This window comes from Thiocapsa marina 5811, from assembly GCF_000223985.1.
GTDB classification, from domain to species: domain Bacteria; phylum Pseudomonadota; class Gammaproteobacteria; order Chromatiales; family Chromatiaceae; genus Thiocapsa; species Thiocapsa marina.
The window spans coordinates 455,055-547,790 of record NZ_AFWV01000001.1; the positions used below are offsets into that span (position 1 = coordinate 455,055).

The window sequence follows — 92,736 nt, forward strand, 5'->3', positions numbered from 1 at the left end:
AAGCCGCGGCAAGCCGAGCGCGCCGCGGCGAATCTCGTCCAGCAGGGTTACAGCGTCTTCCACCCGCAAATGATGGTCGAGCGCATCCACCGCAGGCGACGCGTGATGGTCGAGGAATCGCTTTTCCCCAACTATCTGTTCATCCGACTGCGGCGCTGGGTCGACAACTGGTATCCCTTGCGCTCCACCCGAGGTGTCGCCCGCTTGGTCGCCTTCGGTCGTGAGCCCTTGGCTGTCCATGATGGGTTAATCGAGGAGATACAGCGTCGTCTCGAGGCCGCTCCGGCCGAACTAAACCTCTGTCCGGGGCAGAAGGTCGAGATCATCGAAGGGCCATTCCGCGGGCTCGAGGCCATCTTCAAAGTCCATCAAGGCGAGCGCCGGGCACAGCTCTTGATCGAACTGCTGCATCGCCAAGTCACGCTGACGCTGCCTCTCGCAGACATTCGTCGCTCCGCCTGATTGCAGGCATTCGTTCCGCCAACTGTGCCGCGTCGAGCCTCTCGGCAACGCTTCGGCGGACTGAAGTCCGCCTGCCCCAGAGGCCGGTTGAAACCGGCGTACCCAGGGCCGGTCCGCCGACTTCAGTCGGCCCCGGCGGGTACGCCGACTTTAGTCGGCTCTTCGCTCGGCCGATCCTTGGCGTCGGAAACACGCTGCGCCTGAAAGCTGGCTGAACTTCGTTCCAAAGCTCTAAACAGGTTCGTCGATCCACCCGGTTGAGCGCTCGCTGCCTCCAACGATCCGGGCACGCGCAAGGCCGCGAGACGCATTACCTCACGCGTCCGAGTCACCCGGAAGACCGTTCAGCATCACCGGATTGTCGATCAAGCTGTGCGATCCCGCCCCGACGGATCTTCCAGCGGAAGCCCCGGCGTATTCGCTTATAAGCAATTGATAAAAGATGTCATAAATCAAATACGTCAGCCGGCTCAGCGCCGCAAGTTGGGCGTGCCCTGGATTCTCGATGCCGACGTGACGGTCAAGCCGCTCTACGGGCATCAAGAGGGTGCGGTCAAAGGCTACAACCCGCACAAGCCGGGGCGCCCCTCGCACACCGACCATATCTATTTCGTCGCCGGTCTGCGTCTGATCCTGGACGTGGAGGTGCTGGACGGCAACCAGACCGCGTCCAAGTACAGCGTACCGGGGCTGTGGGAGTTGCTCGCGCGCCTGCCGCGGGGCCACTGGCCGCTGTGCATTCGCGCCGACGCGGAAAATCCCTTCGACGAGCTCAAGATCCATTGGGGTTGGGCGGCTTCACCACCCAAGACATCAAGCGCTGCCGCTTCATGGCACGCATCACCGCGCTGACCTACAACTGGTGTAGCCTGTTCGTGCGCCTGGCCGATCCGAGTCAGCACACCGAGGCCATCACCAGCCGCCCACTGCTGCTCAGCGCACCGGCGCGACTGACCCGTCACGGCGGGCAGACCCGCCTTACCGTCAGCCATCCCCACGCCGAGGCGGCGTGGGTGGAGGCAACCTGCCGCGAGATCGCGGCCTTCTTCAATACCCTGCGTCGAACTGCGGAGCAGTTCGATCCCCTGCACTGCTGGTACCGGCTGCTCTCTCGGGCGCTGGTGAAGTACCTCGACGGCCGCCAATTGCAGCCACCAGCAGTGCTGCCGGCCCCGGCGTAGCCGCCGAATCAGTCGCATTGTGTACTCGCCCGTGGGCCGGAAACGGCCCACGACGGGCGCTAACCGCTCTTTTTGGGTTGATGCGAATGCTGTGCTGGCCGGACCGGCCACCCCGCAAGGCTTCGAGACGATTGCCCGGAGGGATGCGCAGATCCGACAGATCACGGGCCGCATCGAGATAACTCAGTTTACGCCGCGCCGCACCCTCGATATTCACGAAGCGCTTCTCCCGCAGGCGCTCGAACAAGCGTCTCGTCTCGGCGCATCGGAAGGATTGGATCGCCATAGCCTAATCGCATATCGATATACGATACATCGCAACGGCAACGGGTTACTCTGCAATAACGCTCGACCGCAGCCCGGAATCCTGCTCTTGATCCTCCCGCCGGCAGCAATCATGACCATGGGTTATAAGGCAACCGGGCACCGAGCCCGTTGCTCGTTGCAGAAATCCGCTACCTGCGGTCGGCGTGGCCACCGTGGTGCCGCGACACGCCGTCGGGGGCTCGCCCCTCACCGATCGTGATCGAACCCCCGGTTTCACCGAGCCCTCGTCCGGCCCGGAGGGGAGGTCGATCACCGAACGTTATCCTGCCTCCTCCTCGTCTCCTTCCAACCCGCCCTCCTCGTCCATCACCACCACGGAGGTGGCCGCGGCATCCCCGGCGGCGATCTCCTCCTCCTTGCCTTGGCGCCGCGCGAAATCGCGGGCACGCGCTTCGATCTCGACGATGCGTCGACCGACGGAGAGGAGCTCGTTGCGCCAGGTGTAGACCGCATCGGCCCGTTGGCGGTTGCTGAAGAGACCGCTCAGCCAGAGGGTGTCGATGCCGACGGTGAGTCGGTCCAGCGCCTGGATCAGATTGGCGTATTGAGAGAGCTGGGGCGAGGAGATGCGAAAGGTGACCCGACTCGGGTTGGTATAGCGCGGCACGGCGGCGATGCCGTTGGCGCTCTTCAACGCCTCCACGCGGGCGATTTCCTCATCCAAGCGTTGGGCGAAGGCGCCGAGCAGGCCATCGACCAGGCCCTCGACCTCCTCCATCTGCCGGGCATCGCCGATCGCGTGGAGCACCACGTCGATCCCGTAGAGGGCGCGCGCGACACGGATCAGGCTGCGGCCGACGACGCGGTGGGCATGTGCCGATTGCAGGGTGACGGGGACGTGGAATTCGGGGCGGCTGTAACCTCTCGGGGCGGGCATGGGGATGCTCTTTTCGGCTGATCGGGGTCTTCAGCCTATCCCGGTCCCGAGCACGCTCGCATCGGGGAAAAGAGCCCCGAAACGCCGTTTTTCGAGCAGGCCGCAGCCTTGCAATCGCCCTTCGCCTGCGCTGGAATACGCATGCGGTAGCTGGCCGCGGCCCCCGGGAGCCGAAACGTCCGCCCGGACGTGACAGCCGAAACCAAGTCCCTCCGAGCGCATGCGGTCGCAGTGACGGCCATCCAGGCCGATCGCGCTCCCGTCTCCATCGCACGTTCCGCAACACACCGACCTCAACCCCACGATCGACGCCGCGCCCTGTCGCTGCGTGCGTCCGCGCGCGCTCCTGCGAACCCCGTCGATTCCCCTGTCCCCTGCGCACCGAGGGCGTCCGTGACCCGCACGGTCCGCAGCGGACAGGCGATTCACGCGTCATCCGTTCGGCTCTCCCTGTGCGAGACCGACCGACGGGGCCGCTGACCCCAGGCGTTTGCCCGAACACAGCCGAAACCAACCGCCGGCCCTGCCGGCTCACCCGTCCCGGGGAGACTGCCGCTCCCACGGGGGAGAGGTGCGTCTCCTCGGGTTCACCCACCCGATGGAGACCACACCATGGCCACACGCCGCAGCAGCCCGACCCAAGCCCTGACCAGCTCGCTCGTCCCCAGCCGCCTCCCGGTCGCCCCGACCGTCCTCGCCGAGATCGGCCTGGACGCCGGAACCTGGGCGGTGCTCGCCGACTCGATCTTCCCCAACGCCAAGACACCCGAGGGCGTGATCCTCGCGGTGCGCTACTGCCAGGCGCGCGGCCTGGACGTGATGAAGCGCCCGGTGCACGTCGTCTCCATGTGGTCGACCGCGCTCGGACGGTATGTCGAAACGGTTTGGCCCGGCATCGCCGAGGTCCAGATCACGGCGGCGCGCACCGGCCTGTGGGCCGGGCTCGACTCGCCGCGGTTCGGGCCGGAGCTGACCAAGACCTTCACCGGGACGGTCAAGCGCGACGACAAGTGGACCGACATCGCCGTCACCGTGACCTTCCCCGAGTGGGCCGAAACGACGGTCTATCGGATGGTCAACGGGGTGCGCTGCCCCTTCTCGGAGATGGTCTTCTGGGAGGAGACCTATGCCCGACAAGGCCGTGCGGAGGTGCCCAACGAGATGTGGCAGAAGCGTCCGAAGGGACAACTGCTCAAATGCGCCAAAGCGGCGAGCCTGCGGGCGGCCTTTCCCGAGGAAGCCGGCTACACCGCCGAGGAGATGGAAGGCAAGGCCATCGAGGGCCATGCCCCCGTCGACGCCGCCGTGATCGCGGGCGAGGTGGTCACCGCGCAACCGACCACGAAGGAGCCGAGCGACACGGCCACCCCGAGTCCGGTCGACGAGACCTCCGTCTCCGCAACCGCCCCGGCGGATCCCGCACAGCGGGATGCCGTCATCGACGCGCAGGTCGCCAAGCAGGTCGCCACGCTCGTGGAGCGGGCCTGCAAGGTCGGCGCCTGGGGTCAGGCCGAGGACTATGCCCGCGCCCGCTTCAACGGGGCGCATCTCGCCTACGCCCTCGCCGAGTTGGAGCAGGCGGCCGCACTGTCGGTCGTCACGAGGAAAGCCAAGACCGCCGAGGCTCCCGTCGCCGAAGCCGCGTAGCGCCCATGACCGCCACGGACGGCGGTCATCGGATTCCGATCATCCACCCCCCCATGGGGCACGCGCTGCCCCTCGGGGACGTTGCCCCTGTTTGTTTCAGGAGCACCCATGCATGTCATCGACATCACCCAACGCACCCCCGAGTGGCTCGCCTGGCGTAACGCCGGGGTTTCGGCCTCCGATGCCGCGGTCGTTCTCGGCGTCTCGCCCTACAAGACGCCGTGGCGGCTGTGGGCGGAGAAGATCGGGATGCTGTTGCCCGAAGACCTGAGCGGCAATCCCGTCGTGCGACGCGGCAACGCGCTCGAAGACACCGCCCGCCGGGGCTTCGAGGAGCGCCACGACACCTTGCTGCTGCCGCTCTGCGGCGAGTCCGATACCCACCCGGTGATCCGCGCGTCCTTCGACGGCCTGAACGACGACGGGTGCCCGGTCGAGCTCAAGGTCCCGCACGAGAGCACCTATCTCCAGGTCCTGGAGCACGGCATCGCCTCGCAGGCCTACCGCCTCTATTGGCATCAGGTCCAGTGCCAGATCTACGTCGCCGACGCCGCCGAAGGCTGGCTGGTGTTTCATCGAGCCCCGGGCATCGCGGTCGACTTTCGCATCCCGCGCGACGAGACCTTCATCCGGGACACCCTGGTGCCGCGCTGCCTGGAGTTTCGCAAGCGCGTGGAGAAAAAGCAGGAACCCGAGCGCGATCCGGAGCGGGACCTCTACACCCCGTCCGGCGCGGCGCTGGCGACCTGGACGCGGCTGTCCGGGGAGTACCGCAGGCTCGCCGCCGAGAAGGCCAAGCTTGACGCCGCACACAAGACCCTGAAGTCGGGTCTGGACGGCATCGAGTCGCAACTGGTCGCCCTGCTGGGCGACTTCGCGATGGGCGAGAGCGCCGGGCTGCGGGTCCTGCACTACGCCGTGGCCGGAGCGATCGACTACAAAGCCGCGTTGTCGGACCTCGACCCGGATCTCGATCCGCTGCGTCTGGAGCGCTATCGCCGCGCGTCCTCCGACCGGGTCAAGATCACGACCCTGAAGGACGGCACGGCAAGTGTTCCGTTCAATGCGGCCGCGCTCGTCGCGATGCCGGATCCCGCAGAGACGGAGAACGGCTTCTACTTCTGACCCCACGGATCCAGGCCCATGGACGGGCCCAGGATCCGCCGATTCCGCATCCCGATACACCCCGGCCCCGGCCGGTGGCTGTCCCGTCCGGACTGATGTTTAAGCCGTCCCGATCGGACAGCCGAATGACGTGATGTCCCTGCCGGACATGACGACTCCGCGAGCTGAACGGGCCGACTCTCGGCGACACAGCCAACCCCAACCCTCTGCAACCCAAGCCCCCCGGGGAGACCTGCGCTCCCCTCACGGGAGGCGTGCGTCTCCTCGGGTTCACCCACCCGATGGAGACCACACCATGACCGCCAGCCAACGTTTCGATGTCGCGACCACCTTCAACGTCAAGGCCCGTCCGGGTCTGGAAGTGATCGGTTTCGCCGACGACACCCATCCGCACATCCCGGTGCGCAAGCCCTACGTCTTCAGACCCGAGTTGCTGCGCGACGTGCTGGCCTTCCTGCACGAGGCCGGCGGCGACGGCCTGTTCCTGACCGGCCCGACCGGATCGGGCAAGACCAGCCTGATCCTGCAGATTGCCGCCCGGCTCGCCTGGCCGGTGCAGTCGGTGACCTGCCACGGACGCATGGAGCTGGCGGCCCTGGTCGGCCAGTTCGTATTGGTCGACGGAAGCACCCGCTTCGTGCACGGACCCCTGTCCACGGCGGCGCGCGACGGGCACCTCCTGGTGCTCAACGAGAGCGATCTGATGGACCCGGCCGAGCTGGCGGGTCTGAACGACATCCTCGAGGGCCATCCGCTGGTGATTGCGGAGAACGGCGGGGAGGTGATCCGACCCCACCCCAAATTCCGGGTCGTGGCGACCGGCAACACCGCCGGTGCCGGCGACCGCTCGGGTCTCTACCAAGGGGTGCTGCGACAGAACCTCGCCTTCATGGACCGCTTCCGGGTGGTGCAGGTCGGCTATCCGGAGCCCGAGACGGAGCAGGATCTGATCGCCGCGGCGGTCCCGAAGCTGCCTGCGGAGATCATCGCGAAGATGATCCTCGTGGCCGAGGAAGTGCGGCGCCTGTTCCTGGGCGCCGGTACGGAATCCGGGGAGCTGACCGTGACCATGAGCACCCGGACCCTGGTGCGCTGGGCGACGCTGAGTCTGGCGTTCAAAGGCGCACCGAACGTCTTCGAGTATGCCCTGCAGCAGTCCTTGACCGCCCGCGCGGAGCCGGAGCAGCGCGAGGCGATCCACCGGATCGCCGCCGATGTCTTCGGCGACTACTGGGGTGCGAAACCATGAGTCCGCTGTATCGGCTCTACCGGTACGAGCACGGCGACGGGACCGCCAGGGAATGGGCCTACGCCGATCTCGGCAACGGGACGGCGCAGATCCGTTGGGGACCGGCCGGTCGCCTCCGGCAAACCCAATCCAAGCCGTTGCCGATCGCCCTCGAGCGGGCACCCGTGAAGCTGCTGAAGGGCTACGTCGCCATCGGCCGGGCGGACATCGATGCGACCGGGGCCGTGGCGCTGCTGTCGCGGGATGGTCCGGATCAGCGGGTGACTCCCGTCGTACCCGCTGCGCCCAAGCTCGACCCCAAACCAGCCCGCGACATCGCCGCCCTCTTGGGTGGTGACGAAGACGGGTTTTACTTCTAACCCATCTCGACACACGGCCGACCGCGGCGCACGTCTTCGCCGCCCGGCGATCGCGTGCGTCCCGGTTCGCCCGGGAGCCCACCGATGCACACGATCACTCACGTCACCGACCGAATCACCCTGGTCATGTTGAACGTCGCCATCTGGTCCGGACGCAAGAAACTGCGTGCCGAAGACCTGAAACTCGGCACCGACGTCCCGCCCGAGGAGCTGGTCTCCTTGGGATCGAAACGGGTCTGCGACCCCGAGCCGCTCAAGATCTTTCACCGCATCAAGAAGGGTGCGGAGCGCACCTGCCTGCAGGTCGGAACCCGCTTTCTCGGCGGGTTTGCCGTGCCGCATGCCCGGTCCGAGTCCATCGCCGAGAGCTTGGCGGCGCTGAAGGTGGAATTCGACGCCGAAACACGGTCCTTCCTGGCCGGTTACGACCGGGCGTTGGAGGAGTGGATCTCCAATCTGCCCGCCTGGGAGGAACCGATCCGTCGGGCGATCGAGCCGGCGGAGATCGTCGGCACGCGTCTGCGTTTCGGCTACCAGATCGTGCGGATCGCCCCGGCGGAGCAACCGGGGACGCTGGAGGAGGAGGTCCAGGGGCTCGGCGACGGCATCTTCGCCGAAGTCGAGCAGATGGCCCGCGAGCTCGAAGGCAGCTTCGAGGGCAAGGAGAAGCTGCATCGCCGTGCGCTCGGCACCTTCCGGCGCATCCGCGAGAAGCTCGCCTGCCTGTCCTTCGTGGACCGGCGGATCCATCCGGTGGTGGACACCCTCGATGACTGGTTCGCCCGCCTGCCGGACGGCCCGATCGAAGGCCCGATCTTCAACGAAGGCATGGGGCTCGCACTGCTCCTCGCGGATGCCGAGCGCATGGCGCGCCACGGGGCGGGCCAGTGGGCGGTGCAGCAGGACGGCGAGCCGAACGACAGCGACATGGAATCGGACGCCACGCCGACCGAGGTCACGCCGTTGCCGCTCGCCGTGCAGTCCACGATGGACTTCGAGGCCGAGATGGACGCCTTGTTCGGCGATGTGCCGATTGAGGCCGAGACAGGCTCCGAAGCGCGGCTCAACCAGCCGGACAACCCGCCGGAGCCCGCGTTCGCCAGGCCCGTCGAGGAGACGGTCGCGGACGTCGAGGGCTTCTTCTTCTGATCCGACCCTGAACCCGAGCCGGCGCATCCCCGCCGGCTTCCCGTCAATCCACCCGACCGGGGTACACCGACCCCGCCGGGGCGGTGTGCCCCTTTTTTGACTCAGGAGCACACCATGACACCCAAGACCTTGACCGACGCACTGCCGATCGTCGCCGCCGCCTACGGGCGCAAATTCGGCATCTCCGTGCGGGTCGGCGGCACGCAAGCCCTCACCGACGGGGGCGTGATCGTCATTCCCGCGATCGGCACCGACCCGACGGCCCGGACGCTGGCGTGGGGCTATCTGGCCCACGAAGCGGCCCATGTCCGCTACACCGACTTCGCCCTGCCGAGGGCGCACACGCCGCTGGAGCGGTTCATCCAAGGCGTCATCGAAGACATCCGGATCGAGGGCGAGCTGATCGCCGCCTATCCGGGCACCCGCAGGACGCTCGACGCGGTCGTGGCCGCCTTGGTGGCCGACGGGTCGCTGTCGGCGGTGTGCGAGACCGAGCGCCCGTCCGACATCCTCGGCAACGGGTTCCTCGCCCTGGCCCGGCACCGCTACCGCAAGCAGGATGCGCTGGCGAGTCACGCCAAGGAGGCCGATCGCGTCATGCGGGCTGTCTTCCAAGCGCGCTTCGTCCACCGGCTGCAGGGACTCATGTCCGAGATCCCGAGGCTCGCGAGCACGGCGGCGTCGATCGACCTCGCCCGGCGGATCGTCGGGTTGATCGAGGAGGACTCGCAGGAGCAGCCGCCTCCGGCGCCGCAACAGTCCGACGCGGATCACGGTGCAGGTTCCGACCCGGCATCCGATCCGGACACCGGGAACGGAGCGGGGCAAAACGACGACGATGCTCAGGAGACGTCCACGAACAGTCGGTCCGTAGACGACGCCGAACAGGGTGATGCCGGAGACGGAGGATCCGAGAACGGCGCATCCGCAGGCGATGGAGGAGAGGATCGGGACAAGGAGGACGAAAAGGGCCAAGACGGTCGAAGCGCCGACTCCGGTACCGGCTCGTCCGAACAGAGCCTGAACCAGGGTCGAGAGACCGAGCAGACCACCGACCCCGACAGCACCACGGCAGGCAACGACGCCCGCCGCGCACTCCAGCAGGTGCTGTCCGCCACCGACGCCGACCTTCCGGAGGACCTCTTCGCGTCGGTCGCCCAAGCCTTGAACGGGCAAACCCGCGATCCGGCGACGCTGCTTCCCGCAGCGGAAGCCTACCTCGGGGACCTGCGCTCGGGACGGATGACCCTGGACCGCGTCAAGGGACGGTCGGCAAAGCTTACGGCGCGTCTGCAGGGCTTGATCGAGACCCGTACCCAGGAACGCACCCGAGCGGGTCGACGTGGACAATCCTTGAGTCCACGTCACCTGCACCGCGCCGGTGTCGGCGACCCGCGGGTGTTCCGGATCCGCGAGCAAGCGATCGCGCCGAATACGGCGCTGCACCTGCTGGTGGATCTGTCCTCGTCCATGAGCGCCGGCCGAGATGCGATCGCGTTGGATGCGGCCGCGGCATTGGCGTTGGCCCTGGAGCCCGTCAAAGGCGTCTCGCGCGCGGTGACGGCGTTCCCGAGCCTGCAGGGTCACGCCGAGAAGGTGACCCGGATCCTGGCGCACGGCGAGCGGGTGGCGTCCCGCGTCGGGGCGTTCGTCCAACGCGGTCGCGGCGGCACGCCGATGACCGGGGCGCTGTGGTTCGCCGCGGCGGATCTGCTGGCCCGTCGCGAGACGCGCAAGGTGATCATCACCCTCACCGACGGACAACCCGACGACCTGTGCACCGCCGCCGACCTGATCGAACAGGCCGGCGCGGCCGGCATCGAGATGATCGGCGTGGGCATCGCCGTGGACGTCGGGCGTCTGTTCCCGATCGCCGTGCGCATCGATGCCGTCGCGGATCTGAAGACCGCGCTGTTCGGGATCGCCGAGCAGCTTCTGCTGACCTGACCCCAGCCATCGGGCCCGCGGGCCGGTCGTCCTTCGCGGACGGCCGGTCCGGGTCCGGGAGGTGTGCTCGCCGTGGGCGCGCTCGCGCGTTCATCGCCGGCACGGTTCCCCGGATCCTCGCTGTCGAGGATCTCCGAGAAGCGGTCGCTGGCCGCCCGGTTTGCCGGAAACACAGCCGAACCCACTGCTGCACACCACCCCGCGGGGAGAGGCACTCTCCCCCGGGGACGGTGCGTCTCCCCTTCACCGGAGAGACGCATGTCCACACCCCACCCCGCCCACGCGCTTGCGGGCATGATCGAAACCCTCGCACGTCGCGGCGACTATCGCCCCGACGAATGGCTGCGCTTCCTGACCATGGATGTCCTCGCCGGCTTCGGCGAGCGACTCGAAACCCCCTGGGACGAGCGGCGTCACGCGGCGCTGTTCGAGCTCTCCGGCCTCTACGGACGGCTCGTCGCCGAGAACCCCTGGCGCGACATCCTGGGCGCCGTCTACATGGAGCTGAGCGCGCACGGCCAACGCAAATGGATGGGGCAGTACTTCACGCCCCAGTCGGTCGCGGACTTCATGGCCGAGATCAACACCGGCGATCTGGATCCGTCCGCCCATCCGAAGGACCGCTTCATCACGATCCTGGAGCCGACCAGCGGTGCGGGAATCCTGCTGCTGTCGGTCTGCAACACCGTCGCGATCAAGCATGGCACCGATGCGCTGCGGCGTCTGTCGCTCACGGCGATCGATCTGGATCCGCTGTGCGCGCGCATGACCGCCTGCCAGCTGCTCGCCAATGCGGCCCTGCACGGACCGCTCGGGGAGATCCTGGTCTACCGCGGCAACGCGCTCGGCAACCCGGCCGATCTGGAGGTGGTGACCCATCGCCTCGCCGCACCCCGACGCGTCGCAGGCCAACCCGAGCCGATCCCCGAGGTCCTCCCGGCCCTCGCGCCACTTCGCCTCGCGGCCGTCATGTCGGCCACCGAGAGCCGTCAGTTGAGCCTCTTCGACGACGCGGCGCTGCCGCCGCTGCAACGCACGGCCTGACGCGCCGACATCCATCCACCCCGCGGGGACATCCTTCCCCGCACCGGGGGACGTGTCTCCCCGCTCGACCCCGGAGACACCACCCATGAAGAAACCGCAACTGTCCCTGCCCCTGGAACCCGACCACATGCGCCGGGCGGACCTGCCGGAAAGCGACCAGGAGCTGGTGGCAAGCGCCATCCGCTGCCTGGAGCAGAAGTACCTGGTCAAGCAGGACAGCCTGACCAGCCCGGAGGCCACGCGCAACTTCCTCAAGCTGCGGCTCTACGGCCTGCACTACGAGGTGTTCGCCTGCCTGTATCTGGACAACCGCCATCGCGTCATCCGCTACGAGGAGCTGTTCCGCGGCACCATCGACGGGGCCAGCGTGCATCCCAGAGAGGTTCTTCGGAAGGTGGTGGAGACCGGTGCGGCGGCGGTCATCTTCGCCCACAACCACCCCTCGGGCGTTCCCGAGCCCTCCCAAGCCGATCTTCGACTCACCCAGCGACTGCGCGAAGGTCTGTCGCTGTTCGACGTGCGGGTGATCGATCACATGATCGTCGGCGACGGCGAGGCCGTCTCCATGGCCGAGCGCGGCGTGCTCTGACGGTCGCACACGCATTGCAAAGAACCCAATCCACTCAACCCCGCGGGGCGGATCTCCCCGTCGGGGAGGTGTGCCCCGCCTGACTTTGGAGACACACCGCATGAATCCATCCAGACTACGGATGACCATCGACGCACAAACCATCCGCGAGCAAGCCCGCGGACGCTGGATTGGCATCCTCGGTCGGCTCACGCCGACCTTGGAGCCTGCACTGGCCCGTCCGGGTCGCCACGTGCCATGCCCGGTCCATGGCGGATCGGACGGGTTCCGGGTTTTCCGGGATGTGGCGGAAACCGGCGGCGGGATCTGCAACAGCTGCGGCCCCCGTCGCGACGGCTTCGCGTTGCTGATGTGGGCCAACGACTGGGGCTTTCGCGAGACCCTGGAGGCCGTCGCCCGGGAACTCGGACTCGACACGGAACACCCGCCGACCATCGCGGCGCGACCGAGGCCGGTCGTCGTCGCACGCACGGACCAAGACCCGACCATGGCCGAGACCGCCCTTCGGCGCGTCTGGTCCGAGACCCTGGACCCGGACGACCGACGGGCACTCCCGCTGCGGCGGTATCTGTCCCGTCGCGGAATCGATGCCGAACCCGACCCGCGCGTGCTCCGGTTTCATCCGGGGCTTGCCTACTACGACAGCACGACGCGCATCGCGACCTTCCCGGCGCTCGTCGCCAAGGTGTCGGATGCCGAGGGTCGGTCGGTCTCGCTGCACCGGATCTACCTCGATCCCGCGGGACACAAGGCCCCGGTGGCCCATCCGAAGAAGATGATGCCGCCGATCGGCACGCTCTGCGGGGGCGCCGTGCGGCTCTACCCGGCCGGTCCGACACTGGGGATCACCGAAGGCATCGAGACCGCACTGGTGATCCGCCAGCGCACCGCGATGCCGGTCTGGGCCGGGATCTCCGCGACCCTGCTGCAGCGGTTCGTGCCGCCGCCCGGGGTCGAGCTGGTCGTGATCTGGGCCGATCTGGATCGCTCGGGAACCGGGGAGCAGACCGCCCTCGCACTGCGCGAGCGGCTTGTCTCCCGAGGTATGCGGGTAGCGCTGCATCTACCGAAGGGGCCGATCCCGGAAGGGAGCAAAAGTCTCGACTGGTGCGACCTGTGGCGCCTCGACCTGCGCGCCGTGGCCTGACCCAGCGGTGAGCTCATCGACTCGCACCCGCACGGGTGCGCGATCGACGGGGTCACCCGTCAACCCAAGCAAACCCGCCGGGGCGCAAGCTCCGGTGGGTTTTTTGTTGTGTAGACGATCGACGCGCGATACTGAGGGCTTCGCCTGTTCACCAACAATGCCCGATGACCGCAACGACAGCGCTTGATTGGTTCGACGCCGGCAGTCGCGTCCTCGAAGGCGCTCGGACGCCCGACCTGTTCCCGCCGCTCGACGACGCGCACGCCCGGCGCATGGCTCGCCGGGTTCGCGGGCGCCTGGGCGGAAGGCGGCAGCGACGAGGCTGCCGAGGATGACCTGGTCGCGGCGCTGGCGGGGCGCCCTGCCCTGCTGAGACAGCTTTGGGAGCGAGGTCCGGGAAAGATCGCGCGCAGCCGGTCCTGATCTCGGGGAACCCACCGGGCGTCGCGGGTCCCGGGCGGAGCGGTGCATGCTCCCGACGGTACACGCTCGGGACCCCGCCCGGCAGAGTCAGTTCGACAGATTGAGCGCGAGAAGCGGCGCCAGATTCAGCAAGATCAAGGTTCCGATCCGGTTCAAGCGGTGCCGTGTGCGCGGCTATGCCCGTGGGTGATATCCTCGGTGCACGTCATGAGCAATGGTGGCACGTCTTCGGATGCCAGTGGTCTCGCAACAGGGGCAGCGCTGGATCAATGCCGAAAAGGCTCGCTATTACCGGGTCGTCTTGGAACAGGATCTGTTCGGAGACTGGAACCTCATCGCCTGCTGGGGTGCACTGCACTCGCGCCGCGGGGGGATGCGGGTCACCGCGCTGCCATCGCTCGATGCCGGCGTCGCGGCGCTGGACGGGATCGCGAAACGACGGCGGCAGCGGGGGTATGTGCCGGTACATCCTCCGCCTGACCCCTCGGCGTGATGAACGCACCCGCTGCAGATGCCCCCGATCGTCAAGTGGCAGACCTCTCCGATCATGGGCTGCCGCCAACCGCCGGATTCCGACTCCGTGCGCTGCGAACCGCGTCATACCCGCCAACTGCACCTTCGCCGTCGTCATCCGAGGCGCTAATCGACGCTTGATGCCGATCCATCGGGAGTGCCGAGCCCGGCACCGATAAGTCTGGCGACCGAGCCACCGAGGCGTCGGACACCGAGGAAGTATTCCCAAGTGCCGCCACCAAAACTGCATCAACAGGTCAAAGGCGCGAGGCTAGCAACAAATAAATTGATATTTTGCACACCAAGCGCAAAATATAAATATATATTAGAAGCAGCGAGCAAAATCCATGCTTGTCGAGTTCCGCGTCAAGAACTTCCGCAGCCTGCGTGACGAGCAGGTCCTCAGCCTTGTCGCATCCAAAGACAAGACCATGCACGATACCCACACCTTGAGCACCGGCCTAAAGGCTGCGCCGTACTTGCTGCGCAGCGCCGTACTGTATGGCGCCAATGCCGGCGGTAAATCAAACATGATCAAAGCACTGCAATACATGCGGGGCGTCGTGCTCGAATCAGCGACCAGTATTCAGCCCGGCCAGACATTCGCCGTGCAACCCTTCAAGCTCGATGCTCATTCTGCCGGCCAGCCGACGGAGCTCGAAGTCACGTTCATCCTGGACGGCGTGCGCTACCAGTACGGCTTTTCCATGACGCCGCAACGCATCGTCAGCGAGCACCTCCTGGTTTACAAAGCGTTCAAGCCGCAGCGCTGGTTCGAGCGCCGTTTCGACTCTGAAAGTGGCAAGGACGTGTACGACTTCGGCCCCGGGCTGAAGGGGACCAAGAACCTTTGGGAAGGGGCCACCCGACCCAACGCCTTGTTCCTGTCGATGGCCGTGCAGCTCAACAGCGAGTCCCTGCGACCGGTGTTCGATTGGTTCGCCAATCATCTGGTGATCATCAACGAACAGGCGCGGCTGAATCCGCAGACCTCGATTCACATGATCAAGCAGGCCGAAGGCCGCAAGCAGATCTGCGACGTTCTCGCCGCGGCCGACATCAGCATTGCCGACATCGAGGTCGTCACCCGCAAAGTGCCGGGGCATGCCGTTCATTTCGATCTTGTCGCCGGCAAGACCGAGGTCCGCAGCGAGGAAGTGGAAGAGGACCAGTTGCGCTTCTCGCATGTGACCGAGCAAGGCCAAGCGGTGTTCGAGCTGACGGACGAGTCCAGCGGTACCCGCAACCTGCTGTTCCTGATCGGGCCCGCGCTAAACATCCTGAAGAAGGGCTTGATCCTGGTCATCGATGAGCTCGACAACAGTCTGCATACGCTCCTGCTGCGCGAGCTGGTTCGCCTGTTTCATCGACCCGACATCAACACCGGCGGCGCACAGCTCATCTTCACGACCCATGACACCGCGCTGCTGGATGCACCCGACCTGTTCCGGCGCGATCAGATCTGGTTCGTGGAGAAAGACCGGGATCAGGCATCCGCACTGGTGGCGCTCTCCGAATTCAGCCCGCGCAAGAACGAAGCGCTGGAGCGCGGCTATCTGCGGGGACGCTACGGAGGCGTGCCCTTTTTGAGCCATACCCTCGGGCTCAAGCACTGATGGCGCGCGACCGCGACGAGCATGACAGCTATTTCGACGCCTTGAATCAGGCCGCGTCCTTGGATGGCAAGCTGCGCAACGACAACAAACAATCGGTGATCTTCAGGGCGATTGCCTCGATACCCAACTTCGAGCTGTGGCTGTTGCTGCACTACGAGGACATTCAGGCACCGATCCACCGCGACGAGGTGATGCGCCGTCTGAAACAACACATTCCGGGCTACGAAAAAGGCGCCGGCAGCGCCTTTGCCACCACCTGCGAACGGCTCGACATTGCCACACAGCGGGCAAACGCGCTGGCGACCCGATTCAATGCCAAGACCGATCCCGAACCGTACACCGCCATTGTCGATCTGGTAACCCTGTTGACCAGCCTACGCGGGTGAGCAACCCGCACGACCGGCGACGAGGATACTCGGGAAAGCTACGCGACGCTCCGCGTCGCGCCCCGCACCTGGGGAACCCCGACCCGATCGAGATGCTCACGCGTTCATGGGGGCGAAGTGTCCGCGACTCTCCCACCCCCCAAGCCCCGGCACCATAAGGCAACGGCCGGGTCGACCGTGGTCACTGTCTTCCGTGCCCAGACGAGAGAACCGAGCCTAAGCCCGGTTCCGTCACCTCACGCCCCGTGCCGACGACAACGCCGCCACCCGCAGTCAGATTCGAGCGTCCCGTGACCGCCGCAGCAAGGCATCAAAATACCCGATCGTCGGCGTCAACCCATCCCGCAACGCCACCGTCGGCTCCCACCCGAGACTCGCACGGGCCAAGCCGATGTCCGGTTGCCGCTGCTTGGGGTCATCCTGCGGCAACGCCTCATGCACCAGTGCGGAGCGCGAGCCGGTCAGCTCGAGGATCGTTTCGGCCAACTCGATCATGGTGAACTCGCCGGGGTTGCCGAGGTTCACCGGCCCGGTCAGGTCGTCCGGGCTGTCCATCAAACGAATGAAGCCCTCGATCAGATCGTCGACATAGCAGAAGGAGCGCGTCTGCGTGCCCTCGCCGTAGATGGTGATCGGCTCGTTCCGCAGCGCCTGGACGATGAAGTTCGAGACCACGCGCCCGTCGTTGGGGTGCATCCGCGGCCCGTAGGTGTTGAAGATGCGCGCGACCTTGATGCGCATGCCGTGCTGGCGGCGATAGTCGAAGAAGAGCGTCTCGGCGCAGCGCTTGCCCTCGTCGTAGCAGGAGCGCGGACCGATCGGGTTGACGTGGCCCCAGTAGTGCTCGGGCTGCGGGTGGATGTTCGGGTCGCCGTAGACCTCGCTGGTGGAGGCTTGGAAGATCTTGGCCTTCACCCGCTTGGCCAGGCCGAGCATATTGATGGCGCCGTGCACGCTGGTCTTGGTGGTCTGCACCGGGTCGAACTGATAGTGGATCGGGGATGCCGGGCAGGCCAGGTTGTAGATTTCGTCGACCTCGACATAGAGCGGAAAGGTGACGTCGTGACGCATCAGCTCGAAGTACGGGCTCTCGAGCAGATGGGCGATGTTGTCCTTGGTCCCGGTGAAGAAGTTGTCGAGACAGATGACGTCGTGGCCTTCGGCGAGCAGACGCTCGCAGAGGTGACTGCCGAGGAAGCCGGCGCCGCCGGTGACCAGAATGCGTTTGCGCAGTGCGTAGTTCATCGTACAGTCGTGTACCTCATTTGATTTCACGTGAATCAAACAACCGGGGCTTCAAGCCCCCGCCAAGCACCCCCGCGGCCAGGATAGATGTCACCTCCCCGTCGCTGCCACCGGCGCGGCTTATCCCGCCAAGCGATGCGCCCGCTCCGACGGCCACGCGACACGCAACGCCGAGGCTACAATTCCTCGCGGAGAGTGGAAGCGAGTTACAGGAAAAATCGCTCAAGCGCTTGAAATCCGCACGCGGTACCAGCGCATATAGCGTCAGTAGCACGCTCTTAGGACGGTCCTCTTGATCGATTCTGGATCTCCCAGATCGAGCTTCTGAAGATCCTGGCAAGCGCCGGATGCAGGGGATCGTCTTCGCGGACGTCGGATTTCGCCTTCTCCGACAGCTCCATTGTTTTCCAGAGCAGACCGAAAGGCAGCTCCTTGTGCTGCGAGTCGATCACCGTCTCCAGCTCCTCGACAGTCGCCCGATCCAGCGGGCGCTTGCGAAGCCCCTTGGCGAGCCGTCGCTGATGAGCAAACTTGCCGAAACCCAAGAACATAGAACCCTCCTTCCCCCTCGTCATCCCGAAAGCTTTACTCTGTCGAAACGCTGCGACATCAGTTGCGTTGCCTTCAACGCTTGGCGACTCCCAGGTGAAGGATACCAAGCACATTGCGTCCGAGCCCCTTTTCACACGGCTCATCGCGAAACCCGAAATCATCACCCCCAATCGAGGACCATTGTGCACTCGCCGTCCGAGATCTCGACCTCCAGGCACTGCGCCGGCAAAGAGCGGCCGAACTCCGGATGCCACAGATCGGGGACGAGCCGGGCTTGTCCCTTGGCGATGGACCAGCGGGCGCTCTGCCCGGCGGGCAATAAGAGGTGGCCCTGCATCCCTCCCCCGTCGGCCTGGATCTGCGGATGTAGATGGAAGCGAGCGATCGCCTTGCCGTATTCGCCCTCCAGTCTGTCGGTCACCGTCAGCCGATCCGCCGTCATCTCCCAGGTACGACGGTGCAACGGACGTCCGGGCAGGCGCCGATAGCCATCGTGGGCGGCCGAGACGCGCAGCTGAACCGCTGCCGGCCTACCGGGCTCGGATGAAGCGCCGCCGAGCGTGTCCCGGTCCAGAAACTGATCGCGGCCGAAGTTGGGCACCGTCTCCACCCGCACATCCGACGGTCGCGCCCGGCGTGCGACGCGGAAACCGCCCCACACCTCGCTTGAATCGGCGCCATCGATCTGGACCGTGCTGTGCGCGGCGGTCCCCCGCTCGGCGAGACGCTCCGAACCGCTGCCGTATCGCGAAGTGCCGCCGTTGACGATGACCCGCTGGCCGAACAGTGACAGCTCGAACGACAAGGTATCGGCGTGTGCGTGGCCGGGAAGATAATCAGGCCCGATCGGCGCGACGTCCAGGAGCGCTAGGGCAGAACCGGCTTCCAGACGCACATATCCGGAGTCGCGCACCCAGGACGCGAGGGGGACCTCGGGGTCTAGTCCGGGGTTGGGAGGACCCGGGGCGTCCGTTGGACGCTCACCCTCCTGTGCGTGACAGGGATTAGGTGGAGCATGGGCGTGAGACAGCGAGGAGGCGGAGGAGCGAACAAAGTCTGGAGCTCGGCAGGGAACGGAAAAGCCGAGTCGCCGGCGGTAATCGGTCAACTGCGCCAGTGTCGGCGCAATCCCGAAGGCGGCGTCGTTGAAGAAGCCGATCTCGCCATCCGGGTGACACATCGCCTGCAGCCAGGACGTCATGGCGTCGGCCCGATCGCGGTAGAACGCGACGGCCGCCGGCTCCGCGGTGTCCGGGTAGGCTCCGGCCAGGTCGATCAGATCCAGCACATCATCCAGCAGGATGGCGTGGTACATGGGGCTGCGCTCGAAATGCCCGCCGTCGGGCAGGATCTGCTCATGCAACTCGCGCGCGAGTAACCGCCGACCCGCGGCCAGCCAGCGGTCTGACTCCGGCCCAACGAAAAAGGCCCCGGCGAAAACCAGGGCCTTGGCATTGGCGAACAGATGATTGCCGAGCAGATGATGCTCGAGACGTCGTCGCAGCCACCGCGTCTGCACCGCCAGGCTCTGCACGCAGTCGGGCGGCAGCTCATTGCCCGCCAGCGCCCACTTGATCCAGTTCACGATGCGCAGCGAGGTCGGATAGGGCTCCCAGCCGTTGCCCGCAACGGGCGGGTTCTCCGCGACCCAGCGCTGCAGCAGCGCGCGATGCCAATCGGCACGCGCCGCCGCGTCCAGCGCGTTCAGATCGTCGAAATAGTGTAGGTTGTAGAGCCAGAGCTTATCGCGCGACGGATCGTTCCACGCGCTCGGCCCGAGAACCCGGTGCTCGGCGTTCAGGAACCGAAAGGTCTCCGGCCCCTGCATGGACACCGCAGGCTCCGTCGGCGCCACCCAGGCACCCGTGGCCGCACGCAAACCCGGCGCCGGGCGCAAATCCGGCCGGGGTCGATACAACCGAAACCAGAGTCGACCGTAGAACTGCACCGGACGCAGATGGCGCAGCGTATGCCAGTAACGCAGCAGCATCAGTGCCCCCTCCCCCCGACGACGCCTTCGAGCACACGCAACATGCGTCGGGCCAGTTCCGTGCGGTCATAGCGCGGCGCAGCCTCCAAGCAATGCGTGCGTAGATCTTGATAAAGCGCAGGATCCCGCGCCAGCCGCAGCACGCCGTCGCACAAAGCCTCGGCGTTCTCCGGCTCGAACACCAGCCCCACCCGTTCGCGCTCGACGATCTCGGCGGATTCGCCCGCCACGCCATGCAACACCGGGATCCCCATGCCCATGCACTCGAAGAGCTTCGAGGGGATAACCTGCGTGAAGTTGTCGGCCTTACGCAGATGAATGATGGACATGTCCAGCAGCGACCAGTACCGCGGCACCTCGGCCTTCGGCACCGAGTGCGTATTCCACGCCCATTCGGCCACCCATTCCACGGGCATTCGGCCACTGATTCCACGCTGATTCGGCCACCCGTTCCACGGCGATCCGGCCACTGATTCCACGGCCATTCGGCCACCCCCGGGCAGGGGGCGACGCAGGACCACGATCCACTAGGATCGACCCCTTTTTCGAAGCGAGGGGTCGAGAATGGAGCGGTTGTCCATGCGTAAGATTCGCGAGTATTTACGGCTGCGATTCGAGGCCGGCTTGTCCGCGCGGCAGGTCGCGGCGAGCCTGCAGGTGTCGCGCAGCAGCGTCGGGGAGTACGACCGGCGCTTTGCCGCTGCGGGGCTGAGTTGGCCGTTGCCCGAGGCCTTGAGCGACACGCAGCTGGAGCGTCTGTTGTTTCCGCCGCCACCGGCGGTGCCGTCCGACACCCGCGTGGTGCCGGACTGGGCGGCGGTGCATCAAGAGCTGCGCCGTCCCGGTGTCACGCTGATGCTGTTGTGGGAGGAGTACCGGGCCGCACATCCCGAGGGCTTCGGCTACAGCTGGTTCTGCAAGCGCTACGAGGCCTGGAGCGGGTCGCTCGACGTGGTGATGCGCCAGACCCACCGCGCCGGGGAGAAGCTCTTCGTCGACTACGCCGGGCACACGGTGGAGGTCGTCGATCCGGCCAGCGGGGAGATCCGCACCGCACAGATCTTCGTGGCGGTGCTCGGGGCGTCGAACTACACCTATGCCGAGGCGACCTGGTCGCAAGGCCTGTCCGACTGGATCGGCTCGCATGTGCGGGCCTTCGCGTACTTCGATGGGGTGCCGGCCATTCTGGTCCCGGACAATCTGCGCAGCGGCGTGAGCAAGGCGCATCGCTACGAGCCGGATGTCAATCCCACCTATCTGGAGCTGGCCAACCACTACGGTGTCGCAGTCGTGCCGGCACGGGTGCGCAAACCACGCGACAAGGCCAAGGCGGAAACCGGGGTGCAGATCGTCGAGCGCTGGATCCTCGCGGCCCTGCGCCACCAAAGCTTCTTCAGCCTGAGCGAGTTGAACACGGCGATCGCTACCCTGCTGGAACGACTCAATCAGCGGCCCTTCAAAAAACTGCCCGGTTCGCGACGCACGGCCTTCGAGACGATCGATCGTCCGGCGCTGCGCCCGCTCCCCCTGACCCCCTACGTCTACGCCACCTGGAAACGGGTACGGGTCAACATCGACTATCACGTCGAGGTCGACGGGCACTACTACTCCGTGCCCTACACCCTGGTGAAGCAGGCCCTGGACGTGCGCCTCACCGAGCACACGGTCGAGTGCTTCCACCACCGCCATCGCATCGCCAGCCATGTGCGCTCGCCGCTGAAGGGCCGCCACACCACCGTCCCCGAGCACATGCCCAAGGCCCATCGGGAGTTCGCCGAGTGGACCCCGGAACGCCTGGTGCGTTGGGCCGAAAAGACCGGACCGGCCACCGCCGGGGTCATCGGCCACATCATGGCCAACCGTCCGCATCCCCAGCAGGGCTTCCGCTCCTGTCTAGGGATCCTGCGCCTGGGCGAGCGTTACGGCAACGACCGCTTGGAGGCCGCCTGCCGGCGGGCCCTGCGCCTTGATGCCTGCCGCTACAAGAGCATCGAGTCCATCCTGCAACGCGGCCTCGACCGCCAAGCCCTCCCCGAACAGCAGAGCCTGGATCTACCCGCCGCCCACGACCACCTGCGTGGTCCGGGCTATTTCCACTGAACATCACTCGGAGTCAGACCCTATGTTGCATCATCCCACCCTGGACAAGCTCCAACAGCTGCGCCTCACCGGCATGTCCACCGCCCTGCGCGAACAGCTCGACCTGCCCGAGATCCACACCCTGAGCTTCGAGGAGCGCCTCGGCCTGCTCGTGGACCGGGAGCTGACCACGCGCGAGGATCGCCGCCTGCAGACCCGTCTGCGCCAGGCCAAACTCAAGCACAGCGCCTGCCTGGAAGACATCGATTACACCACCCCACGCGGTCTGGATCGCGCCCTGGTCACCCAACTGGCCACCGGCCAATGGATCCGCGAGGGTCTCAATTGCCTGGTCCTCGGCCCGACCGGCATCGGGAAGACGTGGCTGGCGTGCGCCCTGGCACAGCAGGCGTGCCGACAGGGTTTCACCACGCGCTATCTGCGCGCCCCGCGCCTGTTCGAGGAACTGCGCCTCGCCCACGCCGACGGCGGCTTCCCCAAGCTCATGCGCAGCTTCGCCAACACCGATTTGCTGCTGATCGACGACTGGGGGCTCATGGGGCTGGACGCCGAGGCTCGGCGCGATCTGCTCGAGCTGCTCGACGACCGCCACGGCCAGCGCGCCACGCTCATCACCAGCCAGCTGCCCCTCGAGCATTGGCACGACCTGATCGGGGATCCCACCCTCGCCGATGCGATCCTCGACCGACTGGTCCACAACGCCTACCGGATCACCCTCAAAGGCGAGTCGATGCGCAAACGCCACGCCCGGACGTTGACGCCGAGCGTACCCGCCGAGTAACAATGACACGCCTGCGTCGCTTCGCTCCGACTGCCCCGGCCGAATGGCCGTGGAACGGGTGGCCGAATGCCGGTGGAATCGCCGGCCGGATGTTGGTGGAACAGGTGGCCGAATGGCGTGGAATGCGCACACCGAGTCGAGGAAGACGACGTTGGCCAAACCCATCTGCTCTGCGGTCGCCTTCAGCGCCTGCTTCTGCGCCCCGTCACCCAAAAGCACGAAGCGCACGTCCCGGCCCTCGGGCAATGCCGCCATCCGGCGTGCCGCCTCCAGGACCGTCTCCAATGCGTGCGCCATCCCGTGGGTGCCGATGTAGCCGGCGACCAGCTTGCCGGTCAGCCCGAGCCGTTCGGCCAGTTCCGGATCGCGCTCCATCGGCCGAAAGCGGGTCAGGTCGACACCGTTGGTGACGACCTGGATCTTTTCGCCGTCGATTCCGCGCGAAATCAGATTACGGCGGAAGGACTCGGTCACCGCGACCACCACGGCGGCTCGGCGATAGAGAAACAGCTCTAGATGCTCCATCAACCGGAGCGCGGCTGAATCCTCCATCGCGCCGACGGTCTTGATCGACTCCGGCCAGAGATCGCGCAGCTCGAACACGAACGGCCGCCAGCGAAAGACCGACAGCATCCAGGCCGCACAGTTGGTGAAGAACTGCGGCGAGGTCCCGACGATGACGTCCGGGCGTCGCTGCACCAGCCCCGCCAGGAAGCCTGTGACCATGAAGGACAGATAATCGAGCGTTCGTTTGGCGAAACCCGAATTCGCGGCGATGTAGGTCCAGACCCGCACTACCTCGATGCCGTCCATGCTCTCGCGCTGCCACGGGCGGTTGCGGTAGCCGGCAAAGACCTTACCGGTCGGGAAGTTCGGTGCCCCCGTTATCACCGTCACCCGATGACCCGCCCGCACCCACTCGCGGCAGTGTTCGAAGGTGCGCGAAGCCGGGGCATTGACCTCGGGGGGGAAGTTGTCGGTCAAGAAGAGAATGTGCATCACGAATCCATGTTTACCCAAATGATATGCAGAGACGGTCCCATCCAGCGCTAGCTCGCTCACACGCGTCGGCTCCCAACCGGCGCCCACGCTTCCCCCTCAACTGGCTCCCACGCTTACCCCCATCTGGCTCCCACGCTCTGCGTGGGAGCCTCCTCGGGACGCTCCGCGTCCCTGCCGCCGTCGCTCGGCGAATCAATGATGGTCTTGCCGGATCCTTGGCCTCGCGACGCGGAGCGTCGGGGCTTCACTCCCACGCGGAGCGTGGGAGCGAGCCAGCCAAGTGAGCTTGTCGGCAGGTTACCGAGTGCGAAATGGCGGATGCCGAAGTCATCCGTATCGTGTACATTCCGGCCATGGGCCGCGACCGCTACCGTTTCCTCGAGCCAGACGCTCCGCACTTCCTGACGTGCACGGCAGTCAAATGGCTGCCGCTCTTCGCTCAACCCGCCAACGCACTGATCTTGATCGACTCCCTGCGGTTCCTGCAACACGAGCGGGGCCTCTTGATCCACGGCTACGTCATCATGGAGAACCACTGCCACCTGATTGCCGGCGGACCCAGGCTCGCACGGTCGATCAGCAGCTTCAAGTCCTTCACCGCTCGACAGATGGTCGATCGGATGCGCGAGCGGAACTCTCCGGCGCTTTCGCTTTTAGTCTGGTACCGGGGCCGGCACAAGCGCGATCGCGAGCACCAAGTGTGGCAGGAGGGATCGCACCCCGAGCAGATCGAGGGCGAAACCATGATGCGGCATAAGCTCGAATACATTCACAACAACCCGGTGAAACGGGGTTATGTCGATGACCCCCTGTGTTGGCGATACTCCAGCGCGCGAAACTACGAAGGGTTGGAGGGTTTGCTTGACGTGGTGACGGATTGGTAGTGCCACGCGACGCAGCGCGTCGGGGCGACACTCCCACGCGGAGCGTGGGAGCGAGTTCCGGGGCTCTGCGTAGGAGCGAGTTGGGGAACGGGCGAGCGTGGGGCCTCTCAGCTGCTCGCGGCCGGGATCATGGAGCGGTAAGCAGCGTTTCAAGCGCCGAGACGATGCGCTCGCCGGTGTGGCCGTCCCACAGCTCGGGGATCTCGCCGGTCTGCCAATCACCTGCAAACAGCCGATCCAGTGCCGGACCGAGCTTCGCGGGGTCGGTGCCGATCAGTGCGTTGGTGCCGATGCTGACCGTCTCGGGTCGCTCGGTGGTATCGCGCAGCGTCATGCAAGGCACGCCCATGACCGTCGTCTCTTCCGTGATGCCACCGGAGTCCGTGATCACCGCCTTGGCGTGCTTCACCAGATAGTTGAACTCCAGATAAGGCTGTGGCTCGACCAGATGCAGGCTCGCCGGCAAGTGCGCCAGCTCCGACAAGGTCTTGGCGGTGCGTGGATGCACGGGGAAGATGACGGGGAGACCACGCGTCCCCTCGGCGATCGCCGCCAGCATCCGGGCCAGCGCATCACCCTCGTCGACGTTCGCCGGGCGATGCAGGGTCACCACGAAATACTCGCCCGCCTGCAACCGGAGCTCGTCCCAGAAAGCGGGCGGACGTAGCCGCTCCAGGTTGGTCAAGAGGGTGTCGATCATGGTGTTGCCGACGAAGAGGATCCGCTCATCCCCGACCCCGGCCTTGCGCAGATTCGTGTTCGCGAACTCGCTCGTGGTGAAGAACCAATTGGTGATGGCGTCCGTCACCATCCGGTTGATCTCCTCCGGCATGGTCCAGTCGCCGGAGCGAATGCCGCCCTCCACATGCGCCACCGGCACGCACAGCTTCTGCGCCGCAATCGCGCAGGCCATGGTCGAGGTCACGTCCCCCACCACCAGGCAAAGATCGGAGCCTGCATCGAGCAGCAACCGCTCGTAACGGGTCATGATCGCCGCCGTCTGCTCGGCCTGAGTTCCGGACCCGACCTCCAGATTCACATCCGGCGCCGGGATGCAGAGCTGCTCAAAAAAAGCCCCCGACAGGCGGGGGTCATAGTGTTGGCCGGTATGCACCAGGCGGTACCGCAGCGGACCGCCCGCCGCTTCTCGCGCCTGTAGCGCCTTGATAATCGGCGCCACCTTCATGAAGTTTGGCCGCGCGCCGGCGATGATGTCGATCCGCTTCGTTCCAGGCATTACATCCACTCCGCTTAATTCGCGCCTCTATTCCCGGTCGCCCTTCAGAACATGCATTGCACCGTGGATAACGGCAATGACATCAATTTGATCCGATTTGATGTGATATATATTCAGGTAATCCGTATTTTCTTCTGATCTCGCCAACATCCTTCGTTCTTCCTGCGTTGCTATCCTCGACCCCTTGCTCAATCGCTTCTCGAACGTAGATTTCATACATCAAGTCTTCCCAAGTTGCATTGCTGGGAAGCCGATCAATCAGCTTGTAAGCATCTGCCTTGTTGAGTATCGCAGACATCTTCAACCTCGAACTAGATGAAAAACCGGAGGAACAAGATAAGCGTCCGGTGTGAAGTCACTCACTGTCCGTCTCCAGTAAATAATGGAACTTGAAGCGTCGGTAGACGTGCCTTTCCGATCAGATCGAAGACATGTTGCCGCCAAAAAGGCCAAACATTGTGAACCGCATTAAAATCCGAAAATGCCCTAAGTGCATCCTGCGAGATTGGGCAGATCATGTCGTAGACAACAAAGTAGTCGGCTTCAATACCGAAATAAACCTTTGGATCTTGATCAGTTACACAATCAACGACCCGTTCGCCAAGCGAAACCATGACGTGAAGCTCACGCGTGGAGCTCCCTGCGCGATCCTGTTCTTCAACACTGAAGCGAACCCCGCGCTTGTGCTGTTGGAGTGCTTCGACTTCGTCCTGCGCCGGCATCACGTCCCCACGAAACAGACGCGATTCGTATAAGACGATGTCTCGCAAGCGCAAACCGGCGATTGCTTCGTTGATCGGGTTCTCGGCTTCAGATTTCACGCCGCATGCGCCCGTTTCCATTGGTCGATCTCGACAACCGTCGCGAGGTCTCCTCGCACAGTTGTTCCGCGCGATATCCCGGCGATCCAAACGCGATTGCCGTCGACATACTCACTATCGCTATTGACCGGTATCAGACCCTGAAGCTGTTCAGTGTCTTTCAAATCGGCCATCAACTGTGGATATCGACCGACGAGTCGCAGCAGCCGATCCATCGCAGCACTCTGAACGACCTGCCCACGCTCGTACTTCGAAAAGGCGTTGGCGCCACCTCCAAAAAGCTCCGATGCCTCCTTCTGTGTCAGCCCTAGACGGTCGCGCAGCGCACGAATCTCTTCACCGGTCAGAAGACCATCCGCTCGCCGCCGCGCATCCAAAATGCGAGCGTGATTCCGACGGATCTGATCATCGAAGATCGGGTCCGCTCCGCAACATTCGCATTCATAGCCTTCCAAGCCGCTGACGTGCAGCTCGGCCCCATGGTGCTGGAATGTCTCGCTGTAGGTCACGGGTGTCAGCGTTCCCCGTTCACACATCGGACAAGTCAGATCTTTGTGGGACATTAGCGTTCTCGGTGAAACGAAGCGAGGTTCACAACAACGCAGTCGCGATCGAGTTTCAGTTTCACGTAAAGGTCATCAACGACGCCGGTCGGACCGGAATACGGCACCAGATAGACATCGAACCAGGGTCCAGCAGCCCCATAGCGTTCGGCGTGCTTAAAATGGCAGTCGTTCAGCAACTGTAAACATCGGTGAACGTCCTCGGGTGCATAGCCGAGGTTCTCCACGTCTTGCTGCACTCTACGACTGAGGTAGTGGACGCACCCTTGCTTCGCGAGCTCACAAACCCGGGAAACGGAGTACTCCGCGATTGCTCGACGCTCAGCATCTGGACTTCTAACCATTATGGTTAGTCAGATCGAGAAAAGCAACCCGCCAGCGACCTCTCAGGGACATCCCTACCCGTCCAGTCATAAGTCTTCTAAAAAACCATAAAAAGTGAGCAGCAATGGTTTGGTGTGTCGTCGGGACGCGGTACTTGGGAAGAACTTACAAACTATGCGGTCTCCGCCATCTCGATCGCCACCCGACTCACCTCCAAAATCTCCTCCAGCGGAATCGGCGCCGGCCCGCCGCTGCGCAGCGCTTCCACGAAGGCGGCGGCGCAGGCGCGCTGTCCCTTGTCCTGGCGCCAGAGGTTCATGGACTTGAAGCCGGGCCAGCCGAAGCCGACGAGGCGACGGAAGTTATCCAGTTGCAGCACCCGCCCGGCGGCGAAGACCTCGAGCCGCTCTTTCGAAAACGCCTTGCTGCCGTTGGCGAGGTCATGCACGGTGCCGAGCGAGCCGTCGGAAAAGCTCTGGCTGATGCAGACTGAATTACCGATTGCCGAGTCCATCGTCAGCGCCTCGGCGCGCGCGATCGGTGCGTCGGCGAGAAACCGCAGCAGATCGGTGAAGTCGCAGGCTTCGCCGATGATGCGCCCGCCGCCGACCGCCGGATCCTACGTGCAGCGATCCGCCGGGATCGCCCCCCGCATTCACCGTCATCACGAACGCCTTCGGCCCGATCACACCCGCCAACAGCGCCTTGATCTTCTGCACCTGCGGCGCGAATCGGCGATTGAAGCCGACCATTAGGAGAGGCACTGAGGCACTGAGGCACTGAGGCATTAAGGACTCACCGCGACTGCGACAGGTTTAATCCTTCAACCTGGTGCGAGAGTCTCCGGAAATCTCCTCAGGTCCCAACGCAATCCTCGACCGACCGATAAAAAAAATGATGTGACTCGCCAGGGGATTGAGGTCGGATTCAGCGAGGGGATGCAGGGGGCATGTCAGGCATCTCCAGGCAACCAATCGTCCTCCAGCAAATGATCCGGCACGTAAGGCAACGCCTCGGGGAAGTGCGCCGGCGACAATCCAGTTTCCTTGCTCGCCAATGTCGCGCCATCTCGATAGGCGGACGCGGCAGCCTCTGCGAACAGAGGCTTGAGGCTGGGAGAGTCCTGAAGCAGGTCGCGTATGCGTAGCCTTTGCTCCAGGATGGAACCTCGCCAGGAACTGGACCGATGCGCTGGCTGGTACTGCCATTTGAGCAGATGCCCCAGCAGAATTTTCAGCCGACTGATCAACTCCTGGCGATCACGACGCCCCATCGTTTCCAGCTCCTCGACTAAATGCTCGATGTCCAACTCCTGGAATCGACGTTGCCGGAGCAGCTCCGCGGTCTGTTGTGTCCAGGCATGAATGTCGTGCTCGTAAAGATTGGTCATCGTCATTCAGCAATCCTCGTCGTGTCGGCTCCCCTCGTTCCCCTCGTTCCCCTCGTTCCCCTCGTTCCCCTCGTTCCCCTCGTTCCCAAGCTTCGCTTGGTACCGCTGTCCGCAAAGCCTCGCTTTGCGAATCCCGCGCCACCTCATCAGACATCGCTCGGGCACGTGAAGCAAGCGAGAATCACGGCAACGCAGTCGCGATCGAACTTCACCTTCCGCTGGTTCGCTCTAGCATGGCACGGGCTCGATGCGCCAAAGATGCGACCGTTTCATCTTAGCCCTTCAGCGTCTCGATCAATCGCTTCTCGCGCCTCTGATGCGCAAGGGACGACCAATCAACTCAGCGCCGTCCACCTCGGCAACCACGCGCAAAACCGTTTCCTCATCCACCTGAAATGGAGACAGGACCACAACCAACGCGATCCGAAGCAGTTGTTCTTCGGGTACCTCTTCAGGGTTGGTGCTCCTGACTTCTTCAGACGGCGGCAGTAATCCATCCGACTCCAGCAGACAGTGGTCACCCTGCATAATCCTGATTCGCGCCGAAGTAACATCATCACTTTTCGGCAGGATCAGCGTTGAAACCAAGCAAAGCTTGGGGAGTACCACCGGAAGCGCTTCGGCAACAATAAGATCGCCAAGATAAACGCCGATGAAGCTCTGCTTGTTGCCGATTTCCTGGCGAACGTCATCGCAGTAAATAACCTCAAGCTGACGTCCGGTCATGACTGCTTCTCGCGCTTGGCGGCAACAGCATCGGAAATGGTATTGAGGTCCACGGAAAGCGCATCCGCAAGCTTTCGTGCAGTCGAGAGTAGCGGATCGTCCAACCCGGCCTCGATGCGCGACAATCGCGACTGCGACGTCCCGATCCGTTGTGCCAACTCTTTCTGAGAGAGCCCCTCACGCATCCGCAGTGCCGCCAATGACCCATCGGGATATAACGTTTTTGCCAAGCGCCCGCGTGCGTTTGCCAGCGCCCTCGAACGCTTCGGATTCGTTTCAGCCTCGGCCAACCGCTCCTCGATCGATCGGTAACCTGAAGGCTGAGGTGGATGAACGAACGAGGCTTCCAAACGCATGAAGCTCTTGTCCGATGCTGTCGTTGGATCCCCGCTGATGATTCGACGGACAAACTCAGGGGATTCCAAGCGCTTGGTAGGAGTTGACGATTCGCTGAGTGAAGTGGTGTTTGGGGTCATAGTCAAAATCCCTCGGCACGATGCCCAGGATGTAATAGCGCCGTTGCTTGCCATGAAAAGCGTAGATGACGCGATAAGACGCCGCGTCGCCCGCAAAGCCGAACAACCGAAGCCGCCAAAGACCATAGTGTTTCCACAGGCTCTCCCAGCGACGCACCTCGAAGTCGAACCCCGCATCATAGCTGCGGTATCGATTTTCCAAGAGGTGATCAAGTACCGTCTGCGAGGACGCCGCTTCCTCCAGAAAGACGTCGATACCCGCGGCTCCTTTCTCGTCGACCTCATACAGCGCCTCGAGATCTTTTTCAGCATCCTCATGGATGCTCATGCTGTAGGCGCTGACCCGAGAGTATTTCATACCGTCCTCGGTATGGCTATGTGGTTTTTCATGTTCCTTCGCAAGCGTGCTGGCGCCTACGGCTGCGCGACCTCGATCGCCACCCGACTGACCTCCAAAATCTCCTCCAGCGGAATCGGCGCCGGCCCGCCGTTGCGCAGAGCTTCCACAAAGGCGGCGGCGCAGGCGCGCTGTCCCTTGTCCTGGCGCCAGAGGTTCATGGACTTGAAGCCGGGCCAGCCGAAGCCGACGAGGCGACGGAAGTTGTCCAGTTGTAGCACCCGTCCGGCGGCGAAGACCTCGAGCCGCTCTTTCGGGAACGCTTTGCTGCCGTTGGCGAGGTAATGCACGGTGCCGATCGAGCCGTCGGAAAAGCTCAGGCTGATGCTGACCGAATCACCGGTTGCCGAGTCCATCGCCAGTGCCTCGGCGCGCGCGATCGGTGCGTCGGCCAGAAACCGCAGCAGATCGACAAAGTGGCAGGCTTCGCCGATGATGCGCCCGCCGCCGACCGCCGGATCCTGCGTCCAGTGATCCGCCGGGATCGCCCCCGCGTTCACCGTCATCACAAACGCCTTCGGCCCGGTCACACCCGCCAGCAGCGCCTTCATCTTCTGCACCTGCGGCGCGAACCGGCGATTGAAGCCGACCATCAAAAGAGGCACTGAGGGGGAAGGCACTGAGGCATTAGCAGAAGGCACTGAGGCACTAAGGCACTGAGGCACTGCGGGCTCACCCCCACTCTGCTCATTGCCGCCCTGCCTCAGTGCCTCAGTGCCTCTCTCACTCGCCGAACTCGCTCCCACGCTCCGCGTGGGAGTGTAGTCCCGACGCTCCGCGTCCCGTGCCACCAACCCCAGCGCAACCTCAATCTCCCCCAACTCCCCCAACGTCAAACACAACGGCTTCTCGACAAACACCGCCTTCCCCGCCGCCAAGCCCTGCAAAACCATCCGTGCATGGCTGTCGTGCCGAGTCGTGACCACCAGGGCATCCGAATCCGGATCCGTAAACAGCGCCTCCGTATCCGTCGTCGTGCGCGCGAAGCCGAACTTCTTCCCGGCATGGACCCCGCTCACCCCGCCGCTGGAGGCGACTGCGACCAAGCGTGCGCCCGCGGCCTTGAAGGCGGGGATCAGCACGCCGGATGCGTAGTTCCCGGAGCCGATGAAGCTTAGAGAAGGCACTGAGGCACCGGAAGAAGGCACTGAGGCACTGAGGGACTGAGGGACTAAGTGCTCGAACGCCCCCCTCTTCTCAGTGCCTAAGTGCCTAAGTGCCTCAGTGCCTTGCAAAGGAACCGTCCTAGCCAGCAACCGCCCCTCATCCCCACCGGGATACTCCAGCACAATCCCCAACGAAGGCTCGGCGCCGCCGACCACCGCATAGGCCCGCTCGGCATCGCCCAACGCGAACCGATGCGACACCAACGGCCCGACATCAAGCCGCCCGTCGGCCAGCATGTCCAGCACCGCCTCGAAGTTGCGCTGCTCGGTCCAGCGCACGAAGCCCATCGGATAATCTTGCCCCTGCTCCTCGTAGAGCGGGTCATAACGCCCCGGCCCGTAGGAGCAGGAGACCTGAAAGCTCAGCTCCTTCTCGTAGAAATCAGCCCGCGACAGCTCTAGCCCGACCACGCCCACCAGCACGATCCGCCCGCGCTTGCGGGACATGAGCGCCGCCTGATGCACCGGCCCGTTGCTGCGGGTCGCGGCCGTGATGATCACGGCATCTACCCCGCGTCCGCGCGAGAAGCCCTCGGCGACTGCCACCGGATCCTGACCGGCCGACAGATCCACCGTCTCGGCACCGAACTGCCGCGCCAACGCCAGCTTCGTCGGATCCATGTCGATGCCCAACACCCGGCAGCCGTGCGCTCGCAGCAGTTGGACCGTCATCAATCCGATTAACCCAAGCCCAGTCACCACCACAGCCTCGCCCAGCGTCGGCGCCGCCAGCCGAATCCCCTGCAAGGCTATGGCTCCGATCACGGTAAAGGCCGCCGCCTCATCCGAGACCGCGTCCGGGATCCGCGCGCAGAGGTTCACAGGCACGCTCACCATCTCGGCGTGTTTGCCGTTGGATGCGACACGATCGCCAACACGAAAAGGCACTGAGGCACTAAGGCACTGAGGCACTAAGTGCCCGTCCGAGCCCCTCTGCTCAGTGCCTTCCTGCCTCAGTGCCTCAGTGCCTTTTCCCCCTCCCTGCCTCAGTGCCTCAGTGCCTATCTTCTCAGTGCCTCTCCTCCCTGCCCCAGTGCCTATGCTCTCCACCACCCCGACATTGCAATATCCCAACGCGAGCGGCTGCCCTAGCTTATTGCGCACTGCCTCCACCGTTGGCACCAAACCGTCGGTCTTCACCTTCTCCAGCACCTGCCGCACCTTATCCGGCTGCTGGCGCGCCTTCTCCAACGGATTGGCCTTGCCGAAGTCCACTACCATGCGCTCCGTCCCCGCGGAGATCAGCGAGCATGTGGTCCGGATCAACACAGCCCCGCGTCCGACGCGCGGGCAAGGCACCTCGGCAAGCTCGGTGCTGCCGTCTTGAAGATTCTGGAGGATTTGTTTCACTGCGATCCCGATTCAATGCGAAAAATGCTAACGGATGTGGCCGCGAGGATCCTGTCGGCCGTGTAGAACACGGACCCCGTGAAGAACTGCGCTCGGCGGCTCACGAGCAAAGCCGCGCCGAAATTGGCTGAAGCCCAACCCACTGCCATGCGACGCGGAGCGGTACTCGCGACCACGCTCCACTTGGCTATGCAGCCGGGAACCTCACCGCGTCACTGCCATCAGGCCGCCACGCGCCGCCGCAACCGATCCGCGAAGCAGAGCGTCGGGCGACCCTCCCCGGCGAAGCATCGGCGCGAGTTCATGCTCACCTCGCCAGATCCCACCAACATCCGCCTGACTCAGATCCCCGCCCCTCACCCCGCCTTCCGCAACTCCGCCACCAACAACACCCGAAACCGATCCAACCCCGGCACCAAATTCACCAACCGCTCATACACCCACCCGACCAAATACGTCGGAGCCGAGAACCGCAGATACTCCGGCCGCCCCTCGATCAGATCGACGCGCACCACATCCAGACCCGCACCCGCCGCCTACCGCGCGATATCCGCCCGTGAATTAGCCCGATACCCTGTCGGAAAGACATCATCCGACGCCCTGCCCCGCCAACGCACCACCCAGCGGTGAAACGCATGCGGCGTCAGCTGAGCGATCAGCGGAACATAGCGCCATTTGTTCGGAGTCTTCCCGAGCAACACCCCGCCCGGCCGCAACACCCGCGCGACCTCCGCAAAGACCCGCGCCGGATCCGGAAGATGCTCAAGCACGTTGTCCGCAAACACCAGATCAAAGCTGCCGTCCGGATAGGGAATGGACTCGCCGACCCCGACCCGCCCCTCATCCAGGTAGGGATTCTCGACCACCCGTGGATCCGGATCGATCCCCCAGATGCGCCGTGCACGTCCATCGACTAGGAACCCGCCGATTTCAAAACCATCCGCACGGTTCTTCCTAACTCGTCGTACTCCCTTTCCATCTCGCGGGCTGCCTCTTGCATGGCGGCTGTCGGCTCACCAGGCACGAAAAGGGTCACCAAGGCTTCACCAGGCAGCGCAAAGGAGACTTCACCGCGCAGCCCAGAGAGGCCGAAACGATCTTCGAAATGCTCGACCGCAAATGCTACAAGTTCATTCATATCCTTACTCCAACTCTTAACCCCTTCGGAAACATCGATCTGGAGATTTATCTTCGCCTTCGCGTCCCGAGTATCCACTAACGGCACCAATAAACCATGATTAAGGTGATTTCCGGGAAAGCATCGACCAACATGTAGGGGCGACTTTAGTCGCCCGGTAAGCATTGGCAACACGCACGGCCGGGATGATCATTCCCGGAAATCGCCTAAACAGTATCCCGCGGCTCAAGATCCGGTGAGGTGGCATCCAATCCCGCCTTATACGCGACGGATCAAAGCCCCAAGCCCCAATCACGCACCGCCCGCCCGCTATCATCCCTGTACGCGCATGCCAGATCCACGTCCATAAACTGCCGGATCCGCAATTGCCGTCTCGGAACGTGCCACCACCTCCGAGTCGGCATAGCAATCCTTGTCCCAGAGCGTTACGGCGGAGCGCCGTGATTCTGCCTTTGGACGAACTTACGGCCCTACTGGAAGACCTCGACGATTTGGCCGCTGTGGCCGAACGGCGCGACGAGCCCAGCGTTTCGCATACTGATCTGCTCGACGGGCTCGAGCGCGGGTGGTGACCGCAGCGTGGCTCTCCTTGCCCTGGATTCCGGCCTCCCGACCGGCATGCCTCTTCCCTTCATCATGTCGTCCCGTCCCGCGCCCTCAGCCGCGCTGAAAAAACTGCGGCACCTTGGACAGATTCTTCCACGCCAGCGCGCCCACCGCCCCCATCGGCCCCAGGCTCAGCGCGTCGCCCCGGCCCTGGCGGCGCAGGATCTGGTAATCCTCCCAGGACTTGCGGGCGATGTGCCTCAAGTTGCGGTTGCTCTTGCCACCGAGGCGCATGCGCACCAGCACCTGGGGCAGATACACCACCCGCCCCTCCAGCCGGCTCAGCACCCGCAGCATCAGGTCGTAATCCGCCGCGATGCGATAGCGGGTATCGAAGCCCCCCAGCCGCTCATACACCGCGCGGCGTAGATACAGGGTCGGATGCGGCGGCATCCACCCGCGGCGCAGGCGCGTCGGGTCGAAGGGCCCCGCCCGCCAGTGGCGCACCACCCGCGTCGGGTCGCTCTGGCTGACGTACTCCAGGTCGCCATACACCGCCATGACCCTCGGGTCGGCGAAGGCCGCGGCGATGCGCGCCAACACCTCGCGGTCGCCATAGACATCGTCGCCATGCAGCACGCCCACCACCTCGCCACTGGCCTGGGCCAGGCCCTTGTTCAGGGCGTAATAGATACCCTGATCCGGCTCGCTGACCAGGACCGCCAACTGGGCCTGGCGCGCCCTCAGCACCGCCAGGGTGCCGTCCGGGCTAGCGCCGTCGATGACGATCTGCTCGCGGTCGGGATAGGTCTGCGCGGCCACAGCATCCAGGCAGGCGCCGACCGTGGCGGCGCATTCAAAGGTGGCCGTGATGATGGAAATCTTCATGGTTTATCACTTGGTATGGTTGCTCTCCTGCGTCTCGACTCAGTGCACCGCCACCTTGAAAGCCGGCACCGCCGGTGACCAGGATGCGTTTGCGCAGGGCGTATTTCATGGTTTCTCTATCATTGACGACGCCAGGCCGTCGCCGTTTCTTTCAAAGTGCTCGCAGGGCCCAGGGCAGCGCCAGGCTGCCATCGCTGCGCGCAGCGTCGAGGTCGCGCACGTAGAGGACGTTGCCGGAAGCGTGGCCATAAAAAAAATGAGAATGCGCTTAAAACAGTAGTCACAATTCATCGGAGGTCACTCAAGATGCAGGTCGCCGTCCGCGAACTAAAAGCCCATCTCTCGCGCATCCTGTCCCGCGCCCAGGGCGGGGAGCCAATCGAGGTCACCTCGCACAACCGGTTGATCGCCCGTATCGTCGGCATCCCGGGCGACACGGCTGACGGCCTGCGTGCGCCGATCGCCAATGGCACCCTGTCCTGGAACGGCCGTAAGCCGTGTCCGGCGGCGCCGGTCGAACTAACCGCGCAGGGTACCCCCGTCAGCCGAATGGTCGCGGAGGATCGCGGTTGATCCTGTTTTGCGACACCTCAGCGCTGGTCAAGCTCTACGTTCGCGAGGCGTTCACCGACGAGATGCTCGCCGCGGTGGCAACCGCCTCAGCGACCGCGGTCTGCCGGATCGCTTGGGCAGAAGCCATGGCCGCACTGGCCCGGCGCTCGCGCGAGTCCCCCGCCGATGCCGATGCCATCGCCACCGTCCGCGAACGCTTGCACGCGGATTGGAGCGATGACGCGATCGTCGAGGTCACCCAGACACTGGTCGAGCGCGCTGGCGAGTATGCAGACACCTTCGCCTTGCGTGGCTATGACAGCGTCCAACTCGCCGCAGCGCACATCTTGTCCAGCGCTAGTCCAGAACCGGTCCAGTTCGCCTGCTTCGATCGGCGCCTGAGTAACGCCGCAAGGGTACTGAGCCTGGAGCCGCCCTTTGCAGCCCGTTCGGGCTGAGCACTGCATGAGCGGGGCCATCCAGCTGCGCACAAATCGCGACTACCCCGCAGCGACAAGGCCTCAGGTGATTTCCGGAAAAGAACCTACCCTAATCGAGATTCAAGTCGAAGGCTCGCGGAGCCTGAGCGTGTCTCGTGTTGGGCAGGTGGTCAGTTTTACGTCAGCGGGTCCATCCGTCAGACACAGGATAGGCGATCGCGCCCGTCATCCGCTCTGAGTTTCGATCTGGTATTGGTTGCCGGCGTCATCGCGATGTCCTGTCGGTCGCGATGGCCCGCCGTCCGTTGCGCTGCAGCGGGTCGGCCCGCGGGGTCGTGCGCCCCGATTCGGAACACGCTGTAACTCGCTCCCACGCTCCGCGTGGGAGTGTAGCCCCGACGCTCCGCGTCGAACCTCGCAGGCCGGGAAACCCGGACCCGATAAACACGCCCACGCACCCATCGGGCGTCGGACGCGGAGCGTCCACACGATACACCTACGCAGACAGTGGGCGGAGCGAGTCCGAGTCAGTACGTCCCGATGGTCCGCACAGCGGATCTACGGGTGTGATTCCGGGGGCCCCGGTGTCGCCCGCGGATGGAGCCGTGCAACGCGTCAGCGAAAGAGCGCATCCGCGGTGTCGGCGGTGAGGATGCGCACGGACCAGCGGCGCAGACTGTCGTTGTCGGCCGATTCGATCCGTTCGCGCAGGGCCTCGGCGGAGTCGGCACCGAATTTGTTCTCGATCTGCCACAGCAGGAGGTCGGCCTCGCCTTGGCGATACCCTTTCTTGATCCCGGCGCGTTCGGCGCTGGTGACGTATGGCATCTGTTTGCTCTCCTCGTAGGTGTAGAGCTCCTGAAGGAAAGAGTCCTCCAGGGTTCCGGGCAGTCTGATCATCCAATCAATGACGCGGAACAGCTCCAGGATGTCCTTGCGTGCGTAGCCGCGATCATACATCAGGCGAATCAAGCGAAACTTCCAGGCTTTGCGGGTTTCGGCATCCTTGGTGGCCTTGGCGCGGATCTGGGCCATGACGACCAGGGCGAAGGGGTTGTCGCTGGCCTCCAGCGCGGGCCAGCGCTCGGGGGTGTCCCAGTCGATGAGCTTGACCATCGGGAAGCGGAAGTCGACCGCACAGCCCCAGAGGTCGTCGTGATAGTGCTCGGGACGAAAGCGCGGATCGGTATCGGCGAGCACGGCGAGGCTGGCGACGGGCACGCCGTGGGCGTCGCGGATCTTGTGGTTGTAGACGAACATGCGCTCGGCGAAGGCCGTCTCGGGCTCGCCCTGCACCTCCACGTGCACCAGCACCCAGGCCGGCTGACCGTCGAGTCGGTGCAGACCGACGAGTTTGTCGGCGTAGCGGCGACCGACGTCGGCGTCGCGAACGATCTGCTGGAGCTCCTTGTCGAGGAATCGGTAGCCGAGGGACCAGTCGATGCCGGCATGGATGCGTGGAAAGAGCAGCGCGAGGAACTCCGGGAAATAGCCCTCCAGCGCCTCCTTCCAAGGGCTGTCGTGGTCGCTGCGCGGGGTGGGCTCGGCGGTGTCGGTCATGCGGGGCTCCTGTGACGGGCGGGGGTAGGGGCGACTTCAGTCGCCCGGAAACCAAGCCGCGGGAGCGAGGGGGCGACTGAAGTCGCCCCTACACGCCCCTACACGCCCCTACACATCCCTACCCGTCTCCATGAAGTTCCCCCGGAATTGACGTCGACGGAACCTTGTCCAGCAACCGCTCCCCGTTGGCGCGCCCGGCACGGCGGGGCGTCGGCGCCGACATCGAATCAGGGATGCGCCGGCCCCAAGCAGATCGCTCGGAAGCAGGCGAGGCCGATTCGTTGTCGATCGCGATGACCGTGGGACGTCCTCGGTTTGATGAACACTCAACGTGCCGAATCGGGGCGCTTGAGGACGGATGGTCCGCGCAGCAGACGGCCTTGGACATCCTTTCGTTCAGGCCTCGTGAGGTTCCCGATCGGGCGCGAGATTCCGGCCGCACGCCGGGTACGCCGACTTCAGTCGGCGCGTGTAACGAGCGCGGCCGCACGCAGGGTACGCCGACTTCAGTCGGCGCGTGTCACGAGCGGTCCCGACGCGCCGGATCGGCCCGCTCGCCCGGGCTCCGTGCCGACTGAAGTCGGCGGACCCGGAGATCGTGCTGTTTCCGGGGGCGTCGACCACCCCGCAGACATCACCCCCGCCGAACAAACTGCGGCAGCTTGGAGAGATTCTTCCACGCCAGCGCCCCCAGCCCGCCGACCCGGTTCGACCGCAGCGCCCGATAATCCTCCCGGGACTTCTGCAGGATCTTCCCCACCGAGCGGTTGCTCACCCCGCCCACGCGCATGCGCACCAGCACCTCCGGCAGGTAGACCACCCGCCCCGACATCCGCGTGAGCATCCGCAGCATCAGATCCTAGTCCGCCGCGATGCGATAGCGGGTATCGAAGACACCGAAGCGCCCGTAGAGCGTGCGGCGCAGATACAGCGTCGGATGCGGCGGCATCCAGCCCCGACGCAGCCGCGCCGGCCGAAACGTCCCGGAGCGCCAATAGCGGATCACCCGCCCCGTATCCTCGCGCGCCACGTACACCAGATCACCGTAGACCGCCTCCACCGCCGGATCCGCAAAGGCCGCGGCCACCCGCGCGAGCACCTCCGCATCGGCATAGACATCGTCCGCATGCAGCAGACCCACGACCTCCCCGGTCGCCCGCGCGAGGCCCTTGTTCAGCGCATCGTAAATCCCCCCGTCCGGCTCGCTCACCAGCACCGCGAGCCGGTCGCGATGGGCCTTCAGCACCTGCAGCGTCCCGTCCCGGCTCCCGCCGTCGATCAGGATGTGCTCGAGGTCCGAATAGGACTGCCCGGCCACCGAGGCCAAGCAATCGCCGACCGTCTCGACGCAGTTCCAGGTGGCCGTGATGACCGAGATCTTCATAAGCACAGACCAAACACCGAAGCCAAAAACAAAGAAACCGAGCCTAAGCCCGGTTCCGTAACCTTACGTCCCGCGCCGGCGGCGAGAGCGCCGGCAACCGGGTCAGACGAACTCACTCCCACGCGGAGAGAATGCCAATGCGCCCCCACCCATCCACATCGCGTTCTCAAAACCGCCCAAAGGTAGAGGCGACTTCAGTCGCTCAGATGTAGGGGCGACTTCAGTCGCCCAGATGTAAGGGCGACTTCAGTCGCCAGGAAACCAAGCTGCGGGAGCGAGGGGGCGACTAAAGTCGCCTCTACAACCGCTACACCCCCCTAAACGTCGGCCAGGGGGCCCGTGCTTAGCAGCGCCTTCATGGTTCAGATCCTCCCCCGGTAGGAACGAGCCTCATAACTCGCTCCCACGCTCCGTCCACCACCTCGCTACCAAGAGGTGCGATGCGCTGTTGTCTCGAAAACGATGACACCCCCACTGTCCAACTCGACGTAGCGGGGGCTTTCGGCGAGGGCGCAGGCCAAGGCATCCCAATGCTCCTCGAACAAGGCGAGTAGAGCGGTATTCGACAGGTTGCCCAAAGTCACGCGCAACAGCCGGGCGGGTGTCCCGCTCAGAAAATGGCTATCGCGAAAATCCCTGTCCTTGCTGATCAAGACCATTGCGTTTGCATCGGCGAACGCGGCAACCTCGGAGTCTTTGGTCTCGGAACCGTCCAGGATCCTGTTCACATGGGTCGCGTCTACGCCTCGCTCACGACGTTGGTTCACCAACCGATAGGGCATATGCACGTCGCACAGGACCTTCATCAGGCGACCCGGCGCAGCGGCTCGCCGGAAACCAAAAGCCTGGCGTAGTGCAGACAAGCCAGGATGTCTTCACGCTCCAGTTCCGGGTGGTCGGCAAGGATTTCATCCAGTCCCATACCGGCCGCCACGAGGTCGAGGATGACTTCCACTGGCCAGCGCATGTGCCGGACGCAGGGTTTACCGTGACAAATGTTTGGGTCGAGGGTAATGCGGCTTAGATCTGGCATGACGGGACCTCGGGATGACGCGTCGCTCAGGCAGCAAGCCCCGCGTTCCGAAACAGGCCATGGGCTCGAAACCGCAGTATAAGGCTCCCACGCGGAGAGACTGTGCAAGTATTCGCCGTAGGTCGGGTTAGCGCAGCGTAACCCGACATCCCGGCGCCGCATGTCGGGTGACGGTGCGCGCCAACCTGTTCTTTCTCAACGGCGACGGTGCCGGCGCACCTAACCCGACCGACGCGATCGGCGCTTCGGTCGACACCGTCGGGGAATACTTGCACGATCTCGGAGCATGGGAGCCGGTTTGCATGGACGACCGGCCGTCCGCGGCGCGCCAGCGCGATCGGCTCCCGCCGCGCCCGATCGATCAACGCCGCGAAACGGCTCTGGGCTTTGACCGAAGAATCCTCCTCAGGATGATGATCCTCGCCCTGAAGGCCGGGCTAAGAGATAGCCGACCGGGACCACAAGCAGAAGGAGCGCGTCTGCGTCCCCTCGCCGTAGATCGTAATCGGCTCGTTGCGCAGCGCCTGGACGATGAAGTTCGAGACCACGCGCCCGTCGTTGGGGTGCATCCGCGGCCCGTAGGTGTTGAAGATGCGGGCGACCTTGATGCGCATCCCGTGCTGGCGGCGGTAGGCATGTAGGGGCGAATTCATTCGCCCCTAAATCCCGGCAGATCCCTTCCCGGAAATCATGCCGTGCTGGCGGCGGTAGTCGAAGAGTGATTCGGGAATGCCGGACAGGCCAGGTTGTAGTGCTCCGGCTGCGGGTGGATGGCCGGGTCGCCGTAGACCTCGCTGGTGGAGGCTTGAAAGATCTTGGCCTTCACCCGCTTGGCCAGGCCAAGCATGTTGATGGCGCCGTGCACGCTGGTCTTGGTGGTCTGCACCGGGTCGAACTGATAATGGATCGGCGATGCCGGGCAGGCCAGGTTGTCGATCTCGTCGACCTCGACATAGAGCGGAAAGGTCACGTCGTGGCGCATCAGCTCAAAGTAAGGCGATTTCCGGGAAAGGATCGACCGGCGTGTAGGGGCGAATTTATTCGCCCCTACAGTCCCCACAGATCTTCCGGGTATGCGGAGGCGGGATGACTATTCACTGAAATCGCCTAAGAACTTTCGAGCAGATAGGCGATGTTGCCCTTAGCTTCGGTGAAGAAGTTGTCCAGACAAATAACGTCATGGCCTTCGGCGAGCAGACGCTCGCAGAGGCGACTGCCGAGGAAGCCGGCGCCGCCGGTGACCAGAATGCGCTTGCGCAGTGCGTGTTTATCGCCGAATCATTATCTCATGCTAACGGCATCGCCGAGGCAGGCGGTCGAAAACCACTCAAACCACTGACGGAATATCGTCCGAGAAACGGAAATCTAAATCTCGCCGCCCGTCCCCAATCGAAACCGCGGCGCACACCGAACCCGCTCCGCCAACCGCGCCGCATCCCGCACATACAAGGTGTTACCGCCACCCGAGCGCGCCCCGTTCAACGGCTCCAGCACCCGCTCGAACGGCCGATAGCGATAGGTTGCGAACCCACGCGCCAACACATCCCGATGCAGCGCGTCTTCGTCGAACCCATAGCGCGAGCCACTGCCGTTGAGCTCCATGATGATGGCCAACAGACCTGGATCCGCCAAAGTCCGCTCCGCGCCCGCAAGCACCTCGGTCTCGAACCCTTCGACATCCATCTTGATCAGGACCGGCGACTGCCCGTCGAGCACACTGTCCAGGGTCCGCACCGGAACCTCCATCAGGTTCTCGGCCGCCTCGCCCTCCGCGAGCACGTGATTCACCGTGTCCAGTCCGCCGGTAAAGCGAAGCCGACCGTCTTCGCGGCCAAGCCCCAGGTTGAGCGCCCGCACCCGATCACCGAAGGCGTTGATCGCGATGTTCTGCGTCAGCCACGAGAAGGTACTCGGAATCGGCTCGATCGAGAGGCAGTGCGCGCCCGTCGCTCCGCCCAGCATCGAGTAAGAACCCACGTTCGCCCCGATGTCGACGAACAGATCACCTGGCCGTAAGGCATGGAGAACCAGCGCCATGTCCTCGAGCTCATGCAGGCCGCAATAGATGTTGCCGGTCGCCCCCGTCATTCCGGGCGAAGCGATCAGACGCACATCGTTTACAAACGGCAGTACTACAGGGCCGGGGAGAATGCGGCTGCCCAATTGCCATCGCAGCCACCGAATCAGAGTGGCGCCAGGGTGACCGCGGTTGAGCGGATGACGGACGATAAAAGAAAGCGAGCTAAGGAGACTCATCGTACCACCTGAATTCTATGGACCCGCTCAATCGACGCAACCGCATCGCCACCGCGACCCTACCAAATAACTCGTCAACTCCCAGTCCTCGGCGTCCACCAGAAAGTGATACCAGAAACTTCATTGGCTGCAAGGTTTCTGGTATCACTATCCTTGCAGCCAATGAAACACCGTCACGACCTGATCGGTGAAAACCCCCCAGCCGAATCACGTCACGGTAGAAAAAATAGGCACAGGCGCGGCATCCACGCGACCAATACAAGTCAACAAAACTCGCTCACACCTCATCAATCCCGAGTAATCAGGACACACGACGACCAAGTAGATACATTAAGGCGCCGTCAAGGTCACGCCGGGCGGTTAGCCGAACCCAAGCCCTATTGATCAAGCGCCTCAGATGAAATAGCCGAAACCGCCCATTCATCTCCGACTCTAGCACCTGAGAAAGATCGAATGAAGTGTCGGGTGTAGGTTTTCTACCTCGCAACTTAAAATAATAATGACGCGCCCAGAGCTCCCACGGCGTATAGGAAAGCCGACCTACAATGCTAACACCATTGTCAGCGAATAGACGTTCGAGGGTCTTCGGGCCGAAATGCGAGATATGGGAGTGAGGTATCCACTTCGGAAATCCCGCGTCAAGCTTCCTAGCCACTTCGCTCTCGAAATTATCAGTCATTACAAGCAGGTAACCACCAGGTTTAACATAGCTTAGCAGTTCCTCGACAAACGACGACGGATTGGCGATATGCTCAATGACTTCAAAACACGCGACAAGATCAAACGATGCTGGTGACACGCCAGATGCAGACAAGGGGCCATTTCGGATATCCAAACCCAATTCTGTCTGACCGTAGCGCGCTTCTTGCTCGGAGAGTTCGACGCCGACCCCCCGAATGTTGTGTTCCGAGAACAAATGCTGTAGCAAATAGCCATAGCCCGCACCGACATCAAGGAAAGAGTGTATCACGGCGATAGGCAAGAGTCGCTCGATCACCCTAGCATTGAGCTTCGCATTAATGGACTGACCCTGGCGGTGTCGTTCACTACCAAAACCTCCACGATAATATTCCGACAGAGCACCATCCGCCATCAGTCGCTCAGAATACAGGAAGCCGCACGAACAACAGCGTACTACTGGAATCACTGAAAACGCCAGATGGGTCTTATGCTCCCCTGCACCGCACAGCGGACATCCGCCGCGATCTTCGAGTTGTAGGTCTTCTATCATGACCTTCTGCACGGTCGTTGTGCCCACAGACGCATCTCCCACAGCTACGATTAAATCTGAATATCCAGAACGTCCTGAATGGCGCCAACAACATCTTTCTTCGATTCAGACATATAGCGCTTTACCTCCGCAACCTTGGCGTCCACAAGATACCGATACCAAAACCCCTGCAGGAAGTGAAACGCCATCCCGGCCTGGCCGTCGAGAAACCCCAGCCGGACCACATAACGGTAGAAGAAATAGGCAAAGGCACGGAATCCACCCGGCAAGCGCGAATAGACGACCTCCTTCAGCCACCGCTTTACTCCGGCCTGATTGCCGCCGCGCAGGCTCGCGACTGAGTCATGCGGCATGAAGTGATACTCCAAATTCAAAAGGTCGACGGCCTCGCGGCTCGCATAACGATTGTGTTTGCCGGTCCACCAAGTGAGCGAATGCAGATTGTCGTCGATGATCTCGCCTTGCAGATCGATTGTCGGACCAGACACCTTGATGTGCTCGTCCATCCAGCGGTTCTCGCACTGACCGCGGCCGTAGCGAAAAAGGCGCAGCACCCGGATTGGAAAAACCCCGCCGTGCCGAATCACCCGACCTTGGAAGGTCATGCGTCGACTGCAGTAGACGCCGTCGATCTCTGGAGCAATCGACGGAAGACACAACATGATCTCCTCAACCAACTCGGGCGTTAACACCTCGTCTGCATCGATCCGCAGAACCCAATCGGTATCCGCGTCGAGTTGAGTCAACGCCCAGTTGAACTGGGTCGCATAGTTGACCCAGGCGTGCTGAATCACCCGCGCGCCACGGTTGCGCGCAATCTCTAGAGTCGTATCGGTAGAGTAGCAGTCGGCAACGACCACCTCGGATGCAAGACCCTTCAGGCTTTCAACACAGCGCGCGAGGTGACGCTCCTCGTTAAAGGTGAGGATTACGGCAACGAGGGTCATGGCTTCCGAGCAACGGCGATCATGGACTTGGCCAGCACAGGGATCCGCCCCACCCGCTCGAAACGGATGTCCACAAAGCCGGCCTCGCGCAACAACTCGCCCAACGTCTGCATCGACCAGAACTTGATGTGCCCGTGATCCCACAGTGCCGTGAAGTGCCTATCCATATGCCCACTGAGCGCCAAGGCTAGGTTCTTCCAATAGCCGTGATAGGGCGTTGAGATGATCGCTACACCCCCATCAGAAAGCAGGTCAATGACCGTCCGTGCATAGTGGCGCGGGGCATAGACATGCTCGATGACCTCCAAGCTCAGCACGACCGGAAATTGACCGTACTGCCCTACGAGATCGTCGTAGGCTGAACCGTTGCGAAGTTTAAGACCAGGGAAGGCGGCCCGCGCTTGAGCGATACCCGTCAGGGAAGGGTCGACACCCGTTACGTCCCATCCGCGTTGGGTCAGCGCGTTGGCGACGCTGCCATTACCGCATCCCAACTCAAATAACCGACGATCGCCGCAGGTTGGGTATAAAACACCCAAAATCCGGTAGACCGGGTCCAAAAGCACACCATGTGCATGACTAAGGCTGGCTTGACTATAGCGATACCCGGAAATATCAGTGCCATTCATCATTCAGGGGAGGTTCCAGTGGCGAACGAAGAACGCGTGTCCTGATCACACGCGCGGGATTGCCGGCAACGATCTGCCATGGCGCCACATCGGACACCACCACCGCCGCCGCACCAACTACAGCACCTTCTCCGACTCGGCAACCGGGTCCGATGAAGGCATCCGCGCAAACCCAGGCTTGTGACCCGATCTCGATGGGCAAGCGCAACAATGGCAAGGTCGGATCCCGATAGTCGTGCGTGCCCGCGCACAAATGCGCGCGATGCGAAATCGCCGCGCGATCACCGATCGTCACCGGACCGAGATTGTAGATCAATGCCCACTCCCCGATGCTCGACTGATCACCCAGTGTCAGATTCCAGGGAAGATAGATGCGCGCGCTGGGATAGACATGAGCCGAACGCCCGACCTTGGCGCCAAGGAGCCGAAGAAGGGCGCGACGCCAGCCGAAAAACGGGCGCGGACTAAACCGAAACAGGGGCAATGTAAGCGACCACAAGACTCGGCCTATATACTCGCGGATGCGATAAGGGCGTTCACGACGGCAGGTGTCGATGTCCAGTTGACCGAGATCCATGCTATTCACTCAGAAATGCAAGGGGCCCGGGCGGCACGGCGACCGTTCGCGCGACCAATCAAAACCGGCCAATCCAAGCGGAAAACCTCAAGGCGACTCATGATCGTTTGCGCAAGAAGATAAACAGATTGGTCTTCATGACCGGCGGCAACAACCAGGCTACGACCAGCATCAGAGCTAGAACGTGTCGATTATTAAAAAAATACCCCGGCTCAGGCTCGTATCGATAGGTGAAATGCGTGAAAGTCTCCACCGGAAACCAAGCGTCGAGATCGCGCTTACTGTTCAGTTTAAAGGCCGTCGGGAATACATCGATCTCGCGCCGATTCGGCTGCGCCCAGCGCAGAATTTTGGTATGCCCCGAGTTGTGGATTAGACGAGTGACGAGCGACACCGGACAATACTTATTAGGCGTGCGCGCGCATAGCCAACCGCCGGGTTTGAGGATACGCCGCAGCTCTGCGCTCACCAAGGCCGGGTTCGTGACGTGCTCGAAGACAAAGTCCGATACGATCAGATCGAAGGCGTTGTCTGCGAATGGCAGTCCTGCATCGAGCGGGATGACCAGCCTCTCATCTGCGCCTGGATTGCTCAGCACCGCCTCGTCCACATCGCAAGCCACTACCCGCGCCACTCGACCCTTGAACCGACGCAGATCGCGGCGAAATGCCACCGGATCATCCAGCAAAGCTGCGCCCCGTCCCGCACCGAAGTCGAGAACATGCATTTCCGGCCGGAGTAGGGCTTGTACACGTCCATAAAACTCAATCGACCCATCCAGGGCAGTGAAACCGCCGGCTCCCACCTCGGGAAACCAAGTCTGAAGGACCCGCACGCTCCGACGCACGCCATTGGTCTCGATGGCTTCATTCATTTCCTGCTCCCGTCACATTCATCAGTCGATCACGACACTATCAGGCTTAGGCCCCTGCCCCAACACCCATCGGTAGACGTCACACATCTGCACCGCAATTCTTGGCCACGCGAAACGATCCCCGACCAGTTGGCGACCGCGCGCGCCCATCGCCTGCCGCTCCGCAGCGGACATGTCAAAGAGGCGGTTGAGTGCGACGGCAATCGACTCCGGCTCCGGCGCCATCGCCAATGCGGCATCCGCGGCAAAGCCCTCGGGCAGATTACATCCGGGCGTCATCAGCACCGGCAGACTCACCGCCCACGCCTCCAAGACCGCCATCGGTAGACCTTCGCTGAAGGATGGCAACACGAAGGCGTCGGCAGCGGCCAGCGCGAGCGCCTTCGCCTCATCGAACAGCGGGCCGACAAACTGCACCGAGTCCCGAATACCCAAAGAGTCGGCGAGACACTGCAGATCGTCTTGATGTCCGCCTTGATCCCAACCCGCGATGACCAGCCTCCAAGCCTCAGCTTGCTGAGCCGCGGCCTGCCGTGTCTGAGCCCACGCCAGCAAAAGATTGGTAAGGCCCTTTTTCGGATGAAGTCGGCTCAAGAACAATAGCCGCCGTTCATCGAGAGACCGGTCGGCCTTCGACATGGCGATCGACAAACTCCGCCCGCTATCCGGAACATCGACACCGTTGGGAATGATTGCGACCGGATTCCTCAACCCATAGGATCGGATTGATTGATACTCAGACACGCATAGAGCGTGCAGGCAAGCTGCCCGCCGCAAATGCGCATTCTCAAAAGCCGCTGCAGCAAGCCTCTTCTTCCAAGCCGAGTTTCTGACCGCCCACGGATCAAGCATGCCCCGAGGCGAGATGACGAGCGGCGCCCCTCGTCGAAGCGACCACCGCCATGCGGCAACAGACGGAAACATCCAAAGACCGTGCGTATGTACGACATCGAGATGCGCTGCCTTGAGGGCAGATGCCAGCGCCGGTGCATATCCGAACGCCCCCGGTCCAAGCCGTGGGATTACCCGCACGTCCAACCCGTCCCAATGCCCGATGTCGTCATCCGAGAACTCATCCGACGGCGAGAACACCGTAACGTCCCATCCCTCCGCACTGACGTGATGGCTCAACGACCGAACGGACCAGAAGAGGCCACCGGCGTTGCGGGAGATCGACCCTGTGAGGTGGCCAACCCTCATTTCAGCTCAAGAAGCCGCAGCAGGACGCGATCAGCCATGCCTCGCGCCGGCATTCCCTCGCGTATCGCATAACTGCTTGCGTCCATCAGCCCCTGCGAAAACCTATCCGGAGTCCATTTGCTAATGATTTCCTGACTTGCCCGACCCATTGCAAGGCGATCACAACCGCTAGATGCAGTAAACAACATCAATTCCGAAAGCTGACGGACGTCAAAAGGATCGAATTGAAAGCCATTGACGCCGTGACCAACAAGGTCGGTGGCGCATCCGCAACGATCCGATACAAGCACAGGTAAACCACTCGCCATCGCCTCATTAACGACCAAGCCCCATTGCTCCGTCGTACTAGCGTGAACGAATGCACCGGCATGGGCATAATACATCGGCAACTCAGAATATGTGCGAAAACCAGGCAGATGAACGCAAGAGGTCAACTCCAAGTTACTGATATGCGACTCGATCTCCGAACGCATCTCCCCGTCGCCTAGAATGACTAACTCCCATGCCTCGCCGCCGGCAGTTAAGCGATATGCATTAAAAGCACTAAGAAGTCTAAATAGATTCTTCTTTGGAACGAATCGACTTGATGCTAAGAAGTAATCACCTCGAGGCAAATCCCCGCCGTCTCTTTGCTCACCTAACCGTCGAGCCGAATCAGAGAAATAGGCATTATCGACAACGTCGTAACCGAGGAATACTGACTCAGGTCGCAACCCAAGTTGGACAACGTAATCCTTATGCGGAGAACCCGCCACAAAAGCGGCGCTTGCTAGCTTCACAACGCGACGCTTGATTGCTTCCACCCACCAATGGCGGGTGAAGTCATGGTAGGCACTGTCTGACATGATCACAAACGGAATTCCCATTTTGACGCAGATGCGCATTGCAGTCACTGCGCCGTAATCGTTCCAGCCATTAATCGCAACAACCCGCGGGCATGTCCGTTGAAAAATTGACGCCAATTCAGTCTGCAACCTTGGCACTGCCGCTTTCGCTCGCGGCGCTCTCCGAAACACCGTAGTTTTTTCATACGTGCGGCTTTCCCCGGCGTGCCCCCATTCATACGAACCTTGTGCGGACCATTCGATCGCGATCAGATCCATCCTCTCGCTCGCTGCAGCAAGTCTTGCGTGATGATATGGTCCAATATGATGAAAAATGATGGCTATTCGCTCTTTGTCCATACGTTATAACTTCAATGACTTCGTTCGAAGATCCAAAACCCATCGCCTCTTACCTGCGCGGTTGGTCCCAAGATCGGTGACATACTCGAATGTTGCACGTTCAAGGGCAGGATGGACTTGGCGCAGGCGATGGCGGATCCGGTTTTCGACCGTGATGGGTATTTCTTTTTGAACCACGAGTGAAAACGTGGGACCTTCGTCTCGAAGCACAAGTTGAACATTGAAAATGGAAGGCTCATCTTTGAAGCAATGAACGATCGCTACACTGTGGACACTACCGCCGTCGGAGAGAGAGATCATATCATTGACACGACCAATCTGCTCATCAAAGGCTGTCACTCGTCCATGTTCGTCACGCTGAATACCGGTGATCACATCGCCTTGCCGATAGCGAATCAGCGGCACATAACGTCGATACAGGGTCGTCACGAGTGCCGCACCCATCCCCGAGTCTGTGGTATCCGATTCGGCCTCGAGAACATTCAAGTCCGGGAAGAGAACGTACGGCGCTGTATCAATCTTGAAACCGACATGTCCGAAGTCGACGCCACCGAACTCCTGAACGATCGGGCATCCGAAAACGGACCGGAAGAGATCAAACGTGTCCTCGCGCGGCGGCGGTTCTGCGCAGGGCATGACGAACTTGAGTCCAGCGGCGCGCAGATCGGCATGGTAAGCGGGGGTATAACGACAGAACAGATCCAGCACGGCCGCATATCCGATCAGCCCGGCGGGTCGGATACGGATAATCTCGGATGCAATTGCCTCAGCTTTCTTCGGGTCTAGGCTGTAGGCATCAACGCGTCGATAACCGGCGACCCAATCTTTCGTCTTGCGGAGCGCGTGATTATAGTGGCGACGCCAGCCCGTCCCCAGCAGATGAGCGTGCCCCCAAATCAGATACAACGCATCGTCCAAGGTATAGCCAAGTCGAATCCAAGGGACGAGTTTCGCGATTCGAACGGGCTCCATTCCGGTACGCCACTGCCCGAACTGCACCGGCTGCCCCGTCGAACCGGCCGTGGACAGTGAGCTATCCGGCGGACCGGAGTCTCGAATGAAGTCGGAAGCACGTTCCTGCAGAATGCGTCGATCGAGAACCGGGATTTGCTTGAAGTCTGTCCAAGATACGATGTGCCGTGGGGCCTCGCCACCTGTGACGAGGTGACGATAGTATGGAATGTCTTGGACGCAGTCATCCCAAATTGTTCTTAATCGCTGCAACTGGAAGGCAGAGCAATGTATATCGGATCCGCTGTCAAGTCTGTCCGAATAGACTTGTGCCTTTAAGAATTGCGAGCGAAGCGGGAAGATCGGAAGGGAACGAATGCTCATTGAGCCCTCGGTATGGAATCCAGGGCATCCAGCAAGCGCTGCCCGTAAGACGCGATGGACCCGTATGCGCTTCGGGATAATGCCGCTTGTCTCATCTGTGCCAGCAGCGTGCGATCCGCCTCAAGCTGCGCAAGTCGATCCGCGAGTGCGTCAGCGTCCTGGATCGGCACGATGAACCCCTCGACACCGTGACGCACGATCGAGCCTGCGTTCGGCGTCGTCACAACCGGCAGACCGGCTGCCAATGCCTCGTAGATAACGGTCGCGGACCCCTCGCAGAGGCTCGGAAGACAAAAAAGATCGGCGTTCGCGTATTCCACACCTATCTCGGACCGTGGCACCGCCCCGACGACCTCGACATTATCGGGCAGCAATGAACGCAAAAGGCTCATGTCAATACCGATGCTGCCGACCATCCGGCAGTGGATCCGACGGTCACGAAGCTTGCTCAATGCCTCGATAAGATAAGTTGCCCCTTTCTGCAAGCCAACGCGACCCACGAACAGAACATTGAAGGGACCCGACGCAGACCGCTGCGGAACGCTGCGGACCGTTTGGTTCTGCCTGCCGATATCCACGCCGTAGGGGACAACAACGCATTTCGAGGGCGCCACACCAGACTGAATCAAGCCGTCTTTGACGAACTCGGAGGGACAGAAAATGCTGTCCGCGAGAGCCCACTCCCGCGCCTCCCGATCCGCAAAGGCATCGCCATGTTGATCCGCAAGCTTGTTATCGTGCCAACCGGGAAACCGTGCGGTGACATCACGCATCAATTCCCGCTCGATCCTCCGGGGGGCACTCGATTGTTCCAATACACAGGAAAGACCCGCAGCCTTGGCACCCGAAAACAAGACCTGCGAAGCCGAGTTAAAACCATAAACGGCTTGTGCCTCGCCGAAGCCGCCGGCAAGTACCAATTCATTGAACCTCGACCCGGCCCATAAATGGGTGGCCATGACATCCGAGATATTGCCTCCCCGCCGACACCGCCGAACATAGTCAAGCCCAAAGGACGTAAAAGCAGTGATTCGAGATTCGGAGATGCCGATGGGGACGCGCGCCTTCAGGCGACGCACCGACGCAGGGGTGATGACATCCGGCACCGCCCGGAGCAGCCGCGGCCATCCCTTGGTTGCGGTAATATCGGTGTAAAGGTGCTCCAGGCGCCCCGCGCGATAGAGTATGCGCGCGACCGCGTAATGCATGCGGGCGCCCAATTGTGCAACAACGACTTTCATTGAGATATCCTGGCAACGATACTGTAACGACACAGAGCCGTCAGGCAATAGACCTATACAGCGTCAGCCCGTGGATGGTGCAACCGACGCAACGCCGTCGTCAAACGCGCCGCTGACGCCTCGAAATGCAGCTCATCCCGAAATGCCGTCAAGATCGCCTGCCGCCGATCATTAAGTGGAAGCGGACCGGTGCAGATCTCCTCGATCGCTGACGCGATCTTCTCCGGATTATACGCAGAGCAACACCGACCCAAACCATGACGGTAGATCACAGCCTCCATCACCGGCACATTGTTCGCCACGACCGGTAGACCCATGGCGACAAAATAAGCCAAGCGGCTGGGGTGACAGAGGAAGTTGCCAAGACTGGCCTCAGCATTGTGGAAGATCAACCCGACGTCGGCGCACGCACAAATTCGCTGCAGGGCCTCATAGCTCATTGGCTCAAGGATACTGACCCGTTCACGCAAGCCAAGTTTATCGACCAGAAGACGGCATTCGCTCGCGTAGGATCCCCCGCCATCGATCGTGATCAAATGATAATGCGGCGGAAGGTGGGCGAACGCATGAATGATCTCCTTGCTTAACCGATCGCCGCTCAGCCCTGTCGGACACACCACCATGAACCGTGGATTGTGAGGGGAATTCCCAACCAAGGACTTGCGTAATGCCATATCGCGCTCCGGCATCGGCTCGTCGAGCAACACCCTGACAGGGATATCGATCGGGACATCCTTGAGGCCGAACAGCGCCTTCGCGAGGACTGCCCGTGATCGGTCAGCATTCACGTTCAGATCGCTGCTACGCAACGCATGGCCCTCCAGCAGCATGTCGGAACGCGCTGCGACATGGGGGGCAAGCATGTCGAATGTGTGATACACCAAAGGCTTCTTATCCCAGCGCATTGCCCCGAGGGTTGCGACGCCAAGGTAGCGCAACGTCCAGCTATCGATCACATAGAGCAGATCAAAGTCACTTTTTTTCAGTGCATGTCGGAGTGCCAAACCCCCTTTCAGGAAGCGATCTAACCCCCTGCCAGACCATTCACCCAGCGGATGTGCCCGCAGCCCCGCCACCTGTTTGCCGAACCAATCCACCTCCCTTTCAGGGGCCTGAAGGCTAAAGAACTCGATCGCAAAGCCCTGATCAGAAAGGTATCGGCACAGTGTTGTCAGGTGATGCTGGCGCTTGAGCGCACCACACCTGACCATCGCCAGACGCATCGGTTTCTGCACGCCCATCACCGGGTCTCCTTCCAGACCTCGCGGCGCACGACATCGGTATAACCCATCATGATCTTCGCAACCTTCCAAGAGACTTGATCGACCTCGTAGTCATCGACGATACGCGAGGGCCCGATCGCATCCCGTTGCGCAAGAGCGACCGCAATCGATTGCATCACGCGCTTCGGACGCAGATCACAGAGCACCACAGTACCCTCGTCCATTCCCTCCGGACGCTCATGAGCCTGACGCAACGTGACCGCGGGGAAACCCAGCAGGCTCGCCTCTTCCGTGATGGTCCCGCTGTCGGAGAGGACGCAACGCGCACTGCACTGCAGAGCGATATAGTCGATGAACCCAAGCGGTTTCATGAGCCGGATCCGAGGATCCGGGTGAACCCCGAGGGCGGCGAGGCGGTTGGCCGTGCGCGGATGGACGGAGAAGAGGACGTCACATCCATACTGCTGCACAACGGCATCCAAACACGCCATCAGTGCAGCTAAACGCGCCGGTTGATCCACATTCTCCTCACGGTGGACACTGGCAACGAAGAAATCTCCGGCACTTAGCCCGAGCCGCGTCAGAACATCCGAACCCTCGATCGCGTGCCGATGCCGCTCGATCACCTCCTTCATCGGCGAACCCGTCTTGATGATCCGATCCGGAGGAAAATTCTCGGCGATCAAATAACGCCGGGCATGCTCGCTGTACGTGAGGTTGACGTCGCTGATGTGATCGACGATGCGCCGATTGATTTCTTCGGGGACCCGGAAATCAAAACACCGGTTCCCTGCTTCCATATGAAAGATGGGGATATGACGCCGTTTTGCCGGATAGGCCGCCAGGGCGCTGTTGGTATCACCGAGGATCAGCAGCGCCTCCGGTTCTATCTCCGCCATCACACGATCGGCCCCGGTCATGACACGCGATATCGTTTCGATGGCATCCGTCCCGGCAGCGTTCAAGAAGTGATCGGGTTTGCGCAAACCGAGATCATCGAAGAAGACCTGATTGAGCTCGTGGTCGTAGTTTTGACCCGTGTGAATAAGCCGATGGTCAAACACTTGGTCAAGAACCTTAATCGTTTCTGATAACCGAATAATCTCCGGTCGTGTCCCAATAATCGTCATGACGCGCATCGCGAACCCTTATCCCAAACCCCAAGTCATCTGCCTGTAGGAATCAACGATCGATGGTAGGACCGCCGCCGAAAAAGGATTTACAAGAACTTACCAAAACTACAACCGACACTCCATCAATGACGGGGCTCGACTCGTACCGAACCACCACGTGACTACAAGGGCTTCCGAAAGGACATCCCAAAGGACTCCATGAATCTCTGATTCCTTACGTGTATGAGACCCAACACGACCCCCACGACGCTGTAAAGTGACATCAGAAGTCGTTCCCCTACGGTCCCATCCAGACGGGCAGTAGTCTGCCGACTCGCACGCATCCCAGATGACGGAGTCGACACGCTTCTCAAAGAAAAGCGCTGAAACCCCGCCCCTTCCCCGATGGCGCAAAGAGCATCCAGATGAAGCAACACCAAATGATAGGGAGGCTGAAGCGCATGCCATCGACCGCGAAGAATGCTAAAACCCCAAGCCATGCAGTTGGGCGTGCCAATGTATAGCAAACCTCCAGGTGCTAGAACCCGAAATGCTTCACTCATTGCCCGGACCGGATTGTGCACTGTGCAAGCCTAGACAATAACCTAGATGATGGCTCCAGATGATAGCCAGAACTTCTGTTAAGCTCACCGAAGAGGACGGCCCGGCGCACTCTGCTCCTCAACTTAACCCTGTGCGCGAAAATCTCGTTGTCTCCTTCCGCAAGATTGTGTGTTGGATAGTTATCATAGATTATCCCGATCGATTTACGACTGGGGCGCGGGTTAATGTAGCGGCATGAACAAACTTCGCATTTCCACAGATCCCAACGTCCTGGTGCCGTTCGGTGAAAATTGTCCGCGAGACCGGAAAGCTCCAAACTCCCGTGACCATGACAAACGGGACAGCATTCTACGTGCTCCAGATCCTCAACATCCCAGTCTCCCGCTACATTCCCATCATCCGCTCCACTCATGAAAATACCCCCATATCCCGATTAAGCCAACTATAGCAGGCGAGCACTTCGTTCTTCTATTGAGCATGCAACGTATATAGCTCCGGATACGTGACAAGATCGTCAGCCAGCCCTGCGATCATTTCAGGCCAACTAGGCGGAATATAACCCGCATCCATGCTAATCCTCTCCGCCCGCAATGAACGATCGATCACACCCGAAACCTCGTCACGCTTTATCACCATCGAAAGCCCCACTGCGTCCTTGATCATGCAAAGGAGATCATATTTGCTAATTGGATTTGACGCGAGATGGTAGAGTCCCCTCAGCGAATGATGTTCGCGTAAAAGCAAATCGATAACACGCACCATCTCTCGAGTCGTCACACCCGAATAGATCGCCCTAGCGTAACCTCGAACCACTCTCCCGTCTTGTGACCGAAACCAATCGACCAGAGAAAGATGGGAGCTCAACTCCGGACCGATAATCGAGGTGCGAAGGGTAAGCGCATGCGGCCCTACAACCTCCCCCATCGCTTTAGTACGACCATACAGATCGGTCGCGTCGGAAGCATCGTTCTCGGAATATTGCCCGGATTTCCCCGTAAACACGCAATCAGTACTAAAATGAATCAGCCAGCCGTTCCACGTTGATACAATTTCCTCCAGTACATGAGGCAACAGCGCGTTCAACGCGATACATGGAATACTAGCATCTCCTTCGACTCGCTGCTTGATGACGCCTATACAATTCAACACCACATCCGGCTTAACTTCGAGAAGCCTCTTCTTCATCTCTTTGGTATCAAACCCATCGATACCGGACACAACGCGTCGTTGCTCGTTTAGAACTGGCAGGCGGGAATAAGGCAAATGTTTGGACAGGTCTCTCCTTACACCCGCCAAGACTTCGTATCCAAGCTCGTCAAGGCCAAAGAGCAATCGGTGCCCGAGCATACCGGTTGCACCAAGGACTAGAACCTTCACTCAGGCTGCCCTCCATCCAATGATTTCTGAATATAGTCAAGATTCAACAACAGTGAAGTGAGTTCCTCATCCGAAAGGCGATGGGTATTCGACGACGTGTAGTCGTCTTGGAAGGAAACCTCCGTTTCACCATTTTCGAAAAAGATCTCATAATTAAGATCACGCATATCCGACATGATACGATAATAGTTTCCAAGATCGTCAGCTCGAGCAAGCTCCTCACGGTTTGCCAATGTTTCGTGCTTCTTCTCGCCATGGCGCGTCCCAATGACTCGAACTTCTGAATCGCTTTTGAAGATCTTCAGGAGTACCCGAGCCAACTGCCCGATGGTCGCCGCCGGCGCTTTTTGAACGAAGAGATCACCCGGATTCCCGTTGGCAAAGGCGAACAGGACGAGCTCGACCGAATCATCCAAGGACATCATAAAACGGGTCATCTCGGCGTCAGTAATGGTCAACGGCCGACCTTGCTTAATCTGCGACACAAACAAGGGGATCACCGAACCCCTGGAGGCCATAACATTTCCATACCGGGTTACGCAGATAATCGGGATTCGCCCGTCAAGGCTTCGCGCTTTAGCGATCGCCGTCTTTTCCATGAGGGCCTTAGACATCCCCATCGCGTTAATCGGATATACGGCTTTGTCCGTGCTCAGAACGATCACCCGTTTCACTCCGCAGCGGGTGGCCGCCTCGAGCGTATTGTCAGTACCGAGAACGTTCGTCCGTACCGCCTCCAACGGGTAGAACTCGCAGGAGGGTACTTGCTTTAACGCGGCCGCGGAGAATACATAATCCACGCCTCGCATCGCGTTCTCGATACTGGATAGATCGCGGACATCGCCAATGTAAAACTTGATCTTCTTGTTCTGATACTTCCGACGCATGTCGTCCTGTTTCTTTTCGTCTCGGCTGAACAAGCGAATCTCCCCGACCTCCGAATCGAGAAACCGATCAAGTACAGCATTTCCGAACGAACCGGTGCCACCGGTAATGAGCAACGTTTTTCCAGCAAACATAGATGCCTCTAAGGAAGGACGACTATAGTCAGATGAGCGGCTTAAACCGATGTTCCGATCGGCGGACCGAAGGGGCATGGTGCAGATTATCTTGGGGTCCGACTCATTACGGTCAGAACAATAACGATGTCCGAACTAATGAACTCAGGCAGACCGGATCAAATAACTTCTGAGCCTTGATCATCGATTCGCCAAAAACTCTGTTATGGGTAGGGTCTCGCAGCGCATGGTTTTGCGAATCAGATTGTTACAGCCGGATGCCGCCCGACTATCCGGCAGGTGGAACAGGCGATGATCATGGTCGAGATCCGTGTCGGGACGCGATGATTTCAGATGCAAGCCACGAGTCATTTCAGGAGATTGGGCATCAATGAAGGCGCGATCAGCCCATCCGGACAAGTCCGCTACAGTATCAAACGCCTTCTGGTCCATAGGAAAAACTGTGTTACGGCGGTGTTGGACGCGACCGAAACATGCGAGCACAAAGCGGCTCAACGTGACCTTCCTAGGACCTGTCGCGAATCAGGACCGAACCTAAAGGTGGCGACCTTGGAGACCACCTGGGACTCGGGTTCTCAACCAACGTCTTTTTCTACGTTCATCACGTCGCAGGATCCAAAAGGCTATCCCGATGGGAAGGATAACAAAAGGAAGCAAGGTATCAAGACCTGCAAGGATCCCACCGGCCATGACGACCGTCCGACCATAGGCGAACAGCACAAGGTAAACTAGTAGGATTGAATCGCATCTCGGGTAGAGTTTTCTCCAGTACTCAAGCGCGCCGAATACAACGCCGGTGACCAGGGATCCCAGCACAAGACCGATCAAACCAAGGGAATAATAATAGGACCCCAGCATGGTATTGGTTCCCGAAATAAGAGCTGGGGCAGCGTCTATCAGCTCTCTCATCGAGTCTGCAACAACGGGCTTGTCGGGCCAAACCATTCTTGGTATCCAATGATACGAGTACCTCAGATAGGCGGCCCCAAAATCATGACCAACTCGATCGGGCACAACATTCAGCGTTTGAAGGTAGCCAGAGAGTTCGTTCCCATGAGAGAACTGGTCGGTCCCCCCACCTCCGAGCAACCCGGTCACCATCATCTCTCGCAACTGATCCGCGAGCTCTTGCTCAAAGAATTGCTTAGTTCGATCTAAGTCTGACCCTACGAAAAACTCTGTCCGGAATAAAGCGGTAAACCCGACCAGTATGAGTATCGACGCGATAATGAGTAGGATTCTACCCATCGGTATCTGGTTAATAACCATTCTGGGGAGGTACCACCAAGCTAGAATCGACACCCCCATAAGAAACACACCGGACCGCTGCCCGATATAAACCTGGTAGACAAACAATACGGCCGTCACAAAATAGACAGAAAACCGTATCGGAGCTGAAAGCGATCCTCTCGCAGCCTCGATAAAGAGAATCGGCAAAGCAATGTATAGTAGGGTTTTGGCGACATAAATGTATGCAGTCGAACCTGCGTGATTTCCAGCCCCCCGAGCCTGACTGTAGAACTGCTCTGCGCCACCGGATTGCGAGATAAATATGACCTGCGAAACGACGCCTATGAAGAACAGTATCGTTCCGTACCGGACTAGGGCTCCAGGCTGCCAATCCGGTGCCTTGGGCAAGCGCAAGGGGACTCGGCGAGCAAAGCCGCTGCGGTAGCCGAGATAAAACAGGACCAATGACATCCATGCCAGAAAGAGCGAGTATGAAAGAAACTCGGTATCGTATATGTACGGCAATACCATCCGACCTTGGAACCCCTGAAGAACGAAGACTCCGATGTAACCAATCAATACGTAATAGATCGGCTCAAAAGGATTCCGACCGCTGATGCTGATGGAGTGCAGGATGATGGCAATGACCGTGCAGACGATCAACGTTAGGATGACATCGAACATCAGCGACCTGGGGCTATAACCAAGAGTGAAAATTCAAAAAAACGATGAGGTTGAGCGCGCGACTCAGGAATCGAGGCTGCGGCGGTTCGCGGGATCAAGAAAGATCGATCCAAATCGCTTAATCGCAGAGTATCGCAGTGCTTTCATTCCTAAATAGTTCCGTATTGTGATGAGCGTGCACACTAGCTTCTCAATCGGTCTGTTGTGACTTGGCAGCACTGCTACCGTGAGGTATTTGAACCCGGCATAAAGGTAAAGCAAATTAATCTTCAGGAATTCTTCGAAACGGCCGTTTATGCCATAGGCGACCTTCTTTTGTTGTTTCGTCCAAGCCTTCCCTTCTCGCTTTAGAAAGAGCAACTGCGGTACATGTCGGAAACTTCCCTTCATTGCTAACGAAGCCACGAGAACACCCTCTGTCAAGGCATAATTCGAGAACAACTCAAGGTCACGCAAAACGGGGCGACGAATAACGCAATAAATGAGCCCCCAGTTATGAAAGCATACCGAGGAATAGCGCTGACTCACGGTCATTTTAGACGTCGCGACGTCTCGAAAGTGGGACGCTATGGGCTCGCGTGAACCGTCTTTCACGAGCTGGTCCGTATAACACAATACCGAATCAGGGTAGCGCTCCAATTCGTCGACACAGGTGCTTATGTAACTTGGCGCCCACCAGTCATCATGGGCCGCCCACATGAAGTAATCGCCTTCTGATAAGGCGTATGCTTTGTTGAAGTTAGCTGCCGCACCGATATTTTGGTCATTACGATGATACTTGATTTTCGGAGACCGAAAACTGTACGCTTTGGCGATTTCGAAAGTCCTGTCGGTCGACGCATTGTCGACGATAATAATTTGATAGTTATCATAGACTTGATTCAAAAGAGAATCGAGAGCTTGCTCAAGATACTGATCGCCGTTATAGACCGGCATTCCCACTGAAACTAGAGGAGACATATTTTAGCTCGGAGCGAGATCTTATAGGCGCCATGCGAAGAAGTTCTTCGGAAACGTCCGCAAGGCATGTTAGAGCCAATCAAAATTTAGATCGAATCTATCCGATTACACATTTCCGTGCCCTGATGTTCGTGCAGATGGCTTTCCAGACAATCGGGCGGACTTTGTCGGCAGCAAGTATCGCACTCAGGGTCGCTACTACAATCGTGAATAGTAGTTCGGCGAATTGGACAGCAGCCGAGTCGCCCATGCGCATCGTTAGCGTGAGGAAGGTGACAGCGAACGTCGCAGCCAGTAGTGGATATAATAAGTCGTCCAAATACCAGCGCTTCTTCTGGCCAATGAGGATTCGCTCATACATATACTGCGGAATAATGACGACGTAACCCACGTTAAGAGCGATCCACACCGCAGCCGCCCCGACTGCACCGTAATGCGGCACCACTAGAATAATGGCCGGAACGATTATGCCTACGCCGATTGCATTGCTACGGACCCCTAGTTCTGTCCACCCATGCGCAAGTTGGGCGTGATACGGTAAGTGACAGAGCCCGTTTAGAAGGTTTCCAAATGCAAGTAAGCTGACCAAAACAGCAGCATCTTCAGCGAGTTCGGAATTCCGTGTCCACAGTTGGAGGATCGTGTTGGAATGGGCAATAAGCACCAGACTGACGCTCCCGAGTATTATTGTAATCATCTGGGCACCGAGGTGAAAGGATTCGGCGAGCGCATCCTCGTCTCCTTGGGCATGATATTGACTTAGCCGGGGGAACCAGGCTTGCGTAATCGGCCCGACCAGCGTAAACAAACTGCCAGCAACAACGGCTGCTATCGTGTAGTATCCGTAGTCGGACAAACTGAGCAGCTTCGAAAGGATGACTTTGTCAATTTGGGTTAACAGGATTCCGAGAAAGGCAATACCAAGAACTCCTGAGGCATATCGGCGTATTCTTTGAAGTGATTTGACGGAAAAGCGCGCACACCTCCCCGATTTCGGTAATGAAGAGTAGGTCGAAACCGCGAGAATTAGAAGTGTGGCTATTGAGACGATACCTTGCCACGCAAAAAAAGCTTGAAGAGTGGGGGAAACGAGTGCGAGGATGAAAATAGCGCCTACCGCACCAATTGTCGCCATTCCACTCTTGATAAGGTTCAGCATCATTTGACGCTGCAACCCGACCAGACTGCTTGCGTAGATGCCTTCCACGAATCTTAATGCAGTGACTAAACCCATTATTGCGATCGACTGAGCGACGGTCGCAGTTGGGATGTTCTCGGTGTTTAGCCACTCTGAAGCGATCCAGGTCGCGGACGACCCAATTCCCAGAGCGATCAAGACAGCAATGGTGACTGCTAGAAATTCAACGCTTCGCAACAGGTCTCTTATCGCTTCGACGGTGTAGGCGCCACCAGTGAAAAGCGCTAACTCTCGACTGAGGGTAGGCTTCATGCCGAGGTCCAATAGACTCAACCAGACAATCAGAACCCCGAACATGCCGATCAACCCGTAGGCTTCGATTCCCAGGTAATGAATGTACACTGGGATAAAGATCAGGTTAATCAGCGTAGTCCATCCCTGGCCTAGATAGTTAGCGATAAGGTTTCTTTTTAACATTCGTTCCGACTAAGCATTGGCACTCCGTTAACGCGGCAGCGATTCAGCTATTGGCTCTATTGGATAGTTAACCGCAGCTGAAACGGGTGCGGAGCCTAAGGACAGAATTTGGCGGAGACCTCGCCGTAGGTACGCTCCTTCTTGAAGCTATTGAACCATCACGAAACATCACCCGCTTTTGCTGCGCTTCGGAGCCTCCCCCGCAGTTAGCGAGCGATGAACGCCTGCATGCATCTTTCCTTGAAAGGGAGCTCTGTCAAAATGGCCGGTGTTGTCATTGTGAATCAGGAACGGCTGGGCCCACGCCGACGCGTCGACAAACTCAACGTCGCGTGGTCCGCGAGCGAGGATTGGCCGGGCTGCAGTCGCTTCACCAGCGCTCCACTGGTGACCGACAACGACAACCGCGTGGCCGCCGCTTCGTGGTATCAGCACGAGGACAATAGGAATTCCAGACTCAACATCGGGGTAAAGCTTTCGATAAACCTGGGCCTGCTGTTCCTCGGGAAAAGCATTTTGCCCAATGTCCCTCAGCGACCGCAACTCGATCAGGTGCGGCGCATATCCGGCTGAACGCACCACTTCAGTCATTTACTCCAACCTCAGCCCTTGCCGGTTCGGCAACGTGCGGCCGTTGACGACGAAGCGCGTCGCTGAAGACGTGATCTGCGCAGGGGTCAGCGCCGATCGGCCTTCACGCCACCGCAGGGTGCGTCATCCCATCCATACAGCAGCTTGGGCGCAGGCGCCCACCGCGTTGTCCTGCTGCATGTCCGGGGTCGCCTCCACATCGAACCGACATCCCGCCAAGTGAACGGGGAAACGAGCACGCGCGTGAACGTCGCAGCGAGAAATCGGGGACGTACCACGGAATCAAGGAGCCAATGAGGGACGGGGCCGGAGCAATCGGAGGCGCCTTGTCGCCACGTCGTCTTGCTCGCCGGCCCCCGCCTCAGCCGGACGCCGGACCGATCAGGTCTTCCACGTTCACGGCATCGAAGATCCCGTCGAGCCAGGCGTCCAATTGCGCGACCGGCGCCGTGTCGATGCGCTGCTCCGCCCCTGCGGACAATGGGCCGAAGCGACGCGCGAGCAGACGCTTGAGGCTTTCGGCCTTTCCCTCGACCTTGCCCTCGGCCTTGCCCTCGACCTTGCCATCGGCTTTGCCCTTGACCTCGCCCTCGGCATAGATCGATTGATACGCCTTCGTTTCCTGAATCGGGGTCACTAAGTTCAGCATCGCCCAGATCTCCTTCGCGGTCAGGCCGCGAAATCGCTCGAAAAACCAAAACTCCAGCACCTGCCCCAGAATCTCACGCACCTCCGGGGCCAGCGACGCCTCTTGGACGGTGCGCCACAAGCCCTGCGCGCGGGCACGCAAGTCGTCATCGTCCGCGATCAGCAGTGGCGCAAAGACCGCCACGTAGGGGTTGTCCGGTTCGCGCGCCAGCCAGTTCGGCAAGACCTGCCGCAGCGCGACCTGCAGCAACGGCGCCTGGGCCTGGTTCGCCCAGCGTGGAAAGCGCGGACGGTCCTGCTCGCGCAGAAAGATCCCCACGCCGATCACATCCCGGTGCGGATGGGCCTCGCCGTACAGTCCGATCTTGGTCAGCAGATTGTACCAAGCGCTATCGGCATGCTGACCTTGGAATTCGACCACGTAGACCGGCCCATCGTGCCCGTCGGGCTCGAAAATGCCATCCAAACGCCGCTCCAGCCCTTTGATCGTCAGGGAACAGAAGCGGTAAGGACCGACCAGTTCACGACCGCCGGTGAGTACGCGGAAGGCTTCGGCGCCGGCGGAGAGAAAGAGGTAGATCGGGTGGTCCGTCTTCATCGGTCGGCTCGGTTGTGGCGATATCCAACCCGCAGTTTACACGACTCGTTTGTGCGTCGCTGGCGTGCTCTCATGCCGGAGAGATTGTGAAAGAATTCGCCCGCTACGCTTTCTATCACTCTCACCGCATCAAGTACCCATCCGGCGCAACACTGATGAGGAGTTTGTGGTCGATCTGTTTGTCGATCTCAAACTCGGGGTGGGTCTTGAGGTATTCATGGACAGCGGTCTTGGGGTTGTCTCCGGGGCCCCAGGGGCGGTTCGGGAACATGTCTGCGGGCATGTCTTCGATGATGATGTCGAAGACGACGAGTCGCTGCCGACGCTGGTGAGCGGGGCTTAGGCTTCCAACTCGGCAGGGACGTGCTCATGAGGGCCTTGCTCGCTACTCCGGCCATCGTGGCACGTGGCGCGGAGCGCCAGGTGCATGCGTGACACCGCAGAGCGGGTGTCACGAGCGATCTTCAGACTTCGAATCTCTGCCTAGCTTACTTCCATACCTCATCCTCGGCCGTATCGTGCCATTCTTGGATCATTGCCGCCGAATGCTCTGAAAGAGCACGTAGCTCTGGATCGCTATAATGGTTTTCGAGCAGCATGACGATGCGCACATGCTGATTGTTCAGGGACCTGTAATCGTCAGGTATCGTCAGGACACCGTCCTTCAGGTCCGCTTCGATCTCTATCGCATACATTCGTCTTTGCCTCGAATCGAACGGTCTTTGGCGTCAACCGAACCGGCGCGGTTAAAGTTGCTCACTCCAACAACGCCTACCTCACCCGCTTCAGATACCCATCCGGCGCAACGCTGATGAGGAGTTTGTGGTCGATCTGGTTGTCGATCTCAAACTCGGGGTGGGTCTTGAGGTATTCATGGACAGCGGTCTTGGGGTTGTCGCCGGGGCCCCAGGGGCGGTCGGGGAACATGTCGGCCGGGAGGTCTTCGATGATGGTGTCGAAGACGACGCAGTAACTGCCGACGCTGGTGAGCGGGGCGTAGGCTTCCAACTCGGCCAGGACGTGGTCGTGGGTGTGGTTGGAGTCGAGACAGACCAGGATGCGTTGATGTTCGGCGGCGATGGCCTGGACACGCGCGATGACGTCCGGGGCGATGGATGAGCCCTCGATCATGTCGATGCGGTGGGCCATCGGGTGGGCCTCGATAGCCGTGCGGTTGTGGGCACGGATATCGATATCGAGGCCGAGCACGCGGCGGCGGGTTGCCTTGGGATCGAGTGTCGTGCCGCTTTCAACCGCATCGCAATAATCGAGCAACGCGAGCATGGAGGCACTGAAGATCAGCGAGCCGCCGTGGGCGATGCCGGTCTCGATGATGAGGTCTGGCTTGACTTGCCAGATCAGCTCCTGCATCGCGACGATGTCTTGGGGGTATTGAATGATGGGGCGACCTTGCCAGAAGAAGTTATAGGAGTACTTCGGCAGCGTCGAGGCTAATAGAAACTCGTGGCCTGCTTTCGTGAGTTGTCGGTCGTCGCTCACCGCGGCGAGGCGGTTATGAACCTCCTGCTCAAACTCCGTCATGGTCGACCCCGATGTAGTGGTAGGCATTGTTGGACATTTGCTTGATTTCTGAAAGATAGTTTGAGTTCATCAGGTAGATCGTCGCACCAGGCTGTAGTCCTTGGAGCGCATCGGCTGGCGAGCGAACCTCTAATCCCGTTCCCGGCGAGAACTGACCTTGCTTGGCTGGGTTGACGTCGATCACAAGGTTGACCGGTTTTCCGATGCGTTAGCGCAGAAGGGCAAAATGCTCATAACGATTCCTCGCGAACACCAACAATACAGGGCGGATCGAACAGATTGTCGGGGCGCGCGCCAAACCGCAGAAGGTCACGGCGGCCATAATCGTCGGCGATGCGCTCCGCGAGCTGACGCACGGTTACGGGGATCCCGGAGCAAATATTGACCGGGCCTTGCCGTTGGCCGAGAGCGGTGTCAGCGATCATTGCGCCGACCTCGCGTACATCGAGAAAGTCGCGGATCTGGTTGCCGCTCGTCAACTCGGCCGGCTCGCCGGCTTCAAGTTTCTGGCGCAGATAGGGAACCAAGCGCCGCGAGTCCTCGCCCTCGCCATAGAGATAGAAGAGACGACACCAGGCGAACTCGACATCGGCGGCCGGGAGAAGTTGGCTCAGGACCTGAAAGACTGATGCTTTACATGCGGCGTATAGGATATTTGGCTTGAGTGGAGTGGTTGTTTTCAGCATCCCCGCGTCGAGATCATATTCCGCGCAGGTGCCTACGCCCACGAAGCGCCGCCCGCCCGCTTCCTGAAATGCCTGAGCCAGGCGGAGCGTTCCGGTCAGACACTCGATATTGATCGGAGAGGTAAGGTACTGGCCAGGCTCGGCATACCAGGCGGTGTGGATGAGCGTTTCGACGCCCTGCAGTGCCTGATAAAGCCGTTCGTGCGGCTCCGAAAACAGATCGTCGGTTTCAATAACGTGCAGATTCGCCGTACCGAGATCTTCGGGTACTGTCCCGGTGCGGACGATGATTCGGACGCGATGCCCCTGCTCCACGAGATGGCGCAGGATCTGCCGACCGACAAAGCCGGTTGCTCCGGTCAAGGCAATCGTGGTCAAGGCTGAATCCTGTTGTGCGTTGGAAACTTGCATCGTCGCGGTTGCGCCGGGAAGTCCAAGCGCAGGATGGGATCATCGGATAGAGCAGTTTGCGAACACCGCCTGACGACGCCCGTACCACTGCTGATGACTTGGCGGGTAGGCAGGAATCGCGTTATCGGGTTGTTCACTCCGACCAGATTCCTCACAGCGCGATCCTCTGAACCGCTTACGAGCGGGACCAACGCGCAGCCGGCAGATGATCATCCCGGCCGTGCGTGTTGCCAATGCTTACCGGGCGACTAAAGTCGCCCCTACAGGTTGGTCGATCGTTTCCCGGAAATCACCTTAGTCGATGATCAGATCCGGGATCCCGGTGACGAAGCGTGCACCCCAGTCCCGCGCATAAGCCAGTTGCGCCTTGACCTCGGTGCTTAAGTTCCAGGGGAGCACGATGATGGCGTCGGGCTTCGTCTGCCGCAGACGCTCTTCCCCGACGATCGGGATGCGGCTGCCCGGCAGATATTTGCCCTGCTTCGCCGGGTTACGGTCGACGACGTAAGGCAGAAGGTCGGGGCGCACGCCGGCGTAGTTGAGCAGGGTGTTGCCTTTGGCCGCCGCACCATACGCGGCGAGGGTTCGGCCCTGCTGCTTGGCGTCGATCAGGTAGGCCAGGAAGCGATTCTTGACCTGGTCGGTCTTGGCCTGAAAGCCCGCGTACCCCTCGGGGCAGTCGAGTCGCGCGGCTTGTTCGCGCCGTAGGATGGCATCGACGCGGGGGTCTCGCGGATGTTGGCCGGTGTCGGTGCGCTGGGCAAAGACGCGCAGGCTGCCGCCGTGGGTCGGAAGCTCGTCGACATCGAAGACGCGCAGCCCGTTCGCCTGGAAGATCCGTTCCACCGCCATGAGCGAGAGGTAGGAGAAGTGCTCGTGGTAGATGGTGTCGAACTGGGTTTCGTCGATCAGGCGCAGCAGATGGGGAAACTCGAAGGTCGCCACACCTCGGGGCTTCAGCAGTCGGGCGAAGCCGCCGACGAAATCGTTGATGTCCGGCACATGGGCGAGGACGTTGTTCGCGGCGGTGAGATCGGCCTGGCGGCCTTGTGCAACCAGGGTCTCGGCCAGGCGAACACCGAAGAAGTCCTCGACGATGGCGATGCCCTTGGCGCGGGCGGCATCGGCGGTGCCGGTGGTGGGCTCGATGCCGGTGCAGGGGATGCCGCGGGCCTGGACGTACTGCAGCAGATAGCCGTCGTTGGCGGCGATCTCGACGACATGGCTCGCGTCGGTCAGGCCGAAGCGCTCGACCATGGCGGCGACATAGCGCTCGGCGTGGGCGAGCCAGGTGCTGGAAAAGCTGCTGAAGTAGGCGTAATCGGCATCGAAGAGCGCGTCGGCGTGCGCAAAATCCTCTGTCTGCACCAGCCAACAGTGTTCGCAGACCAACACGCGCAGCGGATACCAGATCTCCGGAGCACGCAGGGCCTCTTCCGTCAGATAGGCGTTGGACGGCGGCGCGCTGCCGAGGTCGACGAACGGCAGGGTGAGGGGGGATTGGCAGTGGCGACAGTTCATGGGCTTTCTCGGTCAGAAGACCTGCCACGGCAGACCGGCTGTCTGGCGGCTGACGACGCGCGGATGCGCATCGATGGGTTTGATGAGGCGCCGGAGTTGTTGCTGAACGTCGGCGGGGTTGATCGCGTGTGGCCGCAGGCGCGAGCGCTTGGTCGGCTGCTCGAGGTGCAGGATCACCCGCAGGCGGCGTGCCCCGCAGACGGCTTGCGCGAGCCGCTTCTCATCCGGCTCGGCGGCGTTGAGCTTGGCCGGCAAGATGGCCGATAGGGTGTCGAACAGTTTCCTGGCGACCTCCTCGGAGAGTGCGCTTGGCTTGGTGCGATCATGTGAGCGGTAGTCCTTGACCTCGATCAGCCAAGCGGTCCGGCTGGATTCCGTTTCGACCGCAAGGGCATCGAGCGCCTTGATGCCGTGCCACATTTTGCCGAAGTGATTGCGGTAGAAGCGCCAATTATCGTAACGCCCGACACGCCAGCCGTCCGGAAAATCGAACGTGAGTCCATCGATCTCCAGACGCTGCATCCTCACAGGTCCTCGGCCAAGAATCGGTCGCTCTGCGCCAGCTCCTCGTCGAGCGCTGCAATGTCGCCGATGTCATCGGGGCTGCGACCTTGCTCGACCGCGACGCCATCCGAGGACAGGTGCAGCCCAAAAAAACGGGCGTCCAATTTGGGACCAGCCCTGGAGCCGAGCAGGATCTCGATCTCTCGCAAGAGAAAAAGGCTGTGGGTTGCGAAAAAGACCTGGATGCCGGAACCCGCGATGTCGAGCATGCTGCGGGCGACGTCTTTGATCAGTCGCGGATTTAGATTGGCCTCGGGCTCGTCCCAAAAGAGGTAGCCCTTATTCAGCAATGCCCCGGTGGCGATCAGACGTGCGAGCATGCCGAGCTTGCGTAATCCCTCGGCGACCAGGGGCATTTCCATGCGACCGGTTGCGTTGCGCAGGTAGAAACGACCGTTCTTCTCGAGCTCGATCGCGCCGCCCATGGCGGCTTCCAGAGGCGTGAGCAGTTCTCGGACCTGCTTTTCACGCGGACCACGTTGTGTCGGCGCCCCGAGCAGTACGGCGGTGTCGCGCCAGGTCTCTTCCAGCTCCAGGTAATGCCCCTCGTAGACCGACACGAAGTTTGGATAGATGGTGAGCAGCTCGCGTGTCGGCAGGTACACCGGGGCCGACTCGAGCCAGGCGGTCGGCAAGGTGTCGATGCTGACCTCGGTCTTGCTGTTGGAAGCAAAGCCGAAAGCCGTGTCGAGCCGAGGGTCATCGAAACTCAGCCTGATATCGCAACGTTCTCGACCACGTCGGCGGCGCGCCAGTCGGCCCAACGCCTCGGGCCGAAAGACATTGATCAACTTCTCGGCATAGCGGGTTTGAAGCAGCGCTTTGGTCGGCGCGGTGCCATGCGGCTTGCGCCCCTCTTCGGCACTGACCGCAGCGATGGCGTAGGCCAGCTTGAGCAGATGGGTCTTGCCGGAACCGTTCTCTCCGACGATCACGTTGAGGTGTCGACCGAATCTGAGCTTGGCCTCGACAAACACGGTCAGGTTGCTGATGTCGAGTTGTTTGATCATGCCGGTGATGTGGTCAGGGCGCGGTGCTTACGGGCATTGATCGTAACTGAGCCCAGATCGGAATCGCCAGGCTTGTTAATCTCGGACCGACGTGCACGCCCCATCTAGCCTCTTCGCGCCGCCACCAACTCGCTCCCACGCGCCCCCAACTTGCTCCCACGCTCCGCGTGGGAGTGTCGGCCCGACGCTCTGCGTCGCGGGGCAGCGGTCGTTTCGCGGGCGCGGGGTCCGGCGCCGGGGATGCGCATCGACCTGGTGGCAGGGACGCGGAGCGTCCCGGCTACACTCCTACGCGGAGCGTGGGAGCGAGCGTCGGTTGGTGCATACCGGCGTAGGCCCGTTGGGGGACGAGTCTCCTCGTGAATTGGGCGTGCACGATCATGAGCTAGCCCGCTCCGGACTCCAATGGCCATGGCCGGCGGCATCGAGCGCAACCTTGATAAACGGCAGACAACCCAGGTCGTCCAGAAGTGCTTGACCTGTTTCCCATTCTTCATAGGCAACAAGGGCGTCGTGCTGATCCTCGGCCACTACTGGATCGATCGTCATTTTTAGAAGGATCGGGTCGGTCGTCGCATGACCCATGACGGCACGATGATAGCCAACCATCAGTTCGACCTTCGGGGTGAGGTTCACCTCCAGCACACCCGCCAACGCGAGTGCATGATGCCAAGCTCCGATCCATTGCAACTTGATGGTGCGCCAGCTTTTTGGGCGAACGGTTCGCTTGAGTTCAACGAGTAAGGCTTGCCAGCCTGAATCGGTTGGCTGCAGAAGGATGCCGTCTGCTCTTTTCTGATTTCTAAACACGAACCTCGTGTTCGCTTTGTAACAGAACAGAATTGACTCGGAAGGCAACGACAATACCAGTGCGGCCGTTCCTGTTTCCTCCGTCTCGATGACAGTCAAGCTGCGCCCTTCGGCAAAGGCTTCGCGCTGAAAACGCTCAAGTTTCATCACCCAATCCTTGGTGGCTGTTGAGAGAGATGGTTTCCTTGGTCAACCGCACCAGGCTGTCGTTGAAGGCCGTGGCAGCGATACCGCTCGCCGAGACTTCAAGCGGCGAAATCCGCGTTCCGTCACGGCCATCACCGGATGGCTGGACCTTGAAATGCCAGGCTGTCACCTCGGTGGGCTTCAAGGTTTCCTGCTCCTCCATCCCGAGGGCGGACAACTGGTTGTGGCCGAGTGCCGATGCCTTGACCAGATTGCTGAACTGTTGAAACAGGCTGTCGCCGTGTGTTGTTAGCCAGACCGGCAATCCTGAGTTGACCAAGCGGACCAGCGCGCGCGCCAGTCGCCCTTGCATCTCCAGATGAAGGTGCGCCTCCGGCTCTTCGATGATCAGCGATCGGAAGTCGTCTCGACTCCGCAGAAACATCAAGAGCGGCGCCAGCTCCGTCACGAGCGAAGATGTCAACCACAGGGGGATGGCCGTCGTAGCGGTCCCGCTGGGCCGATACTGGTAGTCCGGCAGAGGCGCGGCATCCGGACGAAGACTGCCGCGGATGATGTCGCGTTCGAGTTGGTCCGCAATCGCCGCGTATTTACCCTGCTCGTTATGCGTGAGGCCTACCAGACGCTGGACGAACCTGCGGGTGGGGAGGCTCAGCGGCAATGTTGCCTCCTCAAGGTGGCCGAAACTGCCACTTAAGGCGATGGATGCGAGCTGCTTGCGCATCAACACAAATCCAGTGCGCGCGGCAGGCAAGTAGAGGATCTCGCCGCGAGGGATCGGATTGAGCGGGGACATCATCTGGAACAGGGGTGCGCTGAGATCACCCATCACCAGGTTCCAGGTGAGATAACGGATCATGCGGTAGAGATCGGCACGGCTGGGTTTGACGCCAGGCAACGGAAAACGCACATAGTCCGCGCCGCGTGAGTAACGCGCCGTCTCCATGGGGCTGTCGTTCCAGCGCAGCATGAGCGGCTTCTCGCGACAATAGTCGCGCAGGCGAAGGGTTTTGGGTTGAATCCGCCCCTCCCCGAACACCGCATCGCAGAGCGTCTTGCGGCGATGGTTGAGGACATCGCCGAACCAGGCCACAAGAGGACGAGCTTCGTCGTCGCCGACTTTGGTCTCGTTGCCGATGCAGGCGCGTAGCCAGTCCTCGCATCGCTGATAGCTCTCGTTCTCCGGCGGAGACTCGGGGAAGAGCTCGCGCCCCAGTGCAATGACCCCCCAAAGCAGGGCCATGACGTAGCTCTTGCCCGCGTTGTTGTCGCCGGTGAAGAGCATCAGGGGTGCAATACGGACCGCGCCTTCGCGCATGCGCCCTACGTGCTCGAACTGAAGCGTCCAACGCTGCTTCATGCCTCGAACGCCGTGAAGGTGTGATCCAGCAACGGATGATCGCGATCACGCGCCGACCTGTCGCCTACCGGCGCCGGCCAGGGGATTGCAAGTCGCGGGTCGAGGGCGTTGAGGCCGGCTTCCGCCTCCGGCTGATAGGCCGCGGTGTGCAGGTAAATCAGCTCGCAGTCGTCGGTGAGGGTCTGGAAACCGTGGGCGAAGCCTTCCGGGATGACCAGGGTCCGGTGGTTGTCGGCACCGAGGTGTTCGGCATGCCAGTGCAGGAATGTCGGTGAGTCTCGGCGCAGATCGACGGCGACATCGAAGACTTCGCCCGTTAGGCAGGTGACGAGCTTCATCTCGGCGTGGGGTGCGCGCTGAAAGTGCATGCCGCGGATGGTGCCGGCCGTCGCGGTCAGGGTGTGGTTGATCTGGATGATCTCCCGCTCGCCGATGATCGCGGCAAGTTCCTCGCGGCAGAAGAGCCGCTCCAGGTAGCCGCGCTGGTCGCCGATGGGGTGGCGTTGCAGCAGGGTGAGCCCGGACAGCGGTGTCTCGATGAGGGTGAAGCGGCTCATGCACTCGCCGATTCGGCCGTGAAGGCGGTGATGTCGGCATCGCAGAGTTCACGCGCGGACTCGCCTTGCGCTTGGCGGCGATACCAACTCAGGGTGTGCTCGACGGATTGGGCCAGGCTCCAGCGTGGGTCGACGCCGAGCAGCGTCCGTGACTTGGCGATCTCGAGGGCGAGCCAACCGGCTTCGTGCGGGCCTTCGGTCCCGTCGCCCCAGTGGACTGCGCCGCAGCCGTAAGCGGATTGTGCCAGCTCGATGACCTCGCGCACCGTCGCGGCCTCGTGCGTTTGCGGACCGAAGTTGTAGGCACCCGCCAGCGTGGGCTGCTGCCAGAGCTGCTCGGCGAGTCGCAGATAGGCGGCAAGGGGCTCGAGCACATGTTGCCAGGGGCGCGTGGACTGCGGGCGGCGAATGATCAGAGGTTGATCGGTACTCCAGGCCCGGATGGCGTCCGGGATCAGGCGGTCTTCGGACCAATCGCCGCCGCCGATCACGTTGCCGGCGCGCGCCGAGGCGATGGCCACGCACTGCTCTGCAAGGAAGGCATCGCGATAGCTGGCGATGACCAGCTCGGCAGCGGCCTTACTGGCGCTGTAGGGGTCGTGGCCGCCGAGTGCATCGGTCTCGCGGTACGGGAAGGCGTGCTCCAGGTTGCGATAGACCTTGTCGGTGGTGATGGCGACGACCACGCGAACCTGGCTCAAGGGGCGTAATGCGTCGAGCAGGTTGGCGGTGCCCTGCACATTGGTCGAGAAGGTGCCGAGCGGATCGCGATAGCTGGCGCGCACCAGAGCCTGGGCGGCGAGATGGAAGACGATCTCGGGGTCGGCGGTGTTGACGCAGTGGCCGAGCGCGGTCGCGTCGCGGATGTCGATGGTGTGGCTGTCGACCAGGGACCCGATGTCGGCGAGATCGAACAGGCTCGGCGTGGTGACCGGCGAGAGTGCAACGCCGGTGACCCGCGCACCGAGCCGACTGAGCCAAAGGGCGAGCCAGGCGCCCTTGAAGCCGGTATGACCCGTGAGCAGGACGCGCTTGTCGCGCCAGAAGGCCGGGTCGGGGTTGAGCGGCGTCACGACCAGATCTTCCAGGGTGCCTTGCCGGTGTCCCAAAGCTCTTCGAGCTGGTTCTTGTCGCGCAGGGTGTCCATGGGCTGCCAGAAGCCTTGGTGCTCGAAGGCCATCATCTGGCCCATCTCGGCGAGTTCGACCAAGGGGCGGCCTTCCCAGGAGGTTTCGTCGCCTTCGATGAGATCCAGGCACTTGGGCGAGAGCACGAAAAAGCCGCCGTTGATCAGGCCCCCGTCGCCGCGCGGCTTCTCGGCAAAGCCGGTAACGCAATGGCCGTTGCGCTCGATCGCCCCGTAGCGCCCGGGCGGCCGGACCGCCGTGACCGTGGCCCATCGATCGTTCGCTTCATGGAAGGCGATCAGTGCACGGATGTCGACATCGCTCACACCGTCGCCGTAGGTGAAACAGAAGGCTCGATCCTGCTTGACGTAATCGGTCACCCGCTTGAGGCGCCCGCCGGTCATGGTGTCTTCGCCGGTATCCACCAGGGTGACACGCCAAGGCTCGGCCTTGTGCTGGTGAACCTCCATCTGATTGGTGGCCATGTCGAAGGTGACATCCGACATGTGCAGGAAGTAATTGGCGAAGTATTCCTTGATCAAGTAACCCTTATAGCCGCAGCAGATCACGAACTCGTTCACGCCATGGGCGGAATAGAGTTTCATGATGTGCCAGAGGATCGGCTTGCCGCCGATCTCGATCATGGGCTTGGGCTTGAGGTGGGTTTCTTCGGAGATGCGGGTTCCGAGACCACCGGCGAGGATGACTGCTTTCATAGTTTAGGTTTGTCGATTGCGCAGCGATCTGGGGCAGGCGTGTGTGGATACGTGAGGCTGGAGTCGAGCCTAAAGCCGGTCGTCGACTTGTTCTGCCGGCAGGACGGATTTCACGTCGTAGAGGATCGCCTTGGGTTTGGCCCAGCGGCGGATCCCGGTGGCGCCCGCCGCGACGAAGTCGCGGTGGGCGACGGCGAGGATGACGGCGTCGTAGGTGCCGTCGGCCGGGGGCTCGGCGAGACAGTCGAGGCCGTATTCATGCTTGGCCTCGGCTCGGTCGATCCAGGGGTCGTAGCAGTCCACGGCGATGTTGTACTCGCGCAGGGCGTGGATGATGTCGATGACGCGGGTGTTGCGCACGTCCGGGCAGTTTTCCTTGAAGGCGAGGCCGAGCACCAGGATGCGGCTGTTGCACACGCCGATGCCGCTTTGGAGCATGCGCTTGACCACGGCCTCGGCAACATGGGCGCCCATGCGGTCGTTGATGCGTCGTCCGGCGAGGATGACCTCGGGGTGGTAGCCGATGGCGACGGCCTTGTGGGTCAGGTAGTAGGGGTCCACGCCGATGCAGTGTCCGCCGACCAGGCCGGGGCGGAAGGGGAGGAAGTTCCATTTGCTCCCGGCGGCTTCGAGCACCTCGAGGGTGTCGATGCCGAGCTTGTCGAAGATCAGGGCCAGCTCGTTCATGAGGGCGATGTTGAGATCGCGCTGGGTGTTCTCGATGACCTTGGCGGCCTCGGCGACGCGGATGCTGCTGGCCGGGTGGGTGCCGGCGGTGATGATCTCGGTGTAGAGGGCATCGACGATGGCGGCGATCGCGGGGGTGGAGCCGCTGGTGACCTTTTTGATGGTGGTCAGGCGGTGCTCGCGGTCGCCGGGGTTGATGCGCTCGGGGGAGTAGCCGAGGAAGAAGTGGTGAGTGGTGAGTGGTGAGTGGTGAGTGGCGCCTTGCGGGGGCGCGGACGCGAAGTACTTCAAGCCGGAGCAGCGCTCCAGGACGGGGACGCAGTCTTCCTCGGTGCAGCCGGGGTAGACGGTGGATTCGTAGATGACCAGGTCGCCGGGTTTCAGCACCTTGCCGACGGTCTCGGAGGCTTTGATCAGGGGCGTCAGATCGGGCCGCTTGTAGTCGTCGACCGGGGTGGGCACGGTGACGATGAAGATGCGGCAGGGGCGCAGGGTGTCGAGGTCGTCGGTATAGGTCAGGTGTCGGGCGGCGGCGAGGTCTTCGGGGCTGGTCTCGCGGGTGCTGTCGCGACCGGCCTCGAGCTCGGCGATGCGGCCTTGGTTGATGTCGAAACCGATCACGGCCCGGTGCTTGGCGAACTCTACGGCGAGCGGCAGACCGACGTAGCCCAGGCCGACGATGGCGATGGGGGTGTCGGGGTCGGTGAGATGGGCGAGGGGTTGGGCCATTTGCGGTCGGGTCTGTGGGTTCGGGGTTCGGGGTTCGGACGCCTGGGCTTCGGGCTCGCGACGCAGAGCGTTGGGGCTACACTCCCACGCGGAGAGACTGTGCAAGTATTCCTGCGTTGGGCCGAAAGACAGCATGGCGTAGGCTGGGGTGAGCTTGCGAACCCCAGCATTTCAAACGGTTGCAAAACCGCAGATGCTGGGGTTCGTTCCTCACCCCGGCCTACGGCGAATTCTTTCACAATCTCGGAGCGTGGGAGCGAATGACGGTGGCGTGCGCGGCGAGGTCTTCGGGGCTGGCCGTCTCTCTGGCCTGCTCAGTTGGGATGCTGATTCCCGGAAATCGCCTAGGCGATTTCCGGGAATGATCATCCCGGCCGTGCGTGTTGCCAATGCTTACCGGGCGACTAAAGTCGCCCCTACATGTTGGTCGATGCATTCCCGGAAATCGCCTTATTCATCAGACGACTTGTCGCTGCATGGCGATGGCTTTAACTTGGCGCGCCACGCGCGATAGGCCGCCGCCAGATCAGCCGCCGCTGCAATGGCGGACTCGATTGCGGCAAAACGCGTTTCCGGTTGCTCGGGATATTCATGGGCGAGACGGTTGCGGATCTCGCGCCAGCCCAGCCAGTTGTCGACATCGATGAAGCCCAGTTTTTCGAGCCGGTTCAGGCGATCGATCATGGGCCAGTCTTCGAAGGGCTCCGACAGCGCGGCAAGGGTTGCCGGCACCAGGCGCGAACCCAGGGCATCCTGCAGCTTGCTGAAGCGGAACAGCAGTTGATCGAGAATCCTCAAGGTCTCGGGGTCCGTCTCCAACTCCAGCAGGTTGGCGGGGGGCGCGGCGTGCCAATCCTGCAAGGCGGACTCCAGGGTAGCGAGGTGTCGACCGGCTTCCCAAAGAGCTGTGGCGAGCGGGTTGTGGTCGGTCATCCCGGGACTCTGGTCAGCACTCGACTGTCGCGGCGAGCGACACGGATGATCGGCCGGTCGTCCGGCACGCCGGCAGGGGCGATGAGGACGTCGATGCGTCGCTCGCCCAGCAGGCGATAGAGCCGGGCGATGAAGCGGTGACGCTGCTCGACCAGTTCTTGCGGCGAGAGCGGGGCGGACGGTTCGACCAGCAGATCGATATCCCCGCCGCGCCGGCTGTCGTCCAGGCGCGATCCGAACAGGCGGACCGTCGAGCGAGGGGCGAAGGTCTCGCGGGCTGCCCGCTCGATCGCGGCGATTTCTGTCGGGTTCAGGCGCATGCAAGACCTCCCGGCAAGCCACGCGCCGACGCGACGCAAGCGGCGTCGCGGATTGGCAGCACCGTCGCCGCGATGTCAGGCCGTCGTGGATTGGGGCAAAAAGTGCTCATCGATCAGTTGTTCCAGAGTGTAGGGGCAACTGGAGGGGGACGCGTGCTCCGGCAGACCGGTTTCGCCTGCCGCCAGCAATCTGGCGCTGATGACGCTGTCCTCCAGATCGCTGATCAGTCGGGGCTTTAGGCTTGGGCTGTTAGGCTCGTGACGCGGAGCGTCGGAGCTACACGCCCAAGCGGAGCGTGGGAGCGAGAAGTCAATGGCCTAGGCGCTGTGCTGGCTGTACCAGGGAAGGGCGATCTGTAGGCCCTCGTCGAGGCGATGGGTGGGTGCGTATCCCAAGCGCGTGGCGGCCTTGGCGATGTCGGCTAGGCTGTGGCGGACGTCGCCGGGGCGGAAGTCGCGGTACCTGGGTTGAGCGCCCTGCAGGTGCGGGTAGCGCGGCAGCAGGTGGCGGTGAATCTGGGTGTAGAGGTCGTTGAGCGTGGTGCGCTCGCCGACGGCGACGTTGTAGACCTGGTTGGCGGCTTGCGGGTCGGTCGCGGTGGCGGCCAGGAGGTTGGCTTGCACGGCGTTGTCGATGTAACAGAAGTCGCGGCTGGTCTCGCCGTCGCCGTTGATGAAGACGTCCTGGCCGGCGATGAGCGCGGCGATCCATTTGGGGATGACCGCGGCATAGGCGCCGTTCGGGTCTTGGCGTCGGCCGAAGACGTTGAAATAACGCAGTCCGATGCTGTCCAGACCATAGGCGCGCGCGAAGACGTCGGCGTACAGCTCGTTGACGACTTTGGTGACGGCGTAGGGCGACAAGGGGTTGCCGATGACGGCTTCCTGCTTGGGCAGGCCGGGGTGGTCGCCGTAGGTGGAGCTGCTGGCGGCGTAGACGATGCGCTTGGCGCCGGCATCGCGGGCGGCGACGAGCATGTTGAGAAAGCCGTCGATGTTGGTGGCGTTCGTCGTGATCGGGTCTTCGAGCGAGCGCGGTACCGAACCGAGAGCGGCTTGGTGCAGCACGAGATCGACGCCGGCGCAGGCGTGGCGGCACTCGGCGAGGTTGCGGATGTCGCCTTCGATGAAGCGGAACCGGTCCCATTGGGCGGGGGCGACCAGGGTTTGGACCTCGTCGAGGTTGTGCCGATGGCCGGTGGCGAAGTTGTCGAGGCCGATGACGGTTTGGTCGAGCTCGAGGAGCGTCTCCAGCAGGTTCGAGCCGATGAAACCGGCCACGCCGGTGATAAGCCAGGTGCGTGGGCTCTCGCGGAGGGCGCGTTGGACGCTGTCGAAACGAGTCATGAGGTTCCGAGCCGGGGGTTGGCTGTTGGCATTCCGGGTAGGGTGCGGGGTTGCACCGCGATGTGCTGCCGGCGCTGCTTGGGGTCAGGTATTTGGCAACCCGCTCCCACGCTCTCCGCGTGGGAGTGTAGATCCGACGCTCTGCGTCGCGGGGCGGTGTGGCCGGGCGCCCGCGCCGGCGCGGGTCGCGCCGCCGTGGGGCGGATCGACTTGGTGGCAGGGACGCGGAGCGTCCCGGCGACACTCCGACGCGGAGCGCGGGAGCGAGCTCCCCTCCAGGTGGGGGGGTACCGGCGGGGTCGGGCCGCTGGCGGGCTTGTCCGAAGCGCCGGATTATTGACGTAGCCGGAGTGAATTGGCCGGGCGCGCTGCCACGATCCAAGGGAAGTACGGAATGCGGCTCAGGCACGCTACCGCCCTACCCTGTCGTTTCTGGGCATGGCCGTGGGGTTGCCAATCTACGGTACGTTCTCACCTGAATCGCGGCTGATCCTAGCAACTGGGTCCGGGAGGGACAAGCGCGTCTTGATGACCGGTTGTGGCTATTTCGGGTAGTTTCTTGTTTTGTTTGCGGTTTGCGGCTTGGGTCGTGATGGGGATGGTTGTTGGGGCGACTGAAGTCGCCCCTACGTCGCCCCTTGTCGCCCGTACGTGTCGATTGATGCTTTTTCGGGAATCGTTTTAGTCCCGGTAGCCGGAATGGGTGTCTTCTGGATCGTCGAGCAGGCTGCTCGGGTCGGGATCGCACAGCTTGATCGACAATCGGTTGATGCTGAACGGGTCCACGGGATCGCAGTGGATGAAGAAGCGGGCGACCAGGCTCACATGCCGGGGCGATTTGACCCGGCCGGCCGTCAAGCCCATCTCGTTGCGACGTGTCCGTTGGGTGAGGTATTGGAGCCACTTCAGCACGGACCAAGTCCGGGCGAAGTGGCTCCAGGGTCGCACGAACCGCCCGGTCGCGACGTAGAAGAGCACTTGGTCGAGGATCGGATCGACGTGCCGGCGTGGCTGGAATCCATGCGCGTCCATCGCCTCTGCGACGGCACGTCGAAGCGGCTCCTCCGGGGCCGTGGCACGAAACCGCTCCCCTTCCGGGCCGTCGTCGACGACCGGGGCGTCCTCTTGGGCCCGCAGGATGAGGAACAAAAAGGCCGCAACCGAGAACCCGTGCGGGAGCAATCCGTAGAGCGTCCCGAGCTGCTCGCGCAGCAGATCGTCGAGCCATTCGACAGGCAGTCGCCCCTTGTTGCGCGCGATCTGATCACGGAGCAGTGCGCACTCATGGACGGCATGCTCGGGAAAGGCATCGCACGGCTTGTAAACGGCTAGCGCCAAGGAGCGCGCCCGTGTGTCCGGGTCGACGACGTAGTATTCGTACCAGCCGCTGGTGGGCATGCTCGGGTCCGATTGGTCTCGGGCGGCGCGTCGGGTTAAGGGAGTCCGCGTTTCCCGGTTGACTGCGCTTGAGCGGCTCGAAGCGCCGGGGGCCATGCTGGGTCTGCAGCCGCTCTTGCCGATCGGGCGCGGGATCGAGCCGGTCATTCGCGGTTTTCTGCAACCAACCGAGAAGGTGCGCGTTGCTCGCCCTGCTGCAGCACCTCGGCGCGCAGGCGCTCGATCTCTGCCTCCAACGCGACATACTCCGCTTCCTTGATCTCGAGCACGCGGGCAGTGAGCTTCGCTTTCTCCTCTAGTCCCAAAGGGGTCAGGGGATAGCAGTAGCGGCGGTGCCCTGTTCTGTCGGGGATGACCTGCATCTGGATCCATCCCCGGTCGCTCAGGCTCCGTAGGCAATTGTTCACATTGCCGAGGCTGATCCCGAGCGCCTTGGCGAGCGTGCGCTGTTGCGCCTCGGGGTTGTCTAGCAGGAGCCGGATGGCGTTCAGAACGAGATCGTCGGATAGGGTTCCTGTTTTCATGCGTCGTTTGCGAGGTCTTCCGTGTGTCCCGGACGCGTCAGGCAAGGCGTCGTGTGACCCCGCGTGCCCGGATCGTTGGAGGCAGCAAGCGTTCAGCCGAGGGGAGGTGCGGGAGAGACGCTCGACGGGTCGGCTGGGATGAACGGAGTTCGGATTATGGGCGGGCGTTGATGCATGGGTTCGAACGGTCACCCTACCCGATCAGCATCGCTTGGTGGTTCTGACTTGCAAGGTCGACACGCCGCCGTGCCGCGCAGCGCGTATCACACGGCGCGCGTGGCCTGAAGTATTGGTCATGGGAGGCAGTCTCTACGGCGCGTTGCGGAGAGGCTCGACACTCAGGGGCGTGCAAGAGCAACAACACGCGGAGCTCGGGGTTAGACCAGGTGCCTTTTTCGGCCGCCCAATCCGGCGTTGAAAGCCTACCCGTGCGACCTACAAACGTCGTCTTCAGGCACGCTAGCGCCCTACCCTGTCATGAATAGGCATCAAAAACAGAAGCATGGCGAAATTGCATTGTCTTTCGGCGTCTACCGGAAGGCAGGGGCATCCTATATCAGAGATTCCGCGACAACAAGGATCGAGCACTGCCCTGTTGATGTCCCGGCGCAGCGGCTTCGTGGTTGCCAAGGAGATCAAGGCGCAGCACGTCTCGCACGGCGCGCGTGGTCTGGATTCGCGGTCATGGGGGCAGACGTTCCGGCGTGTTGCGGAGAGGCTCGACACGCGGGACGGTGCAAGAGCAACAACAGGTGGAGCTTCGGGTAGACCAGGTGCCTTTTCGGCCGCTCAGTCCGGCGTTGAAAGCCTATCCGGGCGACCTGCAAACGTCGCCTTCAGGCACGCTACCGCCCTACCCTGTCATGAATAGGCATTAAAAACAGAAGCATGGCGAAATTGCGTTGTCTTCCAGCGACCGGAAGGCTGGCGCATCCTATATCAGAGATTCCGCGACAACAAGGATCGAGCGCTGTGTGTGAGCCCAAAGTCGTCAAGTCCCTTCGTGCAAAGCAGAAATGTTCCCTTTTGGCCAAACGAGGGGCGCCACGGCGGAGGGCGCGGGGCCGAGGGCGGTTCGAGTCGTGGAAGAAGGCGCTGCGCCGTCTGCGTACGATAGAGGTGGTGGTGGAGGGACGACAGAAGCAGCAGCGGGCGGCCGAGTCGTCGGGGCTGAAGAGGCGTAGGAGCAGACCGCCGAGCCGCACACGTCGACCGTCCCGGTCTCTGGTTAGCCGCTGGGTCGCCCGATCGGCGACGTCAATTCCGGAAAGGCGGTCGAGGCGCGTCGGGCGGAAGCCCGTCAGCGGTCGGCCGCGCGGGGAATCGCCGAGAGGGGGAGGAACATCGGGATGGGGTCTGGCCGATGAAGCAACGCGTCCTCGATAAGCGCGAGCGGCTCAAAGCCATAGCGCTGATAGAAGGCCGTGGCATCCGGTTTGGCGTCCACCACCACGCCGACACAGCCAATCTCGTCGGCGGTCCGACGGGCGAGCGCCAAGGCGAATCGCAGCAATGTGTTGCGGATCCCGCCGCCTTACGCCTGTTCAGCGACTGCGAGTCGCGCCACCCGGAGCACGGTCAAGGGATAACGCGGGAGTTGACGGCGGCGATCGACGGGGAAGGCGTCGATCTCGATTTCAGACGGCGCGACCGCGACAAAGCCCGGGATGGCATCCGCCTCCGCAGCGATGTAGTCACGCCAAGATGATGATGAAACTGATTCTGTCCCGCGAAACGCTGAAAGAACGATTGAGATCCAGGTTTCCGCTGGTAAACCGGCGGCGATCATCGGCTGGCTCCAAGCGACGGATCCGAAGACTCATGCCGGGTCGCCCGGCACGGGTTCCAGGGGTTCATCGAACAGCGTCTGCATGGCCTGATTCGGTTGTTCCTTGGCGTCCAACCGCTCCAGAACCCGCTGTCCCGAGTCGCCGGTGATGATGAGTCGCGGCGGGATGAGTACATCCTCGGGGAGTTCCGTGATGGCTTGCAAGTGATGCAAGAGCGCCTGTTCGATCACGAATCCCTTCTTCAAGCCCCGCGCTCGGACATAGCGCTCAAGACGGTCTCGGGTTTCGGAGGAAATATTGGCGGGAATCTGGGTCACTTTTCGCTGGCTCACATTTTTTTCTACAGAACTGTAGGAAAGTCTGGCACAGCGCGGACGACATGATGGGTGTGGGTGAGGAGCATCGTGGACTCCTGATGTCGCTGAACGCGAGCCTCACTGTATCGACCATGAACTTTTATGGAGGACCGCTGTTATATTGTCAGACATGTCACCGAAGAGCCGACCACGATGCTCGCCGTAAGACTCGACCCGGAAATGGAAAAGGAGCTTGAGCAGCTTGCCGCCGCGACCGGACGCAGCAAGAGCTTCTACGTGAAGGAGGCCCTGGCCGCGTACCTGGAAGACCGGGCCGACTACCTGCTGGCCCTCGCCGCCCTGGAGCGAGACGAGCCGCGCACGAGCTTGGCGGATGTGAGGCGCGAGCTTGGCCTGGACCGTTGAGCTCGTCGATACGGCCAAGCGTCAACTGGCTAAGCTGGACAGGCATTGGCAGTCAACCATCCTCGATTATCTCGAAGACGAGATTGCAGCACTTGACGATCCCCGCAGTCGCGGAAAGCCGCTCGTCGGAGAAAAGAAGGGACTTTGGCGCTATCGCGTCGGGGACTATCGGATCCTGTGCGAGCTCCGCGACAACGAGCTGATCGTTCTCGTGGTGACCATAGGACATCGGCGCCAAATCTATCGCAAACCGTAGAAACCTCCGGCATTTTCCTTGAGTGCGCCGCAACAACTGCGCTGCCGATCCCTGCCCTGGACAGCTTTCGCCGGGTCTACAATCCGGCGATGAATCCCACCTCACCGCCTGCCTCGCCCGCCCCGACCGAGCCGCTCAGCGGCACCGTCGAGCGCGTCACCTACCACAGCCCCGAAAGCGGCTTCTGCGTGCTTCGGGTGCAGGTGCGCGGTCAGCGGGACCTGGTCACCCTGATCGGCTCCGCCGCCAGCGTCTCCCCCGGCGAACATCTCGAGGCCGAGGGGCATTGGGTCAACGACCGCCAGCACGGGTTGCAGTACAAGGCGACGAACCTGCGGGTCGTCCCGCCGTGCAGCCTGGAGGGGATCGAGCGCTATCTCGGCTCGGGCATGGTCAAGGGCATCGGACCGCACTTCGCCCGCACCCTGGTTGCGGCCTTCGGCGAGGACGTCTTCACCGTCATCGAGGAGACCCCGGAGCGCTTGCTCGCACTGCCGGGGATCGGTCCCAAGCGCCAACAGCGGGTGACCTCGGCCTGGGCCGAGCAGAAGGTGATCCGCGAGATCATGGTGTTTCTGCAGTCCCACGGGGTCGGCACGGCACGCGCGGTGCGCATCTACAAGACCTACGGGGACGCCGCGGTCGAGAAGGTCCGCGAAAACCCCTATCGCCTGGCGCTCGACATCTGGGGCATCGGCTTCAAGACCGCCGATGCGATCGCCGAGCACCTCGGCATCGCGCGCGATGCGCCGATCCGGGCGCAGGCGGGGGTGCGGCATGTGCTTCAGGAGCTCTCGACCGAAGGCCACTGTGCGGCCTGGCGGGATGCGCTGAGCGCGCAGGCCGCGCGTCTGCTGGAGATCCCCGCCCCGATCATCGCGGCGGCGATCGACAGCGAGCTGGCCGAGGAGCGCCTGGTCGCCGAGACGATCGCCGAGCGCCCTGCCCTGTTTCTTGCACCGCTGCAGCGCGCCGAGCGCGGGGTCGCCGGTCATCTGCGCCGGCTCGCGCAGGATCCGCCGCCCTGGGGTCCGATCGATGCCGAGAAGGCCCTGCCGTGGGTCGAGACGCGCACCGGGCAGGTGCTCTCGGCCTCCCAGCGCGCCGCGGTCGCGACGGTGCTCGAGGCCAAGGTCGTCATCATCACGGGCGGTCCGGGCGTGGGCAAGACCACGGTGGTCAACAGCCTGCTGCGGATCCTCGCGGCCAAGGGCGTGGAGGTTCTCCTGTGCGCCCCGACCGGGCGTGCCGCCAAGCGGCTCTCCGAGTCGACCGGCCGGGAGGCCAAGACCATCCACCGGCTGCTCGAATTCGATCCGCAGGTGATTGGCTTCAAGCGCGATGCCGAGCATCCGCTGGAGGCCGATCTGGTGGTGGTCGACGAGACCTCCATGGTCGACATCGTGCTGATGAACCAGTTGCTGCGCGCCGTGCCGAGTGCCGCCGCGCTGCTCCTGGTCGGGGATGTCGATCAGCTCCCCTCGGTCGGACCCGGCGCGGTGCTCGCCGACCTGATCGCCTCCGGCACCCTGCCGACCCTGCGCCTGACCGAGATCTTCCGCCAAGCCGCCGCCTCGCGGATCATCGTCAACGCCCATCGCATCAATGCCGGTCACCTGCCCGAGGCGGCGGCCCCGGACGGTCCGGACAGCGACTTTCATCTGATCCGGGTCGACACCCCGGAGGCGATTCACGAGCGACTCCTGCGGGTGGTGACCGAGCGCATCCCGGCACGCTTCGGCCTGGATCCGGTGCGCGACATCCAGGTGCTGACCCCGATGAACCGCGGCGTGCTCGGGGCGCGGGCGCTCAACGTCACCCTGCAGGCGGCGCTGAACCCGGAGGCCCAGCCGCGCATCGAACGCTTCGGCTGGACCTACGCCCCGGGCGACAAGGTCATCCAACTGGTGAACGACTACGACAAGGAGGTCTTCAACGGCGACATCGGACGGATCCGCACGATCGATCTCGACGAAGGGATCCTGACCATCGACTTCGACGGGCGCCCCGTCGCCTACGAGACCGGCGAGCTCGACGCCCTCGCGCTCGCCTACGCCACCAGCGTGCACAAGGCCCAAGGCTCGGAGTACCCGGCCGTGGTCATCCCGCTGGCGACCCAGCATTACACCCTGCTGCAGCGCAACCTGCTCTACACCGCCGTGACTCGCGGCAAGCGGCTGGTGGTGCTGATCGCCCAGCCCAAGGCGCTCGCCACGGCAGTGAAGCAGAGCGGGGCCGGGCGGTTGACGCGGTTGCGGGAGCGGTTGGTGGAGGGGTGAGGTGGTTGACCGAAGTGGGGGTACGCGGCCAGCGATGGGGCTCGGATCGATTGCGCGATCCGTGCGTGACGATTCGATCCATGATCACGCGGCTTCGGCATCCGGCCGCCAGCCGACGCTCGGTACCAGTCTGGTCAGCGACTGCTCGACGCAGATTCTGGACAGAGGTATTTCTGAGAATGGGCGGACGCAAACGCCTCGGAAGCGACGGCTCTCCTTTGTATTTCCATGGCAGCAGTCCAACGGAGAGTGGATACTTGTCGCCTGGCGTCAAGCATGACATGGTCCAATAGATGAGCATCGATTGGGTCGAGCAGGCTATATTTCGACGGCGACCGGCACGCCCAATTGGTTCGCGATCGGCGTCCAGATGTCTGCGTCGACCTCGTCTGTCTCGATGGATACGACGAGTGCGTAGCGAGCTCCGTGCTTGCTGCGGTCGCGCTTCTTGAGCTCTTTCCACCAGCCCGTCACAGGGTAGACCGCGATGGTGCCGCGCTCGGCGATGTCGGCGGCAAAGCCCGCGAGGATGTCCGAATGAACCGAGCCGCGGTTTCGCGCACGCGGTCCGAGGTACCAGCCGTCGTTGTCGGTTCCCGACAATGGACGATTCTCCTCCTCGTCCAGGGCGCGCTGGTTCAGGCGCTTGCGAAACTCGTCAAGCGACTCCGTAGGACCCTTCACTTCGAAGCAGAGGCCGTGAGACTGGTAGCGGTGCTTGGTCTGCCAGCCGCGTCGGCCCGGGTTCGGCTCGATAAAGTAGGACAATGTTACGCGGACACGAATCGCCGCGTCGGCGAGCGCGGCCAGCGCTTCGCGTGGCCAGGGAAAATCGTGGAAGTGGATCTCCCGCATTTTGCCGTCGTCGAAGGGACGGATCACGTCCTGTGCGACCAGCGTGACTGCGCTCGACGCACTCCGGAGCGCCCGTTCGAGATTCGGGACGCCGAAGCCGTAGCGACGGACGAGCTGCGCCCGCGCCGTCTTGCCGCCGGCCTGCGCGAGGTGGCCTCGCATCGCGTCGGTCCACTCGGCGGAATGCACTACGAGTGCGCGGATTGTCTCGGGCCAAAACTCGGGGTACTCCGCCGAAACCATCGCGCAGAAGCGCGCCGCTTGAGCGGTGGCCGGACTCGTCGCCCAGGTCGACACAAGCGTCTTGTCTGCCGGCTTGTAGTGAGTCGTGAGCAGGGAGAGGTCGTCACACGGGAAATCAATGTTGTCCGCGTCGTCACGCACGACGTTGCCGCCCTCGAACACCACCTCAGGCTTGATTGGCCAGGGCGGTTGGAAGACCACGGACGTGGTGCTCCAGGGCGACAGGTCACCTCGTTGCGCCACGGGCGACCAACCGTTCCAGTCGGGATCGGAGACGACGACCTTTTCGGTGAACGCCCCGACCGTCAGTACGTTCCACGCCTGCGCCGGGTCGTGCACGGGCTCGACGTCGCTGCGCGAGATGTGGTCGCGCACAAGCGCTGGACCCTCGATGTTGCCAGCGCTCACGACGAACAGACGGCGGTGTGCGTCCTCGTCCTCATCAAGGTACTTCAACCCTCTGCCGCTGGGATCCAAGCTGCGCCCGGCCGCCAGCGCATCCATCGCTGCAGACCAGGACGTGGGTTGCCCCCGATCACGTCCATCCTTCGTCGTGATGGCCATCGAGAACACGCGCCGTCTTATTGGGTCCTGGATCTCGGGGCGATTTGTCGCCTCAGCCGTCACCGCACCGTAAAGATCCGGGTCGTTTTGCCCAGCCGGGGGCAGGATCTTCACCGACTCGAGCCGATGGCGAAGGTTCACGCCAGCATTGCCAGCGAGGTGCTCGACGAGGTCTCCGTAGAGCGCGAGCCCGGCCATCTCGGTACCGTGTCCTTCCATGCCTGGACCGCCACCATCATCATTGACGCCCCAGCTGGGGTCGCAAGCGTGGCAATCTTCCGGGTCGAGAGAACTCTCGAGGAGCGGGTGGCCTGCGTTCACACCAGTATCGAGCAAACACACGAAGGGCGAGTCCGCGCCGGCTGGGGATGTCCGCTGAGCGAGAGCCAAGGTCCACGCAGCTTGATCCGCTGGCCCCTCCTCGACGAAGAACGTTGCGGTCTCTTTCGCGCGCTGCAGCTCGGCGATGTCACCCATGACGTCGAGCGACGCGGAGAGCGTCTTCGCAGAGGCGTAGATCAGCGTCACAATGCGATCATCGAATTCAATGCGTCGGGGAGAGATCTTGGCCTCTACCCGGGCGCAGTACTCGTTCAGCCGCTCGAACTCTTGGCCGTCGGTCCACCGCAGCCAGACTTCCCACCAGATCGTTTCATCGTCGTTCCCTGGATAGGCATCAACGACATCCGTCCAGAGCGCGCGCAGGGCCGCGAGCCGCACGCTTGCCACCCGATCGTAGACGTTCTCATGTCTGCGCTCGCGAGGTTTCTTCGGCCTCGTGTCGGCGTATTTCTCAAGCTGCTTGAGGAAGTGCCCAACCTCACCGTCGGGGACAAAAACCGCTGCACGTTGCGTGCGGATCGCCGCGTCTCCCTCTCCCTCGACATGTGCGGTGACCGCGACGAGCTCGATGTGCCGCCGGGCGTCGTTGGCTCGTCGCTTTTCCATGCTCTCCAAGGCAAGATCCCAGCCCGGAAACGACTCAAACTCAAGGTACATCCCCGGGGTTGCATCTGCGATGCCGATCGAAGCCGCTTCGCGGCGCTGCTTTGCTTTCGCGTGAGCCGCGTTGATGGCGTCTTCGAGTGACTTGCCGTGCGCCGGGCGACCCGTGGCCGGTGCGCCGGGCTCCTTGGGCGGCCCACCGCGACCATGCGGGGTGTAGGCTTCTCGTGCCCGCCACGGCTCGTCTGGGACATGGATATGTGGTCGGTCGCGCTCGGAGGACATCGATATGCTCCCTGCTCAGTTTCAATGGCCTATCGACGCATCATTCGTCGCTCATTCAGTGCTGCGACCAGACCACCCGTCTCGAGCACCGTTGTGTCGTTCAGCAACGCGTCCTTCGCCGCCTGCTCACAGGCGCGCGTCAGCTCTGCGTGACTTAGCCCCTCGGCACTCGACGTTGCCGCATCCCAATCAAGCGCCGTGGTCTCCAGCAGCGCGAGCCGAGCCATCATGACCTCGGCTGCGATTGCCGGTGTTGGAAGCTCGTAGTCCAATACGGCATCAAAGCGGCGAAAAAGCGCTTCGTCGAGGAGCCCAACGTGGTTCGTGGCTCCGATGACCAGGCTGTCCGAGTCGTCCAGCTCAAGGAACTGGAGGAAGGAGTTGAGCACCCGCCGGATCTCGCCGACATCGTTGCCGGTCCCTCGTTCACTCCCGAGCGCGTCGAACTCGTCGAAGAAGTACACGCCGCGCGTCTCCGCAATCGCCTCGAAGACGATGCGCAGCTTCGCCGCGGTTTCGCCCATGAATTTGGTGATCAGCCCATCGAGCTGAATCGTGAACAGCGGGAGACCCAGCTCGCCGGCGAGCGCCGAGGCCGTCATGGTCTTCCCTGTCCCGGGTGGGCCGATAAGCAGGAGCCTGCGCAGCGGCGAGAAACCGTGCGACCGCAGCCGCTCTCGCTGACGCTGCTCTCGAATCACGCGTTCCAGGCGCTCCGCCAGGGTCTCGCTCAGCGCCATGTCGGTGAGCCGCGTCTTGGGGTAGCCGACGTTGAGGAGCCCGGCGAGCTCGCCACGTGGCTGGGCGAGTGGGACCGGGCGCGGCGATCGGGCCAGTGCCACCTTCGACTGCGTTTTGGCCTTGTCGACCAAGTCGCGCAGTTCTTGGGCGAAGTTGCCCTGACCGGAGCGCGCCGCCTGCGCCGCGACCTGAATCGCGACGGCGTAGAAGCGGGTGTCGTCGCCCTCGGCGTGGCAACGGATCAGCGCTTTGATTTGCTCGGCCTTCGCCATTTCGGTCCTCGTGGCTCGGGCGACATGCCCGGTCGCGTCCCGTTCTCGGATGGAACACAAAATCGCTTCGCACTATCCCATAGAGACGACCGCCGGTCACGTTCGTTCCGGGTTGTGCCGAGCCACGAGGCGAGTTGCCGCGGCTGGTTCGGCGCTCGGGGATACGGGTGAGGTAGATCACCGAGATCGGCTTCCCCGCGGGAGACTCGGTGAGTCGTCCTGCTTAGTATGGCCAGATCACCAGTAACCACCGGTGTCGGGATAGCTGTCGCATCCACCGGGAAAGTCCATGTCAGCCCATGTGCGGAGATTCAGGCTGAGAAGCCGTGACTCGGCGCCATGATCAGCACGCGTCGGCGTCCTGACCGGAGGAACAGATCCACGATATGCCTCACCCCGATGATCGCTGATCGCGATGCCTCCGCCGAGCGACACGAGTACGCCGCAAAAGCGCCCGTACTTCACTGATGGCGGGACTCCCCGGTTTCCTCGGTCTTTTTCTCGCCGCGCTCGGTTCCGCGACCCTGCTGCCGTTGCAGTCCGAGGCCGTGCTGGTCGGGCTCCTGCTCGCCGATGCCCATGCGGTCTGGGCGCTGCTGACGGTGGCGACCGTCGGCAATGTCCTCGGCGCGGTGATCAACTGGGCCCTCGGACGCGGCCTTGAGCGGTACCGTCGTCGACGCTGGTTTCCGGTCAGCGCGCATCGGCTGGCGCAGGCCCGAGGGTTCTATCGACGCACCGGCCATTGGTCGTTGCTGCTGAGCTGGGTCCCCGTCGTCGGCGACCCCCTTACCCTGATCGCCGGTGTCCTGCGCGAGCCCCTCTGGCGCTTCCTCGGCTTGGTCACGCTCGCCAAGGGCGGACGCTATCTTGTCTTGAGTGCACTCGTGCTGGGATGGCCGTCTTGATCAAGACTGATCGGGGGAATCCACCGAGGTGTCTTCGCCGAACAAATAACCCGACGAATCCACGCCGCCGGCCGAATCCATCATCATTCCGGTAGAAGGATTGATCCAGAAGTCGTTGCTTCGCTTGATCGTCTGTCTCTTGCTTTTTTCCCGAGGAAAGGTCAACCCCAAGACGACCATCCCGACGAACAACGACGTCACTCCTAAATGCCTGTCGACGAGAAACAAGAGAGCAAAAATAACGGGCGTGCAGATGATCCACCACACCCTCGATGGTACGGATCCGAATGCTCGCGCCCAACGCTCATTGCTGTTCATGACCAACCTCCAATACTCTGCCGCGCCATGTTTCCGGCGGGTAGCCCTCACCGTTCGCCCGGGACGAGGCGACACTTCAGGACCCCGATCGCTCGCGAATCTCACCGAGCGTCGCGATCACGACACCGTAATCGATGTGGGCTTTGTTGACACCGTCTCCCTGATAGAAGCTCTCGTTCGACGCATCCTTGGGTAGCCCGGCCCAGATGCGGGACAAGTTGTGGGCGAAGTCATGATCGCTGATCCCGCCGCGCATCCAACTGTTCATGCCGGCATCGTTTGCGAGTCGCAAGGCCATCCGATCCTGGAGTTGACGGCTGAACAGTTCCTCGCCCGTCAACCCCAGCCGATCGATCAACCGGTCGAACGTGCTCGGAATGATCTGATAGCGACCGATCGCCGAACCTCCGTTTCCGCTCTCCAAGAGTCGACTCTGGAGCGCCCGTACCTCGGAAACCGTCATCCGGGTCAGGTCGATCGCGCTCTGGTCGACCTTGCCGAACCACGCGTTGTAGTTGCCGCGTGATTCGGGTTGGGCCAGAAGATCCAGCACCTCGCCGCGAGGTCCCGGCGTCACGCTGGGTTCCGTGATCGGGGTTCCGCTTGGCCGGGAAGCGCCACTTAATCCATCAGTCTTTTTTTTTGAGCCCAGCCCTTGCGTATTGTAGTTGCCGATCAGGCGGAGATGGCTATCGTCCTGCGATACCGCCGAGCGTTCGATGAGGTCGGCCACATGTTGCCCCCTCGCGCCACCTCCGGCCTCGTCGATGACCGCTTGACGGGCCGCCTGTTGCGCAGCGCTCGGCGCGAAGGCAAACACGGAATTCGTGGCTTCCCGGAACAGGGTCTGCTGGGAATCCGTCAGACCATGTTCGGCAACCTGCTGCAGACGGGCGTCGATCATGGCGCCCCGTGCCTGCGTCCAGCCGACCTCGCCTCCTGCGGCCTCCCGTCCGGCGGCGAGCGCCGCGGAGACATCGCCTCCGCTCGCCAGGGTGGAGCCGAATGCCTTCGCGGCAGCAACGGTCTGTCCAATGGCAGCACTCGCCCCTGCGCGCGCCAAGGACCCCGAGTCCGCAATCTTCACGAACGTGCCCCCGACTTCGTTGTGCACGGCCTGCGCTGCCGGGCGCGGCAAGATCGCACGCCGGTCGATCTCCGCCCCGATGCGTTCGCGAACCTGCTCGCGAACCTGATCCTGTCGGGCGGAAAGGCCCTCTGCTGCAGACTCGCGGTTGGCGGCATGGAAGTTGTCGACGGCATTCGGTCGATACTGGGTCTCGACCGAACGCCCGTGCACCTCGATGTCGCCACGCAGGCCTGCGACGTTGCCGCGAGGATCCCGCAAATCGCCGTTCTCCACCGCGCCTCGGACGGCGCCGAAGCGCGGAGCGGACTCGCGCAGATCATCGTTGCCGTGCGGGTTGATTGAAGGCGCGTGTGTTCCGAACGTATCCGCCAGAATGCCGTATCCGGCCTCCTTCGCACTTTGGGCCTCCGCGGGGGTAAATCGCCGCAAGGTCGTTCCGTCCGCGTGCCCGATCAGCAACGCGACACCGGCAGCCGCGCTCGCCGCGTCGCGGTTCAGGTTGCGGGCGTAAGCCCATGAGCCCGACAGTTGCTGGTGATCCCCGGTCAGATTGCGTCGGTCGATTTCCCGGTGCAGCCGATCCATGAACTCCGGGTTGTTCGCGATCGCATTGCCGATCTCGGCGGCCCCGTAAGTCCCCATGGCGCCGTAGCGGCGCGCCAAGGACTGCTCGCGTTCCAGCGAACGCGAGGAGGAGACCACATCGGCTGCGTCCTTCTCCAACCGCGCGCTTTCGTCGCTGGAGAGCCGCTCCGCGAAGACGTTGCGGCTGCCGGATTGCGAGTCGGCGCGGATCGACTCGGCAAGACGCGCCTCGAAACCGGAATCGCCCGAAACACGTCGCGCGATATCGGCAGCCATCGTGTCGGCGAGTTTGACGTCGGTGATGTACTGGCTTCGGAGTTGGCTTGAGAGATCACCCGCGAGGCTGCCCTCGTCGCCGCCGGAGCGGCCCTTCGCTGCGATCGCTCCGGAGAGGATCCCCGCCATCTGCTGCGTGCTCATCCCGCTCTGCTCATACTTGTCCGTGAGCCCCTGCGCTTCGCTCATGATCGCCCGATCCGTCGCACTCCCTGTCGCCCCGTAGTCCCAGTTCATGGACCGTGAGGCAAAGGACTCGCCGGACCGCGACGCCGACGCACTCGCGGTGCCGGCCAGCGAGGAGGAGAACCGGGAGCTGGCCTGCTGCACGGCCTGCTCGCCGGAGCGCACGCTGTCCTGCATGGAGCGCCCGACATCCGCCGACCAGAGCACGGAATTGGCGTTCGGCGTCGTCGTGCCGGTGAGCGGGGCATGGGTCTTGAGCGACCCCATCGACAAGGCGGCTGCGGGATTCACCGCATCGGGGCTCGCGATCTTCTCGTTGACGTGGTCGCCGCCTTGCAGGCGTCCCGCCAA

At 62.2% G+C, this 92,736-nt stretch carries 97 protein-coding genes and 5 pseudogenes (1 of these 102 cut by a window edge); 28 read left to right on the top strand and 74 right to left on the bottom strand.

What is annotated here, in order from left to right:
- The 3 genes from rfaH to THIMADRAFT_RS27330 all read left to right on the top strand — a co-directional run.
- Positions 1–462 carry the 3' portion of a transcription/translation regulatory transformer protein RfaH gene (rfaH, locus tag THIMADRAFT_RS02025; protein ID WP_007191279.1) on the top strand. Its footprint begins 54 nt before the window's first position, so 462 of the gene's 516 nt are visible here — the last part of the coding sequence; its start codon lies off the left edge, out of view; its stop codon occupies positions 460–462.
- A gap of 489 nt (positions 463–951) precedes the next feature.
- Positions 952–1,314, top strand: coding sequence for a hypothetical protein (locus tag THIMADRAFT_RS24325; protein WP_007191280.1), 363 nt, complete (start codon positions 952–954; stop codon positions 1,312–1,314).
- The gene (locus tag THIMADRAFT_RS27330; RefSeq protein ID WP_233490137.1) at positions 1,251–1,643 is read left to right on the top strand and encodes a hypothetical protein; all 393 of its coding nucleotides are present in this window, start codon (positions 1,251–1,253) and stop codon (positions 1,641–1,643) included. Before THIMADRAFT_RS24325 ends, THIMADRAFT_RS27330 begins: the two co-directional genes overlap by 64 nt.
- Before the next feature lie 85 nt (positions 1,644–1,728).
- Here THIMADRAFT_RS27330 and THIMADRAFT_RS25265 read toward each other — a convergent pair.
- Both THIMADRAFT_RS25265 and THIMADRAFT_RS02040 read right to left on the bottom strand, forming a co-directional pair.
- Positions 1,729–1,929 (bottom strand): annotated as a pseudogene (locus THIMADRAFT_RS25265) (type II toxin-antitoxin system RelE/ParE family toxin); the annotation flags it as partial.
- 300 nt (positions 1,930–2,229) lie between these two features.
- A complete protein-coding gene (locus THIMADRAFT_RS02040) occupies positions 2,230–2,847 on the bottom strand; it encodes a hypothetical protein (RefSeq protein ID WP_007191282.1) in 618 nt (205 codons plus the stop codon).
- Positions 2,848–3,459: 612 nt separating this feature from the next.
- Here THIMADRAFT_RS02040 and bet point away from each other — a divergent pair.
- The 13 genes from bet to THIMADRAFT_RS02105 all read left to right on the top strand — a co-directional run bounded on the left by bet (position 3,460) and on the right by THIMADRAFT_RS02105 (position 16,041).
- Complete coding sequence (bet, locus tag THIMADRAFT_RS02045) at positions 3,460–4,494, top strand: phage recombination protein Bet (protein WP_007191283.1); 1,035 nt, start codon at positions 3,460–3,462, stop codon at positions 4,492–4,494.
- Between the two features lie 108 nt (positions 4,495–4,602).
- Complete coding sequence (locus tag THIMADRAFT_RS02050) at positions 4,603–5,619, top strand: YqaJ viral recombinase family nuclease (protein ID WP_007191284.1); 1,017 nt, start codon at positions 4,603–4,605, stop codon at positions 5,617–5,619.
- 295 nt (positions 5,620–5,914) lie between these two features.
- Positions 5,915–6,868 (top strand): AAA family ATPase, encoded by a 954-nt coding sequence (locus THIMADRAFT_RS02055; protein WP_007191285.1) that lies wholly within the window; start codon positions 5,915–5,917, stop codon positions 6,866–6,868.
- A complete protein-coding gene (locus THIMADRAFT_RS02060) occupies positions 6,865–7,227 on the top strand; it encodes a hypothetical protein (RefSeq protein ID WP_007191286.1) in 363 nt (120 codons plus the stop codon). Before THIMADRAFT_RS02055 ends, THIMADRAFT_RS02060 begins: the two co-directional genes overlap by 4 nt.
- An 84-nt stretch (positions 7,228–7,311) precedes the next feature.
- Complete coding sequence (locus tag THIMADRAFT_RS02065; RefSeq protein WP_007191287.1) at positions 7,312–8,376, top strand: DUF3150 domain-containing protein; 1,065 nt, start codon at positions 7,312–7,314, stop codon at positions 8,374–8,376.
- A gap of 114 nt (positions 8,377–8,490) precedes the next feature.
- Positions 8,491–10,323, top strand: coding sequence for a VWA domain-containing protein (locus tag THIMADRAFT_RS02070; RefSeq protein ID WP_007191288.1), 1,833 nt, complete (start codon positions 8,491–8,493; stop codon positions 10,321–10,323).
- A gap of 258 nt (positions 10,324–10,581) precedes the next feature.
- The gene (locus tag THIMADRAFT_RS24335; RefSeq protein ID WP_007191289.1) at positions 10,582–11,367 is read left to right on the top strand and encodes an N-6 DNA methylase; all 786 of its coding nucleotides are present in this window, start codon (positions 10,582–10,584) and stop codon (positions 11,365–11,367) included.
- An 85-nt stretch (positions 11,368–11,452) separates the two neighbouring features.
- Positions 11,453–11,956: a JAB domain-containing protein gene (locus tag THIMADRAFT_RS02080; RefSeq protein WP_007191290.1), complete on the top strand. Its 504-nt coding sequence runs from the start codon at positions 11,453–11,455 to the stop codon at positions 11,954–11,956.
- Positions 11,957–12,056: 100 nt separating this feature from the next.
- Entirely contained in the window at positions 12,057–13,103 is a 1,047-nt protein-coding gene (locus THIMADRAFT_RS02085) for a DUF7146 domain-containing protein (protein WP_007191291.1), read from the top strand.
- Between the two features lie 183 nt (positions 13,104–13,286).
- A complete protein-coding gene (locus tag THIMADRAFT_RS02090) occupies positions 13,287–13,526 on the top strand; it encodes a hypothetical protein (protein ID WP_040729219.1) in 240 nt (79 codons plus the stop codon).
- 232 nt (positions 13,527–13,758) lie between these two features.
- Positions 13,759–14,019, top strand: a complete 261-nt coding sequence (locus tag THIMADRAFT_RS02095; RefSeq protein ID WP_007191292.1) for a WGR domain-containing protein — start codon at positions 13,759–13,761, stop codon at positions 14,017–14,019.
- 367 nt (positions 14,020–14,386) lie between these two features.
- Positions 14,387–15,655: an AAA family ATPase gene (locus THIMADRAFT_RS02100; protein WP_007191293.1), complete on the top strand. Its 1,269-nt coding sequence runs from the start codon at positions 14,387–14,389 to the stop codon at positions 15,653–15,655.
- On the top strand, positions 15,655–16,041 hold the full coding sequence (locus tag THIMADRAFT_RS02105; protein ID WP_007191294.1) for an RloB domain-containing protein: 387 nt from the start codon (positions 15,655–15,657) through the stop codon (positions 16,039–16,041). The genes THIMADRAFT_RS02100 and THIMADRAFT_RS02105 overlap by 1 nt, the downstream gene beginning before the upstream one ends.
- A 273-nt stretch (positions 16,042–16,314) precedes the next feature.
- On the opposite strand, the gene THIMADRAFT_RS02110 is transcribed toward THIMADRAFT_RS02105, so the two are convergent.
- The 4 genes from THIMADRAFT_RS02110 to THIMADRAFT_RS02125 form a co-directional block, all read right to left on the bottom strand.
- Positions 16,315–17,286, bottom strand: coding sequence for a UDP-glucuronic acid decarboxylase family protein (locus tag THIMADRAFT_RS02110; RefSeq protein ID WP_007191295.1), 972 nt, complete (start codon positions 17,284–17,286; stop codon positions 16,315–16,317).
- Between the two features lie 278 nt (positions 17,287–17,564).
- Positions 17,565–17,945: a hypothetical protein gene (locus THIMADRAFT_RS02115; protein ID WP_233490123.1), complete on the bottom strand. Its 381-nt coding sequence runs from the start codon at positions 17,943–17,945 to the stop codon at positions 17,565–17,567.
- Between the two features lie 53 nt (positions 17,946–17,998).
- Positions 17,999–19,828, bottom strand: coding sequence for a heparinase II/III family protein (locus THIMADRAFT_RS02120; RefSeq protein ID WP_007191297.1), 1,830 nt, complete (start codon positions 19,826–19,828; stop codon positions 17,999–18,001).
- Positions 19,828–20,244, bottom strand: a complete 417-nt coding sequence (locus THIMADRAFT_RS02125) for a glycosyltransferase (RefSeq protein WP_007191298.1) — start codon at positions 20,242–20,244, stop codon at positions 19,828–19,830. Before THIMADRAFT_RS02125 ends, THIMADRAFT_RS02120 begins: the two co-directional genes overlap by 1 nt.
- Positions 20,245–20,392: 148 nt before the next feature.
- Between THIMADRAFT_RS02125 and istA the strand changes: the two genes are divergently transcribed.
- Both istA and istB read left to right on the top strand, forming a co-directional pair.
- Positions 20,393–21,928, top strand: a complete 1,536-nt coding sequence (gene istA / locus THIMADRAFT_RS02130; protein WP_007191299.1) for an IS21 family transposase — start codon at positions 20,393–20,395, stop codon at positions 21,926–21,928.
- 22 nt (positions 21,929–21,950) lie between these two features.
- Positions 21,951–22,709: an IS21-like element helper ATPase IstB gene (gene istB, locus THIMADRAFT_RS25270; protein ID WP_083829175.1), complete on the top strand. Its 759-nt coding sequence runs from the start codon at positions 21,951–21,953 to the stop codon at positions 22,707–22,709.
- Positions 22,710–23,105: 396 nt separating this feature from the next.
- On the opposite strand, the pseudogene THIMADRAFT_RS27645 reads toward istB, so the two are convergent.
- Positions 23,106–23,708: pseudogene (locus tag THIMADRAFT_RS27645) on the bottom strand (glycosyltransferase family 4 protein); the annotation flags it as partial.
- 314 nt (positions 23,709–24,022) lie between these two features.
- Between THIMADRAFT_RS27645 and THIMADRAFT_RS02140 the strand changes: the two are divergent.
- Entirely contained in the window at positions 24,023–24,595 is a 573-nt protein-coding gene (locus THIMADRAFT_RS02140) for an REP-associated tyrosine transposase (protein WP_007191301.1), read from the top strand.
- Positions 24,596–24,722: 127 nt separating this feature from the next.
- On the opposite strand, the gene wecB (THIMADRAFT_RS02145) is transcribed toward THIMADRAFT_RS02140, so the two are convergent.
- From wecB (THIMADRAFT_RS02145) to THIMADRAFT_RS27655, 6 genes are all read right to left on the bottom strand, one after another.
- Positions 24,723–25,832, bottom strand: coding sequence for a non-hydrolyzing UDP-N-acetylglucosamine 2-epimerase (gene wecB, locus THIMADRAFT_RS02145; protein ID WP_007191302.1), 1,110 nt, complete (start codon positions 25,830–25,832; stop codon positions 24,723–24,725).
- A gap of 82 nt (positions 25,833–25,914) precedes the next feature.
- Complete coding sequence (locus tag THIMADRAFT_RS25275; RefSeq protein WP_083829176.1) at positions 25,915–26,130, bottom strand: hypothetical protein; 216 nt, start codon at positions 26,128–26,130, stop codon at positions 25,915–25,917.
- A 61-nt stretch (positions 26,131–26,191) separates the two neighbouring features.
- Positions 26,192–26,674 (bottom strand): hypothetical protein, encoded by a 483-nt coding sequence (locus tag THIMADRAFT_RS27650; protein WP_007191303.1) that lies wholly within the window; start codon positions 26,672–26,674, stop codon positions 26,192–26,194.
- The gene (locus THIMADRAFT_RS02160; RefSeq protein ID WP_007191304.1) at positions 26,650–27,216 is read right to left on the bottom strand and encodes a type II toxin-antitoxin system MqsA family antitoxin; all 567 of its coding nucleotides are present in this window, start codon (positions 27,214–27,216) and stop codon (positions 26,650–26,652) included. Before THIMADRAFT_RS02160 ends, THIMADRAFT_RS27650 begins: the two co-directional genes overlap by 25 nt.
- Positions 27,216–27,560, bottom strand: coding sequence for a type II toxin-antitoxin system MqsR family toxin (locus tag THIMADRAFT_RS25280; protein ID WP_083829177.1), 345 nt, complete (start codon positions 27,558–27,560; stop codon positions 27,216–27,218). Before THIMADRAFT_RS25280 ends, THIMADRAFT_RS02160 begins: the two co-directional genes overlap by 1 nt.
- Positions 27,561–27,712: 152 nt before the next feature.
- Positions 27,713–27,988, bottom strand: a complete 276-nt coding sequence (locus tag THIMADRAFT_RS27655) for a hypothetical protein (protein WP_040729227.1) — start codon at positions 27,986–27,988, stop codon at positions 27,713–27,715.
- A 1-nt stretch (position 27,989) separates the two neighbouring features.
- Between THIMADRAFT_RS27655 and THIMADRAFT_RS27660 the strand changes: the two genes are divergently transcribed.
- Positions 27,990–28,295 carry a hypothetical protein gene (locus tag THIMADRAFT_RS27660; protein WP_040729231.1) on the top strand — a complete coding sequence of 102 codons (306 nt, stop codon included), beginning with the start codon at positions 27,990–27,992 and terminating at the stop codon, positions 28,293–28,295.
- Between the two features lie 197 nt (positions 28,296–28,492).
- On the opposite strand, the gene THIMADRAFT_RS02175 is transcribed toward THIMADRAFT_RS27660, so the two are convergent.
- The 8 genes from THIMADRAFT_RS02175 to THIMADRAFT_RS02210 all read right to left on the bottom strand — a co-directional run bounded on the left by THIMADRAFT_RS02175 (position 28,493) and on the right by THIMADRAFT_RS02210 (position 35,617).
- Positions 28,493–28,936 (bottom strand): DUF29 domain-containing protein, encoded by a 444-nt coding sequence (locus tag THIMADRAFT_RS02175; protein ID WP_007191307.1) that lies wholly within the window; start codon positions 28,934–28,936, stop codon positions 28,493–28,495.
- Positions 28,937–29,224: 288 nt separating this feature from the next.
- Positions 29,225–29,656 carry a DUF6941 family protein gene (locus THIMADRAFT_RS24340; protein ID WP_007191309.1) on the bottom strand — a complete coding sequence of 144 codons (432 nt, stop codon included), beginning with the start codon at positions 29,654–29,656 and terminating at the stop codon, positions 29,225–29,227.
- Positions 29,653–30,012 (bottom strand): helix-turn-helix domain-containing protein, encoded by a 360-nt coding sequence (locus tag THIMADRAFT_RS25285; RefSeq protein ID WP_233490125.1) that lies wholly within the window; start codon positions 30,010–30,012, stop codon positions 29,653–29,655. Before THIMADRAFT_RS25285 ends, THIMADRAFT_RS24340 begins: the two co-directional genes overlap by 4 nt.
- Before the next feature lie 55 nt (positions 30,013–30,067).
- Positions 30,068–30,490: a hypothetical protein gene (locus THIMADRAFT_RS02190; RefSeq protein WP_007191311.1), complete on the bottom strand. Its 423-nt coding sequence runs from the start codon at positions 30,488–30,490 to the stop codon at positions 30,068–30,070.
- 56 nt (positions 30,491–30,546) lie between these two features.
- Positions 30,547–33,045: a bi-domain-containing oxidoreductase gene (locus THIMADRAFT_RS02195; RefSeq protein WP_007191312.1), complete on the bottom strand. Its 2,499-nt coding sequence runs from the start codon at positions 33,043–33,045 to the stop codon at positions 30,547–30,549.
- Positions 33,046–33,581: 536 nt separating this feature from the next.
- A complete protein-coding gene (locus tag THIMADRAFT_RS02200; RefSeq protein WP_083829179.1) occupies positions 33,582–33,974 on the bottom strand; it encodes a class I SAM-dependent methyltransferase in 393 nt (130 codons plus the stop codon).
- On the bottom strand, positions 33,959–34,183 hold the full coding sequence (locus THIMADRAFT_RS02205) for a hypothetical protein (RefSeq protein WP_007191314.1): 225 nt from the start codon (positions 34,181–34,183) through the stop codon (positions 33,959–33,961). Before THIMADRAFT_RS02205 ends, THIMADRAFT_RS02200 begins: the two co-directional genes overlap by 16 nt.
- A 657-nt stretch (positions 34,184–34,840) precedes the next feature.
- Positions 34,841–35,617 carry a glycosyltransferase family 2 protein gene (locus tag THIMADRAFT_RS02210; protein WP_007191315.1) on the bottom strand — a complete coding sequence of 259 codons (777 nt, stop codon included), beginning with the start codon at positions 35,615–35,617 and terminating at the stop codon, positions 34,841–34,843.
- Here THIMADRAFT_RS02210 and THIMADRAFT_RS02215 point away from each other — a divergent pair.
- Genes THIMADRAFT_RS02215 through THIMADRAFT_RS02225 form a run of 3 tightly spaced genes read left to right on the top strand, consistent with a single transcriptional unit; the run spans position 35,601 to position 36,627 of the window.
- A complete protein-coding gene (locus tag THIMADRAFT_RS02215; protein ID WP_139052654.1) occupies positions 35,601–35,897 on the top strand; it encodes a hypothetical protein in 297 nt (98 codons plus the stop codon). The two genes, THIMADRAFT_RS02210 and THIMADRAFT_RS02215, sit on opposite strands and share 17 nt — an antisense overlap.
- 26 nt (positions 35,898–35,923) lie before the next feature.
- Positions 35,924–36,190 carry a type II toxin-antitoxin system Phd/YefM family antitoxin gene (locus THIMADRAFT_RS02220; protein ID WP_007191317.1) on the top strand — a complete coding sequence of 89 codons (267 nt, stop codon included), beginning with the start codon at positions 35,924–35,926 and terminating at the stop codon, positions 36,188–36,190.
- Positions 36,187–36,627, top strand: a complete 441-nt coding sequence (locus tag THIMADRAFT_RS02225) for a type II toxin-antitoxin system VapC family toxin (RefSeq protein ID WP_007191318.1) — start codon at positions 36,187–36,189, stop codon at positions 36,625–36,627. Before THIMADRAFT_RS02220 ends, THIMADRAFT_RS02225 begins: the two co-directional genes overlap by 4 nt.
- Before the next feature lie 597 nt (positions 36,628–37,224).
- Here the strand turns inward: THIMADRAFT_RS02225 and THIMADRAFT_RS02230 are convergent.
- From THIMADRAFT_RS02230 to THIMADRAFT_RS02330, 25 genes and pseudogenes are all read right to left on the bottom strand, one after another.
- Positions 37,225–38,169: an RpnC/YadD family protein gene (locus THIMADRAFT_RS02230; RefSeq protein WP_007191319.1), complete on the bottom strand. Its 945-nt coding sequence runs from the start codon at positions 38,167–38,169 to the stop codon at positions 37,225–37,227.
- Between the two features lie 634 nt (positions 38,170–38,803).
- On the bottom strand, positions 38,804–39,022 hold the full coding sequence (locus tag THIMADRAFT_RS27665; protein WP_007191320.1) for a hypothetical protein: 219 nt from the start codon (positions 39,020–39,022) through the stop codon (positions 38,804–38,806).
- Between the two features lie 6 nt (positions 39,023–39,028).
- On the bottom strand, positions 39,029–39,553 hold the full coding sequence (locus THIMADRAFT_RS02235) for a glycosyltransferase family 2 protein (RefSeq protein WP_007191321.1): 525 nt from the start codon (positions 39,551–39,553) through the stop codon (positions 39,029–39,031).
- A gap of 425 nt (positions 39,554–39,978) precedes the next feature.
- Positions 39,979–40,359 (bottom strand): DUF5615 family PIN-like protein, encoded by a 381-nt coding sequence (locus THIMADRAFT_RS02240; protein ID WP_007191322.1) that lies wholly within the window; start codon positions 40,357–40,359, stop codon positions 39,979–39,981.
- Entirely contained in the window at positions 40,359–40,586 is a 228-nt protein-coding gene (locus THIMADRAFT_RS02245) for a DUF433 domain-containing protein (RefSeq protein ID WP_007191323.1), read from the bottom strand. Before THIMADRAFT_RS02245 ends, THIMADRAFT_RS02240 begins: the two co-directional genes overlap by 1 nt.
- A 464-nt stretch (positions 40,587–41,050) precedes the next feature.
- Positions 41,051–41,601, bottom strand: a pseudogene (locus THIMADRAFT_RS28475) (NAD-dependent epimerase/dehydratase family protein); the annotation flags it as partial.
- A 101-nt stretch (positions 41,602–41,702) separates the two neighbouring features.
- Positions 41,703–41,846, bottom strand: a pseudogene (locus tag THIMADRAFT_RS28480) (NAD-dependent epimerase/dehydratase family protein); the annotation flags it as partial.
- A gap of 105 nt (positions 41,847–41,951) precedes the next feature.
- Complete coding sequence (locus THIMADRAFT_RS02255) at positions 41,952–42,674, bottom strand: FkbM family methyltransferase (RefSeq protein ID WP_199484195.1); 723 nt, start codon at positions 42,672–42,674, stop codon at positions 41,952–41,954.
- 469 nt (positions 42,675–43,143) lie between these two features.
- On the bottom strand, positions 43,144–44,100 hold the full coding sequence (locus tag THIMADRAFT_RS25305) for a class I SAM-dependent methyltransferase (protein ID WP_007191327.1): 957 nt from the start codon (positions 44,098–44,100) through the stop codon (positions 43,144–43,146).
- Between the two features lie 23 nt (positions 44,101–44,123).
- Complete coding sequence (locus THIMADRAFT_RS02260) at positions 44,124–45,020, bottom strand: glycosyltransferase family 2 protein (RefSeq protein WP_007191328.1); 897 nt, start codon at positions 45,018–45,020, stop codon at positions 44,124–44,126.
- Positions 45,017–45,652 (bottom strand): class I SAM-dependent methyltransferase, encoded by a 636-nt coding sequence (locus THIMADRAFT_RS02265; RefSeq protein WP_007191329.1) that lies wholly within the window; start codon positions 45,650–45,652, stop codon positions 45,017–45,019. Before THIMADRAFT_RS02265 ends, THIMADRAFT_RS02260 begins: the two co-directional genes overlap by 4 nt.
- Positions 45,636–45,965 carry an LbetaH domain-containing protein gene (locus tag THIMADRAFT_RS27335; protein ID WP_199484196.1) on the bottom strand — a complete coding sequence of 110 codons (330 nt, stop codon included), beginning with the start codon at positions 45,963–45,965 and terminating at the stop codon, positions 45,636–45,638. Before THIMADRAFT_RS27335 ends, THIMADRAFT_RS02265 begins: the two co-directional genes overlap by 17 nt.
- Before the next feature lie 358 nt (positions 45,966–46,323).
- Positions 46,324–47,100, bottom strand: a complete 777-nt coding sequence (locus tag THIMADRAFT_RS02275; protein WP_007191331.1) for a class I SAM-dependent methyltransferase — start codon at positions 47,098–47,100, stop codon at positions 46,324–46,326.
- A gap of 21 nt (positions 47,101–47,121) precedes the next feature.
- Complete coding sequence (locus THIMADRAFT_RS02280; RefSeq protein WP_040729238.1) at positions 47,122–48,300, bottom strand: glycosyltransferase; 1,179 nt, start codon at positions 48,298–48,300, stop codon at positions 47,122–47,124.
- Positions 48,297–49,484, bottom strand: coding sequence for a glycosyltransferase family 4 protein (locus THIMADRAFT_RS02285; protein ID WP_083829180.1), 1,188 nt, complete (start codon positions 49,482–49,484; stop codon positions 48,297–48,299). The genes THIMADRAFT_RS02280 and THIMADRAFT_RS02285 overlap by 4 nt, the downstream gene beginning before the upstream one ends.
- Positions 49,485–49,487: 3 nt before the next feature.
- Entirely contained in the window at positions 49,488–50,819 is a 1,332-nt protein-coding gene (locus tag THIMADRAFT_RS02290) for a phenylacetate--CoA ligase family protein (RefSeq protein WP_007191334.1), read from the bottom strand.
- Positions 50,816–52,060 carry a glycosyltransferase family 4 protein gene (locus THIMADRAFT_RS02295; RefSeq protein ID WP_007191335.1) on the bottom strand — a complete coding sequence of 415 codons (1,245 nt, stop codon included), beginning with the start codon at positions 52,058–52,060 and terminating at the stop codon, positions 50,816–50,818. Before THIMADRAFT_RS02295 ends, THIMADRAFT_RS02290 begins: the two co-directional genes overlap by 4 nt.
- A gap of 53 nt (positions 52,061–52,113) precedes the next feature.
- The gene (locus THIMADRAFT_RS02300; RefSeq protein ID WP_007191336.1) at positions 52,114–53,301 is read right to left on the bottom strand and encodes a glycosyltransferase family protein; all 1,188 of its coding nucleotides are present in this window, start codon (positions 53,299–53,301) and stop codon (positions 52,114–52,116) included.
- Positions 53,301–54,422, bottom strand: a complete 1,122-nt coding sequence (gene wecB / locus THIMADRAFT_RS02305; protein ID WP_007191337.1) for a non-hydrolyzing UDP-N-acetylglucosamine 2-epimerase — start codon at positions 54,420–54,422, stop codon at positions 53,301–53,303. Before wecB (THIMADRAFT_RS02305) ends, THIMADRAFT_RS02300 begins: the two co-directional genes overlap by 1 nt.
- A 1,005-nt stretch (positions 54,423–55,427) precedes the next feature.
- The gene (locus THIMADRAFT_RS02310) at positions 55,428–56,336 is read right to left on the bottom strand and encodes a dTDP-4-dehydrorhamnose reductase family protein (RefSeq protein ID WP_007191338.1); all 909 of its coding nucleotides are present in this window, start codon (positions 56,334–56,336) and stop codon (positions 55,428–55,430) included.
- Entirely contained in the window at positions 56,333–57,355 is a 1,023-nt protein-coding gene (locus THIMADRAFT_RS02315; protein ID WP_007191339.1) for a polysaccharide biosynthesis protein, read from the bottom strand. Before THIMADRAFT_RS02315 ends, THIMADRAFT_RS02310 begins: the two co-directional genes overlap by 4 nt.
- Before the next feature lie 180 nt (positions 57,356–57,535).
- A complete protein-coding gene (locus tag THIMADRAFT_RS26395) occupies positions 57,536–57,850 on the bottom strand; it encodes a hypothetical protein (RefSeq protein WP_139052655.1) in 315 nt (104 codons plus the stop codon).
- A gap of 39 nt (positions 57,851–57,889) precedes the next feature.
- Complete coding sequence (locus tag THIMADRAFT_RS02320) at positions 57,890–59,269, bottom strand: hypothetical protein (protein ID WP_007191340.1); 1,380 nt, start codon at positions 59,267–59,269, stop codon at positions 57,890–57,892.
- Between the two features lie 63 nt (positions 59,270–59,332).
- Positions 59,333–60,229: a glycosyltransferase family 2 protein gene (locus THIMADRAFT_RS24355; protein WP_007191341.1), complete on the bottom strand. Its 897-nt coding sequence runs from the start codon at positions 60,227–60,229 to the stop codon at positions 59,333–59,335.
- Positions 60,230–60,326: 97 nt separating this feature from the next.
- A complete protein-coding gene (locus tag THIMADRAFT_RS02330) occupies positions 60,327–61,844 on the bottom strand; it encodes a lipopolysaccharide biosynthesis protein (RefSeq protein ID WP_007191342.1) in 1,518 nt (505 codons plus the stop codon).
- A 261-nt stretch (positions 61,845–62,105) separates the two neighbouring features.
- Between THIMADRAFT_RS02330 and THIMADRAFT_RS02335 the strand changes: the two genes are divergently transcribed.
- Positions 62,106–62,417 (top strand): hypothetical protein, encoded by a 312-nt coding sequence (locus tag THIMADRAFT_RS02335; RefSeq protein ID WP_007191343.1) that lies wholly within the window; start codon positions 62,106–62,108, stop codon positions 62,415–62,417.
- Between the two features lie 379 nt (positions 62,418–62,796).
- Here the strand turns inward: THIMADRAFT_RS02335 and THIMADRAFT_RS02340 are convergent, their stop codons facing one another.
- From THIMADRAFT_RS02340 to THIMADRAFT_RS02435, 24 genes are all read right to left on the bottom strand, one after another.
- Positions 62,797–63,681 carry a DUF2887 domain-containing protein gene (locus THIMADRAFT_RS02340; RefSeq protein WP_007191344.1) on the bottom strand — a complete coding sequence of 295 codons (885 nt, stop codon included), beginning with the start codon at positions 63,679–63,681 and terminating at the stop codon, positions 62,797–62,799.
- A gap of 121 nt (positions 63,682–63,802) precedes the next feature.
- Positions 63,803–63,952, bottom strand: coding sequence for a cephalosporin hydroxylase family protein (locus tag THIMADRAFT_RS27675; protein WP_233490127.1), 150 nt, complete (start codon positions 63,950–63,952; stop codon positions 63,803–63,805).
- Positions 63,953–64,169: 217 nt separating this feature from the next.
- Positions 64,170–64,376, bottom strand: a complete 207-nt coding sequence (locus THIMADRAFT_RS02345; protein ID WP_007191346.1) for a hypothetical protein — start codon at positions 64,374–64,376, stop codon at positions 64,170–64,172.
- Positions 64,377–64,452: 76 nt separating this feature from the next.
- A complete protein-coding gene (locus THIMADRAFT_RS02350; protein ID WP_007191347.1) occupies positions 64,453–65,223 on the bottom strand; it encodes a cephalosporin hydroxylase family protein in 771 nt (256 codons plus the stop codon).
- The gene (locus THIMADRAFT_RS26400; protein WP_139052656.1) at positions 65,210–65,407 is read right to left on the bottom strand and encodes a hypothetical protein; all 198 of its coding nucleotides are present in this window, start codon (positions 65,405–65,407) and stop codon (positions 65,210–65,212) included. The genes THIMADRAFT_RS02350 and THIMADRAFT_RS26400 overlap by 14 nt, the downstream gene beginning before the upstream one ends.
- Positions 65,408–65,453: 46 nt before the next feature.
- Positions 65,454–66,287 (bottom strand): NAD-dependent epimerase/dehydratase family protein, encoded by an 834-nt coding sequence (locus tag THIMADRAFT_RS02355; protein ID WP_007191348.1) that lies wholly within the window; start codon positions 66,285–66,287, stop codon positions 65,454–65,456.
- Between the two features lie 327 nt (positions 66,288–66,614).
- Complete coding sequence (locus tag THIMADRAFT_RS02360) at positions 66,615–67,841, bottom strand: class I SAM-dependent methyltransferase (RefSeq protein ID WP_007191349.1); 1,227 nt, start codon at positions 67,839–67,841, stop codon at positions 66,615–66,617.
- Positions 67,842–67,853: 12 nt separating this feature from the next.
- Positions 67,854–68,363: a hypothetical protein gene (locus tag THIMADRAFT_RS02365; protein WP_007191350.1), complete on the bottom strand. Its 510-nt coding sequence runs from the start codon at positions 68,361–68,363 to the stop codon at positions 67,854–67,856.
- Between the two features lie 2 nt (positions 68,364–68,365).
- Positions 68,366–69,415, bottom strand: coding sequence for an AAA family ATPase (locus tag THIMADRAFT_RS02370; protein ID WP_007191351.1), 1,050 nt, complete (start codon positions 69,413–69,415; stop codon positions 68,366–68,368).
- A gap of 378 nt (positions 69,416–69,793) precedes the next feature.
- A complete protein-coding gene (locus THIMADRAFT_RS26405) occupies positions 69,794–70,372 on the bottom strand; it encodes a hypothetical protein (RefSeq protein ID WP_007191352.1) in 579 nt (192 codons plus the stop codon).
- A complete protein-coding gene (locus tag THIMADRAFT_RS02375) occupies positions 70,362–71,732 on the bottom strand; it encodes an AAA family ATPase (protein ID WP_007191353.1) in 1,371 nt (456 codons plus the stop codon). The genes THIMADRAFT_RS26405 and THIMADRAFT_RS02375 overlap by 11 nt, the downstream gene beginning before the upstream one ends.
- Positions 71,729–72,289: a dTDP-4-dehydrorhamnose 3,5-epimerase family protein gene (locus THIMADRAFT_RS02380; protein ID WP_007191354.1), complete on the bottom strand. Its 561-nt coding sequence runs from the start codon at positions 72,287–72,289 to the stop codon at positions 71,729–71,731. Before THIMADRAFT_RS02380 ends, THIMADRAFT_RS02375 begins: the two co-directional genes overlap by 4 nt.
- Positions 72,286–73,398: a CDP-glucose 4,6-dehydratase gene (gene rfbG / locus THIMADRAFT_RS02385; protein ID WP_233490129.1), complete on the bottom strand. Its 1,113-nt coding sequence runs from the start codon at positions 73,396–73,398 to the stop codon at positions 72,286–72,288. Before rfbG ends, THIMADRAFT_RS02380 begins: the two co-directional genes overlap by 4 nt.
- Positions 73,359–74,132 (bottom strand): glucose-1-phosphate cytidylyltransferase, encoded by a 774-nt coding sequence (gene rfbF / locus THIMADRAFT_RS02390; RefSeq protein ID WP_007191356.1) that lies wholly within the window; start codon positions 74,130–74,132, stop codon positions 73,359–73,361. Before rfbF ends, rfbG begins: the two co-directional genes overlap by 40 nt.
- A gap of 69 nt (positions 74,133–74,201) precedes the next feature.
- Positions 74,202–75,548: a Vi polysaccharide biosynthesis UDP-N-acetylglucosamine C-6 dehydrogenase TviB gene (gene tviB, locus THIMADRAFT_RS02395; RefSeq protein ID WP_040729241.1), complete on the bottom strand. Its 1,347-nt coding sequence runs from the start codon at positions 75,546–75,548 to the stop codon at positions 74,202–74,204.
- A 450-nt stretch (positions 75,549–75,998) separates the two neighbouring features.
- Positions 75,999–76,481, bottom strand: a complete 483-nt coding sequence (locus tag THIMADRAFT_RS24360) for a hypothetical protein (protein ID WP_007191358.1) — start codon at positions 76,479–76,481, stop codon at positions 75,999–76,001.
- Positions 76,478–76,801 (bottom strand): nucleotidyltransferase domain-containing protein, encoded by a 324-nt coding sequence (locus tag THIMADRAFT_RS02405; protein ID WP_007191359.1) that lies wholly within the window; start codon positions 76,799–76,801, stop codon positions 76,478–76,480. Before THIMADRAFT_RS02405 ends, THIMADRAFT_RS24360 begins: the two co-directional genes overlap by 4 nt.
- Positions 76,802–76,876: 75 nt before the next feature.
- Complete coding sequence (locus tag THIMADRAFT_RS28485; protein WP_083829182.1) at positions 76,877–77,116, bottom strand: DUF29 family protein; 240 nt, start codon at positions 77,114–77,116, stop codon at positions 76,877–76,879.
- Positions 77,117–77,119: 3 nt separating this feature from the next.
- Positions 77,120–78,148: an NAD-dependent epimerase/dehydratase family protein gene (locus tag THIMADRAFT_RS02410; RefSeq protein ID WP_007191360.1), complete on the bottom strand. Its 1,029-nt coding sequence runs from the start codon at positions 78,146–78,148 to the stop codon at positions 77,120–77,122.
- Between the two features lie 681 nt (positions 78,149–78,829).
- A complete protein-coding gene (locus THIMADRAFT_RS02415) occupies positions 78,830–79,546 on the bottom strand; it encodes a hypothetical protein (protein WP_007191361.1) in 717 nt (238 codons plus the stop codon).
- Between the two features lie 143 nt (positions 79,547–79,689).
- On the bottom strand, positions 79,690–80,070 hold the full coding sequence (locus THIMADRAFT_RS02420; protein ID WP_007191362.1) for a MarR family EPS-associated transcriptional regulator: 381 nt from the start codon (positions 80,068–80,070) through the stop codon (positions 79,690–79,692).
- A 1,300-nt stretch (positions 80,071–81,370) separates the two neighbouring features.
- Positions 81,371–81,583 carry a GNAT family N-acetyltransferase gene (locus THIMADRAFT_RS27680; RefSeq protein WP_007191363.1) on the bottom strand — a complete coding sequence of 71 codons (213 nt, stop codon included), beginning with the start codon at positions 81,581–81,583 and terminating at the stop codon, positions 81,371–81,373.
- A gap of 21 nt (positions 81,584–81,604) precedes the next feature.
- Entirely contained in the window at positions 81,605–81,859 is a 255-nt protein-coding gene (locus THIMADRAFT_RS27685; protein WP_007191364.1) for a hypothetical protein, read from the bottom strand.
- Between the two features lie 30 nt (positions 81,860–81,889).
- Positions 81,890–82,105 (bottom strand): hypothetical protein, encoded by a 216-nt coding sequence (locus THIMADRAFT_RS02435; protein ID WP_233490131.1) that lies wholly within the window; start codon positions 82,103–82,105, stop codon positions 81,890–81,892.
- 264 nt (positions 82,106–82,369) lie between these two features.
- Here THIMADRAFT_RS02435 and relB point away from each other — a divergent pair, with 264 nt between their 5' ends.
- The 3 genes from relB (at position 82,370) to recD2 (ending at position 85,117) form a co-directional block, all read left to right on the top strand.
- A complete protein-coding gene (relB, locus tag THIMADRAFT_RS02440) occupies positions 82,370–82,582 on the top strand; it encodes a type II toxin-antitoxin system RelB family antitoxin (RefSeq protein ID WP_040729408.1) in 213 nt (70 codons plus the stop codon).
- Positions 82,566–82,838, top strand: a complete 273-nt coding sequence (locus tag THIMADRAFT_RS02445; protein ID WP_007191367.1) for a type II toxin-antitoxin system RelE family toxin — start codon at positions 82,566–82,568, stop codon at positions 82,836–82,838. The genes relB and THIMADRAFT_RS02445 overlap by 17 nt, the downstream gene beginning before the upstream one ends.
- Before the next feature lie 89 nt (positions 82,839–82,927).
- The gene (gene recD2 / locus THIMADRAFT_RS02450; protein ID WP_007191368.1) at positions 82,928–85,117 is read left to right on the top strand and encodes an SF1B family DNA helicase RecD2; all 2,190 of its coding nucleotides are present in this window, start codon (positions 82,928–82,930) and stop codon (positions 85,115–85,117) included.
- Between the two features lie 318 nt (positions 85,118–85,435).
- Here the strand turns inward: recD2 and THIMADRAFT_RS02455 are convergent, their stop codons facing one another.
- A complete protein-coding gene (locus THIMADRAFT_RS02455; protein WP_007191369.1) occupies positions 85,436–88,009 on the bottom strand; it encodes a S8 family peptidase in 2,574 nt (857 codons plus the stop codon).
- Between the two features lie 29 nt (positions 88,010–88,038).
- Entirely contained in the window at positions 88,039–89,022 is a 984-nt protein-coding gene (locus tag THIMADRAFT_RS02460) for an AAA family ATPase (protein WP_007191370.1), read from the bottom strand.
- Between the two features lie 467 nt (positions 89,023–89,489).
- Between THIMADRAFT_RS02460 and THIMADRAFT_RS02465 the strand changes: the two genes are divergently transcribed.
- Positions 89,490–89,930: a YqaA family protein gene (locus THIMADRAFT_RS02465; RefSeq protein ID WP_007191371.1), complete on the top strand. Its 441-nt coding sequence runs from the start codon at positions 89,490–89,492 to the stop codon at positions 89,928–89,930.
- Here the strand turns inward: THIMADRAFT_RS02465 and THIMADRAFT_RS02470 are convergent, their stop codons facing one another.
- Both THIMADRAFT_RS02470 and THIMADRAFT_RS26965 read right to left on the bottom strand, forming a co-directional pair.
- Complete coding sequence (locus THIMADRAFT_RS02470; protein WP_007191372.1) at positions 89,931–90,248, bottom strand: hypothetical protein; 318 nt, start codon at positions 90,246–90,248, stop codon at positions 89,931–89,933.
- 76 nt (positions 90,249–90,324) lie between these two features.
- A pseudogene (locus THIMADRAFT_RS26965) lies at positions 90,325–92,736 on the bottom strand (conjugal transfer protein TraG N-terminal domain-containing protein); the annotation flags it as partial.

Coding starts and splice junctions, on each gene's coding strand:
- THIMADRAFT_RS02040 (WP_007191282.1), bottom strand. CDS start 2,847: ATGCCCGCCCCGAGAGGTTACAGCCGCCCCGAATTCCACGTCCCCGTC.
- bet (WP_007191283.1), top strand. CDS start 3,460: ATGGCCACACGCCGCAGCAGCCCGACCCAAGCCCTGACCAGCTCGCTC.
- THIMADRAFT_RS02050 (WP_007191284.1), top strand. CDS start 4,603: ATGCATGTCATCGACATCACCCAACGCACCCCCGAGTGGCTCGCCTGG.
- THIMADRAFT_RS02055 (WP_007191285.1), top strand. CDS start 5,915: ATGACCGCCAGCCAACGTTTCGATGTCGCGACCACCTTCAACGTCAAG.
- THIMADRAFT_RS02060 (WP_007191286.1), top strand. CDS start 6,865: ATGAGTCCGCTGTATCGGCTCTACCGGTACGAGCACGGCGACGGGACC.
- THIMADRAFT_RS02065 (WP_007191287.1), top strand. CDS start 7,312: ATGCACACGATCACTCACGTCACCGACCGAATCACCCTGGTCATGTTG.
- THIMADRAFT_RS02070 (WP_007191288.1), top strand. CDS start 8,491: ATGACACCCAAGACCTTGACCGACGCACTGCCGATCGTCGCCGCCGCC.
- THIMADRAFT_RS24335 (WP_007191289.1), top strand. CDS start 10,582: ATGTCCACACCCCACCCCGCCCACGCGCTTGCGGGCATGATCGAAACC.
- THIMADRAFT_RS02080 (WP_007191290.1), top strand. CDS start 11,453: ATGAAGAAACCGCAACTGTCCCTGCCCCTGGAACCCGACCACATGCGC.
- THIMADRAFT_RS02085 (WP_007191291.1), top strand. CDS start 12,057: ATGAATCCATCCAGACTACGGATGACCATCGACGCACAAACCATCCGC.
- THIMADRAFT_RS02095 (WP_007191292.1), top strand. CDS start 13,759: ATGCCAGTGGTCTCGCAACAGGGGCAGCGCTGGATCAATGCCGAAAAG.
- THIMADRAFT_RS02100 (WP_007191293.1), top strand. CDS start 14,387: ATGCTTGTCGAGTTCCGCGTCAAGAACTTCCGCAGCCTGCGTGACGAG.
- THIMADRAFT_RS02105 (WP_007191294.1), top strand. CDS start 15,655: ATGGCGCGCGACCGCGACGAGCATGACAGCTATTTCGACGCCTTGAAT.
- THIMADRAFT_RS02110 (WP_007191295.1), bottom strand. CDS start 17,286: ATGAACTACGCACTGCGCAAACGCATTCTGGTCACCGGCGGCGCCGGC.
- THIMADRAFT_RS02120 (WP_007191297.1), bottom strand. CDS start 19,828: ATGCTGCTGCGTTACTGGCATACGCTGCGCCATCTGCGTCCGGTGCAG.
- THIMADRAFT_RS02125 (WP_007191298.1), bottom strand. CDS start 20,244: ATGCCCGTGGAATGGGTGGCCGAATGGGCGTGGAATACGCACTCGGTG.
- istA (WP_007191299.1), top strand. CDS start 20,393: ATGGAGCGGTTGTCCATGCGTAAGATTCGCGAGTATTTACGGCTGCGA.
- istB (WP_083829175.1), top strand. CDS start 21,951: ATGTTGCATCATCCCACCCTGGACAAGCTCCAACAGCTGCGCCTCACC.
- THIMADRAFT_RS02140 (WP_007191301.1), top strand. CDS start 24,023: ATGGCGGATGCCGAAGTCATCCGTATCGTGTACATTCCGGCCATGGGC.
- wecB (WP_007191302.1), bottom strand. CDS start 25,832: ATGCCTGGAACGAAGCGGATCGACATCATCGCCGGCGCGCGGCCAAAC.
- THIMADRAFT_RS25275 (WP_083829176.1), bottom strand. CDS start 26,130: ATGTCTGCGATACTCAACAAGGCAGATGCTTACAAGCTGATTGATCGG.
- THIMADRAFT_RS27650 (WP_007191303.1), bottom strand. CDS start 26,674: ATGGAAACGGGCGCATGCGGCGTGAAATCTGAAGCCGAGAACCCGATC.
- THIMADRAFT_RS02160 (WP_007191304.1), bottom strand. CDS start 27,216: ATGTCCCACAAAGATCTGACTTGTCCGATGTGTGAACGGGGAACGCTG.
- THIMADRAFT_RS25280 (WP_083829177.1), bottom strand. CDS start 27,560: ATGGTTAGAAGTCCAGATGCTGAGCGTCGAGCAATCGCGGAGTACTCC.
- THIMADRAFT_RS02175 (WP_007191307.1), bottom strand. CDS start 28,936: ATGACGATGACCAATCTTTACGAGCACGACATTCATGCCTGGACACAA.
- THIMADRAFT_RS24340 (WP_007191309.1), bottom strand. CDS start 29,656: ATGACCGGACGTCAGCTTGAGGTTATTTACTGCGATGACGTTCGCCAG.
- THIMADRAFT_RS25285 (WP_233490125.1), bottom strand. CDS start 30,012: ATGCGTTTGGAAGCCTCGTTCGTTCATCCACCTCAGCCTTCAGGTTAC.
- THIMADRAFT_RS02190 (WP_007191311.1), bottom strand. CDS start 30,490: ATGAAATACTCTCGGGTCAGCGCCTACAGCATGAGCATCCATGAGGAT.
- THIMADRAFT_RS02205 (WP_007191314.1), bottom strand. CDS start 34,183: ATGAATGAACTTGTAGCATTTGCGGTCGAGCATTTCGAAGATCGTTTC.
- THIMADRAFT_RS02215 (WP_139052654.1), top strand. CDS start 35,601: ATGATGGAAATCTTCATGGTTTATCACTTGGTATGGTTGCTCTCCTGC.
- THIMADRAFT_RS02210 (WP_007191315.1), bottom strand. CDS start 35,617: ATGAAGATTTCCATCATCACGGCCACCTTTGAATGCGCCGCCACGGTC.
- THIMADRAFT_RS02220 (WP_007191317.1), top strand. CDS start 35,924: ATGCAGGTCGCCGTCCGCGAACTAAAAGCCCATCTCTCGCGCATCCTG.
- THIMADRAFT_RS02230 (WP_007191319.1), bottom strand. CDS start 38,169: ATGACCGACACCGCCGAGCCCACCCCGCGCAGCGACCACGACAGCCCT.
- THIMADRAFT_RS27665 (WP_007191320.1), bottom strand. CDS start 39,022: ATGCTGCGGATGCTCACGCGGATGTCGGGGCGGGTGGTCTACCTGCCG.
- THIMADRAFT_RS02235 (WP_007191321.1), bottom strand. CDS start 39,553: ATGAAGATCTCGGTCATCACGGCCACCTGGAACTGCGTCGAGACGGTC.
- THIMADRAFT_RS02240 (WP_007191322.1), bottom strand. CDS start 40,359: ATGAAGGTCCTGTGCGACGTGCATATGCCCTATCGGTTGGTGAACCAA.
- THIMADRAFT_RS02245 (WP_007191323.1), bottom strand. CDS start 40,586: ATGCCAGATCTAAGCCGCATTACCCTCGACCCAAACATTTGTCACGGT.
- THIMADRAFT_RS02255 (WP_199484195.1), bottom strand. CDS start 42,674: ATGACGGGGGCGACCGGCAACATCTATTGCGGCCTGCATGAGCTCGAG.
- THIMADRAFT_RS02260 (WP_007191328.1), bottom strand. CDS start 45,020: ATGACCCTCGTTGCCGTAATCCTCACCTTTAACGAGGAGCGTCACCTC.
- THIMADRAFT_RS02265 (WP_007191329.1), bottom strand. CDS start 45,652: ATGATGAATGGCACTGATATTTCCGGGTATCGCTATAGTCAAGCCAGC.
- THIMADRAFT_RS02275 (WP_007191331.1), bottom strand. CDS start 47,100: ATGAATGAAGCCATCGAGACCAATGGCGTGCGTCGGAGCGTGCGGGTC.
- THIMADRAFT_RS02280 (WP_040729238.1), bottom strand. CDS start 48,300: ATGAGGGTTGGCCACCTCACAGGGTCGATCTCCCGCAACGCCGGTGGC.
- THIMADRAFT_RS02285 (WP_083829180.1), bottom strand. CDS start 49,484: ATGGACAAAGAGCGAATAGCCATCATTTTTCATCATATTGGACCATAT.
- THIMADRAFT_RS02290 (WP_007191334.1), bottom strand. CDS start 50,819: ATGAGCATTCGTTCCCTTCCGATCTTCCCGCTTCGCTCGCAATTCTTA.
- THIMADRAFT_RS02295 (WP_007191335.1), bottom strand. CDS start 52,060: ATGAAAGTCGTTGTTGCACAATTGGGCGCCCGCATGCATTACGCGGTC.
- THIMADRAFT_RS02300 (WP_007191336.1), bottom strand. CDS start 53,301: ATGGGCGTGCAGAAACCGATGCGTCTGGCGATGGTCAGGTGTGGTGCG.
- wecB (WP_007191337.1), bottom strand. CDS start 54,422: ATGCGCGTCATGACGATTATTGGGACACGACCGGAGATTATTCGGTTA.
- THIMADRAFT_RS02315 (WP_007191339.1), bottom strand. CDS start 57,355: ATGTTTGCTGGAAAAACGTTGCTCATTACCGGTGGCACCGGTTCGTTC.
- THIMADRAFT_RS02320 (WP_007191340.1), bottom strand. CDS start 59,269: ATGTTCGATGTCATCCTAACGTTGATCGTCTGCACGGTCATTGCCATC.
- THIMADRAFT_RS24355 (WP_007191341.1), bottom strand. CDS start 60,229: ATGTCTCCTCTAGTTTCAGTGGGAATGCCGGTCTATAACGGCGATCAG.
- THIMADRAFT_RS02330 (WP_007191342.1), bottom strand. CDS start 61,844: ATGTTAAAAAGAAACCTTATCGCTAACTATCTAGGCCAGGGATGGACT.
- THIMADRAFT_RS02335 (WP_007191343.1), top strand. CDS start 62,106: ATGGCCGGTGTTGTCATTGTGAATCAGGAACGGCTGGGCCCACGCCGA.
- THIMADRAFT_RS02340 (WP_007191344.1), bottom strand. CDS start 63,681: ATGAAGACGGACCACCCGATCTACCTCTTTCTCTCCGCCGGCGCCGAA.
- THIMADRAFT_RS27675 (WP_233490127.1), bottom strand. CDS start 63,952: ATGTTCCCGAACCGCCCCTGGGGCCCCGGAGACAACCCCAAGACCGCT.
- THIMADRAFT_RS02345 (WP_007191346.1), bottom strand. CDS start 64,376: ATGTATGCGATAGAGATCGAAGCGGACCTGAAGGACGGTGTCCTGACG.
- THIMADRAFT_RS02350 (WP_007191347.1), bottom strand. CDS start 65,223: ATGACGGAGTTTGAGCAGGAGGTTCATAACCGCCTCGCCGCGGTGAGC.
- THIMADRAFT_RS02360 (WP_007191349.1), bottom strand. CDS start 67,841: ATGAACTGTCGCCACTGCCAATCCCCCCTCACCCTGCCGTTCGTCGAC.
- THIMADRAFT_RS02365 (WP_007191350.1), bottom strand. CDS start 68,363: ATGCAGCGTCTGGAGATCGATGGACTCACGTTCGATTTTCCGGACGGC.
- THIMADRAFT_RS02370 (WP_007191351.1), bottom strand. CDS start 69,415: ATGATCAAACAACTCGACATCAGCAACCTGACCGTGTTTGTCGAGGCC.
- THIMADRAFT_RS26405 (WP_007191352.1), bottom strand. CDS start 70,372: ATGAAACTTGAGCGTTTTCAGCGCGAAGCCTTTGCCGAAGGGCGCAGC.
- THIMADRAFT_RS02375 (WP_007191353.1), bottom strand. CDS start 71,732: ATGAAGCAGCGTTGGACGCTTCAGTTCGAGCACGTAGGGCGCATGCGC.
- THIMADRAFT_RS02380 (WP_007191354.1), bottom strand. CDS start 72,289: ATGAGCCGCTTCACCCTCATCGAGACACCGCTGTCCGGGCTCACCCTG.
- rfbF (WP_007191356.1), bottom strand. CDS start 74,132: ATGAAAGCAGTCATCCTCGCCGGTGGTCTCGGAACCCGCATCTCCGAA.
- tviB (WP_040729241.1), bottom strand. CDS start 75,548: ATGGCCCAACCCCTCGCCCATCTCACCGACCCCGACACCCCCATCGCC.
- THIMADRAFT_RS24360 (WP_007191358.1), bottom strand. CDS start 76,481: ATGACCGACCACAACCCGCTCGCCACAGCTCTTTGGGAAGCCGGTCGA.
- THIMADRAFT_RS02405 (WP_007191359.1), bottom strand. CDS start 76,801: ATGCGCCTGAACCCGACAGAAATCGCCGCGATCGAGCGGGCAGCCCGC.
- THIMADRAFT_RS02410 (WP_007191360.1), bottom strand. CDS start 78,148: ATGACTCGTTTCGACAGCGTCCAACGCGCCCTCCGCGAGAGCCCACGC.
- THIMADRAFT_RS02415 (WP_007191361.1), bottom strand. CDS start 79,546: ATGCCCACCAGCGGCTGGTACGAATACTACGTCGTCGACCCGGACACA.
- THIMADRAFT_RS02420 (WP_007191362.1), bottom strand. CDS start 80,070: ATGAAAACAGGAACCCTATCCGACGATCTCGTTCTGAACGCCATCCGG.
- THIMADRAFT_RS27685 (WP_007191364.1), bottom strand. CDS start 81,859: ATGATCGCCGCCGGTTTACCAGCGGAAACCTGGATCTCAATCGTTCTT.
- relB (WP_040729408.1), top strand. CDS start 82,370: ATGCTCGCCGTAAGACTCGACCCGGAAATGGAAAAGGAGCTTGAGCAG.
- recD2 (WP_007191368.1), top strand. CDS start 82,928: ATGAATCCCACCTCACCGCCTGCCTCGCCCGCCCCGACCGAGCCGCTC.
- THIMADRAFT_RS02455 (WP_007191369.1), bottom strand. CDS start 88,009: ATGTCCTCCGAGCGCGACCGACCACATATCCATGTCCCAGACGAGCCG.
- THIMADRAFT_RS02460 (WP_007191370.1), bottom strand. CDS start 89,022: ATGGCGAAGGCCGAGCAAATCAAAGCGCTGATCCGTTGCCACGCCGAG.
- THIMADRAFT_RS02465 (WP_007191371.1), top strand. CDS start 89,490: ATGGCGGGACTCCCCGGTTTCCTCGGTCTTTTTCTCGCCGCGCTCGGT.
- THIMADRAFT_RS02470 (WP_007191372.1), bottom strand. CDS start 90,248: ATGAACAGCAATGAGCGTTGGGCGCGAGCATTCGGATCCGTACCATCG.